Source organism: Streptococcus minor DSM 17118, assembly GCF_000377005.1.
In the GTDB taxonomy this organism is placed as follows: Bacteria; Bacillota; Bacilli; order Lactobacillales; family Streptococcaceae; genus Streptococcus; species Streptococcus minor.
Genome location: NZ_AQYB01000033.1, coordinates 173,015 through 288,357, shown reverse-complemented (window position 1 = coordinate 288,357; position 115,343 = coordinate 173,015). Strand labels below are relative to the sequence as shown.

Below are 115,343 nucleotides of genomic sequence, written 5' to 3'. Positions count from 1 at the left end.
TTGCTCGCAGACTCTTTTGGTACTATTTGGATAGCTGCAGAGTTGCTCTTATTTGTTCTGGTTGGCACAGCAGTTGATATACGTTACTTGGGCAATGCTGGCTTGCCAGCTGTTCTTATGATTTTTCTGGCTCTAGTGATTCGATCCCTAGGTGTCCTAATCAGTATTTCAGGAAGTCATTTGAACAAAAAGGAAAAGTTATTTGTAGTACTAGCTTATCTCCCCAAGGCAACTGTTCAGGCTGCTATTGGTACTATTCCTTTGGCAACAGGCTTAGAATCAGGAAAAATGATTCTCTCCGTAGCAGTTATTGGTATTGTCTTAACAGCGCCATTAGGGGCATTATTGATGGATACCAATTATGCAACGTTACTGACGAAAGATAACTAAAAATGGAATGATAGACCTGATAGTTGAGCGAAGCTGTCAGGTTTTTAATTTTTTATAAAAAACCAAGAAATAAAGCTGACAATTTCTAGCTAAAATAGTATAATGGTAGCAATATAAATTTTTAGAAAATTTTGAAAGTGATTTTTTGGATCATTTGAAATAAGGAGAAGTTATGGGATATACTGTTGCTGTTGTTGGAGCTACGGGAGCCGTAGGCACACAAATGATTAAGATGTTGGAGGAGTCAAGTCTTCCAATTGATAACATCCGATATTTGGCATCTGCTCGTTCTGCAGGTAAAACCTTGCAATTTAAGGGAAGAGATGTGGTTATCGAAGAAACGAAGGAGACTGCTTTTGCTGGTGTGGATATAGCCCTCTTTTCTGCTGGTGGTTCTACCTCAGCCAAATATGCACCATACGCTGTAAAGGCTGGAGCAGTAGTGGTTGACAATACTTCATATTTCCGTCAGCATCCAGATGTTCCACTTGCGGTTCCTGAGGTGAATCCTCATGCCTTGGATAAGCACAATGGTATTATTGCTTGTCCAAACTGTTCTACTATTCAGATGATGGTGGCTCTTGAGCCTGTTCGTCAGAAGTGGGGATTGGAGCGTATCATCGTATCAACTTATCAAGCGGTATCTGGTGCTGGTATGGGAGCAATTTTAGAAACTCAGGCTCAAATGCGGTCTGTATTGAATGATGGACTGGATCCAAAGGATGTGGAGGCTAATATCTTGCCATCCGGCGGTGATAAGAAGCACTATCCGATTGCCTTTAATGCTCTTGCGCAGATTGATGTTTTCACAGACAATGATTACACCTATGAAGAGATGAAAATGACAAAAGAAACTAAGAAAATCATGGAAGATGATTCTATTGCTGTTTCTGCAACTTGTGTTCGCATCCCTGTATTGTCTGCTCATTCTGAATCAGTCTATATTGAAACCAAAGAAATCGCTCCAATTGATGAAGTGAAGGCAGCTATTGCAGCCTTTCCAGGTGCAGTTTTAGAGGATGATGTCGCCCATCAAATTTACCCACAAGCCATTAATGCTGTTGGTAGCCGTGATACCTTTGTTGGTCGTATCCGCAAGGACTTGGACAAAGAAAACGGTATTCATATGTGGGTAGTGTCAGATAATCTCCTTAAAGGTGCTGCGTGGAACTCTGTTCAAATCGCAGAAACTCTCCATGAACGTGGTTTGGTTCGTCCCACTGCAGAATTAAAGTTTGAATTGAAATAACGATACACAGCTTTTGGCTAGAATCTCATTTTTAGCCAATCCTTCTATACAAAGATAGGAGATAAAGATGGCCATTCAAGATTTAAAAAATGTCAACATTATCACAGCCTTGGTCACTCCCTTTCATGAGGATGGCTCCATTCATTTTGAAGCCTTGCCAAAGCTGATTGAGGCTTTGTTAGAACAGCATACAGAAGGAATTCTTTTGGCTGGCACTACTGCAGAAAGTCCGACGTTAACCCATGAAGAAGAGCTTGAGCTCTTTGCAGCGGTACAAAAGATTGTCAATGGTCGTGTTCCGCTGATTGCTGGTATCGGAACCAATGACACGCGAGATTCGGTTGAGTTTGCCAAGGAAGTTGCTGCCTTTGGGGGCTTTGCTGCTGGTTTAGCCATTGTCCCTTATTACAATAAACCCAATCAGGAGGGGATTTATCAGCATTTCAAGGCTATTGCAGATGCCAGTGATTTGCCGATTATCATTTACAATATTCCAGGTCGTGTTGTGGTAGAAGTCGCTCCCGAAACTATGTTACGTCTGGCAGAACACCCAAATATTATTGGTGTAAAAGAATGTACAACGCTCGATAATATGGCCTATCTGATTGAGCATAAACCAGAAGATTTCCTTATTTTTACTGGTGAAGATGGGGAAGCTTTTCATGCTATGAACTTAGGAGCTGATGGAGTTATCAGTGTGGCTTCTCATGTCTGTGGCAATGAAATTTATGAGATGTTCCAAGCTATTAAAGCTAGTGATATTCAGACAGCGGCGAAAATTCAGCGTCAGTATCTAGCCAAGGTTCATGCACTCTTTTCTGTGGTTAGTCCAGCTCCTGTCAAGGCTGTGCTTAATCATCTCGGTTACGAAGTTGGGCCACTTCGCCTGCCCTTGGTTTCTTGTACTCCAGAAGAATCAAAGCGGATTATCAAGGTTGTTCTTGAGGAAGATATTGTTGCAACCCGTCAGTCAGTGACAGGGGTTATTCGACCAGATTATTAAGAGGAAATTTTACATTTTATGATAACTATTCGTATGGGTAAACCTGATGACTGGCAAGACATCGCTCGGATTTGTAGTGAGAATTATCGAACAGTCTATAAGGATATCAGTAACCCTGAATACATCGAAAGGGTCATTCAGGAATTTTATACAGAAAAGACACTGCGCAAGGAATTGACTTCAAATAGTAAAGCCTTTCATGGTTATTGGCTGGCAGAAGAAGAGGGGGAAATTTTAGGCTGTATTGGTGGCGGTGTAGACGAGGAGAATAAGGCTCAGGTATATGTGTTTTATGTTGCTTTGTCTGCCCAAAGGCGTGGGATTGGTCACTCCTTACTAGAAGCTATGACCTCTTATCAAAAAGAAACCTACGGTTCAACAGAGCAGTGGGTTGCAGTTACCAAGGGAAATCCTATCGGCATTCCTTTTTATGAAAAAGAAGGTTTTAGTTTCAGTCATGAAACACCTTCTTGGATTGATGCCAGTCAGGGAATATCTTGTCATTTTAAACGTGAGATTTAAAATAAACCAGTTCATATGAACTGGTTTATTCTTTTTAAATAAGTTTTTCTAACTGGTCGACTAGAGATCCTACATAAGAAATGGTATCTTTCAGCGGTTTATCAGTGGACACATCAACACCGGCATGTTGAGCTAAGTCTTGAGCAGATAAGCTAGCACCTAATGATAAGGTTTCAAGCCAAGTTGCAACAACCTCCTCAGGTTTTTCTTCTAGTTGTTTAGCCATAGCAGTACCGATGGTCAGACCTGCAGAGTAAGTATAAGGATAGAGTCCCATATAATAGTGGGGTTGACGCATCCAGATTAGACCAGCATCTTCACCGATTTCAAAATCATCCCCCCAGAAATCCTTGAGAAGTTGGAGCTTGATGTCACAGAGGATATCACCATTGAGGTATTCGTCCTTGTCCATTCGAGTATAGACTTCACGTTGGAAGGCTGCTTCGAGAAGATGAGTAACCATATTGTGGAAGTAGGTTCTGCTGATTAATTCACTAATGAGATAAGCCTTAAATTGAGGATCATCTGATTCTTTAAGTAAGGTATTACAAGTTAACACTTCATTGGCCGTGGATGGTGCTTCGATAAAGTAGAGTGAAGGCTCATAATTGAGGATGCTTTGTTTTTTAGCCAACTGGAAATGGCCAGCATGTCCCAGTTCGTGAGCCAATACGAGGACTTCATTCATGAGTCCAGTCCAAGAAAGCAAGATATAGGAAGGACCATCATAAAGAGTAGCACAGTATCCACCTGTTGCCTTGCCCTCATTTTGAGCAAAATCAATCCACCGTTCATCAAAGGCTTGTTGAATCATCTTCACATAGTCCTCACCCAAAACTCCCAAGCAATCCATTAAAAATTGCTTGGATTCCTCCGGTGTGATGCGTTTGTTGAAGTCAGAAGGGAGACTGATTTTTAAGTCCGCATGGGTAATCTTGTCCAATCCATGAGATTTAGCCATGAGTTTGACAAAGCGACGCATGTGGGGAGCCAGCTCCTTCATGATGACATCAATCTGGCGGTCAAAGAGTTCACGAGAGATATTTTGCTGGAAGAGAAGATAATCAATGGTAGAGTCAAATCCACGTAATTTGGCTTGAATTTGCTCATTTTTAACTTGGGCGAGATAAGTTGTAGCAGTGGTATTCTTATAAGCATGGAGTGTCTTGTAAAAACTATCTGCAGATGCTCGGCGAAGCTCTGTATCATGGCTAATCTCATAGTCATTTTCAAAGAGTACATAACTGTTTTGGTAAGTTTGACCATTAGCTTCAAAATTTGAAAAGGTCATGTCCTCAAACTTGGTTGTCTCATAATTATCATAAGCTTGACGGAAAGTTGGAGCAAAGTTTGCAAGTAGTTCTTCCTGATCAGCTGTTAATTGATGAGGTTTTTGACGGATGATATTTTCTAGATAAGAAGTCCACTGAGGCTGTTCAGAAATGACCTGTTTGAGAAGTTTTTCATCTTGCAAACCAAGCTCTGTTTCGAGGAAAGAAAGTCGGGGAGCAGTAGCAGCAAATATCAGTTGGTATTCATTGGCTAGCGCAGCCAGTTCCACATTCATTTTATCTACATCTAAGTTAAGGAATCCGTAGTGCATCAATCGGCTGTCGATTACCAGACATTCTTCATAGCGTTTGAGAGCTGCTGTAATTGTTGGACTGTCAATCAATTTCCCTTTAAAATCCTCTTCGAACTGGGCAACCATGTCCTTGTATTCTTGTAAGGTCTTGCGATATTCTGCAGGACTTTTGTAAAGCAAATTGGTATCCCATTTCAGTTGAGGGTTAATATCTTGCCGTTTTGGCATAGCAGTTGTCATGTCGTATCTCCTTTTATTGAAATATAAACTCTAAAAATTATTATACCATATTGGATTTAAAACTTGACAAATACCTCCTATACTTGGATAATAAAAGTAAGATAAAAAGGTTGAAGCCTGATACACTTTGAACAAGTCGAAGGAACTGATTGTACCATCTTTTGCTGATGATATCCTCTTGGCCATAATCATCAGTTTTCTCATTCTGGCCTATCCATCTTGATTTAAGGAGCGTCTTATGCAAGTTATTAAACGTAGTGGCGAAGTTGTAGACTTTGACCCAGATAAAATTTACCAAGCCATCATCAAGGCCGCACAAACAGTCTATGTTATTGATGACAACTGGAGACAAAATTTGGCTCAGGTTACAAAAAAAGTAGTTTTGGATTTGGAAGAAGCACATACAGAGCGTCCAACCATCAGTATGGTTCAATCTCAGGTAGAACATCGCTTGTTAGATGCAGGCTACATCACCATTGCTGAACATTATATTTCTTACCGTTTGCAGCGTGATCTAGAAAGAAATGGTTATGCTGACAAGATTGTTGTACACCTTCATTTTGAACAAGTAAGATAAGTTAAAAAGTACTCGCTGAGTGCTTTTTATATTTGTTTGGAAGTAGTTCTTGATAAAGATAAAGACCGTTTCTTGCTAGAGATAGGGAAATCGATTGTTTTATTTAGAAATTGGGTGGCTACAAAAGTAAGGAAATAGGAAGGATTGAGCTGTATCAGCTAAGTATTCAGTAGATCAATCTTTTAAACCTATTTTGGAAAAAATAGATGAGTGAAGTAGCTTTGAAATTGAAATCGATTTCTAAATGTTGTAAAATGGAAGAGTATTTTTAAGAATCTTTAGTTTGGAGGAAACTATGAAGAGAAAACATTGTCTAAAATTTAGTGCCCTCGGTCTTTTGGTATCAGGTAGTTTGCTAGCAAGCTCAGTATCAGCTGATCAGGCCCCTATTCAAATTCTGGGGATTAATGACTTTCACGGCGCTTTGAGTACGACAGGTTCGGCCTATATGCCAGAAGGTCGGATTTCAGGGACAGGTTCTGCAGCGGTTTTGTCAACCTATTTGAACAAGGCTGAAAACGACTTTTTGACAGCCAATCCGAATGGTCACAGCCTTCGTGTACAGGCTGGTGATATGGTTGGGGCTAGTCCAGCCAATTCTGGTTTGTTACAGGATGAGCCAACTATCCGTGTTCTAAACGCTATGGGATTTGATTATGGGACTCTTGGTAACCATGAATTCGACGAAGGTTTACCAGAGTTTTATAGGATTTTAAATGGCCTAGCACCATCACCAGGTCAATTTTATGATATTGTACATACTTATCCACGTGAGGCTTCTCAACAAAAGACAGTTATTGCCAATGTGATAGATAAAGCAACGGGATCCATTCCGTATGGTTGGAGTCCTTATGCAGTTGAAGATGTAGATGTCAACGGTCAAACAGTCAAGGTAGGTTTTATTGGAATTGTCACGACAGAAATTCCAAGCCTTGTTTTGAAGCAGCATCATGAGGGCTATCAATTCCTTGATGAAGCAGAGACTATTGCAACGTATGCTAAGCAACTTCGTGAGCAAGGTGTTCATGCTATTATTGTTCTTGCCCATGTTCCGTCTACAAGTGAGGGAGATGTTGCGAGTGGTCAGGCTGCTGATATGATGGCGCGTGTGGCAACGATTGATCCGAGTCACTCTGTGGATGTTGTTTTTGCAGGACATAATCATGTCTATACTAACGGACTAGCTGGTAATACTCGTATTGTACAGTCTATTTCTCAAGGTAAAGCTTATACCGATGTTCGGGGGATTCTTGATACGGAGACGAAGGACTTTGTGTCAACACCGACAGCAACAGTTACAGCAACAGCGCCTGGTGTTGAGAAAGATCCAGTCATTCAGGCGATTGTTAATGAAGCCGATAGCATTGTTGCAACGGTTACTCAAGCCAAAATCGGAACAGCTGCTTCCTCTGAAGATATTACACGTGATATCAATGAGTTTAAGGAAAGCCCGGTTGGTAACTTGATTACTACAGGTCAGCTAGAAATTGCCCGCAAAGAAGGCTATAATGTAGATTTCGCGCTTACCAATAATGGTGGTATTCGCTCCGACCTGATTGTAGGTGATGATAAGTCTATTACTTGGGGATCGGCACAGGCCGTACAGCCTTTTGGAAATATCTTACAGATCGTAGAATTGACTGGTCAACAGATTTATGATGCACTCAACCAGCAGTATGATGAGTCTGAGCGTTATTTCCTACAGATGTCTGGTCTCAAATATATTTATACAGATGCGGATAATCCAACGCCAGAAAATCCTTATAAGGTCTACAAAGCTTATAAGGCTGATGGAACAGAAGTAGATCCAAGTGCTACCTACACAGTTGTCATCAATGATTTCTTATACGGTGGTGGTGATAGCTTTTCTGCCTTGACAGGTGGCCGATTAGTGGGGGCGATTCAGCCTGATACAGAAGTATTTGTTTCTTATATCAAAGGATTAGAAGCAGCAGGTCAGCCAGTTACAGCAGGTATCACCGGTGTGAAAACATATAAATCAGCTGCACAAATTGCAGCCGAGCAAACAACTGAAGAAGAAGTAGAGATTCCATTTGAAAGCCAGCGTCTTGAAGATAGTACGTTACCAGAAGGTACTGAAAAAGTAGTAACAAAAGGTGTCAATGGTAAGGTAAAAGTGGTGAAAGATGCTACTGGTAAAGAAATTAGTCGAACTGTTTTAGTTGAGCCAGTGACTGAAGTGATTCATGTTGGTACTAAGAAGGCTACCAAACCGGAACAACAAACTACAGAAGACCAGCTTCCTCCAGCTAAGAAAGGCAAGAAGAAAGTTATTCTTCCAGCTACTGGTGAAAGTGCAAGTATTCTTCTGACGGTACTAGGTCTAGGAGGACTTGTGGCAGTCCTTGCTCTGGTTTTAAGAAGAAAGAAAAAATAGAACGAAAATCCCACATGATTGTATCATGTGGGATTTTACTTTGTATTTTATGAATTATTCGTTACTATTTACCAAAAAAAGCAGTATAATAGGGAAGTACATACATAAAGGAGAAAATGGATGATAAAATGGATTAAAAAACATGGTCTGGGAGTGATGGTTTGCACCCTTATTGCCTTTGTCAGTCAATGGTTGGGGACAGCATTCCCCCTGGTGGGTGGTGCAGTTTTTGCTCTACTTATCGGGATGGCTTTTGTACCTTTCACAAAAAATAGTGAGCATCTCAATGCTGGTTTAACTTTTACTTCTAAGAAGATTTTACAATCTGCAGTGGTTTTACTCGGTTTTGGTCTCAATCTGGGTGTCGTTTGGGAAACAGGAAAACAATCCTTGCCTATAGTCTTATCTACAATCACAGTAGCACTTGTAATTGCCTATATTGGTCATCGTTATGGTGGTATTGAAGCTGATATTGCCACTTTGGTTGGAGTGGGTTCTTCTATCTGCGGTGGTTCAGCTATCGCAGCCACAGCGCCAGTTATTGATGCAAAAGAGGAAGATGTTGCACAGGCGATTTCCGTCATCTTTTTCTTTAACTTGCTAGCTGCACTTCTTTTTCCAAATTTGGGTCAATTTTTAGGATTTTCTACGCAAACAGGGGAAAATTTTGGACTTTTTGCTGGTACAGCAATCAACGACACTTCTTCTGTAACAGCAGCAGCAGCCACTTGGGATAATCTGCATCACCTAGGAAGCCAAACTCTAGATACCGCAGTAACTGTAAAATTGACACGAACACTTGCTATTATGCCAATCACCGCAGCCCTGTCCTTTCTTCAAACAAGAAAAACAGCAGGCCAGGATACCAGTTTTGCAGTGAAAAATTTCTTTCCTACCTTTATTTTATTTTTTATTTTAGCGAGTCTTTTTACAACGACTTGGACTAGTTTAGGATTGTCCGGTCAATTCTTTCTTCCGATAAAAAATCTATCAAAATTTTTCATCACTATGGCTATGTCATCAATTGGTCTTAGAACTAATTTAATCCATCTAATACAAAGAGGGAAAAGAGCGCTTGTATTGGGTGCTATTTGTTGGGGAGGTATTACCATCGTTTCTTTGTTGTTACAGTATTTGATGGGATTGATTCATTGATGGTTATAGACGGAAAGTGACAGAAAAAATAGGTAAAAAACTGAATTATCTATGGACTTTATAAGAGGATTGTGATATAATGTACAAGGTTTATTATGTACATGAATAGTACCTAGACAAAATACTTGTTTAGACTACCTTCTTTTGCTATAATCACCATTAGTTTGGAACATAAATTGAGGTTATATAAGTAGTAATGAATGAAAAGGACTTTCGAAAACTCAAGCGTATTGAGTTGTACGAAATCATGTTGGCTCAAGCTGAAGAAATTGACGCCTTGAGAAGTGAGCTAGCAGCAACCAAAGAAGAATTAAACAATAAAAAACTGAAGATCGAGCATTCAGGTTCTCTTGCAGAGGCTTCTCTAAAATTGACAAATATTTTTGAAGAAGCTCAGAAGGCGGCCGACTTGTATCTTTTCAATCTAAAAAGAAAAGCAGGAGATGTGGATGAGTAGCCAAAACTACCCCAAAAAGCAGCTTCCTGAAACAGCCGATATAAAAGCAGCGTACCAAAAATCCAAATACAAAAAGACCTTTTGGGAAACCATTAGGAGTACCGTTTTCATGTTGGTTGTGGTAGCTGCTTTTGCTGTGCTAGTCGCTGTGTTATTTCTTCCCATTCTAAGAATCTATGGTAATTCTATGAAGGGGAATCTGGATAATGGTGATATTGTAGTTTCAGTGAAGAGCAATCATTTTGAGACCAGTGATGTAGTTGCTTTCTATTATAATAACAATATCCTCGTGAAGCGAGTCATTGCCGAGTCAGGAGACTGGGTTGATATGGACGAAAAAGGTAATGTCTATGTCAATAAGAAGAAGTTAGATGAACCTTATTTGACAACGAAAGACTATGGACATACAGATATAACCTTTCCCTATCAAGTGCCAGAAAATCGCATATTTGTGATGGGTGATAACCGTAAAGAATCGATCGATTCACGAAGTAATGCTATCGGTACAGTTGCAGATGAACAGATTGTTGGGAAGTTAATCTTTAAAATCTGGCCATTGTCAGAATTAGGATGGATTGACTAGTTACGAATCAGAAAAAATATAGTTAGAAAGGAGGAGAGCATGTGGAATTCTTTTAAGTTTGAGAAAATCTTGATGTGGAGACGTAAGTACGGAAAAATTGTTAACCTAATCGCTATTTTAGTTGTATTTGCAACTACCTATGCCTTGATTTTACCTGCTCTGACATTGGATCAAGATAAGGTCGAACAAACCCCTGGTATCCATACAGGTACTTCAAGCACGGATGAGCCGCCAACAGACCAAAGTCACTTGCCAGAAAGCACAATTGCAGTGCTACAGGAAAGTATGACACAAGATATGGTTGAAGCACCTCAGACAGAAGTCTCTGACGCTTCAGCACCAACTGAGTTGCAAGATCAAAGTCCACCACAGCTCAGTAATGAAACAGCTTCTGAACATGAACGAATTACTGAGCCAACTATGATGGTTCAAAAAGGTGATGGCTATGAATTAACAGCAGCATTTGATGCAAGCGCCCAGTTTCCTAGAGAAGTTGAACTAAAGGTTAGAGAGCTAGACAGTCAGTCTGAAGAGTATCGAGTCCATTTTGAAAAAGCAAAGGAAGCATTAGGAGCAAGTGAGCTTAGCTATGCACGCTTTTTTGATATTCAATTTCTTCATGATGGACAAGAAGTAGAGCCTGCATCCCCTGTCAGGATTCATATAAAGAATGACAGCGCTGTTCAGCTAGGTGAAGACAGCAAACTGAAGATTGTACATTTTGAAGAAAATAATCAGGTGGAAGTTGTTAAAGCAGAAACCAAGGAAGAAAATAAACAAGTATCAGAAGTTTCCTTCCAAGCTGACTCTTTCTCTATCTATGGTGATGTTGCTGCAGATTTTTACAATGTGAAGTTTATTGTGCTAGATTCAGACAATATTGAGCAAGAAATTGTAACTCTGATTGATATTGCTGATGGAGCCACTATTACCAACTTACCTGATGACCCTTTCAAAGAAGGTCATAAGTTTAAGCATTGGAGAGATAGAAAAACTGGAAATATCGTAACAGCAAACACGCCAGTTACAGAAAATATGGTGGTAGAAGCTGTATTTGAACCGATACCTCTTTACACCATCAAGGTTAACTATTTCTATCAAAATAAAAGTAACAATCAAAATGTAACCTTTGACTCGGAGACCTTCCAGTTAGCCGCAGAAGACATTCCTTATCGCATTACACCACCAGCTTCTACCAAGGTGTCTAAAAGAGAAGATCCTACACTTTCCGCCGACACCATCTATTATCCTCAAAAACCTCTTATTGAAATTACGAGTGAACAAGTAGAACCGTTAGCCAATCAAGAAGATAAGACGCTGACCATCGATTTGGAGTTTGTTCCATATACCGCCGAATATGACTTTGTTTACCTTCTGAAAGATTTGACAGGTAATGGCTATACTGAGATTGAACGAGTGCATGCTTACGGTTTATTGGGCTCTACTGTGACTGCTCAGGTATTGAATTATGACTATGCTCATTTCGAGAGAACGACACCAGAAAAAATCACTAGAAAGTCAGGTCAAGAACTTAGGGTTTATTATACTCGGAAAGCTTTTAGCCTCAATTACAACTCAAATGGAGGCGATTATATAGAGCCTCAGACTGGTCTATACAAACAAACAATTCCCATTACCACCGTGGTCCCTAAACGAGAAGGTTATGATTTTGTTGGCTGGTATAACAACAAGGAATTAAAAGGAAGGCCTGTAACTGGTAGTGTTACCTTAAACGGTGAACAGACTCTATATGCAAAATGGGAACCTAAAGTAGTATCTTATCGAGTGGTCTATTTTGAGGAAGTTTATGATAACAATACTCAGACTACAAGCTATGTGTATCGCACAACTGCAACCAAGTCGGCTAAGGTTGGTACGACTGTTCGAGCTGCTTCTGCAGATTCAATTGCTACCTCCTTGCCGTATCATGAGGTGGATGTCGCAGCCAATAACCAATCCTCTGTCGTCATTCAACCAGATGGTTCTTCGGTACTCAATGTTTATTATAAACTCAAACGCTATACCCTTCGTTTTGATTTAGGAACAACGAATGATTATGGGTCAGATGCTGGTCTTCGTTTGATGATTGGAGGACAAACCTATACAACAACAAGTGGTACTATCTATGAAATTAAGGATGTGGTATTAGGGCAGTATATTGCACATAAATGGCCCTCAGGTACCAATGAGATGTTTGATGCGAATGGCTACTATGGTTTTATGGGATGGTCTCATCCAAATAATCCGAGCAATTCCTTATATCTAACTGATCGTGATAAGGTTTCAGGGGATGTTCTTCGTGGATCTGATCGCAATAATATCAAAACCTATACTGCCAGATGGCAGGCGGGGTTAATCGAAAAAAGAGTAGAATACTATCTCCAATCGGCTAATGATCCTAAACAATATGATTTATCTGATATTAGCCAGTCTTTCAGACAGGTTTGGAATGGTTCACTTGGTCAAAAGTCAATTTCTGGTTTCACTCGCATAGCTGTACCGAAAGGTAAGCCTGGAAATGTCAATAGCTCTTACAATGGTCGGCGCTATGTGTCGGTTTTCCGATTTTATTATCAACGAGAAACCTATACCATTGATTATTTCTACAAAGATAGTCAGATTAGAAGTACAGGAAAAGTTGTGCGCTTTGACCAAAATATCAATCTTCCTGCCTATAATTACATTCCCCCAAGACCTGCAACAGTTGATGCGGATTATACATGGGGTGGTTGGTACTCTGATCCTGAGTTGAGAACCAAATACAATTTTGGTGTTATGCCAGCTGGTAACTTAGCCTTATATGCTAACTGGATTGCTCCATCTTATCAGGTTACTTTTGACCTAAATGGTGGAAATGGGGCACCACCAGCAAGCCAGACTATTGAAAAGTACAAGACTGCAACATTGCCAAATGAACCTAGTCGAGAGCATTATGACTTTGTTGGTTGGTATACTCAACCAACAGGAGGAACCTATTATAATTGGTCAAGGCCTATTACTGGTCCAGTAACCTTATATGCTCGTTGGCAATTGAAACCCTTGACCTATACAGTCAAGTATTTGGAAGTTGGGACCAACAATTCCTTAGCCAAGGAGAAGGTGGTTACTAGTCCAGCCTTTGCATTGAATCAAACGATTTCCGAGGATGCCCTTGCTATTACAGGTTATCGCCCAGATAGCAGAGTCAAGGATATTCAACTGAATCTTGTGAATAATGAGATAGTGTTCTATTATGCAAAAAAAGCAGCGGACATCAAGTACACTGTAAAATATGTTCTAGCAAACAATCCGAATATTGAAGTGGCACCACCAGTTACCAAAACTGTGCCAGGCAGTACCATTCGTGTGAAAGAGACTGCGGCGAAGATTGATAAACAATACTTTGCGACACAACCCAATGTAACAGCTGATATGTTGGCTAAGGATTACTATCCAGTAATCAATCTCAAAACCTTGACTTTATCATCAAACGATGCGAATAATGTCCTTGTCTTTGAGTATAAAGATTTTGAGACTGCTAAGATTAAAGTAAATTATTTGGATATGGATGGCAATCCACTTCAAGGGCAACAGCCAACCATTGCTTACCGCAAAAAGAAGAGTTCTTATGTGGTGAATCGACCAAATATTGCTGGTTATACTTACGAGAAATCTCTGGATAATAGTCGTGTAGCCAACAAGCAAGTCTATCGAATTGAAAATACGAATGATATTGTTATTGACCTTTACTATAAGAAAAATCTTGTCATTACCGCTCAAAACAAGACAAAGGTCTATGACGGTCAAGCACTGAAAAGTACAGGTCCTGCAGATATCACAAATGCTTATACTTCCTATTTGGAGCCAGGTGATACTCTTACAGGTTTAGCTTTTGATGGCAGTCAGACTGATGTTGGTACAGTTGCCACAAGTCCTAAAGAAGCGGTCTTCAGGTCAGGTAATAAAAATCGAAATTATTTCTACAAGATTACCTATATTCCAGCAACCTTAACAGTGACTCCTCGGCCTGTAGTAGTTTACATAGAGGGTGAGGTTAAGGACAAAGTGTATGATGGAAAAGCAGAGACAATCAGCTATTCTATCAAGAACATAGACGATAGTAGTGGACTTTTCAAGGAGTCTATGATTGAGTTCAATGGATCCCATGCTGACAAAACCCTTACTAAAAAGGATGTTGGTGACTACGTCCTGAATCTGCAAAATCGTTTCTCTACTTTAAATCCCAATTTTTCAGCTACTTTCCATGCTTCGAACGGTAAGCTTACGATTGGCAAACGTCACTTGATTCTTACCTCTGATTCAGCGGAAAAGAACTATGATGGTAGTGAACTTCGTTCTGACGAAATTGCTGTTTCAGTTCCAACAGGAGTTGATTACACAGGATTTGTCGAGGGAGAAGGAGTTGTTCCAACCTTCCTAGGTGGGCCAACTGAACCTGGGTTTGTAGCCAACTATTTCAACTATCGTCCAAAAGATGGAACCAATCTGGCTAACTATGAATTAGATATCCGATATGGGCAGTTGAAAGTCAAGGAAGTCATGAACATTCAAAAGACTGACTTGAGTTGGCAATCCCTAGCAGGTGGTAAGTTTGAGTTGACCAAGTGGGATGGCATCAACTGGGCGAAGATTAGTGTAGCAGAGGAATTTGCTATCACAAGCAAGGAGGGAAGCAACATCCCTATAGGCCTAGAACCTGGTCGCTATCGACTTCAAGAGTTGGCGGCGCCAGATGGCTTTATTGTCCTAGATAGTTATATCTACTTCACCATCAAGGATAACTTTAATGAGGACCAGACTGCGTCTTTCTATACAGTGTCCTTGTCTGATGAGACTGGTAATGATTTTATCCCAGAACGGGCTCAACTTGATGGACCAACTGGTCTTGCTAGTCATCGAATCAAGATTGCTAATGAGCAAGGACGGGCTCTTCCAAGTACTGGTGGAGTTGGTCAGAAGTGGTTCTTCATTTCTGGTTTCACCCTCGTACTCCTCGCTTCTTTGATGCATCTAGGTCTCAAACGTCGGATGGGAGGAGGAATGAAGCCTCTCTAAATGATCTTTTGTAAACAACTATTATCTGACAAGCAAATTCGTAATACGTAGATATTACATAAAAATAAAAAGAAGGAATATTATGAAAAAGTTACAACAATTTTTAACAGCCCTAGTGGCAGTTTTAACAGTTTTTGCTCTTGGTTCAAGTGCCCTAGCGCAAACCGTTGATAGCGGAAAAAATGGTGCTGGTACAATCACCATCTCTAATGCCTCACAAGGTGATACTTATACTATCTATAAACTTTTTGATGCTACTGTAACTGAAGACGGAACAGGTATCTCTTATAAACTCCCTAAGGGAAAAACTGCAGATAACTTTGGTGGTTCACAGTGGTTTGAAGTAGATACCAAAGGCAATATTACTGCAAAGTCAAATGCTGACTTAACTTCAGAAGAATTTAAGCAATGGGCTGTTCAACATGGAGAAGAAGTTGCAAGCGCTACTGCAGCAGATAACACTCTAGTGTTTAACAATGTTCCTTATGGTTACTACTATATTAAGTCTTCATTGGGAAGTATTATTTCCGTTGACAGTACACGACCGTCTGCAACTGTTATTGATAAAAATACCACAAATCCAACTATCCCAGATAAAAATACTGGTGGAGGAAAAACAATCCTCAATAATACTTCAACTACTAGTCAAACAACTGCAAAAATTGGAGATACAGTTAACTTCCAAATCAAGTTTAACGCAACCAACTACGTCACAAAGGATAGACAAACCAAACAAATCGTATCTTACACCATTGAAGATACACCAACTGCTCTAAAAATCAACCAAGATTCTGTACTGGTAAAAGTAGCTGGACAAGATATCACTGCAAAGGTTGCAAAGACTTTCGAGGGTGGTAAAATGAAACTGGTTCTTACTTGGGTTGCAGACAATAACAAAACCATCTACAACTCTCCATCAGAAGTGGTGATTACCTACTCAGCAGTGGTGACTAAAGATGCTAAAGAGGGTCAAGCAACTAACTCAGCAACCATTGGTTACAACACTTCAGATACTCCAGACGCAAATCCAACTCCAGTAAATCCAACACAACCAACTGAAACAACTACGATTACTACCCACCGTTTCACTTTGAAGAAGACAAATGATGTAAGTGACACCTTAACTGGTGCAGAATTCAAACTTTATGATGCAGAAAACAATGGTACTGAAATCAAGGTTGTTAAGGAAACTGAAGGGGTTTACCGTGTAGCTCAGGCTGATGAGCAAGGTGTGATTATTGAAGCTGGAGAAGTCGTTATCAAAGGTCTCAAGCATAGTACTACCTATTACCTCGAAGAAATCAAGGCACCAAATGGTTACAATGTCTTGACAGAACGTAAGGCTGTTACAGTATCAGAAGATAACAATGCACGTGCAGATGTTGTTAATAAAAAAGGTGCTGTCTTGCCAAATACAGGTGCGATTGGTACAACCTTGTTCTATTTGATTGGCTCAATCTTACTTTTAGTAGCCTTGGTTTACACTATTTCAAAACGTCGTATGAACAGTATCTAATGATCATATAGATGTAAAAATAAAGAAAATAATCTTCGGAAGTGCTGCAGTAGCTATTTGAAGTATTTCCGAAGATATTTCTTTGGTCTAAACGCTTGTGTTTAGACTTTTGGGATAGAAGTTTCTATCTTAAAAGTGTGATACACAAGAAGAAAGGAGGGAATTTCATGCTCAAGTGGCTGAAGCAAAAGGTATCTTCTTTTATCATGCCCGTCATTTTTTTAGTTGGCTTAGGTCTCCTAGCCTATCCATCCGTCAGTGATTATTGGAATTCCTTCCACCAATCCGAAGCGATTATGTCCTATTCTGAAACAGTTTCGGATATGACTGATGAAGAGTATCGGAAAATCATTGATAGTGCTCGTCGGTATAATGAAAGTCATCCGATCAACTGGAACGTTACAGCATCTGATTTAGAAGCCTACAATCAGGAATTGAACTTTAACAATGATGGGATTATGGGATATATCGAAATTCCCAAGATTGACGTGAAACTCTCACTCTTTCATGGCACAGATGAAAAAGTTCTCGAAACCTCCATTGGTCACTTGGAGGGGACATCCTTGCCTGTTGGTGGCTTGGGCACGCATAGCGTTTTATCTGGCCATCGTGGTCTTCCTTCAGCAAGGCTCTTTTCGGACTTGGATAAACTGCGAGAAGGGGATATTTTTACCATTCATGTCCTAAATGAAACATTGACCTATCAGGTGGATCAAATTCGAGTTGTAGAACCAACTGACTTATCCACAATCGTCACTGACCCGAATTTAGATTTGCTGACATTGGTCACTTGCACACCTTACGGTATCAATACACATCGTTTGCTCGTTCGTGGTCATCGCATCGAAAATGTAGACGGAAACGCTTCTGTTATTTCAGATGCAGTCCAAATCAAAGCTATTTTTATTGCACCATTTATTGCTATACCCATATTGCTAATCCTATTGCTTTATATCCTAGTTGTAACGAGTCCTTCCTATCAGAAACGACACAAACATCGAGTAGAAAAATATTTAGCAGAGCATTCCATCCAGGCAAGAAAGCCAGAAAATCAGTCTTTCCAAGAAGTCATCAGTCATGTCAAACGAATGATTAGGAAATAATGACAGACTTTGAAGAAGGGTCCGCTAATCGATAATACAAAGGAACACTCTTGAATTCTGTATAACAGTATTCAAAGTGTTCTTTTTTATGAATAGTATTAGATGATAGATCTGTAGTAACTAAGGTGATATTATTTTCTACTATGAAGTTAATTCGAAAGTTTTGTAAACCTTTTCAATTGTCTTGATGTTATTTGGTGGTATAATAAGGTGAGCAAGTAGTGCCGATTTTTAACGATATTCTACAGAAGAAAAAGACTTAGTGGATACGAATGGTACATGGATTGCTTAGAGATGAAAAGAGGATAGAGAGTAAAACATGAAGATTGTCATCATAGGTGCATCTTTTGCAGGTTTAAGTGCTGCATTGGAATGCCATATGCTATATCCTGAAGCAGAATTGATTGTAATTGATAAAGAGATGGAAGTTGGCTATTTCCCCAATGCTTTGAACTGGCGTCTGAGACAGGAGATTAGTGACTGGTCAGAAGCACGTTCTTCATTGTATCAAGAGGTGATGCGCACAGGGGCCAATTTGCTATTGGGCTGGGAGATGGAAAAGCTAGTACCTGATGAGAAGCAGGTCGAAATACGACAATCAGGGAAAAGAAAATCTGTAACCTATGACTATTTAATTTTAGCAATGGGTGCGAGACAGGTTTGGGATAAGCAATCAGATGATTTGACAGATAAGATTCTTGCTAGTAAATCCCTCAGACAAATGGCCGAAAGTTACGAAAAGCTAGATAAATCTGAAAAATCTGTTGCTGTTGTAGTAGTTGGAGCTGGTCAAATCGGCCTTGAGAGTCTAGAGGCCTTGAGTCAACATTTCTCAAGATTAACTTTGATAGAAGCCCAAAAATGGCCTCTCGCCAAGTACTTTGATAAAGAAATGACAGACTGGATTATAAAAGAGTTGGTGAGTCGTGGAATAGAATGTCATTTTTCAGAAACAGTAAACCGAATTCACACTGATCCATCTGGAAAACTGCTCCTTGATACCCTGCAGCAACGTTTTCAGTCTGACTATATGGTGATGGGGACTAACTTTTGTCCAAATACCGAAACTTTGGAATCGATATTAACCATTCAACCAGATGGCAGTTTGTTAGTAGATGAATATTTAGAAACTAGTCAAGAAGGTATTTTTGCTGTAGGAGATTTGATTCAGCTTCCTTTTGCCTTTTTCGGTCACTCTTATCTTCCGATGATTCATCATGCAATACTAACTGGCCGTTTAGTGGCGCATAATTTAGTGACTAAAGAGAGAAAATTAACAACCATAGAGCGTATTGTTTCGAATCATGTATTTGGAAAATACATGACCAGTGTCGGTCTGACAGAAAGAGAAGCGGGACTTTGGCTTGAGGCGGACTCTATTCGTGTACAGCAAGCTCATGGCTCACTTCAGGATGAGTTGCTTGACTTTAAGTTAGTTGTTGAAAAGCAGAGTGGACGCCTGATAGGTGGGCAGTTGCTTTCTACATCAAAATACACAGACCAGATGAATTTTTTAGCATTGGCTATCTCGCAACATTTAACCGTTCAAGATTTAGTACATCAATCATGGCTCTATTTGTCAGATAGTACAGGTACAGTTTCTTTTGTTTTGGAAGCTGCCCATCAGTATATTCTAAGCAAGAATAGGGAAGAGTAGGTGGTTTCGTGCATATTATTGACTTATTTGAGAAAAGAGAGCGTGCCATCTATCAACTATTTCTTCTCTTAAGATCAAAAGAAAAGGAAATCACTATCCGAGATGCCAGTCAGTGTTTAGAGTTATCGCGTTCGACATTACTGCGCTACATAGAAACTTTTACTGAGGAAGCAGTGGTTAATGGTCTGGGATTCACCTTTCAAATCAGCAATGAGGACATCCAAATGGAGAGAGAGGCAGGACTTTCTCTTCAAGATTTTATAGCCTACCTGTGTCGTTCAAGTATTAAGTATCAAATTTTACTATACTTGTTTGAAAAGAATGAGTTTTCGATACCCAAACTCTCACAAGAATTATTGATTAGTGAGGCGACGCTAAATAGGCAATTAGCTTCCCTAAACAAAATGCTTCAAAGTTTTGAAATCAGTATTCGGAGTGGTCGGTTAAAAGGAAGTGAATTACAGATTCGCTATTTCTATTATCAATTATTCTGGCAAACCTCTTCTAATGTACACTGGCAAGCCGACCGGATTTTTAGACAACAGAAAAAATATGTTCCGATTTTTGAACGTTTCTATCAATCCCCATTTAACCCAAGACAGTCCAATCAAATGGCGCTATGGTTAATGATTGTATATAAACGAATGCGACTAAAAGATTTGGATTTTCAAGATTGTTATCGGCTAATTGCTCCCTACAAACAACACAAATTTTATCTTCATTTAAGGAATCTTTTTCTAACCTTGAGTCAGCAATTCTCCGCTTCTTTTCAAGAGGGGGATACCATGTCTGTTTTTGCTTTTCTATTTAGTCAAGGTATTTTAGAAGCGCATCAATTGGAGCAACTACTAGGATTTGGTGGACCAATCATGGAAGCGACAACCTGGGGATTCAAGCAGATAAAAATTTTCCTGCAAACAGATTTACCGGTAGAAGAAGGGGCTTTGTATCATCTCAATCAAGTATTTAGTCATCTTTATTTCTTCACCTCCCATATAGAGAATGACTTGAAGACTTTAAATGAGTATGACCATCGCTTGCAAGAGGTGGCTCAGACAATATTAACAAGAGTAAATAAAGAAATCTATGGTAGAAACAAAGACACTTATTTGCTTCATCATACTGTTTCTTTGTTAGAGCTATTTACCTACGTGATGCAAGTTGAGCCGACGATTGTTCAGATTGGTTTTTCGTCAAGCTATCCATCCGTTATTAGCTATCCTATCTTGCAAACATTGCAAGAAGAATTAGAAGCGAATCGCTCAATTACTATTGAATACTTTGACGAAACAAAAACCTATGATCTGATTATTTCTTACGATTACCCTTTAGAATCAGAAAATATTTTCTACTTATATGGAATCCCAAGTCCTCAAGATTTGCAACAGCTCAAGAAGATGATTTCTGTTTTGCACAAAGAGAAATTAGAACAATCAACAAGACTTATTGAGAAGTCTTACTTTTTAATTGATCGCAGGTAACGATGGAAAGAGGTAGGTACTTATCATCTGAACATACCTCGACAGTCTTCAATAGTTGCATTGCATTGGAAAACATGAATCAAAGAAGCTAGGAATTGTGACCTAGCTTTTTGAAATTGTTCATAGCAATCATTTATAGAATGGCTGATTTGAAGCGGGTTTGAGCAAGTTTGTATCAAGTTTTTTATGATTTGATAAAAAAATGATAGGAAAGAAAAGAGAAAATAGATTACAATAAGGTCATAAACAAAACGGAAGCGTTTTCAAAAAAATAACATCATTAGGAGGACAGTATATGTCAACAGAAAAATTTATCATGGCAATTGACCAAGGAACAACTAGTTCACGGGCTATCATTTTCAACAAAAATGGTGAAAAAGTTGGCAGCTATCAAAAGGAATTTACACAAATTTTCCCAAAACCAGGTTGGGTAGAGCACAATGCAAATGAAATCTGGAACTCTGTCCAATCAGTAATTGCAGGTTCCTTCATTGAAAGCGGCATCCGTCCGGATCAAATTGAGGGAATCGGTATCACAAACCAACGCGAAACAACAGTAGTGTGGGATAAGGAGACAGGTCTTCCAATCTACAATGCGATTGTATGGCAATCACGTCAGACTGCACATATTGCCGATCAGTTAAAACAGGATGGTCATGCGGATATGTTCCACAAAAAGACTGGATTGGTGATTGATGCTTATTTCTCAGCTACAAAAGTTCGTTGGATTTTAGACCAGGTTCCTGGAGCTCAAGAACGTGCAGAAAAAGGTGAGATTTTATTTGGTACGATTGATACTTGGTTGGTTTGGAAGTTGACAAACGGAGCATGTCATGTAACAGATTACTCAAATGCTGCCCGTACTATGCTTTACAATATCAAGGAACTTAAATGGGATGAGGAAATTCTAGATTTACTCAACATTCCTAAAGCAATGTTGCCAGAGGTAAAATCTAACTCAGAAGTTTATGGTAAAACTGCACCCTTCCATTTTTACGGAGCTGAAGTACCAATTTCAGGTATGGCGGGTGACCAACAAGCCGCTCTCTTTGGTCAATTAGCATTTGAACCAGGCATGGTAAAAAATACTTATGGCACAGGTTCCTTTATCGTGATGAACACTGGTGAAGACATGCAATTATCAGAAAATAGTTTGTTGACAACTATTGGCTATGGTATCAATGGCAAAGTCTATTATGCTCTGGAAGGTTCAGTCTTTATTGCAGGTTCGGCAGTCCAATGGTTGCGCGACGGTATGAGAATGGTCAAAGAATCTCCTGAATCAGAAGAATTGGCACGCAAGTCAACCAGTAATGACGAAGTCTATGTGGTACCTGCCTTCACAGGTCTAGGAGCTCCTTATTGGAACTCAGACGCTCGTGGCTCAGTTTTTGGTTTGACCCGTGGTACAACCAAAGAAGATTTTGTTAAGGCCACCCTTCAATCTATCGCTTACCAAGTACGTGATGTAATTGATGCCATGCAAATGGATTCGGGAATTGATATCTCTTTGTTAAAAGTCGATGGTGGCGCTGCAATGAATAGCCTACTCATGCAGTTCCAAGCAGATATTCTTGGGATTGAAATTGCTCGCGCTAAAAATCTAGAAACAACTGCCTTAGGAGCTGCCTTCCTAGCTGGTCTTGCGGTAGGTTTCTGGAAAGACTTGGAAGAGTTGAAGGAATTAAATGCGGTGGGTCAATCCTTCCAACCATCTATGAATGAGGCTAGAAAAGAACAACTCTATAAAGGATGGAAGAAAGCTGTTGCGGCAACTCAACTATTTGCTCAATCAGATGATGAAGAATAAGAAACAGAAAGCGTGATAGTATGGAATTTTCAAAAGAAACCCGTCGCCTAGCGATTGAAAAAATGCAGGATAGACAATTAGACCTCCTTATCATTGGTGGAGGAATCACTGGTGCTGGTGTTGCATTACAAGCTGCTGCAAGTGGTATGGAAACAGGATTGATTGAGATGCAAGACTTTGCAGAAGGAACATCAAGCCGCTCTACCAAACTCGTTCATGGTGGTCTTCGCTACTTGAAACAGTTTGATGTCGAGGTAGTTTCAGACACTGTATCCGAACGGGCTGTGGTGCAAAATATCGCACCTCATATTCCTAAGCCAGATCCAATGTTATTGCCAGTTTATGATGAAGAAGGCTCCACTTTCAGTCTTTTCCGTCTAAAAGTTGCGATGGATTTATACGATTTGCTAGCTGGTGTCAATAATACAGACTTGGCAAATAAGGTATTGACTAAAGAAGAAGTGCTAGAGCGTGCTCCACACTTGAAAAAAGAAGGTTTGCTTGGAGGCGGTGTCTATCTCGATTTCCGAAATAATGATGCCCGCCTAGTGATTGAGAATATCAAGCGCGCTGCCAAAGATGGAGCCTTGATTGCAAGTCATGTGAAAGCAGAGCGCTTTATCAAAGATGAAAACGGTAAAGTAATCGGTATTCTAGCACGTGATTTGTTGACTGATAGCACATTTGAAATTCGAGCACGTTTGGTTATCAATACAACTGGACCATGGAGTGATGAGGTTCGTAACCTTGGTGGTGAAGGATCTGGAGTCCTACAAATGCGTCCGACAAAGGGTGTTCACCTTGTTGTAGATAGCTCACGTTTATCTGTTTCCCAACCAACTTATTTTGATACAGGACATGCAGATGGACGAATGGTCTTTGTCTTACCACGTGAGAACAAAACCTATTTTGGTACAACAGATACAGACTATACTGGTGATTTGGCCCATCCAACTGTTACACAAGAAGATGTAGACTATCTACTCTCTATTGTAAACAACCGTTTCCCCGACGCAAATTTGACCTTGGATGATATCGAAAGCGGTTGGGCAGGCCTTCGTCCTCTTCTATCAGGTAATGGAGCCTCAGATTATAACGGTGGAAACAACGGCAAATTGAGCGACGAAAGTTTTAATAGCCTGATTGATACTGTAAAAGCTTATCTAAACAATGAGAAGAGTCGTGATGATGTAGAACATGATATTACACATCTTGAAGGTAGTGTTTCAGAAAAAACCTTGGATCCATCTGCTGTTTCTCGTGGTTCAGCCCTAGATCGTGATGAAAATGGTCTATTAACTCTTGCAGGAGGTAAGATTACAGACTTCCGTAAAATGGCAGAAGGAGCATTGGAGAAAGTTGCAAGTATCCTTAAAGAAGAGCATGGACGAAGCTTCAAATTGGTAAACTCTAAAACTTATCCAGTTTCAGGTGGTGAATTGAATCCAGCAGATGTGACAGAAGAAATCGAACATCTCGCCCAGTTGGGTGTCAAGAAGGGCTTACAGTACGATGATGCACTGTATCTAGCTAACTTGTATGGTTCAAATGCACCAAAAGTATTTGCCTTGTATCATAAGGTAGAGCCTGTTTCAAATCTGAATGTGCGCGACCTCCTTTCTTTACATTATGCTATGAAGGAAGAGATGGCCTTGACAGTTGTGGATTACCTTCTCCGTCGTACCAATTATATGCTCTTTATGCGTGAGCAGTTGGATGCTGTCGCACCAGATATATTGAAAGAGATGGCAGCCTACTATGGTTGGTCAGAAGAAGAGCTTGCTAAACAGGAACAATTATTGGCAGAGACCCTTCATCAAAACGATTTGACTTATTTAAAACAATAAAGCTAGCTTCTCTTGTCTAAAAGGATAAATATTTAGACAAGAGAATAGCATCGTTATACATATTATTTATTAGTATTAAAGGAGAATTTAATGAAATTTGTACGTTCAACGCTAGGCTATATGATTGCTGGAATGATTGTCATGAGCGTTTGGGGAGCATTTGCAACCGCCTATGGCATTGCAGGAGGCTATTTTGCAGCTCTGATTATTATTGGACCTATGTGGTTTATGAACCACTATTTGGGCCTCATAAAACACGATTCAGATTCAGCTTTTGTTGATATGGGACTTGGAATTGCCCTATGTGGTATCTTTAGAGATGCTTTTATGAATGGTTTTTCAACAGTAATGGACTCTGTACCAACTATATTATTGGTTGTCCTAGGAGCAGTTCTCGGTGGTTTATTTGCCGCTAAAATTGAAGAAGATATGGAAAAAGATTAAGGAGAAAAATATGACAGTACAACAAGCAATAGCAACAGTAGTAGGAGCTTTTATCTTTCCATTTACGATTCGATTGATGTGGGGAAAAATGGTTGAGTATTGGGGACCAATCGGAGGCTGGGTAGCAGCAGCTATGATTGTCGGAACGATTTGGACTTTGAACCACGGAGTTGGACTGATGACGCAGTCAGGGGATGCCTGGGTAGATATGGGACTTGCAGCAGGTGTAGGGGTGTTTGTAGCATCTGTGGCACGCGGTGCTAAGGCCCATAAAGCTACAACCAATATCTTAGCTGCAATCGTAGGAGGTCTACTTGGGGGACTCATTCTATCCTTTATCTTATAGACAAAAAGCCCGAATATCGGGCTTTTCTCGTGTTTTACATTACAATAGCATGTATGATCCTAAGCAGTCAAATGGTGAACCAGAAAAAACCAGCGCTTAGAAAGGCTGGTTTTGAATGCAGATGATTGTATTTTATTGTTATTCGGTTGCAATGGTTTGAAGTAGGAGTTCGCCAGTCATTGATGGTAGGACACGAACACGATTGAGTGATAGGAGTCCATTAGCCGCAGAAGCAAGACCTTCGTTGGTTGTTAGAGCCATTTTGAAGTTATTTCTTTCTGCGATAGCGATAGTCTCTTCAGTAAAACTTCCTGATGGGTAAGCAAAGGAAATGGTATCTTGACCTAGATTGTTATCGAGGTAGCTCTTTGATTCTGCCAACTCAGTATTTTGCTGAATTGGATCTGTACTGCCCAAAGGTGGATGAGTGACCGTGTGGCCTTGTAGAGAGATACCGTTCAATTTCATTTCTTGCATCTCTTCTAAGCTCAGATTTGCTTCTTGTCCAACAGTACCTGTGATAACATTATTTGTCGCTTTCATTTGATATTGTTTGAGAAGAGGATAAGCAATATCATAGAAGTCCCACAGGCTATCATCAAATGTTAACCAAACAGCTTTCTTACCTTTTGGAAGGACATTTTCAGTCAGAATCTTGTATGCTTCTTCTGGAGACACAGCATAATAACCAGCTTGCTGAAGGGCTTGAAGATGACTTTCAAAAGTGGTCGGATCCACAATCAGATTGGCATTTGCTTCTTCCCCGGGTGCCATGACATGAATTGCGTGATACATAAGGATTGGAAGATGGACAGGCGCCTCTTGTTTTTCCCATACTATATTGGTTGAAGGAGCTGAGGAGTCTTCCTCTGTAGAAGATTTTAATTCTTCTGTAGTAGGAGGAGCCTCTTGACTATGGGTGACTTTTTGAGGCTGTTGGGTGTTTGAACTTGGTTTTCTATGGAAATTAAGATAGCTATCACTCCGAGAATAAACTAGCCCGCCCACGAGTGCCAAAAACATGACGATTGTCAGGATAATGGTACCTAGCTCTTTCTTGTCTATTCTTGATTTACGATGACTTGAGGTATGTTTTTTTACAGCCATCACTTCCTCCTTTAATACGGCAATTTCTATAATGTTTATACTTATTTTATTATATCAAAAAATCTTTGGAAAATTATCTGAAAATTTGGTATAATAGTAAAAAATTGTATTTCAAAAAGGAGTCATCATGACGGTAAAGATTGGATTATTGGGATTTGGTACAGTAGCCAGCGGTGTACCATTTTTATTGAGAGAAAACGCTGGAAAAATTAAACAGGCTGCCCAGGATGACATCGAAATAGCTAAGGTATTAGTCAGAGATGAGGCAGAAAAATCTCGCCTCTTAGCTGAGGGACATGTTTATAACTTTGTCACGGATATTGATGAGATTATTTTGGATGAAGAAATTGCTATTGTAGTAGAACTGATGGGGCGTATAGAGCCTGCAAAAACCTTTATCACTCGTGCGCTTCAGGCTAAAAAACATGTAGTAACAGCTAATAAGGATTTGCTGGCTGTACATGGTAGTGAGTTACGAACGATTGCTAAGGAAAATGGCGTTGCCCTCTATTATGAGGCAGCGGTAGCAGGCGGTATTCCTATCTTGCGGACTCTAGCAAACTCTTTTGCTTCCGATAAAATCACGCGTATCATGGGTGTCCTCAACGGTACTTCCAATTTCATGATGACAAAAATGGTAGACGAGGGTTGGACTTATGAAAAGGCGCTGAAGACAGCCCAAGAATTAGGTTATGCTGAAAGTGATCCAACCAATGATGTTGAAGGAATCGATGCGGCGTACAAGGCGGTGATTCTAAGTCAGTTTGCCTTTGGTATGACCATTGATTTTGAGCATGTTCGTCACAAAGGGATTTCAGGGATTACTCCTGAAGATGTAGCAGTCGCTCAAGAGTTAGGCTATGTCATTAAGTTGGTCGGTGATATTCAAGAAACACCATCAGGGATCTCTGCTGAAGTTTCACCAACCTTTTTACCAAAAGCTCACCCACTCGCAAGTGTTAATGGCGTTATGAATGCAGTTTTTGTCGAGTCGATTGGCATTGGTGAATCCATGTTTTATGGACCTGGTGCTGGTCAAAAACCAACTGCAGCCAGTGTAACTGCAGATATTATTCGTATAGTTCGTCGTCTGAAAGACAACACGATTGGCAAGGACTTCAATGAATTTTCACGTCCACTTCAGCTAGCAACTGCAGAAGATGTACGGAGTGATTATTACTTTTCTATTTTAACACCAGATGTTCAAGGGAAAATGCTTCGCTTGGCTGAAATTTTTAATGCTCAAGCCATTTCTTTCAAGCAAATTCTCCAACGACCAACAGATGAAAAGGAAGCTCGCCTAGTTATCGTCACTCATTCGATGAGCAAGACCCAGCTTGAACATGTCACCAAGCAATTGGAGGAATCACAAGAGTTCCAAGTTTCTAATATCTTCAAGGTTTTGGGGGACTAAGATGAAAATTACAGTACCTGCAACTAGTGCTAATATCGGACCAGGTTTTGATTCGGTTGGTGTAGCTCTATCCAAGTATTTAACCATCGAAATCCTAGAAAAAACGGATAGGTGGATTGTGGAGCACAATTTGGAATTTGTACCAAGTGATGAGCGTAATCTTCTCATCAAAACAGCTCTCAAGGTCAACAAAAATTTGCAACCCCACCGAATTAAGATGACTTCAGATATTCCTCTTGCACGTGGTCTAGGGTCATCTAGTTCGGTCATTGTAGCTGGGATTGAGTTGGCTAATCAACTAGGAGATCTCCAACTTTCCAATCAGGAAAAATTGCGGCTTGCAACAACATTTGAAGGGCATCCTGATAATGTAGCACCAGCTATTTTCGGTAATTTAGTCATTGCTAGCTATGTGAATAAGGACGTGTCTAGCATTGTGACAGACTTTCCTGATGTAGCCTTTCTTGCTTTCATACCAAATTATCCGCTGAGAACTAGCGAAAGCCGTGGGGTTCTTCCAAATCAACTATCCTACAAGAAGGCAGTTGCAGCCAGTTCCATTGCCAATGTCGCCATTGCAGCTTTGATGAAGGGAGATATGGTGACAGCAGGTAAAGCTATTGAATCAGATATGTTTCATGAGCAATTTAGACAGCGCCTGATTCCGGAGTTTTATCCAATTAAGCAATTAGCCAAGGAAGTAGGTGCCTACGCGACCTATCTCTCTGGTGCTGGACCAACAGTTATGACCTTGCTTCCAGAGGACAAATTGGATGAAATGGTAGCCAAGTTAGAAGCTAAAAAGTTTGATGGACAAATTTGCCCCCTAACAGTTGATACAAGAGGAATTTTTGTTGAAAAATAACATCAAGCATCTTCTGAACAATCAGGAGGTGTTTTGGTTTTCTACTCTATTCTTTTTATCCTTTATATCTAGCTATATTGATAGTTTTTTGATATAATAGACTGTATTTTATAAATTGAAATGAGATTAGAGATGAAAGAAAAAATTCGGCAAGAATTGGAAGGGATTGACATTCGTTTCGATGAGCCTTTGAAGGACTATACATATACCAAAGTGGGGGGGCCAGTTGACTACCTCGCTTTTCCTCGTAATCGTTATGAGTTAGTGCGTATAGTAGAGTTTGCTAATCGTGAAGCCATCGATTGGATGGTTCTTGGGAATTCCAGCAATATCATCGTGCGTGATGGTGGCATCCGAGGTTTTGTGATTCGAATGGATAAACTAAACTCCGTAACTGTTTCGGGTTATACCATTGAAGCAGAGGCAGGAGCTAATTTGATTGAGACGACAGGAATTGCTCTCTTTCATTCTTTGACAGGTTTTGAATTTGCTTCTGGGATTCCAGGAAGCATCGGCGGGGCAGTCTTTATGAATGCAGGTGCCTATGGGGGAGAAGTAGCCCATATTTTGGTTTCTGCCCAAATTTTGACGCCTGCTGGCTATGTAGTTACGCTAGACAATCGTGAGCTTCGCTTTGGCTATCGTTCGTCTATCTTACAGGAAAATGGCGCAATTGTACTTTCTGCCAAATTCGCTCTTAAACCGGGGAATCATCTGGCTATTAAACAAGAAATGGACCGTCTGACCCATTTACGCCAACTCAAACAGCCACTTGAATACCCATCCTGTGGTTCTGTCTTTAAGCGTCCCCTAGGCCATTTTGCAGGTCAGTTGATTATGGAAGCAGGGCTCAAAGGACATCGCATCGGTGGGGTGGAAGTTTCAGAAAAACATGCTGGATTTATGATCAATGTAGATAATGGGACAGCTACAGATTATGAGCAGTTGATTGGCCATGTTATCAAAGAGGTAAAAGAACATTCTGGAGTAACTCTGGAACGGGAAGTCCGTATCCTTGGAGATTATTGATAAGGTAAAAAGAATACAAGCCATCTCAGCTTGTATCTTATTTTAAGGGGGTGAAGCCTATCGTTTCGGGTAGCGAGGACATATTTTCTGTCCAAGAGGTGTAAAAGGCCTAACAGAGCCTCAATCTGTAATTTTACCTAAAGAAGGAATTTATGAGAATTGAAAAAACCAATTATTGAATTTAAGGATGTGACGAAAGTCTTCGAAGACAGTGGGACAACTGTATTGAAAAATATTAACTTTGAGTTGGAAGAAGGGAAATTTTATACCCTGCTAGGAGCATCAGGTTCTGGTAAGTCAACTATTTTAAATATTATTGCTGGATTGCTCGATGCAACCTCAGGTGATATTTACCTAGACGGTGAGCGTATCAATGATGTACCAACCAATAAACGTGATGTCCACACTGTTTTCCAGTCCTATGCTCTTTTTCCACATATGACTGTTTTTGAAAATGTAGCTTTCCCCCTAAAGTTGCGTAAACTAGAGAAGTCTGAAATCCATCAACGAGTCGCTGAAGCCCTGAAAATGGTGCGACTGGAAGGTTTCGAAAAACGTTCTATTCGGAAACTTTCTGGCGGGCAGCGCCAGCGTGTAGCCATCGCTCGTGCTATTATCAATCAGCCACGAGTTGTTTTACTGGATGAACCGCTTTCGGCTCTGGACTTGAAATTACGGACAGAAATGCAGTATGAATTACGTGAATTGCAACAACGTCTGGGCATTACCTTTGTCTTTGTCACTCACGATCAAGAAGAAGCCTTGGCTATGTCTGACTGGATTTTTGTCATGAATGATGGGGAAATTGTCCAGTCAGGTACACCAGTAGATATCTACGATGAGCCAATCAATCACTTCGTTGCGACCTTTATCGGAGAATCTAATATTCTGCCAGGAACCATGATTGAGGATTACTTGGTAGAATTCAACGGTAAACGTTTTGAAGCAGTCGATGGCGGTATGCGACCAAATGAACCCATCGAAGTAGTGATTCGTCCTGAAGATTTACGGATTACCCTTCCAGAAGAAGGAAAACTACAAGTGAAGGTAGATACTCAGCTTTTCCGGGGTGTGCATTATGAAATTATCGCTTACGATGAATTGGGGAATGAGTGGATGATTCACTCCACCCGTAAAGCGATTGAAGGAGAGGTGATTGGACTGGACTTTGAACCAGAAGATATCCATATCATGCGTCTCAATGAAACAGAAGAAGAATTTGACGCCCGTATCGAAGAATACGTAGAAGTCGAGGAAGTGGAAGATGGTCTGATCAATGCCATTGAGGAGGAACGCAATGAAGAAAACCTCTAAATTCTTTATGGCGCCCTACATGCTCTGGGTCTTTCTCTTTGTTCTAGCCCCAGTTGTGCTCATTGTGTATCAGTCTTTCTTTAATATTCATGACGAGATGACCTTGGCCAATTACCAGTCCTATTTTCATTCGCCAAATATGACCTATTTGAAAATGAGTTTTAACTCTATTTTCTATGCCGGTATTATTACCTTGGTCACTCTGCTTTTTTCCTATCCAACAGCCCTCTTTTTGACCCAGCTCAAACATAAGCAGCTCTGGCTGATGCTCATCATCTTGCCAACTTGGGTCAATTTGCTACTCAAAGCTTATGCCTTTATCGGAATTTTTGGCCAACATGGCTCCATCAACCAATTTCTTTCATTCTTTGGTATTGGAGCTCAGCAGATTCTTTTTACAGATTTTTCGTTTATTGCTGTAGCCAGTTATATTGAAATTCCTTTTATGATTTTGCCGATTTTCAATGTCTTAGATGACCTGGACCCGCATCTCATCCATGCTAGTCGTGATTTGGGAGCTAGCCCTTGGCAAACCTTTACTAAGGTCATCTTGCCACTATCTATGAATGGTGTCCGTAGTGGCGTTCAGGCGGTCTTCATCCCCAGCCTTAGCCTCTTTATGCTGACACGCTTAATTGGGGGTAACCGGGTCATCACATTGGGAACCGCCATCGAGCAACACTTCCTGACTACCCAAAACTGGGGAATGGGCTCTACCATTGGAGTGGTTCTGATAGTCGCTATGCTGGCTGTCATGTGGCTAACGAAAGAGAGGAAAAAGTCATGAAAAAATTTGCGAAAATATATCTGGCTATTGCCTTTCTGATTCTCTACTTGCCGATTTTCTACTTGATTTTCTACGCTTTCAACAAAGGCGGAGACATGAACAAGTTTACAGGTTTTACCTTGGAGTATTTTGGAACCATGCTGGGCGATAGTCGCCTCATGCTGATTTTAGCCCAAACCTTTCTCTTAGCCTTTTTGAGTTCTTTGATTGCGACCATTGTCGGAACCTTTGGTGCTATCTATATCTATCAGTCAAAGGATAAATACCAAAATGCCCTCCTATCCATCAACAATATCCTGATGGTGGCACCCGATGTTATGATTGGTGCAAGTTTCCTTATTTTGTTTACAAAAATTGGCTTTGAGCTGGGTTTTAGCTCTGTTCTACTTAGTCATGTGGCCTTCTCCATTCCTATTGTAGTACTAATGGTCCTGCCTCGTTTAAAAGAGATGAATGCGGATATGATTTCGGCTGCCTATGATTTGGGTGCCAGTCAGTTCCAAATGCTGAAATCCATTATGCTACCTTATCTGACACCAGCCATTATTGCAGGTTACTTTATGGCCTTTACCTACTCTTTGGATGACTTTGCTGTAACTTTCTTTGTGACAGGAAATGGTTATTCCAATCTTTCTGTTGAGATTTATTCACGGGCTCGTCAAGGGATTTCATTGGAAATCAATGCCTTGTCTGCTTTGGTTTTTCTCTTTAGTATCCTTCTGGTTGTTGGTTACTATTTCATTTCACGGGAGAAGGAGGAGATGGTATGAGAAGACTCTATTCATTTTTCTTAGGTATTATCCTCATTATCTTACTGTTATGGGGCATTACGAATCAACTAGAAGCCAAAAATACAAAAGGTACAACGGATAAGTTGGTCATTTATAACTGGGGAGATTATATTGATCCAGAATTATTGACAGATTTTACCAAGGAGACAGGTATCCAAGTGGATTATCAGACTTTTGACTCCAATGAGGCTATGTACACCAAAATCAAGCAAGGTGGAACAACCTATGATTTGGCAGTACCATCTGAGTACATGATTTCTAAAATGCGAGAGGAAGACATGCTACTCAAGTTAGATAAGTCTAAGATTCAAGGATTAGAAAACATTGATCCTCAGTTTATGGGATTGAGCTTCGATGAGAAAAATGACTATTCTATCCCATATTTTTGGGGTACCTTGGGGATTGTCTACAATACAACCATGGTGCAAACTCCTCCTAAAGAATGGGAAGACCTCTGGTCGGATGAATACCGCGATAATATTATGCTGATTGATGGGGTGCGAGAAGTCATGGGATTTGGACTACAGTCACTGGGCTATAGTTTAAACTCCAAGGAAACAAGCCAGATTGAAGAAACAGCAGAACACCTCTACAATTTGACTCCGAATGTCAAAGCTATTGTTGCAGATGAAATCAAAGGTTATATGATTCAGGATGCAGCTGCTATTGCAGTTAGTTTTTCGGGAGAAGCTAGTGAAATGCTAGATGGCAACGAAAATCTTCGCTATGTGGTACCATCCAAGGGTTCTAACCTCTGGTTTGATAATATGGTCATCCCTAGAACAGCCAAGAATATCGACGGAGCTCATGCCTTTATCAGCTTTATGCTTCGCCCAGAAAACGCTTTGCGCAATGCAGAGTATGTCGGTTACTCAACACCGATTCCCGAAGCCAAGGCTATGCTGGATCAAGAAACGCAGAATGATGAGGCTTTCTATCCATCGGCTAAAACCATGATGAACATGGAAGTGTATGATAACCTTGGCCCTGAAATGCTGGGACTCTATAACGACCTTTATCTACAGTTCAAGATGTATCGGAAATAATAGTTGACATAAAAAGTGGGCATCAGTTGAGCTGGCCCATTTTTTAAAGAATGTTAACAACTAACATGGAAGGAAAAGAAATCCAATGGAAAATCACCACAAGGAAGTAAAATTTATTTCCCAGTCTATCCTTTATTCTGTTATTCGAGGAATAGTCGTAGGAACAGGAGTAGGAGTGGTTGTTGTTGCGTTTCGCCTAGCTATCCAAAAACTATTTGAGATGGTCACCTATCTCTATCATCAAGCCCATCATCAGCCATTCTATCTCCTTGTTATTATTCTTTTTTATGCCTTTATCGTTGTCTTTGTTGGAAAAATGATTGCAGGCGCCCCAGATGCAAAAGGTTCTGGTATTCCTCAGGTGGAAGCCGAATTAAAAGGCATGATGCAGCTACAATGGTGGACTGTTTTATGGCGGAAATTTATAGGTGGGAGCTTGGCTATTGCTTCTGGTCTTATGTTGGGAAGAGAAGGTCCTAGTATTCAGCTGGGAGCTGTTACGGCAAAAGGAATTGCAGAAGGACTGAAAGCAAGCAAAATGGAGAAACGCAGCCTCATAGCGAGCGGTGCAGCAGCAGGTTTAGCTGCAGCTTTCAATGCTCCTATTGCTGGTCTGCTATTTGTTGTAGAGGAAGTTTATCATCAATTTTCAAGATTGGTCTGGGTATCGGCTCTAGCTGCCAGTATTACCGCTAATTTTATCTCTCTGCATGTTTTTGGTCTAACTCCTGTTTTGCAGATGCCTGAACATTTACCTGTTCTTGAATTGAAACAATATTGGATTTATATAGTACTAGGACTTTTTCTAGGTCTGGCAGGCTTTTTTTACGAAATAGTGATTCTTCATATTCAGTATTTTTATGACTTTTTATCCAAGATCATTCCTTTGCCCTCCCAATACCATAGTTTGTTTGCCTTTATCTTCATTCTTCCCATCGGCTACTTCTTCCCTGAGTTATTAGGAGGTGGGCATCATTTGATTTTAGAGTTACCACATTTTCAACCCAGTCTAGTGATTCTCATTGTCTACTTGGTTATTCGCTTTGTTTGGAGTATGATTGCTTATGGTTCGGGCTTACCAGGTGGTATTTTTCTACCTATTCTCACTCTAGGTAGTTTATTGGGCTTGGTATTTGGACGGCTCACATTTGATTTTGGTTGGATTGCCCAAGAACAGATGAGTCTATTTATCGTTCTAGGTATGGCAGGTTTCTTTGCTGCTATCTCCAAAGCTCCGCTTACCGCTATGATTTTGGTAACAGAGATGGTGGGAAATATGAGCCAGCTGATGGTGATTGGCTTGGTGGCGCTAAGTGCTTATATCATCATGGACTTACTTGGTGGAGCACCAATTTATGAAGCCATGCTGGAAAAATTACTACCAGAAAATCTGGAGCATAATGCAGATATGACTCTGATAGAAGTAGTGGTTTCGGAAAAATTAGGAGATACATTTGTCAGTGACTTGCCTCTTCCTCCATCCTGCCTGATTACCAGTCAGATTCATCATGGTAAGAGTAAGGTTGTCAAAGGAAATAGCCTCTTGCATACGGGAGACACCCTCTATGTGGCTCTTCCTGTTTCAGAAATACATACAGTACGTCATATCTTTGAAGGAAATAAGTAATCCACACATAGAAAAATCAGCCCTATCCAAAGAGCTGATTTTTGGTAAACAGGAATTACCCTTTGATTTATCAGTATTAGTGATGATTTTCATTTCGTTTTAACCAATTTATATAAAATCACTCTATGATTAGCCACTAGTTATAAAGCAGACTTGGCAAGTTTATTGGAATATCTATGGTATAATAGTTCTATGGTATTATCGAAAAAACGGGCCCGAAAGGTCTTAGAAGAAATTATTGCTCTCTATCCGGATGCCAAGCCTAGCTTGGATTTTCGAAATCATTTTGAACTGTTGGTAGCGGTTATGTTATCTGCTCAAACAACGGATGCAGCCGTCAACAAAGCTACTCCAGGACTGTTTGCTGCCTTTCCGACACCCGAGAACATGGCAAAAGCAGATGTTAATGAAATTTCTAAGTATATCTCACGCCTTGGCTTGTATCGCAACAAGGCCAAGTTTCTCAAAGAATGTGCCCAGCAGTTGCTAGAACGCCATGAAGGGCATGTGCCACAAACTCGAGAAGAACTGGAAGCCTTATCAGGAGTTGGTCGAAAAACAGCTAATGTGGTACTCAGCGTAGGTTTTGGTATTCCTGCTTTTGCGGTGGATACCCATGTCGGTCGCATCTGCAAACACCATGACATCGTAAAAAAATCAGCTACCCCTCTAGAAACAGAAAAACGAGTTATGGAGGTCCTACCACCTGAACTCTGGCTTAAGGCTCACCAGGCCATGATTTACTTCGGTCGAGAAGTCTGCCATCCCAAAAATCCAGCATGCGAAAAGTACCCGCAACTATATGAGTTTGACTAGCCAAAGCCCTTTTCTCCACATCGAGAAAGGGTTTTATTGTGGTATAATATACTTATGATGATTACACTATAAAAGCTCAACTGAGAAAAACTTGCGAAATACCCTTTCTTTTTTATATAATAGTAGGATAAGAAAACTGAGGGAGAGATATGAAAAAACTGGAAGAACGGATTGTACAAGATGGTCGGGTATTATGCGACACTGTTTTAAAAGTTGATTCGTTTTTGACGCATCAGGTGGATGTAGCCTTGATGAAGGAGATTGGGCATGTGTTTGCAGAGTACTTTAAACATTCTGGGATTACTAAAGTCGTAACGATTGAGGCATCAGGGATTGCTCCTGCGGTATATGTGGCTGAAGCTCTAGGTGTTCCTATGGTATTTGCCAAGAAATCAAAGAATATCACCATGACAGAAGGGATTCTGACAGCAGAAGTTTATTCCTTTACAAAACAGGTTACTAGTCAAATTTCAATCGTGGAGGCTTTTTTATCCAAAGATGATCGCTTGCTCATTGTCGATGATTTTTTGGCTAATGGTCAAGCTGCTAAGGGTTTGTTAGAAATTATTGGACAAGCTGGTGCTTCTGTTGAAGCCATTGCAATTGTGATTGAAAAATCGTTTCAAGGTGGAAGACAGCTACTAGAAGAGGCTGGACAGACGGTGGTATCGTTGGCACGGATTGCATCCTTAGAAAATGGAACAGTCGTATTCGCACCAGCAGATGTGTAAATGGGCTAGAAGCGCACAAAGTGTGCTTCTTTTATTGATAAAGTCATGCGAAGAAGGAGTGATGAGAAAATGTATCATGTAGAAACAACGCGAGAGAAAGTAGTCTTATTTTTAAAGATCTTCTTTCCAATTTTGATTTATCAGTTGGCGACGTATTCTGCATCTTTTATTGATACTATGATGACAGGGCAGTATAGTACTGAGCACTTGGCGGGAGTATCTATGGCAACTAGTATCTGGAATCCTTTCTTTTCTTTTGCAACAGCGATCGTATCCGCTCTAATCCCTATTATCGGTCATCATCTTGGGCAAGGAAAGCAGGAGCAAATCCGTAAGGAACTCCACCAGTTTATTTATTTGGCTTTAGTCCTCGTTTTGATTTTGTTTCTAATTGTTTTTATGGTTGGGATACCTATATTATCAAGACTAAAATTGGAATCAGAAGTTTTGTCAGTTAGTCAAGGCTATCTTACTTGTATCTTAGTAGGAATTTTACCGCTAGTCCTTTTTAGCGTTTTTCGCTCTTTCTTCGATGCCTTGGGATTAACTAATTTGTCCATGTACCTTATGTTACTTTTAGTTCCCTTTAATTCCTTTTTCAACTATGTTTTGATTTATGGGAAGTTTGGATTGCCAGAAATGGGAGGAGTTGGAGCGGGTCTTGGAACTTCCTTTGCTTACTGGGCTGTGTTACTTGTGGTTTTGATAGTGTCCATTTTTCATCCTGCTATTCGTCCTTATGGTATCTGGAAGTGGACTGATTTTGATAGAAGGAAATTTATAGAAGGTTTTCAATTAGGTTTACCAATTGGTCTACAAGTCTTTGCTGAGGTAGCTATCTTTGCTGTAGTAGGTTTGTTAATGGCCAAGTTTTCTGCACCAGTTATCGCTGCGCATCAGGCAGCGATGAATTTTGCAACCTTGATGTATGCTTTTCCAGTTAGTATTTCGATGGCTCTACCGATTGTGATTTCCTATGAGTTTGGGGCGAAAAATGTTACAGCTGTTAAAGAATATACAAAAATCGGTAGAAGCATTGCCTTTGCCTTTTCTGCCTTAACCGTAACCTTTATCTTTCTAACACGAGGGTGGGTAGCGACCCTCTATGGGAATGATGTCGCCTTTATCCAAATCACATCCGAATTTCTTGTTTATGCGCTCTTTTTCCAACTAGCGGATGCTTTTACGGCTCCCTTGCAAGGGATTCTACGAGGTTACAAAGACACAACTATGCCTTTTATCATTGGAGTGGGAAGTTATTGGAGTATAGCTATTCCTTTAGCTTTGATTTTGGAAAATGCCCTGGCTTTAGGACCAATCTCTTATTGGATAGGTTTGATTTTGGGGATTTTTGCCTGTGGAATTCTGCTTCAGTGGAGACTTCGTCAGCTGGAAAATCAAATACTAAATGCGACATGATGATATCATAAAAATAATGAAGGAGAACATATGAAACTAATTTGGTCTTATTTACAATCTAAGCACAAGTGGCTCTGGCTAGATTACTTTGGTGGCTTTTTATTCGTAGTTGTCAACTTGGGTATGCCAGCTATATTAGCGAGAATGATTGATGAAGGGATTATTAAAAACAATCCAGAACGTCTTACTTTTTGGGCCATTATGATGTTTGTGATTGTCGTCTTGGGAATCGCTGGACGGATCTCTCTGGTCTATGCCTCAAGTAAACTCACTACGACTATGATTAAAGAATTGCGGACAGATATCTATGCCAAACTACAGACTTATTCACATCATGAGTATGAGCAAATCGGTGTTTCCTCCCTTGTGACACGGATGACCAGCGATGCATTTGTTCTCATGCAGTTCGCAGAGATGAGTCTGCGAATCGGTGTTGTGACACCACTGATGATGATTTTCTCTGTCGTCATGATTCTCATTACTAGTCCGTCTCTCGCCTGGATTGTAGCAGTTTCCATGCCTTTTCTCGTCATTGTAGTGGTTTATGTGGCGATGAAAACTAGGCCCATTTCGACCAAGCAGCAGGAGACCCTAGATAAAATCAATCAATATGTCCGTGAAAACTTGATGGGACTACGTGTCATTCGAGCGTTTGCTCGTGAAGATTTTCAAGAGGAACGCTTCGCAGATAAAAACAAGGGATACGCCAGTATTTCCAGCCGCCTCTTTACCTTGACTGGATTGACGGAGCCATTGTTTGTTCAAATCATTATTGCCATGATTGTTGCAATTGTTTGGTTTGCCCTTGATCCTTTAGCAAAAGGCAATTTGCAGATTGGAGATTTGGTTGCCTTTATCGAGTATAGTTTCCATGCGCTCTTTTCTTTCCTTATCTTTGCCAATCTGTTTACCATGTATCCAAAAATGGCAGTATCAAGCAGTCGGATTCAGGAAGTTTTGGATATGCCTATCTCGATTTCTCCCAATGAAGACGGTATTACGCAAACTGAGACCAGAGGCTATTTAGAGTTTGACAATGTGACCTTTGCCTATCCGGGTGAGACAGAAAATCCAGTCCTTCATAATATTTCCTTTAAAACCAAGCCAGGTGAAACCATTGCTTTTATCGGCTCTACAGGGTCAGGGAAATCTTCTCTGGTCAATTTAATACCTCGGTTTTACGATGTGACATTGGGCAAAATCTTGGTGGATGGTGTCGATGTGAGAGATTATAATCTCAAAGCCCTTCGTCAAAAAGTTGGTTTTATCCCTCAAAAAGCTCTTCTTTTCACTGGAACTATCGAGGAAAATCTCAAGTACGGTAAGCAAGATGCGACTCTTCCCGAATTGGACCAAGCTTCCGATGTTGCGCAAGCTAAGGAATTTATCGAAAGCCGCGAAGAAGGTTATGAAACCCATCTGGCTGAAGGGGGAAGCAACCTTTCAGGTGGGCAAAAGCAGCGCCTATCTATTGCGCGGGCAATCATCAAGAAACCAGATATTTATATCTTCGATGATTCCTTTTCTGCTTTAGACTACAAGACAGATGCTATTTTACGCCGTCGTCTCAAGTCAGTTACCCAAAATGCAACAGTCTTAATCGTTGCCCAGCGTGTGGGAACCATCATGGATGCAGACCAAATTATCGTGCTGAATCAAGGAGAAGTAGTCGGCCGTGGGACACATGATGAGCTGATGTTATCCAATGAGATTTACCGCGAAATCGCAAACTCCCAGCTCAATAACCAATCATTAACGGAAGGAGAGTAATGAAGATGAGAGAAAAATCAGTATTTATTCGACTGTGGGATTATTTAAAACACTATCAATTTACTCTTTTTCTAGCTATCTTTTTAAAGATTTTAGCAGCAGTAGCCAATGTCTTAGAGCCTTTTGTTTTAGGACTAGTCATCACAGAACTGACACAAAATTTACTCGATATGGTTCGACAAGTTCCAGGTGCAGGTATCAACTATACATATGTATTCTGGGTGTTGGTGGCTTATGCCATTCGAGCACTCTTTTATGAAATTGGCTCTTATGGTTCTAACTTCTACATCACGCGAACAGTACAACATGTTATTCGGGATTTGCGGAATGACTTGAGTGAGAAAATTAATAAAATTCCCGTCTCTTATTTTGATCAGCACCAATTTGGTGATATGCTAGGACGGTTTACTAGCGATGTGGAGACAGTTTCAAATGCTCTTCAACAGTCATTTTTGCAAATTGTCAATGCTATTATCAGTCTTACCTTGGTCATCATCATGGTACTCTATCTCAATGTGCAATTGGCGATGGTCGTCATCATCAGTATTCCCATCACTTATGCTGCAGCTCAGGCTATTCTCAAAAAATCTCAGCCTTATTTCAAGCGCCAAGCCAAGGTTTTAGGTGATATGAATGGCTTCGTTCAGGAAAATCTGACCGGTTTCAACATCCTCAAGCTATACGGTCGTGAGGAAGCATCAGCTCACGAGTTTTCAAAAATTACGGATGAATTGCAGGATGTAGGTTTTAAGGCTAGCTTTATGTCTGGAATCATGATGCCTATCCTGCATGGAATTTCGGACATGACCTACTTGGTTGTAGCACTTTTGGGTGGTTTACAAGTTCTAGCTGGTAAGATGACTATCGGCAACATTCAGGCTTTTGTACAATATGTTTTTCAAATTGGTCAGCCTATTCAAGTGTTAAGTCAGCTAGCTGGAATTCTCCAAAGTGCGAAATCTTCTCTCGAGCGGATTTTTGAAGTTTTAGATGAAGACGATGAAATCGCAGAAGTGACAGAAAAACTCTCTGGAGATCTGACTGGTCAAGTCAGTTTCAACCACGTCCATTTTCAATATACTGAAAATAAACCTCTGATTCGCGATTTTAATTTGGAAGTACAACCTGGAGAAATGGTAGCTATTGTTGGACCGACAGGAGCAGGTAAGACTACTTTAATCAACCTTCTCATGCGTTTTTATGATGTGAACCAAGGCTCTATTACAGTGGATGGCCACGACATTCGCAACTTATCTCGTCAAGAATACCGCAGACAGTTTGGTATGGTTTTACAGGATGCATGGCTCTATGAGGGTACCATCAAGGAAAACTTACGTTTTGGCAATCTAGAAGCCACAGATGAAGACATCATTGAGGCAGCAAAGTCTGCCAATGTTGATCACTTTATCCGTACTTTGCCAGGAGGTTACAATATGGAGATGAATCAGGAATCTAGCAACATCTCCCTTGGTCAAAAACAACTCTTAACCATTGCTAGAGCACTTTTGGCAGATCCTAAAATATTGATTTTGGATGAAGCGACTTCCTCGGTTGATACTCGTCTGGAACTCTTGATTCAAAAGGCTATGAAACGTCTCATGCAAGGTAGAACAAGCTTTGTCATCGCCCATCGCTTGTCCACCATCCAAGAGGCCGATAAGATTTTGGTTCTAAAAGAAGGCCAGATTATCGAGCAGGGTAATCATACCAGTCTCTTAGCTGATAAAGGTTTTTATTACGATCTCTATATGAGCCAATTCAACCAAGAAGAAGCTGGATAGAAAAACAAGTTTTTAAAAAAAGAGGTAGGGACAAATTGTTTGTCCCTACCTCTTTTTGGTCTTAGTTTTTCTTCTTCTCTTCACCAGCAGGGAAGTAAGTTCCTTCTGGCAAATCATGGATAAAAACGTGAATAGCTTCTTTAGGCGCTTTGGCAACACGAGAAACTACCTCCGTTACTTCACGAGCTAACTCAGTTTTTTGATCATCAGTTCGTCCTTCAAACAACTCAATTGTTACAAATGGCATCAATTTTCTCCTTTTTATATTTTCTACAGTATAGCATAGATAAGAAAATTTTAATAGACTACATCTTTGTAATTCATAGAAAGGATACGATCATCACTTCTTGTCATTGGTGCCTACTCTACAGTATTGGTATTTATAGAAATAGTCTTCGGAGCCCCCTCTTTTCTGTAAAATAAACATCTCTTGAGATATCCTATCGTCACTTTTTATGGTAGAATAGAAGGAGTGAAAAAATTAGAATGGATAAAAGAAAGTGGCTCAATTATACTATAAATATGGCACTATGAATTCGGGCAAGACCATCGAAATTTTGAAAGTGGCTCACAACTACGAAGAGCAGGGCAAACCTGTTGTTATCATGACCAGTGCCCTTGATACTCGAGATGGTTTTGGAAAAGTATCCAGTCGAATCGGTATGAAGCGAGAAGCAGTCGCCATTGATGATGAGATGGATGTTTATGGCTTTATTAAAGACATGTCCCCAAAACCCTATTGTGTCCTGATTGATGAAGCTCAATTTCTGCGTCGCCACCATGTCTATGATTTGGCGCGAGTAGTGGATGAGTTAGGCGTACCTGTCATGGCTTTTGGACTCAAAAATGATTTCCGCAATGAGCTTTTTGAAGGCTCCAAACACCTGCTGCTTTTGGCAGATAAAATTGATGAAATCAAAACCATTTGCCAGTATTGCTCTAAAAAAGCTACCATGGTCTTGCGTACCCAAGATGGCAAACCTACCTATGAAGGTGAGCAAATTCAAATCGGTGGCAACGAAACCTATATTCCAGTTTGCCGAAAACATTATTTTAATCCTGAGATTTAAAACTCTAAAAAAGTCGAACTTTGTGACAGGTTCGATTTTAGTCGGTTGAAGGCATTGATATATTAGAAAGGAACTGAATATGCCTACGACTCCGTGGAAAAAGATAATTCTTTCTAGAAACGAACGTTTTTGCGTCAGAATTCCTATTTTCCTTTGAGTCCCTTAACGGCATTAATATCTTAATTATGAATATTTATGATCAATTACAGGCGGTAGAAGACCGCTATGAGGAGTTGGGAGAGCTCTTATCGGACCCAGCTGTCGTTTCAGACACCAAACGCTTTATGGAGCTGTCAAAAGAAGAGGCGGCTACCCGCGATACAGTGACAGCCTACCGCGAATACAAGCAAGTTATCCAAAACATTGCTGATGCTGAAGAGATGATTAAGGATGCGGCAGGTGATGCTGACTTAGAAGAAATGGCCAAGGAAGAGCTAAAAGAATCTAAGGCAGCCAAGGAGTCTTACGAAGAAAAACTCAAAATCTTGCTTCTACCAAAAGATCCCAACGATGACAAAAACATCATCTTAGAAATCCGTGGAGCAGCAGGCGGTGACGAGGCAGCCCTTTTTGCGGGCGACCTCTTGACTATGTACCAGAAGTTTGCTGAAGGCCAGGGTTGGCGTTTTGAAGTCATGGAAGCTTCTTACAACGGTGTTGGAGGAATCAAAGAAGTGGTTGCTATGGTTTCTGGACAATCAGTTTATTCCAAACTCAAATACGAGTCCGGTGCTCACCGCGTACAGCGTGTCCCTGTGACTGAGAGTCAGGGTCGTGTGCATACCTCAACTGCAACCGTTCTAGTTATGCCAGAAGTAGAAGAAGTCGAATATGATATTGATCCAAAAGACTTGCGTGTAGACATTTACCACGCATCCGGTGCTGGTGGTCAGAACGTCAATAAGGTGGCAACTGCTGTCCGTATTGTCCATCTCCCAACCAACATTAAAGTCGAAATGCAAGAAGAGCGGACACAACAGAAAAACCGTGAGAAGGCGATGAAAATCATTCGTGCTCGCGTAGCAGATCATTTTGCACAAATCGCTCAAGACGAGCAGGATGCTGAGCGGAAATCAACTGTGGGTACAGGAGACCGATCTGAGAGGATTCGTACCTATAACTTCCCTCAAAACCGTGTGACGGACCACCGTATCGGCTTAACCTTGCAAAAATTAGACACTATTTTATCTGGGAAGTTAGACGAAGTAGTGGATGCTCTGGTTCTTTATGACCAAACCCAAAAACTAGAAGATTTGAACAAATAATGAATTACGCACAAATCTTTTCTCATTACGAAGCACAGTTAGAAGCTATCGGAGAAGAAGCTGAGAGCCTAGCATTTACCTTTCGTTCTCTAAAAAATATGAGTTCGACAGACTTTTTTCTATCCTTGCGACAGGAGGTCTCAGAAGGGGACAAAATTTTACTAGCAGAAATTTTTAAACAGTTATCTCAGCATATTCCAGCACAATACATCATAGGAGAAGCTGATTTTCATGGTTTAACATTCAAGGTAGATGAGCGAGTATTGATACCAAGACCTGAAACAGAAGAACTAGTGGATCTAATACTAGAAGAAAACCTGCACACAAAGCTATCTGTACTAGATATTGGAACGGGTAGTGGGGCTATTGCCATTAGTCTCAAACATGCTCGGCCTGACTGGACAGTAGTAGCTAGTGATATCTCACCAGATTCTTTGACGGTAGCCTTTGAAAATGCCCATCGCCATAAAACGAACGTTCAGTTTGTTCAAGCAGATGTTTTTAGACAAGTTTCAGGGAAGTATGATATTATTGTTTCGAATCCGCCTTATATCTCGAAAGAAGATCGGAGTGAGGTTGGCATCAATGTCATCAATTCAGAACCGCATTTGGCTCTGTTTGCAGAAGAAGATGGCTTTGCCATTTATCGAAAAATTATTGAAGGCGCTAGTGAATACCTGACAGAACAAGGCAAACTTTACTTTGAGATTGGTTACAAGCAAGGTCCTATCATACAGCAAGTTCTTACAAAGTATTTCCCCAAAAAACGGATTCGTATCCTCAAGGACAACTTTGGAAAAGATCGAAAGGTGGTCGTTGACAATGGATAAGATCCTAGAAAATCTTCAAAATGGGGAAGCTGTTATCCTACCGACAGAAACAGTCTATGGTCTCTTTGCAAAAGCATTTGACGAGGCAGCGGTCAATCACGTCTATAGCTTGAAAAAGCGCCCGTGTGATAAGGCTATGAATCTCAATGTAGCAAATTTACAGACTATTTATGACTATTCAGAAGACCAGCCTATCTTTCTGAAAAAGTTATATGAAGCCTTTTTACCAGGTCCCTTAACTATCATTCTAAAGGCCAACGAAAAGGTGCCAGCATGGATCAATTCCGGCATGGGTACAGTTGGCTTTCGAGTACCAGCCTATCAGCCTACTCTTGAAGTGATTAGACGGTGTGGTGTTCTAATCGGACCTTCTGCCAATATTTCTGGGCAGGCTAGCGGTCAGTTTTTTGATGAAATTCGGACCCAATTCGACAAAGACCTTGTAGGAATCAAAGATGATGCTGCCCTAACTGGTCAGGATTCTACTATCTTAGATTTATCGGATTCAACAGCTCGTATCTTAAGGCAGGGTGCTATTACAAAAGAAGAACTTTTGCAGTCTATCCCTGAATTAAAGTTTTAACCCCTCACTTGGTCTTTTATGACCCGCTATTTATTGGAAACAGGAGAAAAAAATGATTTTCGATTTGGACAACTATCAAGCATATGATGTGGAACTTTGGGATGCTATCAAGGCAGAAGAGGAGCGCCAGCAACACAATATTGAATTAATAGCTTCTGAGAATGTTGTTTCAAAAGCTGTCATGGCTGCACAAGGTTCCATTTTAACCAATAAATATGCTGAAGGCTATCCAAGTAAACGCTATTACGGTGGGACAGAAGTGGTAGATATTATTGAAAATCTAGCCATCGAGCGTGCCAAGGAAATCTTCGGTGCTACTTTTGCCAATGTTCAACCCCATTCTGGAAGCCAAGCCAATGCTGCCGCCTATATGACTCTGATTCAGCCAGGAGATACTGTTCTTGGTATGGACTTATCAGCAGGTGGTCACTTGACACACGGAGCACCAGTCAACTTCTCTGGGAAATCTTATCATTTTGTAGCCTATGGTGTAGACAAAGAAACAGAACAACTGGATTATGACGCTATCTTAGCATTAGCTAAGGAAGTCTCTCCTAAATTGATTGTGGCCGGTGCTTCAGCATACTCACGTATCATTGATTTTGAAAAATTCCGTGCTATCGCAGATGAAGTGGGTGCTTATCTTATGGTAGATATGGCTCATATAGCTGGTCTAGTCGCCGCTGGCCTCCATCCAAGCCCAATACCATATGCCCACATTGTAACTACAACTACCCATAAGACCCTACGTGGTCCACGTGGTGGTTTGATTTTGACCAATGATGAAGATTTAGCTAAGAAAATCAACTCAGCAGTCTTCCCAGGTCTGCAGGGTGGCCCATTGGAACATGTTATTGCTGCCAAGGCTGTTGCTTTTAAAGAAAACTTAGACCCAGCATTCAAAGAGTACGCAACTCAAATCATCAAAAACTGTCAAGCCATGGCTTCTGTCTTCCAGAAAGATGACAATTTCCGTGTTATTTCAGGTGGAACAGACAATCACCTCTTCTTGGTTGATGTAACCAAGGTTGTCGAAAATGGAAAAGTTGCGCAAAATCTATTGGATGAAGTAAATATCACCCTCAACAAAAACTCGATTCCTTTTGAAACCTTATCACCTTTCAAGACATCAGGTATCCGCTTGGGTACAGCTGCTGTTACTGCACGTGGCTTCAAAGAAGAAGAATGTCGCCAAGTTGCTCACTTAATTATTAAAGCCCTTAGAAATGCTGAAAATGAAGCAGTCCTAGAAGAAGTGCGCAAAGAAGTGCGCGCTCTAACTGACCGCTTCCCACTTTACGAAAATTTATAATGGATATTTATATTAAACAAGCTGTTTTACATCAATTTACCCCAGATGATACTGAGCTGGTTCTTTCGAACCAGCTCTTGGCTATCACTCCAAAAATCGAAGAATACCTTCGTAAGAAAATTGAACGAGTCTATTCTGATGAAGCTAAGACTGGCTTTCTAGCCAATAATAGCCCCTTCTTTGAGCATGCCAAAGGTGATTTGCTAGAGGGTTCTGTCCAAATCGCCCAACTTTGGAAGGAGGAATTTGTCCTCTCTGAAAATCAGAAGACCAATGACCTACTATTCGTGTCCTATGAAAAGAATGGACTGGAGCATTTTGCTTTTTTACGTATTGCATTGCGTGAAAGTCTAGTTCACATAGCGGATAATAGCGAAAGCCCTCTTATGCTCACCCAAAACAATCTTCCTAGTGCTGGTTCAGCACCTGATGAAGCGATCATTATCAACTTACAGTCAGGTAAGTATCACCTAATTGAGAAGCGTATCAAGTATAACGGTGCCTTCCTCAACTATTTTTCAGAGCATTTGCTCCAAGAAAAACCGACTATTTCTGCTAAAAAATCTATCCAAGCAGTAGAAAAAACAGCCCAGAAGATTGCGGATAATTTCCAACAGGGAGATTTCCAATTTCAATCCAAGGTAAAATCTGCCATCTTCTATCATCTGGAAGAAGATGGAGAGTTATCTCCTGAGAAGCTGGCCAATGATCTTTTTGATCAAAACCTGACAGCCCGCCTCAGCTTTGTAGATGAGTTAAAACAGATTGTCCCAGAGAAGATTGCCTTTGATGAAATCGACACAAGCCGCCAGCTCAAGAAGTTTGAAAATCAGAAACTTTCCCTCTCTAATGGTATTGAACTTATCGTTCCAAATAATGTTTATCAGGATGCTGAGTCTGTTGAATTCATCCAAAACGACAATGGTACCTACTCCATTCTCATTAAAAATATCGAGGATATAAAAAATCAATAGTATGAAAAAATTAACAAGAACGATTCTTTTTCTCGTCCTTGTTTTCCTAGCCTATCAGACTTATCAAATTTGGAAAAATGTCAAGCAGGTCATGACCTATCAACCCATGGTACAAGAAGTTCTTGCTGAAAATGACACAGAAGCCAACGAGGAGCTTGTTCTGGCTATGATTTACACAGAGACGAAGGGAAAATCTACTGATGTTATGCAGTCCAGCGAGTCTGTTACAGGCTATGCAAATACTATCAATGATAGCAAGGAAAGCATTCGTCAGGGTGTGGAATACCTTAGCCAAAACATTGCAGCAGCAAAAGAAGCTAAGGTAGATGTGTGGACAGCCGTTCAGGCCTACAATTATGGTCCTGCTTATATTACCTACATTTCTGAAAACGGTGGGAAAAATACCATTGAGTTGTCCCAAAAATACTCAAGAGAAGTGGTAGCTCCAAGTCTAGGGAATACCACAGGTGAAACCTACAATTATTTTCATCCAATTTCGTTGATTCATGGTGGAAAACTCTACGTCAATGGTGGTAATATTTACTACTCACGTCAAGTGAGTTTCAATCTCTATCTGATGAAAATCATGAATTTACTCTAAAACGAATCTTCCATCACGATTCGTTTTTTCTATTCCTTGGAAACGTGGTATAATAAGAGTAAAGAAAGGCGGAATATGAAAATGGCTAGAAATGTTTTTATTACAGGAGCCACTAGTGGGATTGGAGAAGCCATCGCCCATGCTTTTGCCCAAAATGGAGATAACCTGATACTAATCGGTCGTAGAAAAGAACGTCTAGAAGCTGTTCAAGCAGAGTTAGAAACACTCTATCAAGCGACCGTTTGGACCTACCAATTGGATGTGACTAAGGTTGATATGGTTTCAGACATTTGTCAAAAAATCCTCGCAGAAGTGGAAGTAGTTGATATTCTAATTAATAATGCTGGTCTGGCTCTTGGTTTAGAAAAATTTCAAGATTATGCAGTGGAAGACATGTTAACGATGCTAGATACCAATGTCAAAGGCTTACTTCTAGTCACTCGCCAAATATTACCACAAATGGTAGAAAGAAATTCAGGTCACATCATCAATATTGGCTCCACTGCTGGAATCTATGCCTATGCTGGAGCAGCAGTTTATTCGGCTACCAAAGCAGCTGTCAAGGTTCTCAGTGATGGTATGCGGATTGATACTGTTGATAAAAACATCAAGGTAACGACTGTTCAACCAGGCCTGGTTGAGACAAATTTCAGCGAAGTACGCTTCAAAGGCGATAAACAACGTGCCTCAGAGGTTTACCAAGGGATTCAAGCACTTCAAGCTACTGATATTGCAGATATCACGCTTTATATCGCGAACCAACCCCAGCATGTCCAAGTTTCAGACATCACCATTATGGCTACCAAACAGGCTACAGGATTTACTATCCACAGAGAAAGTTAGGAGGAAATGAATTATGAATAAGATAAGAGCGATAGCAGTTACAGTGATTTTAACAACAGCTCTAGGCGCATGTGGTCAAAAATCAGCAACACCCCCAAGTAGCAGCAGAACAAACGATACAACCCAAGCTGTCACAACAGATAGTTCCTCTCTAGCGACAACAGAAATTCCTTCGACCAGTGAAAATCCATTCTCATTTCGCTATCTTTCAATGGATATCCAAGCTATCTCACAAGGGGATTATTCCAGTGTGATTGGCAAGTGGGTTAGAGAGGATGGAGAAGGAACTTTTGTCTTCAACTCCGTTGGCCTAGTTGGAGATAGCACCATTTCACAAAGTTCTAAAATTGTGGATGGAATATTAGAAACTGGAATTAAAAATAGTGGGGGTTATGGTGTAGGTTTGTTAATGATTCCAGCTGGAGTTCCAATTCCAAGAAGCTATTATGAGGAAAAAGATGAGTCGGATATCAACCGCGATCGTATGTATGGTGCTCATACTTCCTTTAAAAACATAAACAATTCAGACGTTTTTTACCGCGTTCCACCACAAACAAACATCGAAAGCAACCCTCTAACCACTAATGATACAGGGGTCCGCTTAGAAAGTGGTCCAGATACAATCAATTATGCCAATACTATCTTAGGTCCACTTAACTGGACCATTATCGAAAGCAACTACAATAGAACAGAAAGCATCCCATTTGAACTCCTTCAAGGAGAGAATGGTTTCCTTTTCCGTGTCTATCGTAATGGAGTAATCATTTCTCACACAAAGGATGCTATTGTGTATATTCCTTAAATAAACAGAACAAAAACCCCTTTGAAAATTTTATTTCAAAGGGGTTCGTCTTGTTTTACTTGATATTTATTCCCACTCCACGGTTGCTGGTGGTTTGCTGGTGATGTCATAGACGATACGGTTGACGTGGTCCACTTCATTGACGATGCGAACCGAGATTTTTTGGAGAACCTCCCATGGAAGCTTAGCAAAGTCAGCAGTCATACCATCAATAGAGGTAATAGCACGAATAGCGATAGTATAGTCATAAGTACGACCATCTCCCATGACACCAACAGACCGAACTCCTGTATTGACAGTGAAATACTGCCAGACATCACGATCGAGACCAGCCTTAGCAATTTCCTCGCGGAGGATGGCATCTGATTCACGGACAGTTTTGAGTTTTTCTTCAGTAATCTCACCCATCACACGGATAGCAAGTCCTGGTCCTGGGAATGGCTGGCGCCAAACAATTTCATCTGGCATACCAAGAGCTGTCCCAAGAGCACGGACTTCATCTTTAAAGAGAGTATTGAGTGGCTCAATCAACTTGAACTGCATGTCTTCAGGCAATCCACCAACATTGTGGTGAGATTTGATCGTTTCTGCTGTCTCTGTACCAGACTCAATAATATCAGTATAAAGAGTGCCTTGAGCCAAGAAGTCAACATCCTTCAGTTTGCTAGCTTCATCGTCAAAGACATAAACAAATTCGTTACCGATAATCTTGCGTTTTTTCTCAGGGTCAGAAACACCTGCCAACAAGTCCAAGAAGCGTTTAGAGGCATCTACACGGATGATGTTGAGCCCAAACTTGCCTCCGAGCATTTCCATAACTTGATCTCCCTCATTCTTACGAAGAAGACCATGATCCACAAAAATACAGGTCAGTTGATCACCAATGGCGCGCTGGAGAAGAACACCCACTACAGATGAATCTACTCCACCTGACAGGCCAAGTAGGACCTTTTTATCGCCAACTGTTTGACGGATTTTTTCAATTTCAACATCAATAAAGTTTTCCATGGTCCAATCACCCTTTGCCCCACAGATGTTAATGGCAAAGTTTCTCAGAATGTCATTTCCGTATTCGGAATGACGAACCTCTGGGTGGAATTGGATTCCATAGATATGCTTGTCCGTATTTTCAATGGCCGCAAATGGGCAATCTGATGATAGCCCCACAAGATGGAAATCACTTGGAATTTCAGTCACCGCATCGCCGTGACTCATGAGAACCACTTGCTCATCAGGTGTTCCAGTAAAGAGGTTAGAACTAGCTTGGAGGCGAAGAGTAGATTGACCATATTCACGGTTACCAGCTTCTCCAGCAGGAACCACCTTACCACCTAGTTTGTGGGTAATCAGTTGCATCCCGTAGCAAATCCCCAAGATAGGAATTCCTAATTCGAAAATTTCGGCATCGATATCAAAAGCATTTTCAGCATATACCGAATTTGGTCCTCCCGAAAGAACGATACCAATAGGGTCGATCTTTCTAACCTCTTCCGCAGAAATTTTGTGGCTTTTCAGCTCTGAAAATACACCAAATTCACGGATACGGCGGGAAATGAGTTGGTTGTATTGACTACCGTAATCCAGAACGATAATCTTTTGCACATCTTGCATTGTCATCCTTTTTCCTTTCAAATCAAAAAAGTTTCCTTTTCTGTTATTTATTTTACCACAAAAACGAACTATTTGCAGTAGGAATGGAGAAAAATACTAATTTTTGGTAAAATAAAAAGAGTAGAAGTGAGGAGAAATGATGGAAGCAGCCTACATAACAATTCATAATAAAATTAAGGATGATATTGATTTAGGAATTTGGAAAATCGGACAGCGTTTACCAAGTGAGCGAGATTTAGCAGATGATTTTGGTGTATCACGGATGACCCTCCGCCAAGCTATTACCCTTCTTGTAGAAGAAGGGGTTCTGACCAGAAAAGTTGGTTCCGGAACCTATGTGGCTAGTACACGGGTACAGGAAAAAATGCGGGGAACTACCTCCTTTACTGAGATTATCCAACTTCAAGGAAAAATACCATCCAGCAAATTACTTTCTTATACAAAAACTTTTCCAAACGAAAAGGAACGCCAAATGCTACAGCTGGATGCAAAAGAGAGTATCATCCGTATGGAGCGCGTTCGCTATGCAGATGACCTACCTGTCGTCTATGAAGTGGCTAGTATACCAGAACGGCTTATTAAAACATTTAAAAAAGAAGATGTTACCAATCACTTCTTTAAAACCATGACAGATAACGGTTACCGTATCGGAAAGAGTCACCAGACCATCTTTGCTCGGCTGGCCAATGACAAGGTCTCAAAGCTCCTGCAAATTGGAAAGAAGCAGGCTATTTTAGCCCTCCGACAAGTATCCTACCTAGAAGATGGACAAGCCTTTGAGTATGTCAATAGCCAGTATGTCGGAGACAGATTTGAATTTTATTTAGAGAATAACTAGATTTACCCAAAAGTCCGTTTTACCTCTATTAAAATACGGGCTTTTTTGGTATAATAAAAGCTATGGAAATTGAAAAAACCAACCGAATGAATGCCCTCTTCGAGTTTTATGCGGCTCTACTGACCGATAAGCAGATGAACTATATTGAACTCTACTATGCAGATGACTATAGCTTAGCTGAAATTGCTGAAGAATTTGGCGTTAGTCGTCAAGCTGTCTATGACAATATCAAGCGCACAGAGAAAATTTTAGAAGATTACGAGATGAAACTGCATATGTACTCGGATTACATTGTTCGCAGTGAAATTTTAGAGTCAATTATGCAGAAATATCCTGAAGATCACTTTCTCCAAGAGAAAATTGCCATTCTTTCAAGCATTGACAATCGAGATTAACTTTAACATAAAACATATTACTATAGGAGTGTGAACCATGGCTTTTGAAAGCTTAACAGAGCGCTTACAGAGCGTTTTTAAAAACTTACGTGGAAAGAAAAAATTATCTGAAAAAGATGTCCAAGAAGTCACCAAGGAGATCCGTCTAGCCCTTCTTGAAGCTGACGTTGCCTTGCCAGTCGTAAAAACCTTTATCAAGCGGGTCCGAGAGCGTGCTATTGGGCATGAAATCATTGATACACTAGATCCGACTCAGCAAATCGTCAAAATCGTCAATGAAGAATTGACAGAAATTTTGGGTTCAGAAACAGCTGAAATCGAGAAAGCTCCTAAGATTCCGACTATTATCATGATGGTTGGTTTACAGGGTGCTGGTAAAACAACCTTTGCAGGCAAATTAGCCAACAAACTGATTAAAGAAGAAAATGCTCGGCCTTTGATGATTGCAGCGGATATTTACCGTCCAGCAGCTATCGACCAGCTCAAAACTCTTGGTCAGCAAATCAATGTCCCTGTCTTTGATATGGGCACTGACCATTCAGCTGTAGAAATCGTGTCACAAGGACTGGCATTGGCACGTGAAAACCGCCACGATTATGTTCTCATTGATACAGCTGGTCGTCTACAAATTGATGAGAAGCTGATGGAAGAGCTCCGCGATGTTAAATCTTTAGCCAATCCAAACGAAATCTTGCTCGTCATCGATAGCATGATTGGTCAGGAAGCAGCTAATGTTGCAGCCGAGTTTCACAAACAACTTGAAATCACTGGGGTTGTACTGACTAAAATCGATGGGGATACTCGTGGTGGTGCTGCCCTTTCTGTCCGTGAAATCACTGGTAAGCCCATCAAATTTACTGGTACTGGTGAAAAAATTACTGATATTGAAACCTTCCACCCAGACCGAATGGCAAGCCGTATCTTGGGCATGGGTGACCTACTAACCTTGATTGAGAAGGCTTCTCAGGAATACGATGAAAAGAAATCATTGGAACTGGCTGAAAAAATGCGGGAGAACACCTTTGATTTCAACGATTTCATCGAACAACTGGACCAAGTACAAAACATGGGACCCATGGAAGATCTACTCAAGATGATTCCTGGTATGGCGGGTAATCCTGCTTTAGCCAATATCAAGGTAGACGAACGTGAAATCGCTCGTAAACGAGCAATCGTGTCCTCTATGACCCCAGCAGAACGTGAGAATCCTGATTTGTTATCTCCGAGCCGTCGACGTCGGATTGCAGCTGGTTCAGGTAATAGTTTTGTTGACGTCAATAAGTTTATCAAGGACTTTAATCAGGCCAAAACTATGATGCAAGGCATCATGTCAGGTGATATGGACAAGATGATGCGCCAAATGGGACTCAATCCTAACAATATGCCGAAAAATATGCCAAATATGGGTGGTATGGGGATGCCTGACATGTCTGCTCTTAATGGCATGATGGGTAGTGGGAGTGGAATGCCTGATATGAGTCAGATGATGGGCGGTGGTATCAAAGGTAAAATTGGTGAATTTGCCATGAAGCAAGCCATGAAACGCCAGGCTAATAAAATCAAAAAAGCGAAGAAAAAACGTAAATAAATTATATAAAGAGGTGAAGAAATGATTGAAAATGTAATTGCCTATTATCTTTTTGAGCATTTTCCTCTCACCATTGGTCTAATCTGCCACTTTTTTAGTGATTTCCATCTACAAAGTCCACAACTCGCTGCCCAAAAAAACAAACATTTTAAGGCCCTTTGTCTGCATATGTTTTGGGTTGCCCTTCCAATGATCTTTGTTGGATTCCTCTACAATCAAGATTTTGTAGGCTTCTTCTTTAAAATTTGGTTGGTACATTTTGCCATTGATTTTACCAAGTATTTCTTGATTAAAAATGGTTACATCAAGCCATCTTGGGAAAACATTGTATTTCTCATCGACCAAATAGTCCATGTAGGAGCTATTTTCCTCCTATATACTCATTATTCCCATCTAGCATCTACATTAGATGTGACCAAAACAGATCATCCTCCCTTTCCAATCTTGAATATTATCCTTCTTTTAGTGCTTATCACCAAGCCTGTCAACATCGTCTTCAAGCTCTTCTTCAGTAAGTATCAACCTGATGAGGAAGAAGTAGAAGGGCAGAACACAAAAGCAGGGGCAGGAGCTCTAATTGGACAACTTGAACGCTTAATCATGGTTATTTTTCTGCTGATGGGCCAATATGCAGCTATCGGTCTTGTCTTTACTGCCAAATCCATCGCACGCTATGATCGTATCTCAAAAGACCAAGGATTTGCAGAATATTACTTGATAGGCTCACTATTTAGTATGATTAGTGTTTTAGTCCTATATGCTTTTATCGTCTTATACTAAAGAAACCGAGTTTAGACTCGGTTTTTTTACATAACTTATATTATGTAAAAAGTAGAGGAAATGATTATTTGGCTCGATTATTTGGCTCAATGGAGCTTTTCGGATTGGAAAAACTGTCTCGTAAGTTTTCTTCATCAAGAAATTTATGTTCCAAAGTGCCTAGGGAATTTTTTTACAGAAAAATTTCCAACGTCAGCCTATCCAGAGGATTTTCAGGTTTATCCAATTTGGCGTAGGGCAACCATCCAGATTATACGTGATTTAGCTAGTAAAACAGATAAAATCATCATTGTGCCTATGACGATATTTAAAAAAGAATATTACCAGGAAATCATCGAACAAGGACTGAGCGAGGATATCTATGTACAGCATTATATTCTGGTTGCTGACAAAAATACTATCTTGAGCCGTTTAAACAATCGAACTCAAGAAAATAATAACTGGGCTTTAAAACATTTAGATCATTGTTTGCGGGTATTTGGAGACCAGATTTCTGGACAAAAGATCAATACTGATAGCTGAACAGTCAATGAGATTACTGATCTAATCTTAAAAGACCTTATAAGGAAGGGTAATTCTGGTTAAAGAATGATGACATCATTTTCTATACCATCTTTCCGAAAAACTATAATTTTCTTGAAACATATGCGGGGTTATGATATACTACTATTATCAATATGTTGCCCAAAAATGTAGGAGAAACGTATGCGACGCGAATTACTTTTAGAAAAAATTGAAGAACTTAAAGATGTCATGCCCTGGTTTGTACTGGATTATTATCAGTCTAAATTGGCAGTGCCTTATAGTTTTACGACTTTGTACGAATACCTCAAAGAATATCGGCGTTTCTTTGAATGGCTTATAGATGCTGATTTGGTATCGGTTAGACAGTTATCAGATATACCACTTGAAAGATTAGAAACGTTGACAAAGAAAGATATGGAATCGTTTATTCTATATTTAAGAGAACGTCCTTTGCTGAATGCCAATACGACACAAAATGGGGTTTCACAGACTACCATTAACCGTACCTTATCTGCCTTATCTAGTCTATACAAGTATCTGACTGAGGAGGTTGAAAATGACCAAGGTGAACCATATTTTTATAGAAATGTCATGAAGAAAGTTTCTACTAAGAAAAAACGAGAGACCTTGGCCTCTCGTGCAGAAAATATCAAGCAAAAACTTTTTTTAGGCGATGAAACCATGGACTTTTTGGAATATGTAGATTGTGAATATGAGAACAAACTTTCCAATCGTGCTAAATCATCTTTCCGAAAAAATAAGGAACGTGATTTGGCGATTTTAGCCTTACTACTAGCCTCTGGTGTTCGATTATCTGAAGCTGTTAATCTTGATTTGAAGGATGTCAATCTCAAAATGATGATGATAGAGGTCACTCGTAAGGGTGGGAAACGAGATTCTGTCAATGTTGCATCCTTTGCTAAACCCTATCTTGAAGCCTACGCTGCTATTCGTCAAACTCGCTATCAGGCTGAAAAAACAGATCTCGCTTTCTTTTTGACAGAATATCGAGGCGTACCAAACCGCATCGATGCTTCTTCCATTGAAAAAATAGTGGCAAAATATTCATCGGACTTCAAGGTTCGTGTGACCCCTCATAAATTACGCCATACACTTGCAACTCGTCTCTATGATGCGACGAAGTCACAAGTTTTGGTTAGCCATCAGCTAGGCCACGCCAATACGCAGGTTACAGACCTCTATACTCACATCGTCAACGATGAACAAAAAAATGCCTTAGATAATTTATAGACTTTATTTACATAATATTTATTACGTAAATAAAGTTAAGAAAAATAAAATACGAGAAGCTCCTTTTCTAGTAAAACTAGTTGAAGAGAACTTCTCGTATTTTTTGTACTATGTTAAAGACGACTTTCCTCAGATATTTGTAGTCGTTTGTCTTGCTTAGCCGTCCAATCTACTCGGGGAGGACGATTGCGTTCTAGACAAGCAACGACCTGTTGACCTGTCTTATCAAATTCAAGAACAGCGTAAAATTGATCATGGTAGAAAAAGAATTGATAGCTGTTCTCGTAGGCTTCTTTTATCCATTTTTCCTTAGCTGCGATAGCATCCATCGGATAATCATCTACTGCTGCTACCCAAAGTGGATTACGATGGGCATGACTAATCAGCAAATCAGACAGGTGGATCATCGTTTTATCGCCTTGTTTCAATAAGATGATGCTATGACCATTACTGTGGCCACCTGTATGGTGCATTTCAATCCCTGGAACAACCTCTAAAAATTCACCAAAAGTGATAACTTGGTCTTGAACAGCCTCCCAATTTTCCCTTAAATAAGTTCCACGTGTACGTTTATTAGGATAACGGACTTCGTCCCATTCAATTTCTTGGATGTAAATCTTTGCATTTGGGAAGGTTGAAACAATTTGACCATCTCTTAGAGAAGTCAAGCCTCCAGCATGGTCATTATGCATATGTGTCATCAGGATAGTGTCAATATCATCAACTGTCAATCCCAAACTTTGCAGGCTTTCTACCACACGATTTTCAGATAGGATACCGAGATTTCGGCGCTGCTTCTCGTCCAACTTTTCAGTTCCTAAGCTGGTGTCAATGAGGTAATGTTTCCCTTGATAAGAAATCAAAATTGGATCTGTTAGGTCCGCTAATAATCCGTCTTCCGTTGCAGGGAAAAAACGTGACCAAACTGCTTTGGGGACTGGACCAAATAATGTACCTGCGTCGGTATATTTGTCAGCCCCTCTTAACCAAGTGAGAGTCATTTCTCCAAATTGATAGGTTTGTAGATTCATATTTCCCATCCCTTTCTAGTCTTCTAACCAGATTTGTGCAATATTCCGTTTTAAACTATCCATCGAGCCACCATAAAGTCCAGTGACCTTAGCATCATTCACGTAGCGTTCAATGTCATTATCAGCAATGAAACTATATGCTCCTGTAATACGGACGACCTCTTCAGCAACCTCTTGAGCTGTTGATGTTGTCAATAATTTCAACATAGAAGCACACCGATCATCTACCATGCTACCACGAATATACTCATGGTAATATGCCTTACAGGCCGCTAATTTCATCTCAATTTCAGAGAATTTAAATTGATTAACGCTAACATCTATCGGTCGTTTGCCAAAACCGCGTTTGAGTTTGCTGTAATCAAGTCCTTTTTTAAAGACCCCTTCTGCAATTCCCAAAGCCTGAGCACTGATGACTAGACGCATTTTGACAAGGACTTGAGCCAAAATGTCAACAGCATCAAAATGATTTCCCAGCAAAGAATCAGCTTCTAATTGCACATTGTTAAAGGAAATAGGTGCAATTGGCATAGCTTTGACTCCATGTTTTTCAATTGCTTGGCCAACAGTCACTCCTTCCTGATGAGGATTGACAATAAATATTCCTGTTCCCTCTTGACCATCTAAATGCTTCGTCAGGGCAAAAACGAGGAGAAAATCAGCTAAATTAGCATTAGACACCATATGCTTTTTCCCTGTTAGAATCCAGCCTGCTTCTGTTTGAAGAGCTAGGGTATGAGGGAGTTCTTTTTTTAGGCGAATATCTTCTTCTGAAAAGGCGAATCCTCCTAGTTTATCTCCTGATAGAAGACTATCTAGATACTTCTCCTTTTGGCTATTTGTTCCAAATTGATCTAGGGTCCAAATAGCATAAATCCCTTGGGTCAGCAGGATACTTCCTAAAGATGCAAATTCTTTGGAGATAATCCGAATAGACTCTAAAAAAGTTCGGAAGGAACATGGCTGTGGGTCTTTTGTGATAAGGTAATCAAAGAGGCGTAATTCTTTACTGAGATATTGCCAAAATTCCTCTGGGAAGGTTTGGCTATTGTCATATTCTCTAGCCTTTCCTGCCAGATGATTTCTAGTATAGTGATAAACGTCCTCAGTTAGTTGTTCATGAAACAATGGTACACACTTTCTAGTCTGATACAGGCATATAAAAGAGTTTTAAAAATTCTTCGTAAACAAAATTTTCAACGTCATTTGTCCTAGCTTTATAGGGACGACAGAACCAAATGTTAAAAGGAATAAAGTCTCTAAATCTGACAACTTTAAAGCGTTCATGATCCAGCAAATTCTCAATGGGGGCTGGCAAAATACTGATAATGTCTGTTCCGTAGGTCGATTCTACTAGATAATCCCAACTAGAAGATAGGTGAACGAGTTTTGCAGTTATTTTTTCTTTTTTCAACTTTTCCTCTATCAAACCATAGGTCGTAAAAGATTTGATGAAGGTACCTAATTGGTAGGCTTCTAAGTCCTTCCATTCCATTAACTCTTTATTGGCCAAAGGATGATTTTTATCCATAAAAGCAACGTATTCGTCCATCTGAATAATATGCTGTTCGTACTTCTTCGTATCTAGGCTAGTCGGCTCAATCAACAAGGCATAATTTAATTCTTCTGCCAATAATTTTTGACGAAGATCTACCCCACCGCTTTCAATAATTTGAATATCAATATGAGGATGTTTCAACAGGAAGTTGGGCAGGATGTTAGAAAAATAAAAGCGAAGAATCAGTGAGGGCAGTCCCAAGCGAATCGTCCCTTTTTGTTTAGCAGATTCACTTTGGATAGCATTTTGCATTTCCTCGTATTTACTAACAATCTCTGTCGAGTATCGATAAATACGCTCTCCTGCTTCTGTTAATCCATCCAATCGTCCATTCTTGCGATGGAAGAGTTGGATACTTTCATTTTCTTCAAAATTTTTAACAAATTGACTGAGTGCAGATTGGCTAATATGAATTTTTTTAGCTGCCAAGGAAAGATTACAGCTACACTCGACAATATTGATAAAGTAATACATTTGAATAATATCCATACTTGCTGCTTCTCTTCTCCTTTCCTTACTTTCTCCACCCCATCTAGTATAGCATAGCTTCTTTTTATTATAACTAGTTAGAGATTGTAAGTTTTTATTGACAAGTATAGGGAACCTAAGATTCAGCTCCCTACACTTATTTAAATCGGCATTGTTTTCACATCGTCTGCTACTATGACATCACCTTCGGTTTTTTCAAGAACTTCTTCAACGGTTACACCTGGAGCTACTTCACGCAAAAGATATTTACCATCTTGGAAATCAAATACTGCCAATTCAGTAATGACACGAGAAACTACACCCTTAGCAGATAATGGAAGTGAACATTCTTTCAATACTTTAGAATTTCCATTTTTATCAACATGTTGAATCGCAGCAATGACACGTTTAGCACCAACAAGGAGGTCCATTGCTCCACCCATACCAGGAGCGAATTTCCCTGGAATCAACCAGTTTGCAATACTGGCATCTTGGCTAACTTCAAGTGCACCTAAAACTGTCGCATCAACATGACCACCACGAATAATCGCGAAGGATGTTTGGATATCAAAGGTTGCTGCACCAGGAAGCAACGTAATCGGTGCTCCACCAGAGTTTGCTAAGTTTGGATCGTAGTTTTCTTCAGTTGGTGTTTCACCAAAACGAAGTGCTCCATTTTCTGCCTGTAGAATGACATTCACACCCTCAGGAATAAAATCTGCTGAGTAGTTTGGGATGCCAAATCCAAGGTTTACCACATCTCCATCACGGAATTCAAGCGCTACACGGCGTGCAATAACTTCTTTTGCATTCATCTTCTTACCTCACTGCTAATTTCTTTGTTTCAGTCCATAGGCTCCCCATCATTTTATGATGTTCTTCTCTAGAAATACCTTGAACAACATAGTCAACTAAGATACCAGGAATGTAGATATCATCCGGTGCGATATCACCTACTTCTACAATTTCATTGGTTTCTACAATGACGATATCTGCAGCAAGTGCCAATTGGCGTGAGATATTGCGCGTTGTACCATCGATATAAAGGTTTCCGTATTTGTCAGCCTTGGTTGCCTTGATCAATGCTACATTCAATTTGAGTGGGTCGTAGATGAGGTATTCACGACCATTGCGAGTGATTTTTTCTTGTGTTTCTTCAAGAATTGTCCCAACTCCCGTTGGTGTCAATACAGCTCCAAGACCAGCACCTGCGGCATGCAGACGCTCTACAACAGTTCCCATTGGAGTAAATTCAACTTCCATAAATTCTTCAAAGTAAGCACGTTGCGCTGCTGCAGAAGTCCCTACGTGAGCTGCAATATATTTCTTAACTTGGTAGTTTTCACAAAGGCGACCAACACCAATTTCTTTACCAGGGTGAGCCGTTACCACTGATACAAGTGTTAAATCTTTCGTATCTTGCTTCACTAACTCATCGATAAGACCAAAGGGCTCTCCTACTCCTAAGAAACCAGAAATACCAACGACGTCTCCTTGTTTTACCAAACCAATGGCTTCTTGAACATCAACAATTTTCACCATATCACTTCTCTCCTATTTCCGTTTAAATACTGCTTTACGTTTTTCTACAAAAGCACCCATACCTTCTACCTTATCTTCTGTTGAGAAGAGGAGCGATTCTGCTTCTGTTTCCAAACGGATAGCATTTTGAAGAGGAAGATCAATGCCTACATTGATAACATGTTTGGCTTTTTCCACTGCCAATGGAGCATTTTTCATGATGCTACGTGCCAAGTTTTCAGCTTCTTCAAGAAGATTTTCAGCTGGAACCAAACGATTGAGAATGCCCAATGCAACTGCTTCTTCTGCTTTGACATGGCGGGCGGTGAAAATCAATTCTTTTGCTTTGCTGGTTCCAATAAGGCGTGGCATGCGTTGTGTACCTGCAAAACCAGGAATGATACCCAAGCCTACTTCAGGGAAACCAAGCAATGTTTTTTCATGACCAAGACGGATATCTGTCGATAGCGCTAATTCCATGCCCCCACCAAGTGCATAGCCATTTACCGCTGCAATAGTTGGTTGACGAAGTTGCTCTAACTTAGAAAAAACGTCGTTTGCATAGGTCATGTACTCAAAAGCTTCTGTTGGAGTCATCTTATCCATCTCTTTGATGTCAGCACCTGCAACAAATGCTTTTTCTCCAGATCCAGTAACGATGACAACACGAATATCATCGTTTCCTTTAATGTCATCCAGAACCTTATCCAAGTCTGATAGTACTTGTGAACTAAGTGCGTTTAACGCTTCTGGACGATTAATTGTGATGTAACCAATTTGCTCCTTTACTTCTAGCAAGACAGTGTTACTCATAGTGTGTTCTCCTATTTTGAATTTCTAGTTAAGGTGTTTAGCGTCAACAAATACACCTTACTTCTTCAAAATGTAAAACGCTTACAATGTTATTGTAACAGCTACACAACCTTTCGTCTACTTAAGATAAATTAATATAGCTATAAGCTCAGATTATAGGTTTTGTTTAATCAATAAAAAACGCTGCAAGAAAGCTTAAACTTGCAACGTTTGGTGAATTAAAATGAAGGAAAATGGGAAATCTATTAGGATTTCTTAAGCTTTTTTATAAAGTAAAGTTGGAGAACCATACCAACTACTGCCATTGCAATGACAATAAAGAATGCAAAAGTATAGTCCCCGTTGTTTGCTGCTTTGATGTTGGTACCTAATTGTGGTCCAAATAGAGCTGCAACACCATAAGCAGTAAACATCCAACCATAGTTAGAACCTGCATTCTGAACACCCCAGTTCTCTGCTGTAATTCCTGGGAAGGCACCTAGGAAGCCACCAAAGGAGAGGGCAACCATCATCACACCGATAACCCCAAAAATGGAGCCCAGTGTCTGGTTAGAAGCTAATAAGAATAATCCTCCTGCCACTACGATAAACATGGCAACAACGGTGTAATACCGTCCAATCTTATCTGAGACAGCTCCCCAGAAAATACGTCCAAAGGTATTGGCAAGACCCACTAACATGACAACGACTACTGGATCTGCAAGTGAATAAGTTTTGGCAATATCACTTGCTGTACCGATAATCATCATTCCACCAGTAGCACCAAGAGTATAGATGAGCCATAGCAACCAGAAGTTTCCTTCCCTTAGCATCTCTTTATAAGTTTTACCAGTTGGAACTACTTGATCAGCCGCTACCTTAGGAGCTGGTGCTTTTTTCATCACAAGTGAAGCACCGCAGATAACAATGAGTAAAATAGCGCCTAAGATGTTAAAGGTGCGATAAACTCCAACTGAAGCAATCAAACTCTTAATAATGGGTGATAAGATAATAGGACCAGAACCAAAGCCAGCTGCTGTCAGACCACCAGCCAAGCCTTTCTTATCCGGGAACCATTTGACCGCTACCGAAGTTGCAGCACCGTAAGCTGAACCAATTCCCAAACCAAGAAGGACCCCGTAAGTGAGATAAAGCATTGGAATACTGCTGGCAAAACCAGTTAAGAACAGTCCAAGACCAAAGAGGATGCCACCTAAAAATACAAACTTCTTAGGTCCTTGAGCATCAACTTTTGGACCAAAGATAATCATCCCAATAGGAACCATCGCAAAGGAAATACTAAAGGCTAAGGATGTTTGAGATAATTCCCAGCCTCTACTGGCATTGGTTTCAAGCAAGGCTGCTTGGAACACTGACCATGCATAACCTGTTCCTAAGGAGAGGTTTGTTAAGATAGCAGCTGCTAAAATCAGCCAACGATTTGGTTGTTTCGTCATCGCCACTTCCTCCTTTTACCGTTCAACGATTACAGCAGTCCCCATACCACCACCAATACAGAGAGTTGCCAAACCACGTTTTGCATCACGTTTTTGCATTTCATGAAGCAAAGTTACAAAGATACGAGCACCAGATGCACCGATTGGGTGTCCAAGGGCAATCGCACCACCGTTTACGTTTACAATGTCTGTGTTCAAACCAAGTTCTTGGTTGACTGCACAAGCTTGAGCTGCGAAAGCTTCGTTAGACTCTATCAAATCAAGGTCACTAACTTTCAAATCTGCTTTTTCCAATGCTTTACGAGTAGCATAGATTGGGCCACATCCCATGTATTCTGGTTCCAAACCTGCACTTGCATATGATGTGATAGTAGCAAGAATTTCAAGGCCTAGTTCTTCTGCTTTTTCACGAGAAGTCACGACAACTGCTGCTGCCCCATCATTGATACCTGAAGCGTTACCAGCTGTTACAGTACCGTCTTTCTTGAAGGCAGTACGCAACTTAGCCATTCCTTCTAATGATGCATTTTCGCGTGGGTATTCATCCGTATCAAATACCAATGGGTCTCCCTTGCGTTGTGGTACAAGAACAGGAACAATTTCCTCTTTAAATCGACCAGCTTTGATTGCTGCAACAGCCTTACGTTGTGAATGTACAGCAAAAGTATCTTGTTGCTCACGAGTGATATTATATTTCTCGGCAACATTTTCTGCAGTGATTCCCATGTGATAGTTATCAAATGCATCGACCAAACCATCACGTAGCAATGTATCAACGACCTTGCTGTCACCCATACGAGAGCCCCAACGTTGTTGTTGCAATACATATGGCGCTTGACTCATATTTTCTGTACCACCTGCTACGATGATGTCGGCATCACCAAGCAAGATAGCTTGTGTAGCCAATTGGATAGTTTTCAAACCTGAACCGCATACTTTATTGATGGTAAACGCTGGACTAGAAATCGGGATTCCAGCCTTTACGCTGACTTGACGTGCTATATTTTGTCCAAGACCACCGCTCAAGACATTTCCTAAAATAACTTCATCTACTTGTTCTGGTTTTAAGCCAGCACGCTCAATGGCACCTTTTACAACTGTTACACCTAAATCTACAGCTGATACATCTTTCAATGAACCACCAAATGTTCCAATCGGCGTACGAACTGCCGAAACAATAACTGCTTCTCTCATTCTTTTCCTCTTTCTGTCTATTTTATATTTTAGTATTTAAAGAAACCTTCGCCTGTCTTACGGCCAAGTTTACCAGCCTCAACCATTTTCTTAAGGAGTGGCGCTGGACGATATTTTGGATCGTTGAAACCATTGTTTAGTACATTCATAATAGCTAAGACAACATCAAGACCAATTAAATCGCCAAGTGCCAATGGGCCAATTGGGTGGTTAGCACCTAATTTCATTGCTTCATCAATTTCTTCAGCCTCTGCAACTCCATCACCCAATACAAAGATTGCTTCATTAATCATTGGAACCAAGATACGGTTTACGACAAAACCGTAAGAATCCGCTACGCGAACTGCAGTTTTATTGATTTGACCAGCCAATTCTTCCATCAATCTAACTGTTTCATCTGATGTTTGAATGGCTTTGATAATTTCAACCAGCTGCATCACTGGTGCAGGGTTGAAGAAATGCAGTCCCACCACCTTATCAGGACGATCTGTTGCGGCTGCGATGTCTGTGATAGAAAGTGATGAAGTATTGGAAGCAAGAATTGTTTTTTCGCCTGTGATTTCATCCAATTGCTTGAAGATGCTGAGTTTGATGTCGCGATTTTCAGTCGCTGCTTCAACAACCAACTCAACTTCTTTTGCATCTGTATAATCTACTGAAGGGATAATGCGTTCAAAAATTTCTTCTGCTTGTTCTTGTGTTAAACGTTCACGAGCTACTGAACGAGCCAATTGTTTTTGAATGCCTTTTAGGCCACGTTTCACGAACTCTTCGTTAATATCATTGAGATATACTGTGAAGCCTGATTGTGCAAATACTTGAGCAATTCCGCTTCCCATTTGACCTGAACCGATAATCATTACTTTTGAAATTGTCATTTTTCTTTCCTCGTCTATTTCTTTTCAAGAAGAAAGGAACAGTCGAATGGCACCGGCCTTTCAACCATTCCTCTAAGTCCCTTTTTATACAAATGCACCGATACCAGTTAATTCGCGCGCAACAAGCATGGCATTGATTTCGTGAGTGCCTTCGTAAGTGTAGATTGCTTCAGCATCTGTGAAGAAGCGTGCCACCTCTGTTTCAAGGGTAATACCATTACCGCCACATACTTCACGAGCAAGGGCAACTGTTTCTCTCATACGAAGTGAGTTGTGCAATTTCGCAAGAGATGAGTTAAGCATTACTTCATGACCTTCTTCTTGCAATTCACCGATACGAACGCTGTAAGCAATCGCTGCTACTACATTGGCTTGCATGCGAGCTAATTTTTCTTGTACCAATTGGAAACCTGCCAACTTGCGACCAAATTGCTCACGAGTTGTTGTCAAACGAAGTGCTGCATTATAAGCACCTGCTGCTGTTCCCATAGCGATATAGGCAACATCTGCACGAGTACGAACGAAGATTTTCGCAACATCACCGTAGCCATTGATGTGTTCGAGTCGGTCAGTTTCTGCTACCTCAACATCTTTCAATGTAATGTGTCCGTTGTTAACAAGGCGAAGCGCGATTTTATGTGGTACATTTTCAACTGAAAGACCTTCGCTACCTTTTTTAACCATGAAACATTTAATTTTCTTAGTTTCTACATCACGAGCAAAGACTGGAATGAAATCAGCAGTTTTAGCGCCACCAATCCAACGTTTTTCACCGTTCAAGATCCATTTATCACCACGACGTTCAGCAGTTGTTGCCAATCCACCAGCGATATCTGAACCATGGTCAGGTTCTGTCAATGCAAAACATGTTTGTGCTTGGAAAGTACGAACAGGAACACCGAAACGTTCTCTTTGTTCGTCATTGCCACCGATAAGGATAGTATTGTAGCCCAAACCACCATGTACTGTGTAGAAAGTTGCTACTGATGGATCAAAACGTGCTAATTCAAGGTAAAGAAAAGTGTTGTAAATTTCACGTGGCTTCCATTGTCCTTCGCGACCAACGAATAAATCTGGATGATCCATGATACGAGCTGCTGCAAAGGCACCAAGGATTTCTTCACGAGGTAGAAGCGCTTTTTCATAACTTTCAATGAGAACTGGACGAATACATTTTTCCATTTCCTCACGAAGGTGTTTCAAAACTTTCAACTCCCCTTCAGTTAGCTTTTCAGCATAACCAAACAAATCCTCTGGGAACAATTCACGGGCTAATTCTTTAACTGACATAGTTAAAACTCCTTTTTGTATTATGTATTTTTCCGTGTAAAGCGTTTACATTTTGTTGACATATTCATCTTAATATGAAACGCTTACAAAGTCTACTTAAGAAAAATTAATAAAGCTATAAGATGAAATTATACATAATCAAAAAGCCTAGTTTAACAGTTTTTTGAACAACATTCTCCTTAAAAAACAGTTTATTTTTGCTTATAGGATATGCTATATTTTCTAATAGTATACAAAAAAGATTGAAGTACTTGCTCCAATCTTTTGTTTTTTTACAGGATATTTACATCTTACCTTTATCTTGTTTTTCCAATATAGTCAATCATTTCCTGAATGACTTCCAGATGATCAGCAGTTAGGATATAAGCTGAATTCCCTTGTAGTTCAGCAAAGGCATCCGGCATACGCTTAATGGTTTTGATATTATCAGCATAACGTTGTTTTATTTCATCTTCTGAATGAACATAGTTTGTCTTATCTCTGCGAGTGGCAACCAAGCAGTATTGTGGAGCAAAAGGTCGATCTGCTACTTCTTGTCCAGTAACAATATTAGCATAGTCACGGAAAAGGTCAATCGAATGAGCATAGTTATAAGCTTCAACAGTAAAACCACCTGCTATACGATTATTGTATTCAATAGCGATATAGTCACTACCGTCCTTGAAAAACTCAATATGGAAGAATCGCTCCTTCATACCAAAGGCCTTAATGATAGCTCGACCATATTCAGCTAATTTAGGATCTAGTTCCTTTTCGATATAGTAAGCATTGTCCTTATTAGATAATAATAATTCTAAAGGAGCATGAGCATAGACCAAACTAGTTTCAAATACTACTTCTCCTTTGCTGTCAATCAGACCATCGTAGGTTACAATCTCCTGTAAATCAATGAATTTTTCAAAGAAATAAGTTGTTTGCCCATCCCAAGCTTCTTTGAAAGCATCGACATCAGCTTTTTTAGTCAGCTTGAAGGTACCAGCAGCACCAACCCCATTATCAGGCTTAGCGATAATAGGAAATCCAATCTTTTTAAGAGCTTTTTCAATGTCTTTATCTTTCTTCACTAGCATGCCCGGTGCAACTGGGACACCTACTTTCGTAAAGAATTTCTTCATCTCAGACTTGTGCTTAGTTCTTTTAAGTTGTTTTGGTTTAACACCAAAGATATTAAATTGCTCACGGAGTGCGGCATCTGACTCCAGCCAATGTTCATTATGGGATTCCACACGATCTATCGGACCGTGTTTATAGATGAGAAAGGCAGCTGCTCGCTTAACTTCATCGAGATTTTCTAGATTTTCCACACGAAAATACTCGGTCAAGGCACTGCGTAACTCTTCTGGTAGCTGATCATAAGGTTCTTGTCCAATGCCTAGAACTGTCACATCTTCTTTTTTAGACAATTCAACAGTAAAAGGTTGGAAATTTTCAGGATAAAAAGGTGAAATAACGAGATAATTCATAGCTTATTCCTTTCTTATAGATTCATTTGGGCTAGGAAATAAGGCATTTGCTGGCGCCACCAAACCCAGTCATGGGCCACATCACCACCCCACTCATCAAACCAAGCAGGGATTTGTTTGTCTTCACAAGCATGTTTGAGATTGTAGAAGCTTGGTAGACCATCTTGCTCCCAGTCGCCTAGACCAGTACACACAATGATTTCTGCCTGACGATAGCGATCAATAAACCAACCATCATTCTGATTCCAGATATAATCTGCTGGAGAATTTTGATAGACAACATCATCTTGACCGTAGTCCTGGTTGTTGTTGAAAAAACGAGCATCGTAAATACCAGAGAGAGCAACCACTTTAGTAAAAACATCTGGATGTTGAAGGAAAAAATTAACCGCATGATAGGCTCCCATAGAACAACCTGTCGTCATCATACCATCAAACCAATTCGTCTTATGCTTGATAAAGGGAATCGCTTCTTCAATCACATAGCGTTCATACGCACGGTGAGCTTCTGCCTTATCATGGATCGATTTCCATTCGGCCAGCCAGCTTTCCTGATCGTAGCTGGTTAAAGTGAAAAACTGAACTCTCCCGGTGTCAATAAATTCTCTACAAGCCTCAATCATACCAAAATCAGCGTATTCACTGTAAGATCCTCCTGATGAGGCAAAGACAACTACAGGAATCCCTGCATGTCCGTAACGATTGAGCTGCATTTCACGGCCAAGATTTCCTGACCAATGGCTTAAAAATTCTACGTGCATCTTTCTCTTCTCCTTACCATTTTTCACTTAAAAATCTTAGACAATCTGGTAAATGGCTTGCCCAAGCTTCTTCATTGTGCTGGGCGCCCGATGTAATCTCTAGTAGCAAATTATCCAGGGAAACTCCTGCCACTATCAACTGGCGATAATAGGATAGGGAGGAGTCAATATAGGCCTGCTTGATATTTCCTGCCATTAGCGTTTTATCTGTATCATCCGCTTCTTCTGTACCAACATAGATATAGACTCTTTGTTCCGGATTTATATCTTGACGAGCGATATAGCGATTGAAGGCTTCTTGATGTAACCAGTTAGCCGATGAAAACACACCTAGACAACCAATTTTATCCTGATAAGTCAAGCCCATGAACTGAGTAATATTACCGCCCAAGGAAGAACCAATCATGCCTGTATGAGCTTTATCGGACTTGGTACGGTATTCCTTATCAATGAAAGGCTTAACGACTTCCATAACAAACTCCGCATATAAGGTCCCCTTACCACCAAATTGGATGCCTGGAATGCCCATTTCATTGTATTTCCAAGCAGCATACTCATGCATGCGCTCCAAGCCATCATTATCAATAGCTACAATAATCATTTTGGGAATATCTGGATTGCGCTTAATAGCTGGAATGATTTTCCAAGAATGTCCTGAAAAAGACTCCTTGCTGTATAGAACATTTTGTCCATCATGAAAATAGACAACAGGATAACTACTATCTTCGTCCTCCTCATAGCCTTTAGGCAAGAGGACACGGACACGACGCATCTGATTAGTATAAGGAACGAGGAGTTCATGGGTTCGCATTTCTAGATAAAAATATGATTTATTCATAATTACTTCCTATTATTTTTCTACTGGCTATTATACCTTATTTTTCAGAAAATTTCTACAATAATATTTTTAAAAAAAGAAAAGCCGAACAAAACGGCTTTCTATACTGTTAGGTAAGCTTCTAAATCCGCTAAAGCACGCTGAGCAATCGCTTCATAACGTGCCTTCTTATCACGGATACGTGGGCCTTCTAGTTCCTGAATAATCCCAAAATTGACATTCATCGGTTGGAAATGTTTACTTTCCGTATGCGTGATATAATACGGTAAGCTTCCTATAGCTGTAGTACGCGGAAAGACAACTGCTTCTTCTCCTTTAAAGAGACGAGCGGCATTGATCCCTGCTACTAAGCCAGCTGCCGCTGATTCGACATACCCTTCCACACCAGTCATTTGACCAGCAAAGAAGAGCTGTGGATTGCTGCGAGATTGGAATGTCTGCGTTAAAAGATTTGGCGAATCCATGTAGGAGTTGCGGTGCATCACACCATAGCGGACAAACTCAGCATTTTCAAGTCCTGGAATCATCTGGAAAACACGCTTTTGCTCACCCCATTTCAGGTGAGTTTGGAAACCAACTATGTTGTAGAGACTGCCAGCAGCATTATCTTGACGGAGCTGTACAACAGCATAAGGTGTTTTAAAATCGCCATCACGAGGACCGATATAGTCTTCTGGATATTCTAAACCAACTGGCTTCATGGGACCGTAGAGCATGGTTTTTATACCACGTTTAGCCATCACTTCGATAGGCATACAACCTTCAAAATATTTTTCTTTCTCAAATGAATTAAGAGGTGCTTCTTCTGCTGTTGTCAAAGCTTCATGGAAGTTCATGAATTCTTCTTTAGTCATGGGACAGTTGAGGTAGGCTGCTTCACCTTTGTCATAACGAGATTTGAGATAAACCTTATCCATGTTGATAGTTGATTTATCGATGATAGGTGCTGCTGCATCATAAAAATAAAAGCCTTCGCCACCATTGAGTGCATGAATCTTTTCAGCTAAAGTATCCGATGTCAAAGGACCAGTTGCAATAACAGTGATGGCATCGTCAGGAATATCTGTTATCTCCCCACGAATTATCTCAATAAGGGGATGATTGTGAAGCTCAGCAGTTACAGCTTCTGAGTAACCTTCACGATCTACTGCCATGGCACCACCCGCAGGAACGCGGTGAGCTTCTCCATTTCGCAAAATAATAGAGTCTAAACGACGCATTTCTTCCTTGAGAAGACCAACCGCATTGGTCAAGCTATCGCCACGGAAAGAATTGGAACATACCAACTCTGCAAAGTTGTCTGTTTTGTGCTGAGGGGTCGACTTGACTCCTCGCATCTCGTACAGTTTTACTGGAATACCACGCTTGGCTATTTGGTAAGCAGCTTCAGAACCAGCCAAACCAGCACCAATAACATTGATATAGTTTGCTTTAGATTGAGACAATACACGAATACCTCTTTGTTGATAAAATACCAACACAAATCTTTCTTCTATATTTACTGACCTATTATATCAAAAAAAGCCCCGACTGTGATACGTGAGGCCTTGTTTATTTTATTATTTTTTCATAGCTACTTGCAACAATTTAAGTGCCTCTTTTCTTGCCCGTAAATAAACTTTGATACTGGAACTTTTTAAGCGCTTGGAAAGAGCACTGGGAGTAAGGTTCAGATACTGGGATAAAGTCTGTTGCTCAAATTGTTCCTCATAGATACCTAGTTGTAATAGGGCATTGAGAAGGGTTAATTGACTCTCTCGCCAGCTAGCCTTTATGGCCTCACTCGCTGCCAATAAGCTATTAACTACTACTTCTATTGCCTTATCCTCCATACGGACCGCTAGCTGAGTGTTGCCATAATCGTTTTTCTGATGGATATAATTGATGGCTTCTCTAGCATACCAGTAGCTAGAACCATCTGCTCCCAGACTGATTTCCGGATCAATATCCGTCACAATCTCTCCCAAGCCAATTCCAAAGCGCAGAGAAACACCTTCCATGGATCGATTGATATCATCAATAATATGAAAAACAGGTGCATCAGGCAACAGTAATCCCTGAAATTCATCTCCTAGTGTAATAGAAAATTTAGAAGCTAGATTCATTTGATAGGTTATATTGACTTGGGTTAGGCAGTTCTTGAGTTGTTGCTGAAATTCAGAACGATTTGGGAGATCCTTGGAATCAATCATATCGCCGATAAGAGCTATGTAGAGCATAACATCACCTCTTTTCTAAGTCCATTATAACAGACATTTTCATAAAAGTCTATTATAATGGAAATAATCAGTTTTTCCCTTTATAATAGAAAAAATAAGTTTACATAAAATAAACTATGTAAACTTATCTGTATTATTTTACTTTTTCTTCTTCATAGTCGCCATTTGGACAGATAACTTGCTTCCCACCACCACGGACCTTCTTCTCAACTAGATAATGGCCACATTTAGGGCAAGAACGACCAACTGGCTTATCCCAAGAAGTAAATTCGCAAGCTGGATAACGATCACAGCCAAAGAAGATGCGATTACGTTTGCTCTTACGCTCAATGACTTGACCTTCGTTACAAAGCGGACAAGTTACACCGATAGATTTGACGATTTGCTTTGTATTCCGACAATCAGGGAAGTTAGAACAGGCGTAAAATTTACCATATTTGCCGAGTTTTATCACCATTGGGCTACCACAAACATCACAGTCAAATCCTGCTGGCTCATCCTTGATTTGAATCTTTTCCATTTCTGTCTCAGCTTTAGCCAATTCGACCTTAAAAGGTTGGTAGAAACTATCAATAACTTTCTGCCACTGCTCCTTACCGATTTCGACATCATCCAGCTTTTGTTCCATTTCAGCAGTGAATGTAACATTGACAATATCTGGGAAAAACTCTGAAATAAGTTTATTGACAATCTCACCCAGCTCAGTTGGCTCAAAGCGTTTAGATGACAATTTCACGTAATATCGTTTCTGGATTGTTTCGATCGTTGGTGCATAAGTGGATGGGCGACCGACACCGTTTTCTTCTAATGTTTTGATTAGAGTTGCCTCAGAGTATCGAGCTGGAGGCTGAGTAAAATGCTGTTCTGGGTTAGATATGGCGCGTGTAACGATATCTCCCTCTTCCATATCTGGTAGCATTTTATTTTTATCAGAATCATTGTAAACAGCCATATAGCCGTCAAATTTGACCTGACTACCGTTAGCTGTAAAGATGACTCCATTTTGTCCCAAACGAACGTTCATAGTGTCAAAAATAGCAGCTGTCATCTGGCTGGCCACAAAGCGATTCCAGATGAGGGTGTAGAGCTTCATCTGATCCTTGTCTAAGTATTTTGCGATAGACTCAGGTGTATGATGAACATTAGATGGTCGGATAGCCTCGTGCGCATCTTGGGCACCTGAAGTATTTTTTATACGGCTACCATGTTTGGAATATTTTTCACCAAATCGATTAGTGATAAATTCTGCAGCCTGAGCTTGAGCTACTGGGCTAATACGAGTAGAATCGGTACGCATATAAGTAATCAAACCCTGCGTACCACCAGTTCCCAAATTCACACCTTCATAGAGTTGCTGGGCTACCATCATGGTCTTGCGTGTGCGGAAATTAAGCTTATTGGCTGCATCCATCTGCATAGTAGAGGTCGTATAAGGCATTGGTGCATTGCGCTTACGCTCCTTGCGCTCTACTTGATTCACATTAAAGTCATCACTCTTAATACGGGCCAGAACTTCCTTAACCTGGTCATTATTTTCCAATTTGACCTTTTTGTCATCTAGACCATAAAAGCTAGCTTGAAATTTCTTGTTACCTTTTTTAAATGTGGAATCAATAGTCCAATATTCTTCTGGTTTAAAGTGATTGATTTCATTTTCACGGTCAATAATGAGTTTGAGAGCGACGGATTGTACACGACCTGCTGACAAACCTTTTTTGACTTTTTTCCAGAGAATTGGTGAAATAGAATAGCCTACAATCCTATCTAGGACACGCCTAGCTTGCTGAGCATTGACTAGGTCTTGGTTAATGGTCCGCGGCTCTTTAAAAGCATTTTTTACTGCTTCTTTAGTGATTTCGTTAAAGACAACACGATTGGTATCTGCTTCATCCAGGTTGAGAATATGAGCCAAATGCCAGGAAATAGCTTCTCCCTCTCGGTCAGGGTCACTAGCAAGATAGACTTTTTTCGCGTTTTTCGCTTCTTTTTTCAAAGAATTGATTAAATCACCCTTACCACGAATATTGATATACTGTGGTTCATAATCATTTTCAAAGTCAATGGACATGGTGGATTTTTTCAAATCACGAATGTGCCCGACAGAGGCTACTACCTTGTAGTTTCGACCAAGATACTTTTCAATAGTCTTGGCTTTTGCTGGAGACTCCACGATGACTAGATTCTTCTGACTAGCTGATTTTTTTGTAGCTGTTTTCTTTTTGCTTGTTTTTGTAGCCATTTATATCCCTTTTCATAGATTAACTTCACAAAGGATATACTATTTTCAAGGTTGTGTCAAGGATTTTCTTTTTCCTATAGGAAAACCCGTTTTATTTTTGATACTCTGAAAGGATGTCAAAGCCTGATATAACACACTTTGCACCTTCTTGAATTAAATGATGACAACCATCTGATTTTCCATCAATAATGGAACCTGGTACAGCGAAAATGTCTCGTCCTTCTTCCAAAGCTCGTTCACAGGTAATCAGACTACCCGAACGCATTTTTGCTTCTGCTACTAACACACCCCTAGATAAACCAGCAATAATTCGATTTCGTTCTGGGAAATGGTATTTTAAAGGAGGTTCATCAGGACCATATTCAGATAAGAGCAGGTGATTTTTAGCAATGTAGGATTGGAGTTTTCGATTTTCTTTTGGATAGAAATGATTCAGTCCTGTACCAATAACAGCAATCGTTTTGCCACCATTTTTGAGACTTGCAATATGAGCGGATGTATCAATACCTCGTGCGAGACCACTGACAATGACAAAGCGATTGTCTAACTCATTTATCAACTTTTGAATAGAATGGGTACCCGTTTTGCTAGCATTACGTGTGCCAACTACTGCTAACTTTGGAAACTTTAGCAGTTCTAGATTGCCTTGGTAAAATAAGAGTGTCGGTGGATTGTATATTTCTTTGAGATCCAAGGGATAAATCTTATCAAGAATAGAAAAGGATGGAAAACGATTAAACTCTTCACGACACGCCTTGACATCTAGTGATTTATACTGTTCCATAAAAAAAGTAGGGTTGCTTGTTTCGGATGCAACTGCGATATTTCGCAAGCTGAGTGACTTTCCTGTTTGTTTACGATAAGCTAGAACCTTATTCACTTGTAGATTGGTCAGACCAGCTTTTTTTAGTTTAAAAATTTCAAAATTATTCATTTTTCTCACCTCATCTCTTTAATACGAAAAAAGAAACACTCCAAAGACTGTTTCTGCTGGTATTTTGTATAATTTATCTAAGACATATTGTTTTTTATAGCCTGATTGACTCTTTGCATCAACAATTGAAAAAAGTGACATAGGTTTATATCACCAATCTGAGCATAGCTATTCCCCTGCTGATGACTTTTTACTTATAAATGAAGCTGATAGCTAAAAGAATGAAATAAACTACAGATATGAGACCTAGACTCCAAAAGTGTTGGGTTCGGCTCATCACCAAGTAACCTACAAATTCTCTAATAAAAGCATTCAAACTAAAATAAAACTTAGTTTTAGCGCCATATCCTATGCATTTGATACCGGACTTTCTGGCCAATAACAAGGCTCTAAACACATGATAATAATTAGTAACAAGTGCAAAACGACTATCTGGTTTCATCAAGGCATAAGAATACTTCAAATTTTCTTCAGTATTCGTAGCCTTGTTTTCCATGATGATATCATTTTCTTCCACACCTTGGTCAATGGCATAACGACGCATGGCCTCGGCTTCAGAGATGATTTCATCGGCGCCCTGTCCGCCAGACATAATCAACTTACTGCCAGGATGCTTTTTATAAATCGAGATTCCTTTATCAATACGAGAAGCCAAGAGGGGAGTTACTTTTTCTCCATTGAGGCCTGCTCCTAACACAACAATATAATCTAGTTTCCCTGGAAAGAGATTGACTAAATTGATAAAGCTAGAAGTGGTATATAGCATACTAACCAATATAGCATAGGAAATGAGCAAACCTATGTAAAGAAATAAATCGTTCCAAAATGAATCTTCTGGTATATACTGAGTAACAGATGGTGCAATGAAGAGATAGATTGTCAGAGCAAGGGCTAAGCCAAGCGATAGAAAATTATGGAATCGAACTCCTTCTCTTCGTAAAACACGAAAACCATTGACATAAAGCATCACGATAAAGATGAGTGGACCAAACATAAAACCTAAAATGATACTGACCCCTAGCATGATGAGGAGGAAGCTCAAGATATCATTTCTGTACAATATTCCAGTCGATAAGATGAATGCTCCTGACCAGATAAAAAGATTTAATAAAAAAAGGGATAAAAAGATGCTTCTGCGCTCCAAGAAGTAGAATAAAAGGAAGATTACCAAAGAAATCAAAAAAGCGTAAATAAAAGCAGGCACTATTTCAAACTCCTTTCAAACATTGATTTTATTGGTTCAAAAGATTTTCTATGAATGGGACTGATACCTATTTTTTCAATACCTAACAAGTGTTGCTTAGTCCCGTAACCTGCATTTGCTGAAAATCCATAACCCGGGAAAAGCTGGTCATAATCTGTCATCATCTTATCTCGAGTCACCTTGGCCACGATGGAGGCTGCTGCAATAGAGAGAGAGTTAGCATCCCCCTTAATGATAGACTGTTGAGGGATAGCAATATCCAGTTTCATGGCATCAATGAGTAGATAATCAGGCTGACTGATTTGTCCCTTTAGGTTCTCAATAGCCTGTAGCATACCAATTTTAGTAGCCTCATAGATATTGACCTGATCAATAAGTTCATTGTCTACAATGCCGATACCAACTGCCAACGATTGTTCGAGGACTTCCTGATAGATAGCCTTGTGTTTAGATTTTGGAATCTTTTTAGAGTCGTTGAGGTGCTTGATTTTACAGTTTTGGGGTAAAATGACACAAGCTGCCACAACAGGACCTGCTAAAGGACCTCTTCCTACCTCATCGATTCCCGCAACAGCTTGAAAGCCTTGTGCGTATACTTCTTTCTCATATCGGAGCATGGTTTCAAGACGTTTATTTTCGGCTTCTTCTGCCTGAATAGCTTTTTTACGCTGTATAATAGCTCTTTGGACACCACTTCTACTGTCAGTCTCAAAATCAGTCCAACGTGGATCGGTCAAAGTGACTAATTCAGACAATTGCTCCTTTATTTCCTTAACTGTCACCATCGATTTCCACCCTATCTAGTGTATACAAGCCTAATTTACCATCACGAACATCCTTGACAAAGAGATTGTAAAAACGATCATAATCATCACGAAATCCCAATTGTTGCGTCAAGGACATAATGATTTCAGGAGCTTCTTGAGTCAAGTCAATACCCTTGTAGCGCTTCTCCAATCGTTCAGGATAGTATTGTTTAAAATAATTAATTCCAAAAATAGTCACTTCATCCATCGGTAAAAGTTGATCCTTGATAGCACCTGTCAAAGCTAACTTGAGACCGACCTCCTGATCTTCAAATTTTGGCCACAAGATTCCTGGAGTATCTAATATTTCCAAATCCTTATTCGTTTTTAGCCACTGCTGCCCCTTTGTGACACCAGGCTTATTGCCAACGACAGCAATTTTTTTCCCAGCTAGACGGTTCATGAGAGTAGATTTTCCAGCATTCGGAATGCCAATAATCATGGTGCGCAATGTTTCTTTTTGGATACCACGTTCACGAAGGTGCTTTAGCTTATCTCTCATTAGACTTTTAGCCGCCTCGGTCACCTTTTTTACTGTTGAGGGTTCCTTGGAGTTGATAGAGAGAGTTTTAATACCCTGATCTTCAAAATAGGTACGCCACTGCTTGAGAAGTACAGGATCAGCCAAATCTGCCTTGTTTAGAACCAATAATTTAGGTTTTTCACCAACAATCTTTGTCAGCATAGGATTTTGACTAGATAGTGGCAGACGAGCATCAACCAAAATGGTCACAAAATCAACAAACCTCAGATTTTCTTGCACTTGACGGCGTGCTTTAGACATATGACCTGGAAACCATTGAATAGTAGCCATATCTATCTCCTTTCTTTTTTCATTGAAAAAAGCCGTTAGAACGGCTTAAACCTCTTTTCATTATAGCAAAATTACTCATTTTTGTCATTTTTCATTCAGGAAAGACTAATCAAAAATCTCTTTTAAAATACTGACAGCTAGATGGATTTCTTCTTTTGTTAGGGTTATTGGTGGCAACAGTCTAATGACATTCATACCAGCCGTGAGTACAATCAGACCTTTCTCACGCGCTTTCTCAACTAGTTTTATCAAATCTCCAGTCGTTTCAATGCCGAGCATATAGCCCAGTCCACGAATCTCGACAACAGAATTCTTGTTAGCAAGGGCTTTTTTCAGTTCTTCAAGTAAGATACGACTATGTTTTTGCACGATGTCCAAAAAACCATTTTTCTTCATGATAGCAATACTGACAGATGCTGCTGCCATAGCTAATTTATTTCCGCCAAAGGTAGAGCCGTGACTTCCATAGTTAAAAGCTATTCCTAAGTGAGATTTTCCCAGCATAGCACCAGCAGGCACACCATTGGCCAAACCTTTTGCCAATGTCACGATATCGGGGACAATTCCATAATGCTCAAAAGCATAGAATTGACCAGTTCTCCCCATTCCTGTCTGTACTTCATCCACAATCAACAAGATGCCACGTTCTCGACAATAAGTCGCCAGTTTCCTTACAAACGATGGCTCTGCAGGAAGTACGCCTGATTCTCCCTGCACTAACTCTAGCATGACCGCAGCTGTTTCTTGCGTCACCAGTTCTTTTACACTATTGAAATTATTGTAGATAGCATAGTTGAAATGAGGGAGTAAGTCACCAAAACCTTCCTTAATTTTATCCTGACCCGTTGCCGACATCGAACCAAAAGTTCGACCATGGAAAGAATTGACAAAAGCAATGATTTCCTGCTTACCTGTCGCCTTACGAGCCAATTTGATAGCTGCCTCGTTTGCTTCTGTTCCACTGTTACAGAAAAAAGCCAAGTAATCGTAGTCACCAATCAACTTATCCGCTACTTCTTCCTGTAAACTATTTTGATAAAGATTAGGCGTATGCCAGATTTCCCCTACCTGTCGCTCTAAAGCGTTCTTGACCTCGGCATGGAAACCAAGATTGGTCACACCGATTCCTGAAGAAAAGTCTAAATACTTCTTCCCTTGACTATCTATCAAATAGGAACCCTTAGCTTTGACAAACTCGATGTCCGAGCGCTTGTAGTTTTGAAATAACTTACTCATCCTTACTCCTCAATAATGGTACCACTGTTCAAATTGTTCCCAATCACAACCTGACCTACTCCCGCTAAAACAGTCTGAGCTGCAGCTTCTATCTTGGGAATCATACCACTAGAAATGACTCCAAGATCAATTTTTTCCTGTACGTCTCCCACTTTTAACCGAGGTAGAACTTGCTGGTTTTCCAGAACACCTGGCACATCTGTCAGCAAAATCAGTCTATCTACCCTAAGGGCAATGGCCACAGCTGTGGCTAGGTAATCGGCATTAATATTTAATTCCTCATATGATTTGCTGTACCCCAAAGAAGCTAGGATAGGAATAAAATCATCGTCTAAGATTGAAGCTAGTATGTCTGTATTTATCTGACTGACTTGTCCTACATAGCCATAAATTTCCTTATCTAAATATTCAGCTTCAATGACTTTTGGAAGGTTAGCCTTAAGCTGGATGCAGTCCAAACCTACCTGCAAACATTTTCGACTGATCTCCAAACCTACCTGCTCTAGTAGAGCATGGTGAACCAAGGGCATGTCGGACTGACTAGTCACACGGAGCCCATTGATTTTCTTTACAGGAACTTCTTTATCCTTCATCAGTTTAGTGATAGCAAAACCACCACCATGAACAATGATAAGACGATGTCCATCCTCCTTCCAAAATTTCAGTTGATTTAAAAATTCCGGACTTAATTGCTGACTAGCAACACCACCAATTTTAATCACAATCGTTTGAGACATAAGTAATCCTCTCTTTTTACATCATCATGAATAGATATCAGGTTCGATACAGTGCATTGATTTTGACATAGTCATAAGACAAATCACAGCCCCAAGCCTGACCAGATGCATTTCCGCTATGCAAATCTACCGTGATAACTATCTGCTTTTTCTGCATTATATCTACCATTTCTCCCTCATCAAAGGAAACGGGCTTAGAAGCCAACATGACAGGGAGTTTCCCTAGTTTAATATCAATATTCTCCACTGGTACTTCAACTCCTGCATAGCCAACTGCAGCCAAAATCCGTCCCCAATTAGGATCTTCGCCAAAAATAGCTGTTTTGACGAGACTGGAGCCAACCACTGACTTGGCCATCATGCGGGCAGCTTCTGTATTTGGTGCATTGACCACATTGACTTCTATCAACTTTGTCGCACCTTCGCCATCACTGGCAATTTTTTTGGCTAAGTCCTGCATCACAAAATGGAGCATAGTAGAGAATTTTTCAAAATCAGGCGTATCTGGTAAAATTTCTTGATTAAGTGCATAGCCATTTGACAAGACTAGTACCATATCATTGGTAGATGTATCCCCATCTACAGTAATTTGGTTAAACGTCTTCTCCACATTTTGAGACAAGGCTAACTGTAGCGTTTCACTTGAAATGGTAGCATCACATGTGATAAAGGCCAACATCGTCGCCATATTAGGATGAATCATGCCTGAACCCTTAGCTACTCCAGCCATGGTCACTGTCGCATGCCCAAACATTTCAGTTACAGCTACAGTTTTAATACCTGTATCTGTCGTCAATATAGCCTGAGAAAAAGAATCTGCATTACCATTTACAACTAGCTTGGAGAGACCGTTTTTGAGAACTTTCATAGACAAAAATTCACCAATGACACCTGTAGAAGCAACACCAACCATCTCCTGTTTAATACCCAACTTCTCTGCTGTCCATTTTTGCATGGTAGAGGCATCGTCTAAACCTTGCTGACCTGTACAAGAATTTGCACACCCTGAATTGGCTACAATAGCCTGCATCTTACCTGCTTTAGCGACAGCATCTTTAGTAACAACAAGAGGAGCTGCAATAATTTTATTAGTTGTGTAAACTCCAGCTACACTTGCAGGTACTTCGGACACTACCCAACCAAGGTCAACTTTTTTCTTTTTAAAACCTGCATGTAGGCCATCAGCTGAAAAGCCAAGTGGACTGGCGATATTTCCATAGATTACTTTCATCTGCTACATCTCCATTCTATAAATAATGAGGAGTCATACAAAAACCCTCTGTTTCTTTCAAGCCCATCATGAGATTGAGGTTTTGGACTGCCTGACCTGCAGCACCCTTGATCAAATTATCAATAACAGCAATCACTGTCACTATTTTAGTCACTGAATTATAGGCAAAACCAATATCTGTGTAGTTAGAGCCAATCACATTGTGTAACTCTGGTAACTCTTGGTGTATGCGAACAAAAGCTTTCTTGGCATAGGTTTGAGCAAAGGCTATTTCCAACTCACTAGTCTCTACCCCCTCCTTAACCTTAGCATAACAAGTCGCCATAATGCCGCGATTAACAGGTAAAAGTGAGGTAGAAAATTGGATATAATCGAGACTGCTATCAAATAACTTCAACTGCTGAACAATTTCTGGGATATGCTGGTGACGATTGAGTTTGTATGTTACATAGTTATCATGAATATTGACAAAATGGCTTGACTCGCACAGAGCCTTACCAGCACCAGTCAGCCCAGATTTAGCATCTACGATAATAGAATTAGGCTCAATAAAATGATTCTGCAAAAGCGGCGCCAAGGCTAGACAGGTCGCAGTAGCATAGCAACCTGGATTTGCAATAAACTTTTTACCTTTGACACTTGTAAATTCTGCTAAACTATAAATAAATTGATCAAGGATTTCTGGTCTTGCCGCGGATTGCCCATACCATTTTTCGTAGCTAGTGGCTGGTAGACGATGGTCTCCAGATAAGTCAATAATCGGGAAGTTAGCTTCTACAAAGATATGGCTAGTATTCTTAGCAATACCACTCGGTGTCGCAAAGAAAACTAAATCAGATTTCTTCATGATGGCTAATGGATCAAATGCTTCAATTTCTAAATCACAAATACCGAGTAAATAAGGATAAAGGTCCGATAATTTTTCACCAATATTCTTGGTTGCATGAATAGAAATCAAGTCAATAGATGCATGATGATGCAAAATACGAACCAATTCTAAGCCGCTATAGCCCGTAACTCCTACAATTGAAACCTTCATTTTATCCACCTCTTTGTATAAATATACAGAACATTCTATAAAGTTCTGGATGAAATGTCAAGAAAAAACCAAAAAAAATAAAAAAATATACGTTTTCATACATATATTTCGAATATAAATACAAGAGAACCTTTACTCATAGACTCAAGAAAGAAGGCAAAAGCTAGCAGGGTAAATCTGCTAGCTTGTTTGTTTTAAAACAACTCCTTATAAAAACTAATCGTTTCTTCAAGTGTTGGCATGAATGGGTTACCTGGTGCGCAGGCGTCAATCAGGGCATTCTTAGACAGGTATTCAAAGTCGAAGTCTTCTTCCTTAATGTCCAGCTCTGTCAGTTTCTTAGGAATACCGACTTTAGCTGATAATTCTTCGATTTGGGCGATGGCGTAGTCTGCACATTCTTCATCTGATTTACCTGCCACATCCATACCTAGAGCCTTAGCGACATCGCGGAAGGCAGCTGGTACACGTTTGGCATTTTCCCGCTCGATGATTGGTAAAATCATAGCACAGCAGACACCATGCGGAAGATCATAAACAGCACCCAGCTGGTGAGCCATGGAATGGACATATCCCAAACCAGCATTATTGAAGCTCATACCACCAAGGAAGATAGCATGCACCATGGCTTCACGAGCTTCGATGTCCTGTCCATTCTCAACTGCACGTGGTAGGTATTCTTTGATAAGCTCGATTGCCCCCATAGATAATTTTTTAGTAACTCCATAGGCACCAGGAGTTACCAAGGCTTCAATAGCATGTGTCAAAGCATCCATGCCTGTTGCAGCAGTAAGAGCTGCTGGCTTAGAAAGCATAAGCTCAGGGTCATTGACAGACATGACAGCCAAGCTATTCTTATCTACCATAACCATTTTTACCTTGCGATCTTCGTCTGTAATCACATAGTTGATGGTAATTTCAGCTGAAGTTCCAGCTGTTGTATTGATAGCTACAACTGGCAGACCTTTTTTCTCAGACTTGTGCAGTCCTTCATAGTCCTGTGGCTTGCCACCGTTTGTCGCCATAATGGAAATACAGCTAGCCGCATCCTGAGGTGAGCCCCCACCAACTGAGATGATGAAATCACAGTCATTTTCCTGTAGGACAGCAAGCCCATCATAGACATTTTTGCAGGTTGGGTTTGGATCGACATGACTAAAGACCACGTAATCAATACCTGCCTCATCGAGTGGCTTTGTGACTTTAGATAGAATATCGCTATTACGGATAAAATCATCCGTCACAAGTAAGGCCTTCTTGTAATTCAAGTCCTTGACATAACCACCGATTTCATTGACACAGCCGCGACCAATCAAGTTGACGGCTGGAACGTAAAATGTTGCCATAGACAACCTCCTTTATAATTTTTTTATATTATTATATTGTTTCTTCATCTTATTTTACCATGATTTAAGAGTAGAAACAATAGAAAAATAGATTTTTTTGTGTATTTCTTAACAAAGTATAGCCTTTTTTCTGATTGACAAGAAAGTGATGATTACATGATTTGCTCAAAGGTAAAGAAACCTAAAAATACGAAATCAGTAATTCTAGACTCTAGGTTTATACTATTTTTTAGTTGCTCTAAAATGTTACATTATAACGGAAAGTTATAGTTCCATAGTTTTTCTTAATATAATGATAGACCGATTTCTCTAACACATCTGCATCGCCACCTCTAAAAGACATAAAAAACACCCACACAGTAATTTGTGAGGGTGTCCGTTAGGAGATTTCAACTGAAATACTTCCTTTTTTATCACCTTAACATTGACGAAAAGGCTTTAATAATCGGCTTTCAGCCTAAAATAATTAATAACTGATTATTTAAGAGTTACGCTAGCGCCAGCTTCTTCAAGTTTAGCTTTGATTTCTTCAGCTTCTGCTGCTGCAACACCTTCTTTAAGGATAGATGGTGCACCGTCAACAAGAGCTTTAGCTTCTTTAAGGCCTTCGCCTGTGATTTCACGTACCACTTTGATAACGCCAACTTTTTTGTCGCCAGCAGCAGTCAATTCGATATCGAATGAATCTTTAGCAGCACCTGCATCTGCAGCACCTGCAGCAGCTACAGCTACAGGAGCTGCCGCAGTTACACCAAATTCTTCTTCGATAGCTTTTACAAGATCGTTAAGCTCAAGGATTGTAGCTTCTTTAATTTCAGCAATAATGTTTTCAATGTTCAATGCCATTGTTATTTTCCTCCAATTTAAGTTTAAAATATGATTTGTAGCACTAAGCAGCTACCTTCTGACACATTAAGCTGCGTCTTCTTCTTTTTCTGCAACTGCTTTGACAGCGTATGCAACATTGCGAACTGGCGCTTGAAGTACAGAAAGCAACATAGAAAGCATGCCTTCGCGGTTTGGCAGGGTTGCAAGGGCTTCAATTTCTGCTTTTGTAGAAACTTTGCCTTCGATAGCTCCGCCTTTGATTTCAAGAGCATCAGCAGTTTTGGCGAAATCGTAGATGATTTTTGCTGGTGCAACTGCATCTTCTGAAAATGCAACTGCAGATGGACCTACAAATAATTCTGCAAGACCTTCAAGACCAGCTTGTTCAGCAGCACGACGTAAGATTGAGTTTTTGATAACTTTATACTCAACTTCTTCGCCACGTAGGTTACGACGAAGAACAGTATCTTGTTCAACTGTCAGACCACGAGCGTCAACAACAACGATAGAAGTTGCTGCTTTCATTTTCTCAGCGACTGCGTCTACTAATTCCGCTTTTTTTGCGATAATAGCTTCACTCATTTAGTTTACCTCCGTTTTTATTTTGGGATAGGCACAAAAAAAATCGCACCTACACCTAGACACGAAAGTACAAATACGTTTATATTCAATAATCGTTTTGTGCCTCGGTAGGATCTTTATGAGTCTGGCTCCCCTACTGTCTTAGGTCAGTTTTTTCAAACCTTAATCATATTACCACGTCCTGATGGCTTTGTCAAGCAGAAACTATGCTTTTTATGATAAAAAGGAGGAATATGTCCTCCTATATGATTAATCTCTAAATATTTGAGAGATAATTGACATCTCTTCCAATGATTTGATAATAGTTACCTAAATCTGACGTAGGCATTCTTTAAACATTACTTGGCTTGACCCTAAATTCTATTATTCTATTTATATTGCTGTTAGAATCGCATCCCAAGCCAGGTCAAAACCTTGTCTGGTTTCGGATGAAAAGATGACAAAAGCATCACTGGCCTCAAAATTAAGTTTTTTCTTGATAGCCGCTTCGTGCTTGTTCCACTTTCCTCTAGGAATCTTGTCAGCCTTAGTGGCAACTATGATTACTGGAATCTCATAATATTTGAGAAACTCATACATCTGCACATCATCTGTAGTTGGATCATGGCGCAAGTCAACCAGACTGACAACTGCCCGAAGGTTATCTCGACTGGTCAGATATTCTTCAATCATCTTACCCCATTTGGCACGTTCAGACTTGGAAACTTTAGCGTATCCGTAGCCAGGTACATCGACAAAACGAAGCTTATCATCAATATTATAAAAATTAAGTTGTTGGGTCTTACCAGGCTTACTTGAGGTTCGAGCTAAGTTCTTTCGACCTAGCAGGGTATTGATAAAACTAGATTTTCCGACATTGGAGCGCCCTGCTAAGGCAATCTCAGGCATATCGTCTTGGGGATATTGAGCTTTAGAAACAGCACTGAGGACAATCTCAGCATTATTTGTATTGATTTCCATCTGGATCCTTTCTCTTATAAGAGTCTAAGCAGTCTCCAATAGCGGTTTTTCCTTACCATCTACAGCATCTTTAGTGATGCGAACTTTCGTAATATTGTCCTGACTTGGCACTTCAAACATAACATCCATCATAGTTTCCTCTATAATGGAGCGAAGTCCTCGAGCTCCGGTCTTTCGTTCGATTGCCTTTTTTGCAATTTCCGTTAAAGCATCTTGGTCAAATTCCAACTCTACATCATCATAAGAGAGGAGAGTTTGATACTGTTTAACCAAGGCGTTTTTAGGCTCTGTCAAAATACGGACTAAATCTTCTTCTGTCAATTGATTAAGTGCTGCAAAAACAGGCAAACGGCCAATCAATTCGGGAATAATTCCAAATTTTTGGATATCATCCGCAATGATGTGCTGCATATAGGAATCTTCTTCTGCAATAGCTGTGTTATTGTGTCCAAAACCAATGATTTTTTCTCCAAGACGTTGCTTGACAATCTCTTCAATACCATCAAAAGCTCCACCTACAATAAAGAGAATATTCTTAGTGTCTACATGAATCATCTCTTGTTGGGGGTGCTTACGTCCACCTTGTGGTGGCACACTGGCAACTGTTCCTTCAATGATTTTCAGGAGGGCTTGTTGCACTCCTTCACCTGAAACATCACGTGTGATAGAGACATTTTCAGCTTTTTTAGCAATTTTATCAATCTCATCTACATAGATGATACCACGCTCAGCTCGATCAATGTTAAAATCTGCTGCCTGAAGGAGCTTCAGAAGGATATTTTCAACATCTTCACCTACATATCCCGCCTCAGTCAAAGCTGTTGCATCTGCAATTGCAAACGGCACATTGAGACTTTTAGCCAGTGTTTGAGCCAAAAATGTTTTACCTGAACCAGTTGGGCCAATCATGAGGATGTTGGATTTCTGCAAATCGACATCATCATCACCACGAGTATCCTGAAAATTAATCCGTTTGTAATGGTTGTATACCGCGACAGCTAAAGCACGCTTAGCCCGGTCTTGTCCGATAACATAGTGATTGAGAATATGGAGTAATTCTTGTGGTTTTGGCGTGTCAGCCAAATCTGTCAAAACTTCTTCGGCTAATTCTTCTCGAATAATTTCTTGTGCTAATTCGACACATTCATCACAGATAAAAACATTGTTTCCAGCGATGATTTTCTTTACTTCTTCTTGATTTTTACCACAAAATGAGCAATAAATCATTTCCTTGTTCTTATGAACTACCATTTCTTACCTCTTATATTTCTTTATTGCTAAAACAAAAAGCCATAAAATGCATGAATACTATTAACCAGATTGGTGAAGGCATTCAGTAGAAATAGGGCTGCAAGGCCATATCGTCTCTTTTGCATAGCTTGGCCCGCACAGATAATACAAATTCCACACAAAAAGGCTGTAAATAAGCCGAATAAACTTTTCTGCATTCCTAAATCACTTTCTTTTTAAACTTCCGGATGGTGAAATCTGCTTCATTTTCCGTATCTTTCGGACAAAATTCAGATGCTACTTCTGTCCAAACAGACCAGTCAAAACTCTCTGGAAAATAGGTGTCACCTTCATAACTGGCATGGATATCTGTCTTGATAATTTCATCCAAATAAGGCTCAAATATAGAAAAAATTTGTTTTCCACCAATGATATAAAGGTTTTTATCCTGCTTCACATACCAGTCTAAAATTTCCTGGACGCAATGAAAAACCAATACGCGCTCATTGTCCACTTGATAGTTTTCATCACGGGTCAAAATCAGAGACAAACGCTTGGGCAATGCTCGTTGTCCCATACCATCAAAAGTCACGCGCCCCATGAGGAGATTATGACCAATCGTTGTTTTCTTGAAATGCTGCAATTCTGCTGGTAAAAACCAAGGCAACACTTGATTCTTCCCAATAATGCCTTTTTCATCTTGAGCCCAAATGCCTACAATTTTCTTTGTCATGGTCACTCAACCTTCTCCTGTTTGTCCTTCTATTCTATCAGATATTCAACAAAAATGCACTTGCTAGACATGTAGCAAGCACAGTTTTTAAATAGCTAGGTCAAATTTCAACTGGGGCTTAACGGGTTCATAATCCAACAGCTCAAAATCTTCTGGTTTAATGTCAAAGAAATTGGTGCCATCAGGTACATTGAGAACCAATCTTGGCTGACAGTTTGTTGGTTCCCGACGAAGCAATTCTTCTGCATTATCAAATTGATTATCATAGATATGAAGGTTGTTGACAAAGTAGAAAAACTTACCGACCTTCCAGCTAAAATGCTTGGCAATCATCATTTGTAATGCAACATACTGCATGGCATTAATATGGTGAGCGACCAGCATGTCATTTGAACGTTGGGTTAGGGTTGCATCCAAGTAAATCTCGCCATCCACACGACGAACATCAAACATGGTCTGGAAGGCACAGGGTAAAAGCCCCTCCGAAGCTTCAAAAGCATCGTAATCCCAGAGGGAAATGACATTGCGGCGATTCCAAGGATTCTCCTCTAGTTGCTTGATAATCTTATTGATCATATCATGCTTTTTGACAACAGCGCCATAGCGTTGACCGATATTTCCTGAGTTTCCTACTTCCCAGTCATTCCAATAAGTAACCTTATATTTTTCATTGAGGACGGACAAATCATTTGTCTGATCCTGATAAATCCAGAAAATCTCCTTAATGGCAGACTTGATAGGAATAGGACGTAGGGTCGTAATGGGAAACTCTCCCTTGCTCAAATCATACTCTGCAAAGGAGCCAGTGATGTACTTGGAATTGGCCGTCTGCCCATCCTTGTATTTAGGTCGTGCCTGCTCAGACCAAACACCCTCGTTTAAAATCTTTGAAATATTTTCTTTAAAAATTACATCTGCTTTTGTCATAAAGACATTATAACATGAAGAAACGAAATTTTCTCCTCTGAAACTATCAAAAAAGCCAACCGAGGTTAGCTTTTATTATCATCCTATTGTAAAACGAGGGAGGCTGCACCGATGACACCTGCATCATTGCCAAGGGTAGCAAGGGAAAGTTTTGTTGTTTGTCGGATTTGTGGGAAAGAATTCTCCTCAAAAACTTTTTGTACCCCTGATAAAAGGAAATCCCCAGCTGCTGACACGCCACCACCAATGACAATATAGGCTGGATTAAGGATGCTGGCAATATTGGCACAAGCAATCCCTAGATAGCGTGAAAAGTTTTTATAAACAATCAGGGCCAGTTCGTCTCCTTCTTTAGCTAAGTCAAAGACATCCTTGGCAGTCACATCTTGTCCATCATCGACCATCTTCTTAAGGGATGCATCTCCTGCATATTGATCCGCATAACGACGAGCCAGATTAACAATACCTGTCGCAGAAGCTACGGTTTCCAAACATCCTTTTTTACCACAGGTACAGGCAAAAGCATCCTCAAAATCAACTGGCATGTGGCCCAATTCACCACCAGCTCCGCCAAAGCCGTGAATCAGATTGCCAGCCGCAACCACACCACCACCAACTCCTGTTCCTAGTGTCATAAAGACAACATCAGGATTATTTTGACCAGCACCAACCCATTGCTCACCAAGTGCTGCTACATTCGCATCATTATCAATAAAGAAAGGCAGTCCGATTGCTGTTTCAAACTGTTTCTTAACCTCTTGCAATGTTTTCCAGTTAAGATTGTAAGCGCCGATAACTGTCCCAGCCTCTGTGTCAATGACACCGGGTGAGCCCATACCGATGCCCAGAAAATCTTCCTTGGTTAAATTATGGCTTTCAAAACGTTGTTGAATGGAAGCGATAATATCCGGAACGATATGACTTCCTTCGTCTAAAATATTGGTTTTGATAGACCATTTTTCCAAAATTTCACCTGTTTGGGCTAAAATAGCCAATTTAACAGATGTGCCACCGAGGTCAATACCGATAATTTTTTTTGACATAAGTATCTCCAATGCAAAGTGTTTTCTCTATTATACCATATTGAAAATGTTTTCAAACATATTTTTTGATATTCTATTAAAAATTTACCTAAAAAGATACAGAAAGAAAAGCAACTGTAGATGAATCACCAACCGAATCATGCTAAATGTAAAAACTATCGTAAACTTGCTTGAACTATCTCGAACACCATTGTAGAAAAAAATACTCGAAATAATCGTGAAGGATAACGCAAAGCCGACCATCTGCAGAGGATGATAGGACTGAGCATAAAACACTAAACTAACTAGTACTACAACCAAACAGGCTACGCTCAGAAGAAAGCCGGCCAATGGCATCCGCCTAGTCTTAAAATAGCTATAGAAAGCTGCAGATAAAACCGTCAGGATATAGATAGCCATATAGACAATCAGTAGATTTCGAAACATGTTTCTCCTTTACTAAACTAAGGCTCCAGTTCACTCAAATATTCATAGCGTTCATACTTTTTAAGAAGCAACTCATTTTGCCGGTCCAACTCTTCTTGTAAGCTAGATAGACGATCAAAATCAGCCCCACATCCCTGCATAGCAGCTTCAATTTCCTCAATCTTTTCCTCTACGACAACAATATCTTCTTCAATTTTAGCCCACTCTTGTTTTTCAAGATAACTCATGCGCTGTTTATCTTTGTTGATAGCTGGAGTATTTTCTGTATATTTTTTATCTTTACCATGAGTCTGGGCATCTACCAAGAATTGTTTCTCGTCTAGGTAGTCTGTATAATTACCAAAGAATATCTGAACTCCCTTGTCCTCAAAAGCGATCATTTTTGTCGCGACCTTATCTAGGAAATAGCGGTCATGGCTCACCGTAATAACAGGTCCCGCAAAATGGTTCAGGAAATGCTCCAGCACCGTCAGAGTCGCAATGTCTAAGTCGTTAGTCGGCTCATCTAGCAAAAGAACATTGGGGCGTTCTAGAAGGATTTTCAGCAGATAAAGTCGTTTCTTCTCTCCACCAGATAACTTCTCAATCAGTGTACCGTGGGTATTGCGCGGAAAAAGGAATTGTTCTAGAAGCTCTGCGATGGACATCATACCTGAAGTAGTGTGAGCCTCTTCCGCTACTTCCTGAAGAAAATTAATGACTCGCTTGCTCTCATCTAAACCCTTGATTTGCTGAGAAAAATAGCCGATACGAACTGTCTCTCCGATAGAGAGTTTCCCAGTGTCAGGGTGTAAATCACCTGCAATCAGATTGAGTAAAGTGGACTTCCCTTTGCCGTTATCACCGACAATACCAATGCGGTCAGTATTCTGAATCAAGAGATTGAAATCTTTCAAAATTGGTTTTCCAGGATAGGAAAAACAAACATCTTCAAAAGCAATAATCTTCTTTCCGATGCGACTAGTCTCAAAATTGATTTCCAGTTTGTTGTCTTCAATTTTATTAGATAAATCTTTTTTTAGGTTGTGGAAACGATTGATTCTTGCTTCCTGTTTAGTCGCTCTTGCTTGAGGTTGCCTACGCATCCAGCTCAATTCCTGTTTATAAAGCTGTTCTTTTTTATGGCGAAGCGCGGCATCGCGCTCATCTTGTTCTGCCTTGAGGCGGACATAATCTTGGTAATTTCCCTGATACTCAGTCAAGCTAGCTCGGTCCAATTCAAAAATACGTGTCGCCAAGTTGTCCAAAAAATAGCGGTCATGAGTGATAAAGAGAACTGTTTTTTTGGAATTTTTAAGAAAGACTTGTAGCCACTCAATGGTATCAATATCTAAATGGTTAGTTGGCTCATCTAGCAAGAGCAAGTCTGCCTTTCCAAGAAGAGTTTGGGCCAACTGAACACGGCGACGAAGACCACCTGACAGTTCACCAACCTGTTGATGAAGATCTGTCAATCCTAGCTTGGTTAGGACTGTTTTGACCTGACTTTCCACTTCCCAAGCATGAAGGGCATCCATTTCCGCCATAACTTTCTCGAGTTTAGTCTGACTTGCCTCATCATAGTTGCCCACTAACTTTTCGTAATCACGGATTAGCTGCATTTCTCGCAAATCATCTGATAGAACAGTATCCAAAATAGTCTTTGTCTCATCAAAAGTCGGATTCTGTGTTAAATAAGCAATCTGATAGTCATTTTTCACCGAAAATGGTGAGCGGTCACCATCAAAGCCCTGCTTGCCAGAAATAACATCCAAAAGGGTAGTTTTACCAGTTCCATTCACGCCGACAATGCCAATCCGATCTTGCTCATGAATGATAAAAGAGATATCTTGAAAAACAGTCTTATCACCAACCGTTTTGCTCAATTTTTCTACAATAAAATCGCTCATATCATCCCTTTCTCTTTTAGGAATTTAAGAATAGCTTCTTTTTCATTCATTAACTCCCCTAAAACGATAGCTTTTTCAATTTCACTGAGAATACGTCCCAAATTTGGACCAGCTTTTAGGTTCAATTCTTTCATAAGAGTTCGACCGTTAACGACTATCTCATGCTTACTATGAATCAAGAGAGCGGCATCCAGAGCCTTAATTTGTTCAATCTCAATAGGTAAATCTTGAGCTTGTCGAATCTGTTCGACCAAGAGTAAGTTCTCCAAACCATACTGATAAACTAAGAATTTATCAACTGATGTTTTCTCTCTTGTTCGGTAAGCTGAGACTAAATCCAACACTGCTTTTTGAAAATCATTAGAAGTCTTCCACTTTTTTAGGAAGTTCTTTGGTTCGTTGATATCTAAAGCAATTAGGAGCATAGCCCAAGCCTGCTCAGAAGTAGCAAAGAGAAAATCTGGTCTCAACCGATCAAGCATAGCTTTCAGGCATGTTCCCTTTCCTTTCATCTCAGGCAAGAAATCATAGGCAACAGCAGCAATCATTTTTTCCAGTCCTTTACGCCAAAATGCAGCTGTTAAAAGCTTATCAAACTCGATAAAAATACGCTCTACAGAAATTTTTTCCAGAAGTGGTGCAGTCTCTTGCATAGCCTGAAAGGTTTGTTCCTCAATATCAAAATCCAATGTTGCAGCAAATCGAAAACCACGCATAATCCGCAAAGCATCTTCATTGAAGCGTTCTTGGGGTACACCAACTGCTCTCAATATCTTAAACTCCAAGTCCTTGAGACCATGAAACTTATCAATGATATCTGCTTCCTCATTGAGAGCAAAGGCATTTACTGTGAAATCACGACGCTTTAAATCCTCTTCTAGAGAGCGTACAAAAGAAACCTGACTAGGACGACGGTAATCAACATAGACATCTTCTGTCCGAAAGGTTGTAATCTCATATTCTTGACCGCCATGTAACACCAGAACTGTACCATGTTCGATTCCCACATCAATGGTCCGAGTAAAGACCTTTTTGGTCTCCTCAGGATAGGCACTAGTTGCAATGTCCACATCGTGAATAGTTCGTCCAAGAATAGCATCTCGAACAGAACCACCAACAAAATAGGCCTCATAGCCAGAAGCTTTCAATTTTTCTAAAATCGGTAAAGCCTCCTGAAATTCAGAAGGCAACTGTTGTAATTTCATAACAAATGTTCCAAACCGTATACTAGTTTTTCGCGTTTGACCACTTCCTTGATGCCTAGATTGACACCAGCCATAAAGGAAACTCGATCATAAGAATCATGGCGAATGGTTAATCCTTCACCTTGAGCACCAAAAATAACTTCTTGATGGGCCACTAAACCAGGCAAACGAACACTGTGAATGCGGAAACCATCAAATTCTGCTCCTCGCGCTCCAGCCATCAATTCTTCCTCGTCCATCGCTCCCTGTTGGCAGTTTTCTCGAACTTGGGAAATCAATTCAGCGGTCTTAACAGCTGTACCACTCGGTGCATCTTTCTTTTTATCATGATGCAATTCGATAATTTCAAGATTTGGGAAATACTTGGCAGCTTGAGCTGCAAATTGCATGAGTAAAATAGCTCCAATAGCAAAGTTTGGTGCAATCAATCCACCCAATTTTTTCTCCATTGAAAGAGCTGTCAAATCCTCAATTTGATCAGGTGTAAATCCAGTAGTCCCTACTACAGGAGCAAAGCCATTTTCCAGAGCAAAGAAGGTATTTTCATAAGCAAATTTTGGTGCCGTAAAGTCTACCCAAACATCTGCTTCAAAGCCAATCAGTTCCTCCTTTTTCGTAAAAACAGGAGCCCCATCCACACTCTCTTCTGTCGCAAAAGGATCTAGAACTGCAGCCAAAATCAAATCTTTATCCTCTTTGACCATCTGAACAGCAGTTGATCCCATCTTACCTTTAAAACCGGCAATAATGACCTTGATTGGCATGATTGTTCCTCCTCATAAGTATCTAGACAAGTGGTATAAATCCAAATGCTACTGCACCTTTACCTAAATGCGTTGCAATAACACCATCGAAATCAACAATTTCTAAGTGCTTAGTATGACCTCTCTCAAGCAAAAGTGAGTAAAACTCTTGAGCCTTTTCTTCCGCTCGTGAGTGAATAATGTAAAGACCATATTCACCATTAGCAGTCTTTTCTTCTAACACCTCTACTAAGCGTCGGATAGCTTTTTTCTCTGTCCGAACTTTTTCATAAACAACAATCTTTCCATCTTGATCAAAATACAAAATAGGCTTGATACTCAATAGATTCCCTAAAATAGCAGAACCATTGGATAGACGCCCCCCCTTGACCAAGTGATTCAAATCATCAACCATGATAAAAGCACTTGTCCCATCAATTTGGATAGACAATTTCTCCAGAATGCACTCAAAGTCATCACCTTGTTTCTCCCATTCAAAGATACTTTCAACCATTTTGCCTAATGGCGCAGAGGTAATTTTACTATCTGGAAAAACGACTTCCATCTGAGAAAATTCATCCTTTAGGAACTGAATATTTTGCCAAAAACCTGAAATACCAGATGACAAGAAAAGACCAATCACATGAGTATAACTGTCCTTAGCCAACCCCTCTAAAATTTCCGTTAATTCTGCTAAACTTGGCTGGCTAGTTTTAGGCAATTCGTCAGAAGTAGCCATTTTCTCATAAAATTCATCCAAAGAAAGATTTTTTCCTTCGATATAAGACTTTTCGTCGATGCTAATTGGAATGTCTAGGACAAATAAGTGATCAATGTTTTTCAGACTGTCAGGTAAAACCGCTGTTGAATCTGTAATAACTGCTAGTTTCATCTTACCTCTCCAAGATCAATACCAGGGGCATCAAATGCCACTTCTGTTACTTCGTAAGTCAGACGATTAACCATATCAAACAATGGGAGAGCTAACATGCGCTTATCTTCATCAGAAAGTTCAGATGGCTCATTGACCACTCCATCTGTCAGTTTGATCTGCTGAGAAACAGCTCCAGATACTACAAATTTCTCTTGTACATTCATAAAGTGCAGAACCAATATGATGGTTGTAGACTGTTCTTCCATATTTTGTTCCACTAAATGAAATTCAACGTTGTATTGCGTCTTGGGCGTGCCATGCTCTTCTTCCATTTTGAAATTGCGCATATCAAAATGGTAGCGATTGACGTATTCTTTATCACGAATGACCTTCATGTTTCTCTCCTAAGTACAGTAATAATCTTTATTATACCATATTTTCAGATAAAAGCGTGATTTCCATTTTTAGCGATAGGATTTTTTCAAAAAAAAGAACTCCCGAAGGAGTTCATATGCTATCTATTTAGCCTTACGCAAGTAGCCGAAGAGAACACCTGAAACCACAGCACCAACCAATACATAAGCCAGATAGAGGAACGGGTTGCTAGTGAGGGCAATTACAAAGACACCACCATGAGGAGCTATCAGTTTAATACCTGATAGACCAACCAAGGCACCTGTCAAGGCAGAACCAGCTATGAAGCTTGGGATAGCACGTGCGGGGTCAGCTGCTGCAAATGGAATCGCTCCTTCTGTAATGAAAGATAGACCCATGATGATATTTGTCAAACCAGCATCGCGTTCTTCTTGGTTAAACTTGTTTTTGTAAAGTAGGGTTGCGATAAAGACCGCTAACGGTGGCACCATACCACCAGCCATAACTGCCGCCATGACAATTGACCCGCCACTATTGACAGACGCTGCTAGAGTACCTGTACCAAATACATAGGCTGCCTTATTGATTGGACCACCCATATCTACTGCCATCATTCCACCAACCAAAAGGCCAAGGAGGACTGCTGAACTACCGGATAGGCTGTTCAAGAAATCATTAAGTGCTGTATTGATAGCTGACATTGGAATATTGACAGCTAACATCAGAAGTCCAGTGATGATAACGCCGAAGAGCGGCAAGATTAGGATAGATTTAGCCCCTTCTAGAGAACGTGGTACCTTAACATATTTTTTCAGACCCAAGACAACAAAACCTGCAAGGAAACCACCAACTAGGGCCCCAAGGAAGCCTGACGGAACACCTGCTAGAGATGCAGTTGCTTCACCACCAGCTGCGTATGGGATTTTACCATAAGCCAAACCACTTGATGCAATAGCACCAGCTACGAAACCTGAAACCAAACCTGGTTTTTCAGCAATTGAATAAGCTACATAACCAGCAAAGACTGGAACCATGAAACCAAAAGCCGCTTGACCAATCTTCATAAAGATAGCTGAAATTTCATGGTAGGATCCAAGATTCCCTAGGTTTTCTGCAGGGATCCCCATAATATTATCAAACAGAAAGGCTAAGGCAATCATGATACCACCACCGATAACAAATGGCAACATTTGAGATACACCGCTCATCAGGTGCTTATAGAAAGCTTGACCTACTGATAAGTTTTCTTCCGATTGCACGCTCGCTGCTCCTTCTTTTGCAACATAGGTATCAGCCTGCCCAGATACAATAAGGTTAATCAACTCTTCGGATTTCTTGATACCATCTGCCACTGGACGATTGACAAGAGGTTTACCGTTGAATCGAGCCATGTCAACTGCTTTATCTGCTGCAATGATAACACCTTTAGCATTGGCAATATCTGCTGCTGTCAGTTTATTTCCAACACCTGAAGCTCCATTGGTTTCAACCTTGATGGCTACACCTAGTTCAGCTGCAGTTTTCTTGAGGGCCTCTTCTGCCATATAAGTATGAGCAATCCCTGTTGTACAAGCTGTAACTGCTACGATAAAGTCTTGATTATCTTCCTTACCTTGTGGTTGATCAGCAACTTGATCAGCTGCTTCTGCTGCATCAAAGGTAGCGATGAGTTCATCAGCTGATGTAACCTTGCGCAATTTGTCTGCAAAGCCATCTTTCAATAGGTATTTAGACAATTCAGCCAAAGCAGCCAAGTGAGTGTCATTGGCTCCTTCTGGAGCTGCAATCATAAAGAATAGGTCCGTTGGTGCCCCATCCAGAGACTCGTAGTCCACACCAGTAGCTGACTTAGCAAAGAGCACAGTTGCTTCTTTGACTGCTGCATTTTTACTATGAGGCATGGCAATCCCATCACCTAAGCCAGTGGAAGTCTGAGCTTCACGATTCATGATACCTGTTTTAAAAATATCGAAATCAGTCACCACCCCTTTATTGACAAGGTTGGTAATCATTTCATCAATTGCTGCTTCTTTTGAAGTCGCTTTCAAGTCTAAAATCATAACTTCTTTATTCAGAAGGTCTTGGATTTTCATAATGTTTCTACCTCTACTTTTTCATAAATTTCTTTTATAAATGTTGCGGTTGCTAGATCATCTGAGAAAGTGGTTGCTGTCCCGCAGGCTACACCCCATTTAAGGGCTTGAACTGGATCACCTGATGTGACAAATTCGCCTGTGAAACCAGCGACCATGGAATCTCCAGCTCCAACAGAATTCTTTACAATTCCCTTGATAGGTTTTGCAAAGTATGCTGCTTCTGCTGTGACGAGGAGGGCCCCATCACCAGCCATAGAAATAATGACATTTTTTGCACCCCGGTCTAAAAGTAAGCGGGCATATTTTTCAATATCAGCTAAACCTCGAAGCTCGACACCAAAGATATCAGCTAACTCATGATTATTGGGTTTGACCAAGAGAGGTTGATACTCTAAGGAATCCAAAAGGGTTTGTCCTTCAAAATCGCAGACCACTTGAGCTCCACTTTTACGTGCTAGTGGAATCAAAGTCTTGTAAATTTTATTTCCCAAACTACTTGGAGCTGAACCGGCAAAGACCACGGTATCCTCTGGAGTTAAATCAGATAAAATATTTTTCAATTCATCCAACTTTTCTTGAGAAATTGTTGGACCAACTCCATTGATTTCTGTCTCGACACCAGCCTTAACTTTCACATTGATACGGGTATCTTCTTCCACTTCTACAAAATTTGTGGTGATTCCCTCAGCCATCAAACTTTCTTCAAGGAAATGCCCTGTGAATCCACCGATAAAGCCAGTCGCGGTATTGTCAATGTTCAGGCGTTGCAAGATACGGGAAACGTTGATCCCTTTTCCTCCAGCATATTTATCATCGCTCTCCATCCGGTTAACAGAACCAATATCCAGCTTATCCAGACGTACGATATAGTCAATGGAAGGATTGAGGGTAACGGTGTATATCATACTTCAATTACCTCCGTTTTTTCCTTTATTTTTTTCACAAGGGCTCCATCAGACTGATTAGTAAGCAAACTTACTTTTTCAATCCGCTCTACCTTGGCAAAAGATACCTGTCCAATCTTAGAACTATCCAAGAGAACATAGGTTTTTTGCGCATTTTCAATAATGGTCTTCTTGATGATGGCTTCTTCGATGTCAGGTGTCGTGAGGTAGTGCTCGTCCACACCATTCATACCGATAAAAGCCTTATCAAAATTTAGTTGAGCAATTTGCTCTACAGCCACTCTGCCAATGCTGGCATCTGTCGACTGTTTGACAAAACCACCGATGATGATTGTTTTAAATTGTTTGTCAACCAGTTTGGTAGCATGGTGAATCGAATCAGTAACCACTTTTAAATTGTCTTGATAGAGCATGTCTACTAGTAAGGCTGTTGTCGTACCCGCATCAATAAAAACCACATCACCATCTTCAATCAAAGAAAGAGCCTTTTGAGCAATTTCTGACTTTTCTTGAACGTTTTTGATAGATTTTTCCTGAATGGATTCTTCCGTCTGTAATTTGGAAACAACCTCTGCACCACCATGAACGCGCCGCAGGTGTCCTTCCGATTCCAGCTCATCCAAATCCCTTCTGACAGTAGATTCTGAGCTATCTAGTAGTCGGACCATTTCTTCCAACTGAAGAAACTGTTTTTCCTTGATTTCGTCTAAAATCAATTGTTTCCGTTCAGATTTTAAAATAGAACTCACCTCCCTGAAACCGATTACAGTTTCTATTATACATTATTTTCTTTCTTTGTCAACCATTTTCTACCAAAATCTATCAAATTGTTTCGTTTTTTATCTTTTTATTTGTTTTTTAGTGAAAAACTATCCTAGTCTTTCAAAAAAATAAGAGAGCTCTTGCTCTCTACTACTTCTTTGAAATCACATGAGAAATGATAGTCTTCATTAACTCCATTTCATCCGCTTTACCGATACCCATACGAATATAACCTTTCATAGCCCCCTTGACATAATATTTAAAATTAAAATCCTCAGCTAGAGCAGCATCGTAGATGGACTTGGCATACGGTGCTGTAAAGGCTACAAAATTTGCCTGACTAGGTAGAAGATGGAGATCTGGCTGTGTCCTTAGAAAATCCATAAAATCTTGACGAATTTCCTTAATAGCTGCTACTGATTCTTCAACCTTATCACCATGCTTTAAAGCTTTAGCTCCAATTTTAGCAGTCATATTGGGCATGCTATAGGGTGCCAAGACCTTGTCTAATTCATAAGCTAAACGCTGATCACAAAGAGCAAATCCCATACGCAGACCTGCGAGACCAAAGGCTTTTGATAAAGTTCGTAGTACAATCAAGTTATCATAAATATTGATTTTATCTACCAAGGAATCTATATCTGCAAAGTCAATATAGGCCTCATCGACTACCACTAGACCATTGAAGCCAGCTATAATTTTTTCCAATTCTGTTACTTCAAAAGCCATTGATAGGGGATTGTTAGGATTGGACAACATAATGAGCTTAGCGTCGACTTCTGTTGCATAAGCCAAGATTTTATCTGCAGACAAACTCGGGAGTCCATTCTGCCAATCGAGCGGATAGGATGAGATATTCACGCCATGAATTTGAGAAAAAACAGAATACATGAAGAAATCAGGTTCCACCGTTAAAATAACATCACCAGCTTTCAAAAATGTAGTGATAATCGTATGAATCATCTGGTCAGATCCAACTCCTTGCACTACCTGCCTTGGTTTTACTCCAATATAGGCTGCATAGGCGTTGATGAGGTCGCTATACTGATTGTCTCCATAGTAGAGCAAGTCAGAAAGGGAAATATCTGTCATAGCCTCTTCCAGTAGACCAGACCAGTCAATCAGCCGGTTTTCATTGTCACCTAGATTGTGTTTGGCTATCTTTTCAATCTTATAACTCTCAAAGTCTTCCAAATCTTTTCTAAATTGAACCATTTTTCTTCCTTTCTACCAGAAGAAGCACCTCGTGACAGTGCTTCTGAACTTTTCTATTTGCTACTTAACTTGTGCTAAAAATCCTCGCACCAAATCAGCCAAGGCCTCAGGTGCATCATCCGTCAGGAGATGGCCAGCAGCTGGAATCATCTGAAATTGAGCCTTTGGCATGAGGCTTGCTACCGCTTTTGAAGACTTGACATTAAAGAAATCCTTCTGACCGCAAACCACCAAGGCAGGCAACTGGCTCTTGCTGAGTGCCTCTGTCAAATCCAAGCCCATCATGGACTCATAAAAGCCAATCAAGTTGGCCTTATCAAAGCCTTTTTTGGCAAAGGCAGATCCTGGCATGACTTTGAAAATGAAGCCTTGCAGCTGGTAAGGAAGATTTCCCTTTAGCTTATACTGCCCTGCACAGGCTACAATCCCTTTAAGACGAGCCAGAGGCTGATCCAAAAGGCTATAAATCAAACTGGCCCCTAAAGACAGACCCAGCAGGATAAAGTCGTCTTGTTCAGCCTCCAGAAGGCCGCGCACTTTGGCCACCAGATGCTGGTAATCTTCTGGCAGACGGCCATTTTCAAATAATTCAAGTGCCACAAGATCATGTTCTGGCAAGAAGTCCATCACTTGCTTCCAGGCCTGGCCTGTTTGTCCGATGCCATGCAGACAGAGAATTTTCATTGCAATTCTTCCTTAATCTGGTCCAAAATGGCCCTTTCTTCATCAGAAAAAGTATAGTTTTCCAACAAGTCAGGCCTGCGTTGGTAGGTTTTTTTAAAACTTTCATAGAGACGCCACTTGCGGATATTCTCATGGTGGCCACTCATCAAGACATCTGGCACGGTCATCCCCCGAAAATCGTAAGGGCGTGTATACTGAGGATATTCCAAGAGCCCAGAAGAAAAGCTGTCATCCTGGTGGCTGGCCTCCTTGCCAATCACCTCTGGAATCAGGCGGACTGTGGCATCCACCATGGTCATGGCAGCTAGCTCACCACCTGTAAGAACAAAATCTCCTAGTGAAATCTCGTCTGTCACTAGAGTCTTGATGCGCTCATCATACCCTTCATAGTGGCCACAAATGAAAATCAACTGCTCTTCCCGGGCCAATTCTTCCGCAAAGGCCTGATCAAAGCGGCGGCCAGCTGGATCTAGCAAGATAATCCGAGGCTGCTTGGCATCAATCTTCTCAATGGTATCAAAAATCGGCTGCGCTCGGAGCAACATGCCTTGTCCACCACCGTAGGGCTCATCATCTACGTGACGCGCTTTCTCAGCATAGTCACGAAAATTGTGATAGGTAATCTCTAGCAAGCCCTTTTCCTTGGCTTTTCCGACGATAGAGTGCTCTAGTGGGGCAAACATTTCTGGAAAGAGCGTTAAAATATCAATCTTCATCATCCAATCCTTCCATGATATCCACTTCTACACGGCCATTTGGAATATCAACCTTGAGGACGACAGGCGGAATATAGGGTAAAAGAAGATCGCGCTTCCCTTTTCGCTGAACCACCCAGACATCATTTGCACCTGGTTGCAAAATCTCCTTAATTTGACCGATAAGAATATCCTTTTCATAGACATCCAGACCGATAATCTCATGATAGTAAAACTCATCCTCACCCAAATTAGCCAGGTCTTCCTCAGCCACCTTGAGGGAGTGGCCCTTGTATTTTTCCACATCATTGATATGATATAGTCCTTTGAATTTGACGATGTCAAAATTCTTCTGCTTACGATGACTAGCAACTTCCACTTCCATCACAAAGTGGTCTTTTTCATTAAAAAGAGACAGCTTGCTTCCCTTCTTAAAGCGTTCTTCTGCAAAATCTGTCACACTCATCACTCGTAGCTCACCTTGCAAACCTTGGGTATTGACGATTTTGCCAACATTAAAATAATTCATAGACTCTCCAAAACAAATATTTTCTCTATTCTAACATGAACAGGGTATTTTCTCAACAGGATTAGAAGTGAATAAACTGTCTTAGATAGGCTGGTAACTTCCGGTGATTCGTTTGAGAACAATAAAAAATGATCCAAAAAGGACCATTATGTTTATTTCTCATCAATAACAAGACGAACTTTTTTATCACTTGTTGGAACAGAGTAGACAATCGTTCTAATCGCAGAAATTGTGCGACCTTTTCTACCAATAACACGACCGATATCAGACTGATCCAGATCCAAATGGTATTCTAAAAATTCAGGTGTATCAACGATTTTAATCGTTAAGCTATCCGGTTGTGAAATCAAGGGTTTCACAATTGCAATAATAAGATTTTCAATCATGTCCATAAGTGTTCTCGCTTACTTCTTATTCTGAGATTATTTTGAGAATTTTTGGTTGTGGAATTTCTTCATCACACCAGCATTTGAAAGGATGCTACGAACAGTATCTGAAGGTTGCGCACCTTTTGCCAACCAGTCAAGAATACGATCTTCTTTAAGAGTTACTTGGTTTTCTGCAACCAATGGGTTGTAAGTACCAACAGTTTCGATAAAGCGACCATCACGTGGAGAACGTGAATCAGCCACATTGATACGGTAGAAAGGTTTCTTTTTAGAACCCATGCGAGTCAAACGGATTTTTACTGCCATTTTAGGTATGTCTCTTTTCTAATATTTAATATTTTTGTTTGAGTCTTTCAACTCACTTTAACCATTATAGCATAATAAATCAGAGTGTCAAGAAAAAAACTTGACAGTCTAAAATTATTTTTAAAGTTCTAGTTCATTGGCCACTTTATAGAGTTTCTCAGATAATTCTCTCCTATCAAAGAGTAAATTGTAGATGCCATCCTCACTCAAAATTCCACGAGGTAAATCGTTAAAATGACCTTTTTCTTCCAAGGATAAGTCTTCCATATAAGTCTGGCTCTGATAATAGGCCAAGAGTGCATTAAAATCATCCTGAGAATCCTCTACTTCTGTTAAAAGAGTCGTCAACTGATCTGTCAAATACAACTGACGATTGAGGATTTTTTCCATCTTTTTCACGCGATTCCTAGCTTGCATCTTCTTCTCCTAACATAATTTCGCCATAATGAAACTTCTGATACGGTCTAACATAGCGTACAAAACCAAAGTCTTCGAAGACTGTGTCTCTAAAGTGAGCCTTGAGAATAATTTTTTTCCTGGCCACTCGCTTGCATTCTGTCAGAAATTCTATCGATAGTTTTTTATAATTAGCCAAAGGCTTTAATCCAGAGAGATTTTCTGATTCGGTGATGTTTTCAGAAAACATGGGATCGCAATAAATAATGTCAACAGAATGATCGGACTGGTTTTTCAAGAAAGATAGGGAATCAATGCAGTGGGTGCGAATTCTTCTCATGGCTTGATTGATGGCTGGATGACCCGTCTCAAAGGTTTGCAGACCACGCGCAACAATGGTATGGATGAGAGGTTGACTTTCTAGGGCTGTCACCTCATGCCCTGCATAGGACAAAACAATCGCATCACTGGCCAATCCCATAGTGGTGTCTAAAACAGACATTTTTTCTGAACCAACTATCTCTATCAAGGGATCACGTGGCGCTTTCATCCGCAACATGGCTGTATCCGGATGAAAAGCAAAGGAATGGCCATTTCGATACTCTAAGCTCAGTCTTTCCTGTGTCACCAAAAGTACAGAACCGTGAATTTCCTGTAACTGGGCTAAAGAGCGTTTCTTGCGCGGTATGTATTCAAGGTTTAATGTTGCGGCCAGTTCAAGGGCCTGTTTTTCCAGAGCTATTGTCAGTCTAGAGCTTGTTGAAATAATCATGGTATGATTATACCACATGAAGTCAAAACTAAAAATCCCTCACCATTTGATGAGGGATTAAGACATTATGGTCGATAAGTGATGCGTACATCTGAGTCAAAAACATCTTGCATGATTGGATCTGCTTGATGTTGTAAGTGAGATGGGAGCTCAACTGATTCCAATCTATTTTCTACAAATGCACCTAGTGCCATCTTGGTAACTGAATTTGGAATCGTAACAGACACAAGATGGTTATTTGCAAATGCTAGCTGTCCGACGCTTGTGACTGAATTTGGAAGAGTTAGACTAGCTAATTGATTGTTAAAGAATGCATTGTACTCGATCTCGGTGACCGTTAGAGGGATGGTGATACTGCTTATCTGATTATCTGAGAATACACCACCTTCAATTTTTGTGAGACCAGGTTGTATAGCAACTTGTGTTAACAAATTATTGCTAAATGCTTCTACGCCAATGGTCGTAACATTCGATGGAATAATCAATGCCACGAGTTGATTATAAGAAAAGGCATTTTGACCAATAGATTTCACAGTATTAGGGATGTCTAAACCAGCTAGGCGGTTTCCACTAAATGCACCATCTCCAATGGTGGTTAGATTTTGCGGAAGAGTAATGCTGTTTAGCTGATTTCGATAAAAAGCATGTGAGCCAATGGCTGTCACACTTGCAGGAATACTTGCGTTCGTCAATTGGTTATTCTGAAATACTTCATCATCTATTTCTGTGACACTAGGTGGCAAACTGATATTTGTCAGTTGATTTTCCCTAAATGCTCCTTTTCCAATCTTTTTCAAGGTTGCAGGTAAATGGATTTCAGTTATTTGATTATAGGCAAACGTATTTTGACCAATCCTTTGAATATTTTTGGATAATTGAACTGAGGTTAATTCATTATTCATAAATGCTCCGTCAGCATCTTCTCCATCCATAGTACCAATCGTAACAACTGTGTCTGGTATTACCACACTTTCAAGGGCATTTTGATAAAAAGCACCTGCACCAATATAAGTTAGACCGTGTTGTAGGTTTACTTGCTTGATATGATTTTCTGCGAATGCGCTATCTAAAATCCGACTCAAATTTCCTTGTGTCCGGAGAGAAGTAATATTATTTCGATAGAATGCATTTTCTGCTACCAAGATGAGATTCAAAGGAAGATTAACGTTAGTCAGTTGATTGCCCTCAAAACTGCTTTTTCCGATAAATATTAGTGAGTCTGGTAATTGAACTTGTGCAATGTCTTTTTCCTCAAAAACACCCGTTACATTGACAGTCTTGTTGTCTGTACTAAGGGTTCCAATTCCGACAACGTCTTTACCATTGATAGACGCAGGGATATGAACATTTTTTCTCGTACCCTTGTACTTTGTAATCACAATACCTTTTTTATCCCTCAACCAATTGATTTTATTAGAAGAATCAATGTAGGTCTCATAAGATTTAAAGTACGGTGTATCATCAATATCTATCCATTCAAAATCAGAAACTGTATTTGGAACTGTGATGTCATCTACATTGGTATTTGGGCTTGTCGTTGTTGTTTCGGTTGTCGTTGTTGTGGTCGTTGTTGTAGTTGTTGTTGACTGGGAATCGTTTGATGATGGTTTCGTACTCGACGATGGTTTCGTACTCGATGATGGTTTCGTACTCGATGATGGCTTCGTACTCGACGATGGCTTCGTACTCGACGATGGCTTCGTGTTTGATGATGAGCTAGTTGTAGTTCCTGATAGGCTATATCTCATCAATTCTTTATCCTTGAAACGACCATCTAGCTTGATAGATTTCCCTCTACTACTTCCAATTTCAGCATGATAACCAGATTTGACATTAGCAAAGAAGGTTGCCTTCCCCTTAGCTTTTTCTACCGTAGGTTTTGCCAAATCCTTGCTGACAACTTTTGCTTCAAATTGGCCATCAACAGCTGAGCCGACTGCTATATCAAACGTAGCTAAGTCAATTTGAGCAATACCTGGTTTAAACGCAACCTTTGGTCCCACACGAACTTTACCATTCATTTTCAAGTCCAGTGTAGACGAAAGATTGGTTGATGGGTTCATATAGGCTTGTTTATTTTTAATTCCAACTTCGCTATTAATTGTAGCATCATTGACAAAAACTACTTTCACTTGTCCTTCTGCTTCCATAAAAGCATAAACATCAATATTTACCCGCAGGTTTTCATATAAGTTAACTGGAATTGTACCTAATTTAACTGTCTGATTGTAGCTAGCTTTCTTATCATAAGTAGCTGTTACCTTCGCAGATACTTGGGGAACTACATAAATATTAGTAGCGTCAATATTTTGAGAATCGTAGTTTATCCCTGCTACAATATCACCCAAAACAGTGACAGAAATATCCACATTATCAATCTTTTTAGTGATACTTAGTCCTGCTTCTTGAATACCTGATTCCGCTATTACTCCACTTTCAGAGACGACAGAACCTTTAGTAGCTATAAATTGACTTGTATTTAGACGCTGCTTCTTCTCTATAGAAACTTGTTTGACCAACTGTTCAAAACTGGTTTCTTTAGTCTGAATGACCGTACGTCCATTGCTACTAGTAGCTGATACAACCTCAAACACATAACCATTTGGGTATGTAGCAGAAGGAGGTAAAAGGATATCATCACCAGTTTGAATTTCTAGATTCACTGGTATGACAACCTGCTTAGCTGATTCATTCACTTGATAACTCGTAACTTCTTTTAAATCAGCTGTTGATGGCTGAAGCAAAACTTTGCCAGCTGATGAACTGGACTGACGACCTAAATCGAGATGACCAGTCACCTTTTTCAACTGAATGTCATTCTCTGTTTTAGCAAGGATATCAACTTTGAAATTTTTCCCGCTTAGTGTATAGTTCTTATTTTTCTCAACATGAAAATAGAAATAACCATCTGCAGGTACAGAAATGGTCTCAACTGTCTTTCCAGAAATCTCCAAGGTTAGTGTCGTATTTTTAATCAGCTGATTTCCAGAATCTTTTGCTGTACCAGAAATTAAAACTTCTTTATTTTCTGGATCATGATGGGAAATATTATCATTGGTTTTTAGACCATAAAAAGCAATACCTTCCTGAATCCAGCCTCTTGAACCCAGTACCTTATTTTCATTTGCATCTTTTGTGTAAAGGTGTTTTTTTATGCCTGGATGGTACAGTCGGTAGATAGGCAGGCTACCATAAGAGCGGTAACTTGCTCCTTCCTGTTTCCAGCCTCTTGTTGCAAGTACCTTATACTCATTTGTGTCCTTTGTATAAAGGTGTACTCTTAAAACTGGATGATATAGACGGTAAACAGTCTCTCCTTTTTTATCGGAAGTAGTCCAAGCTAATCCCTCCTGACTCCACCCTCTTGTTCCAAGAACCTTGTACTCATTACTATCTGTCGTATACAAGTGAACTTGTAACCCTGGATGATACAGACGGTACAGACCTGTATCAGCAGCCACTCGCTGCCCGAAAAATACCGTCAAAAAAAATAATACCCCTAAAAAATTTAGTAGTATAACCTTCTTCTTCATAATAAACCTCCTGATTTTACTAGTCATATTCTAGCATGATTGACTCACTTTAACAACCCTTTTCATGATGATTTGACTCTGATTGATAAAAAATGATGAGGGCACCTCACCATTATCAGACTTATGTAAATTATCTCCCAGACTACTTCCCATATCGCCCCTCGTAGGCTTTTTTTGCCAGTTGAGTATATTTTTTTATGAAGGTCGTTTTAGCGTTTGTATAGCCATTTCTGTCATGCTCAAATGTTTTCCAGAGACTTAGCTTCATCTCTTCGTAGTCCTTTGCAATATCTGGATGATCCAACAGATAATCTCGAAAATAAAGTTCGTCATGGTCTCCGACAAGGCGTAGATGGAGATGAAAAACTCGGTCTGCAAAACCATCTTCGGTGTAGCCCTTATTGAGGCTGCTTTGGTTAGACTCTTGATACATGACTCGCCAGCCTTTTTCTTTCAATATGTCCACAACGATAGGCAAGTCTTCCTTGCTGGCTACTTCCAGCAGAATATCCACGATATTTTTTGCCCAAATGCTGGGAATAGCTGTGCTCCCTACATGTGAAATTCGTTTCACCAGCCCTTCTGGCAGCTGACTATATAAAGAATGACTCTCTTCTTGGTACCAATCTGCCCATTCCGAACGATGTTCAACCAAAAAAATAGGAAAAAGTTGCCACAGTTCCTCTAATGTCATTTCTTCTAGTTGTTTATTCATGAAACACTCGCTTTCTCACTTTTTCTTTTTCTAGTATAGCATTTTCTTCATCAAAAAAGCCCGAGAAATCTCGGACTAATATTCGTTTTATATTGCTTGCGTCATGAAACTTCGACTTTCCAGAACACGGACCATGGCATCAGCTGTATCAAGTGCTGTAAAAAGTGGAACACCTTGTTCTATTGCTGAACTACGGATAGCTGTTCCGACTGCATCATCAGTCCGCTTGGTCCCCACCGTATTCACAATAGCTTGAACCTTCTTGGCACGAACCAAAGCAGGAATGTCATTGTCTATATCTTCACCAACCTTAGCAACATGGATACTGTCCAATCCATGTTCTGCAAAGTATCTGGCTGTTCCCTCGGTAGCAAGGATGCCATAGCCAATGTTGGCAAAGCGTTTAGCCAACTTAAGAGCTTCTTTTTTAGTATCATCTGCGATGGTGAATACCACATTACCAAACTCTGGCAAGTGAAAATATGAGGCTTCAAAGGCCTTGTAGAGAGCTTTTTCAAGGGTAATATCCGAACCCATGACCTCACCGGTAGATTTCATTTCTGGTCCGAGTAAGCTATCGACCTTAGCTAATTTTGTGAAAGAGAAGACCGGAGCTTTAACATGAACCTGTGGACTCTCAGGATAAAGTCCATCTTCATATCCCAGTTCTTCCAAAGTCTGACCCAGCATCAGCTTCGTTGCAACTTGAGCCATCGGAATATCTGTCACCTTGGATAGAAATGGTACAGTCCGACTAGCACGTGGATTAACCTCAATAACGTAAACAGTCTCATCCTTAATGACAAATTGGATATTCATCATACCGATACAGTTGAGGCCTATCGCTAAACGTTTCGTATAGTCTGCAATAGTAGCTTGAATTTCTTTGGAGAGGGTTTGTGGTGGATAAACTGCCATGGAGTCACCTGAATGGACACCAGCTCGCTCGATGTGTTCCATAATACCAGGAATCAAAACAAAACGGCCGTCCGAAATGGCATCCACTTCGCATTCCCGACCCACAATATAAGAGTCAACTAAGACTGGGTGTTCTGGACTGGCTTTAACCGCTGTTCGCATATAGGAACGAAGGTCTTCTTCGTTTTCCACGATTTCCATCGCACGACCACCAAGGACATAGGAAGGTCGCACTAAGACTGGAAAACCAATCTTACGAGCAGCTAGCACCGCTTCTTCTTCATTGCTAGCTGTTTGTCCTGGCGGTTGAGGAATACCTAATTCCGTAAGCGCTTTTTCAAAGAGGTCTCTGTCTTCAGCCCGATCCAAATCAGCAACTTGTGTCCCCAGGATGGGCACTCCTACTTCAGAAAGACTTTCTGCTAGGTTAATAGCTGTTTGTCCACCAAACTGAACAACAACACCTTTTGGTTGTTCTAAGTCAATGACATTCATGACATCTTCGAAAGTTAGGGGCTCAAAATAAAGTTTATCTGAAACAGAGAAATCTGTTGAGACGGTCTCAGGATTCGAGTTCATGATAATCGCTTCATATCCTGCAGCCTGGATGGCTTTGACACAATGTACGGTCGCATAGTCAAACTCAACACCTTGTCCAATACGGATAGGACCTGAACCTAAAACGATAACGGATTCCTTGTCTGACGTGATAGACTCGTTTTCCCACTCGTAGGTGGAGTAGAAATAAGGGGTTGTGGATTCAAACTCAGCCGCACAGGTATCGACCATCTTGTAAACAGGGATTATTTTATTCTCTGTACGTAGTTTACGAACATCCGCTGTGTCTGTATTCCACAGTTCTGCAATCTTGCGGTCTGAAAAACCATTTCGCTTGGCTTCCTTTAAGAGCTCTATATCTTTGTTGTTGCTTTTCAATGCTTCTTCTATTTCATAGATATGAAGCAATTTATCAAGGAAAAAGACATCAATCTTCGTTAGCTCTGCAATCTCTTCGATGGAGAACCCTCGGCGAATAGCCTCCGAAACGTAAAAGAGCCTATCATCTTGCGCTTTGACAATTTTTTCGATGAGTTGGTCATCTGATTTTTCTACCAGTTCTGGCATTTCATTATGGAAAACACCGATTTCTAAAGAGCGACAAGCCTTGAGCAAACTTTCTTCAATATTGCGACCGATAGCCATCACTTCACCGGTTGCCTTCATCTGGGTACCAAGACTGCGCTCTCCGTGCTCAAACTTATCAAATGGAAAACGTGGAATCTTGGAAACTACGTAGTCTAGAGCTGGTTCAAACATAGCATAAGTAGTTCCAGTGACAGGATTGATCATCTCATCCAAGGTTAGACCAACGGCGATTTTTGCAGCTAGTTTAGCAATGGGGTAACCGGTTGCCTTGGAAGCAAGAGCCGAGGAACGAGATACCCTCGGATTGACTTCAATGACATAATATTTGAAGCTATGTGGATCTAGGGCTAGCTGCACATTACAGCCTCCTTCGATTTTGAGGGCACGAATGATACTTAGACTAGCGTCCCGTAGCAGTTGATTTTCAATGTCTGAGAGCGTCTGGGTTGGCGCAAAAACGATAGAATCTCCTGTATGAATCCCCACAGGGTCAAAGTTTTCCATATTACAGACAACTAGGGCATTATCTGCCGCATCTCGCATCACTTCGTACTCAATTTCCTTGAAACCAGCAATAGAACGTTCAATCAAGCACTGAGTCACAGGGGATAATTTCAGACCATTCTTAGCGATTTCCCTCAACTCATCCTCATTGGCACACATACCACCACCAGTACCGCCCAAGGTAAAAGCTGGGCGAACGATAACTGGATAGCCAATGGTCTTAGCAAAAGTCACTGCTTCCTCAACTGTAGTAACAATTTCAGATTCTGGAATCGGCTGTTTTAAATCCTCCATCAGTTTCTTGAAGAGATCCCGATCCTCCGCTTGGTCAATTGCCGATAACTTAGTTCCCAAGAGTTCTACCCCAAGTTCCTCCAGAATACCAGCTTTAGACAGTTCCATGGCCATGTTGAGACCAGTTTGCCCACCAAGTGTTGGTAAAAGAGCATCTGGACGCTCTTTACGCAAAATCCGACTCACAAATTCGATGGTAATTGGTTCGATATAAACCTTATCCGCAATCTCCTTATCAGTCATGATGGTAGCAGGATTGGAATTAACTAAAACTACGCTATATCCCTCCTCCTTCAAAGCCAGACAAGCTTGGGTTCCAGCATAGTCAAATTCAGCAGCTTGACCAATGATAATCGGACCAGAACCAATGACCATAATTTTTTTTATATCAGTACGTTTCGGCATAATTTATGATACAAAGCCCGTTAAGAGGACACAGAGAAAATAGAAAACTAGACGCCAACGCTACAAGCGTCAAGGCGAAGTTTATCTTTTTCGCACAGTCCTTAGGGCGTGTTCGAATAGGAAAACCAACGTTTTCTCGAACCGTATCCTCTCCTTTCTATTCTCTATCTCGCAGGATAGAATTAAATACTTCTTACCAAGAGGTGACCCTCTATCGGGCCTTTCACTGTCATCTTCTCATCAGAATGTCCTCTAGATTAACGACTGCTTCTCTCCAACCTGAAGGCATCAATCATCTCAAGAAATTCATCAAAGAGATAGGCAGCATCATGCGGACCTGGAGCAGCATCTGGGTGAAATTGAACAGAGAATGCAGGGAAATGACGATGACGCACTCCCTCAATAGATTGGTCATTGATTTCTTCGTGGGTAATCATCAGTTCTTCTGGGAAATTCTCTCTAGAAACTGCAAAACCATGGTTCTGACTGGTAAAGTCAACTCGTCCTGTCGCAATTTCACGCACCGCATGGTTAAAACCTCGATGACCAAATTTCATTTTATAGGTTTCAGCCCCGTTCGCTTTGGCAAAAAGCTGGTGTCCCATACAGATACCAAAAATTGGAATTTTCCCCAAAATACCTCGAATCATATCCAATGCTTCTGGCACATCGTCTGGATTCCCTGGACCATTGGATAGCATAACTCCATCTGGATCAAGATTTAAAATCTCCTCAGCTTTTGTATCGAAAGGCACAACAGTAATGTTACAGTTACGTTTGGATAATTCGCGCAAGATAGAATGTTTGAGGCCAAAGTCTACTAGAACGATATTTTTACCAATTCCTGGGGCAGGATAGGCTGTTTTAGTAGACACTTGTTCCACATTGTTGGTTGGTAATACAGTTGCACGAAGCTGATCAAGTAAATGTTCAATGGAATCTCCGGCATTGGCCAAAGTGGCACGCATCGTACCATGCTGACGAATAATCTTGGTCAAAGCTCGAGTGTCAACACCAGAAATGCCTGGGATTTTCTTAGCCTTTAAAAATTCATCCAGAGTCATCTGATTGCGCCAGTTGCTAGCTCTACGAGCTGCTTCTGCCACAACCACACCCTTACAAGTTGGATTAATCGATTCGTAATCATCTCGATTAATCCCATAATTCCCAACCAGTGGATAGGTGAAGGTCAAGATCTGACCATTATAAGACTGATCAGTGATAGATTCTTGATAGCCTGTCATACCAGTATTAAAGACAATTTCACCAGTTACATCTATGTCAGCACCAAAGGCTTGACCTTCAAAAATCGTACCGTCTTCCAATATTAATAATCTTTTTGACATATTTTCACTTTCTAGTCTAGGGCTCACTGGATTAAGCCTTACCATTGAGCACAGCTTCCAAGATAGCCATACGGACAAACACACCATTGGTCATCTGGCGGACAATACGGGCCTTAGGTGCCTCAACCAAGCTATCATCAATCTCTACATCCCGGTTAACTGGAGCTGGATGCATCACAATCGCTGACTCTTTCAATCGTTTGTAGCGAGCCTCTGTCAAACCAAACTGGCGATTGTAGTCTTCTTTTGAAAAACTATCTTGTCCATCATGGCGTTCATGCTGTACGCGTAACAACATGAGGACATCAATTTCTTCAATCACATCATCTATTTCTACATGTTGCCCATAGACATCAAAGTCTTCAGAATACCATTGACTTGGACCTGTAAAGTAGATTTGAGCTCCCAATCTCTTAAGGACCTGCATATTGGACTTCGCCACTCGGGAATGGGTAATATCACCTGCGATGACAATCTTTAGACCTTCAAAACCACCAAATTCCTCATAGATAGTCATTAAATCAAGGAGAGACTGACTCGGATGTTGACCAGAGCCATCACCACCATTGACGATAGAAGTCTGAATGGTCGGGCTATCGATTAACTGCTTGTAGTAATCCACTTCTGAATGGCGAATCACACAGATGTCCACCCCTAGGGCACTCATGGTCAAAATCGTATCATAGAGCGTTTCACCTTTGTTCACAGAACTAGTCCTAGCATCAAAGTCAATCATCCCCATGCCTAGCCGTAACTCTGCCATTTCAAAAGACTTATGCGTCCGTGTCGAATCTTCAAAGAAAAGATTGGAGGCATAGTAAGTTCGATCGTGATTGATATCGACCTCACCATTTTTGAATTGGATGCCTCGTTTTATGAGTCCTAGCACTTCTTCATTAGAGAGTGTTTCCATTGTTACTAAGTGCTTGAGTGAAACTTTTCCATTTGTAATTGTCATGATGATATCCTTTTACCCTTTTTAATAAAAATGATGCATGTATGAACTATTCAGCGTCTACTAAAAGAACTGTATCTTGTCCATCAACCTCGGTCATATGAACAATGATTTCCTCTGAGCGACTAGTTGGGATATTTTTTCCAACATAATCTGCCCGAATCGGTAATTCTCTGTGGCCTCTGTCTATCAAAACTGCCAAACTGACGCGAGATGGTCGCCCCAGACTGACCAGATTATCAATAGCAGCACGGATAGTCCGACCTGTGTATAGTACATCATCTACTAAAATAATATCGCGATTATTGATATCAGCTACCATGACTGTAGTATCTTCATCTACTTTCATATCATCACGGAAATGTTTTGTATCGAGTTCTCCCAGAGGGACATCGATACCTTCTAACTGTTTTAATCTCTCCTGAATTCGCTTTGCAATAAAGACACCTCTTGTCTTAATTCCGGCCAAAACGACATTCTCAAGATTCTTATTGCGCTCAATAATCTCATATGTTATTCGAGTAATGGCGCGTTTCATCGTCATATCATCAACGATTTCTTTTGTTTTCATCAAAAGACCTCCAACAATCATAATACATTGTTTCTAGTTCGTGCTTAAGTACGAACAACTACCCTGTCTCTAATCTTAGATTGACTAAAAGACATAGAAAAAATCTCCTTAACAAGGAGACTTCAGAAAATTTAGGTACAACAAAGCACAGTT

General features: G+C 40.3%; 105 protein-coding genes and 1 other annotated feature (1 of these 106 cut by a window edge). Of the genes, 46 read left to right on the top strand and 59 right to left on the bottom strand.

Translation table 11 applies throughout. The features are described from left to right. The 4 genes from F602_RS0107715 to F602_RS0107700 all read left to right on the top strand — a co-directional run. Nucleotides 1-390: the 3' portion of a cation:proton antiporter gene (locus F602_RS0107715; RefSeq protein ID WP_018167396.1), read on the top strand. 798 nt of this gene lie to the left of the window's left edge; 390 of the gene's 1,188 nt are visible here — the last part of the coding sequence; its start codon lies off the left edge, out of view; it ends in the stop codon at nucleotides 388-390. 172 nt (nucleotides 391-562) lie between these two features. Continuing rightward, the gene (locus F602_RS0107710) at nucleotides 563-1,639 is read left to right on the top strand and encodes an aspartate-semialdehyde dehydrogenase (RefSeq protein ID WP_018167395.1); all 1,077 of its coding nucleotides are present in this window, start codon (nucleotides 563-565) and stop codon (nucleotides 1,637-1,639) included. 67 nt (nucleotides 1,640-1,706) lie between these two features. Then, on the top strand, nucleotides 1,707-2,642 hold the full coding sequence (gene dapA, locus F602_RS0107705) for a 4-hydroxy-tetrahydrodipicolinate synthase (protein WP_018167394.1): 936 nt from the start codon (nucleotides 1,707-1,709) through the stop codon (nucleotides 2,640-2,642). A gap of 18 nt (nucleotides 2,643-2,660) precedes the next feature. Then, nucleotides 2,661-3,164, top strand: a complete 504-nt coding sequence (locus F602_RS0107700) for a GNAT family N-acetyltransferase (RefSeq protein WP_026183367.1) — start codon at nucleotides 2,661-2,663, stop codon at nucleotides 3,162-3,164. A gap of 34 nt (nucleotides 3,165-3,198) precedes the next feature. On the opposite strand, the gene pepF is transcribed toward F602_RS0107700, so the two are convergent. Beyond that, nucleotides 3,199-4,989 (bottom strand): oligoendopeptidase F, encoded by a 1,791-nt coding sequence (pepF, locus tag F602_RS0107695; protein WP_018167392.1) that lies wholly within the window; start codon nucleotides 4,987-4,989, stop codon nucleotides 3,199-3,201. A 238-nt stretch (nucleotides 4,990-5,227) separates the two neighbouring features. Between pepF and F602_RS0107690 the strand changes: the two genes are divergently transcribed. The 14 genes from F602_RS0107690 (at nucleotide 5,228) to F602_RS0107625 (ending at nucleotide 25,418) form a co-directional block, all read left to right on the top strand. Then, a complete protein-coding gene (locus tag F602_RS0107690) occupies nucleotides 5,228-5,566 on the top strand; it encodes an ATP cone domain-containing protein (RefSeq protein WP_018167391.1) in 339 nt (112 codons plus the stop codon). A gap of 295 nt (nucleotides 5,567-5,861) precedes the next feature. Continuing rightward, nucleotides 5,862-7,964 carry a surface-anchored 5'-nucleotidase gene (locus F602_RS0107685; RefSeq protein ID WP_018167390.1) on the top strand — a complete coding sequence of 701 codons (2,103 nt, stop codon included), beginning with the start codon at nucleotides 5,862-5,864 and terminating at the stop codon, nucleotides 7,962-7,964. 123 nt (nucleotides 7,965-8,087) lie between these two features. Then, nucleotides 8,088-9,119, top strand: a complete 1,032-nt coding sequence (locus F602_RS0107680) for a YeiH family protein (protein WP_026183366.1) — start codon at nucleotides 8,088-8,090, stop codon at nucleotides 9,117-9,119. Between the two features lie 196 nt (nucleotides 9,120-9,315). After that, nucleotides 9,316-9,576 (top strand): hypothetical protein, encoded by a 261-nt coding sequence (locus tag F602_RS0107675; RefSeq protein ID WP_018167388.1) that lies wholly within the window; start codon nucleotides 9,316-9,318, stop codon nucleotides 9,574-9,576. Next, nucleotides 9,569-10,159 carry a signal peptidase I gene (gene lepB, locus F602_RS0107670; RefSeq protein ID WP_018167387.1) on the top strand — a complete coding sequence of 197 codons (591 nt, stop codon included), beginning with the start codon at nucleotides 9,569-9,571 and terminating at the stop codon, nucleotides 10,157-10,159. The genes F602_RS0107675 and lepB overlap by 8 nt, the downstream gene beginning before the upstream one ends. A gap of 39 nt (nucleotides 10,160-10,198) precedes the next feature. Continuing rightward, nucleotides 10,199-15,214 carry an InlB B-repeat-containing protein gene (locus F602_RS0107665; RefSeq protein ID WP_018167386.1) on the top strand — a complete coding sequence of 1,672 codons (5,016 nt, stop codon included), beginning with the start codon at nucleotides 10,199-10,201 and terminating at the stop codon, nucleotides 15,212-15,214. An 82-nt stretch (nucleotides 15,215-15,296) separates the two neighbouring features. Then, nucleotides 15,297-16,730, top strand: a complete 1,434-nt coding sequence (locus F602_RS0107660) for a SpaH/EbpB family LPXTG-anchored major pilin (protein WP_018167385.1) — start codon at nucleotides 15,297-15,299, stop codon at nucleotides 16,728-16,730. 167 nt (nucleotides 16,731-16,897) lie between these two features. Beyond that, entirely contained in the window at nucleotides 16,898-17,833 is a 936-nt protein-coding gene (locus F602_RS0107655; protein WP_018167384.1) for a class C sortase, read from the top strand. A 319-nt stretch (nucleotides 17,834-18,152) separates the two neighbouring features. Then, nucleotides 18,153-19,490 carry an FAD-dependent oxidoreductase gene (locus F602_RS0107650; protein ID WP_018167383.1) on the top strand — a complete coding sequence of 446 codons (1,338 nt, stop codon included), beginning with the start codon at nucleotides 18,153-18,155 and terminating at the stop codon, nucleotides 19,488-19,490. A gap of 8 nt (nucleotides 19,491-19,498) precedes the next feature. Next, nucleotides 19,499-20,971: an AcpB/EbpR/MafR family transcriptional regulator gene (locus F602_RS0107645; RefSeq protein WP_018167382.1), complete on the top strand. Its 1,473-nt coding sequence runs from the start codon at nucleotides 19,499-19,501 to the stop codon at nucleotides 20,969-20,971. Nucleotides 20,972-21,266: 295 nt separating this feature from the next. Beyond that, entirely contained in the window at nucleotides 21,267-22,781 is a 1,515-nt protein-coding gene (glpK, locus tag F602_RS0107640; protein WP_018167381.1) for a glycerol kinase GlpK, read from the top strand. Nucleotides 22,782-22,801: 20 nt separating this feature from the next. Then, nucleotides 22,802-24,628 carry a type 1 glycerol-3-phosphate oxidase gene (glpO, locus tag F602_RS0107635; protein ID WP_018167380.1) on the top strand — a complete coding sequence of 609 codons (1,827 nt, stop codon included), beginning with the start codon at nucleotides 22,802-22,804 and terminating at the stop codon, nucleotides 24,626-24,628. A 90-nt stretch (nucleotides 24,629-24,718) separates the two neighbouring features. After that, entirely contained in the window at nucleotides 24,719-25,072 is a 354-nt protein-coding gene (locus F602_RS0107630; protein WP_018167379.1) for a Lin0368 family putative glycerol transporter subunit, read from the top strand. A gap of 10 nt (nucleotides 25,073-25,082) precedes the next feature. Beyond that, nucleotides 25,083-25,418, top strand: a complete 336-nt coding sequence (locus F602_RS0107625) for a Lin0368 family putative glycerol transporter subunit (RefSeq protein ID WP_018167378.1) — start codon at nucleotides 25,083-25,085, stop codon at nucleotides 25,416-25,418. Between the two features lie 138 nt (nucleotides 25,419-25,556). Here F602_RS0107625 and F602_RS0107620 read toward each other — a convergent pair whose 3' ends face one another. Beyond that, entirely contained in the window at nucleotides 25,557-26,525 is a 969-nt protein-coding gene (locus F602_RS0107620) for a polysaccharide deacetylase family protein (RefSeq protein ID WP_018167377.1), read from the bottom strand. 127 nt (nucleotides 26,526-26,652) lie between these two features. Between F602_RS0107620 and F602_RS0107615 the strand changes: the two genes are divergently transcribed. The 13 genes from F602_RS0107615 (at nucleotide 26,653) to F602_RS0107555 (ending at nucleotide 41,915) form a co-directional block, all read left to right on the top strand. Next, entirely contained in the window at nucleotides 26,653-27,939 is a 1,287-nt protein-coding gene (locus F602_RS0107615; protein ID WP_018167376.1) for a homoserine dehydrogenase, read from the top strand. Between the two features lies 1 nt (nucleotide 27,940). After that, nucleotides 27,941-28,804 carry a homoserine kinase gene (thrB, locus tag F602_RS0107610; RefSeq protein ID WP_018167375.1) on the top strand — a complete coding sequence of 288 codons (864 nt, stop codon included), beginning with the start codon at nucleotides 27,941-27,943 and terminating at the stop codon, nucleotides 28,802-28,804. A 132-nt stretch (nucleotides 28,805-28,936) separates the two neighbouring features. Further along, a complete protein-coding gene (gene murB / locus F602_RS0107605) occupies nucleotides 28,937-29,833 on the top strand; it encodes a UDP-N-acetylmuramate dehydrogenase (protein WP_018167374.1) in 897 nt (298 codons plus the stop codon). A gap of 159 nt (nucleotides 29,834-29,992) precedes the next feature. Further along, entirely contained in the window at nucleotides 29,993-31,147 is a 1,155-nt protein-coding gene (locus F602_RS0107600; protein WP_018167373.1) for an ABC transporter ATP-binding protein, read from the top strand. After that, nucleotides 31,131-31,934: an ABC transporter permease gene (locus F602_RS0107595; RefSeq protein WP_018167372.1), complete on the top strand. Its 804-nt coding sequence runs from the start codon at nucleotides 31,131-31,133 to the stop codon at nucleotides 31,932-31,934. Before F602_RS0107600 ends, F602_RS0107595 begins: the two co-directional genes overlap by 17 nt. Further along, nucleotides 31,931-32,704 (top strand): ABC transporter permease, encoded by a 774-nt coding sequence (locus F602_RS0107590; protein ID WP_018167371.1) that lies wholly within the window; start codon nucleotides 31,931-31,933, stop codon nucleotides 32,702-32,704. Before F602_RS0107595 ends, F602_RS0107590 begins: the two co-directional genes overlap by 4 nt. Further along, on the top strand, nucleotides 32,701-33,771 hold the full coding sequence (locus tag F602_RS0107585; RefSeq protein ID WP_018167370.1) for an ABC transporter substrate-binding protein: 1,071 nt from the start codon (nucleotides 32,701-32,703) through the stop codon (nucleotides 33,769-33,771). The genes F602_RS0107590 and F602_RS0107585 overlap by 4 nt, the downstream gene beginning before the upstream one ends. Before the next feature lie 85 nt (nucleotides 33,772-33,856). After that, a complete protein-coding gene (locus tag F602_RS0107580) occupies nucleotides 33,857-35,398 on the top strand; it encodes a ClC family H(+)/Cl(-) exchange transporter (RefSeq protein ID WP_018167369.1) in 1,542 nt (513 codons plus the stop codon). Nucleotides 35,399-35,590: 192 nt separating this feature from the next. Then, nucleotides 35,591-36,214: an endonuclease III gene (gene nth, locus F602_RS0107575; RefSeq protein WP_018167368.1), complete on the top strand. Its 624-nt coding sequence runs from the start codon at nucleotides 35,591-35,593 to the stop codon at nucleotides 36,212-36,214. 149 nt (nucleotides 36,215-36,363) lie between these two features. Beyond that, the gene (locus F602_RS0107570) at nucleotides 36,364-36,945 is read left to right on the top strand and encodes a xanthine phosphoribosyltransferase (protein ID WP_018167367.1); all 582 of its coding nucleotides are present in this window, start codon (nucleotides 36,364-36,366) and stop codon (nucleotides 36,943-36,945) included. A gap of 69 nt (nucleotides 36,946-37,014) precedes the next feature. Next, on the top strand, nucleotides 37,015-38,364 hold the full coding sequence (locus tag F602_RS0107565) for an MATE family efflux transporter (RefSeq protein WP_018167366.1): 1,350 nt from the start codon (nucleotides 37,015-37,017) through the stop codon (nucleotides 38,362-38,364). A gap of 30 nt (nucleotides 38,365-38,394) precedes the next feature. After that, on the top strand, nucleotides 38,395-40,134 hold the full coding sequence (locus F602_RS0107560) for an ABC transporter ATP-binding protein (protein WP_018167365.1): 1,740 nt from the start codon (nucleotides 38,395-38,397) through the stop codon (nucleotides 40,132-40,134). Between the two features lie 5 nt (nucleotides 40,135-40,139). Next, nucleotides 40,140-41,915, top strand: a complete 1,776-nt coding sequence (locus F602_RS0107555) for an ABC transporter ATP-binding protein (RefSeq protein WP_026183365.1) — start codon at nucleotides 40,140-40,142, stop codon at nucleotides 41,913-41,915. Between the two features lie 61 nt (nucleotides 41,916-41,976). Here F602_RS0107555 and F602_RS0107550 read toward each other — a convergent pair whose 3' ends face one another. Beyond that, nucleotides 41,977-42,162 (bottom strand): 4-oxalocrotonate tautomerase, encoded by a 186-nt coding sequence (locus tag F602_RS0107550; RefSeq protein WP_018167363.1) that lies wholly within the window; start codon nucleotides 42,160-42,162, stop codon nucleotides 41,977-41,979. 253 nt (nucleotides 42,163-42,415) lie between these two features. On the opposite strand from F602_RS0107550, the gene F602_RS0107545 reads away from it, so the two are divergent. From F602_RS0107545 to F602_RS0107505, 9 genes are all read left to right on the top strand, one after another. Then, nucleotides 42,416-42,985, top strand: coding sequence for a thymidine kinase (locus F602_RS0107545; RefSeq protein ID WP_018167362.1), 570 nt, complete (start codon nucleotides 42,416-42,418; stop codon nucleotides 42,983-42,985). Between the two features lie 185 nt (nucleotides 42,986-43,170). Beyond that, complete coding sequence (gene prfA, locus F602_RS0107540; RefSeq protein WP_018167361.1) at nucleotides 43,171-44,250, top strand: peptide chain release factor 1; 1,080 nt, start codon at nucleotides 43,171-43,173, stop codon at nucleotides 44,248-44,250. Then, entirely contained in the window at nucleotides 44,250-45,080 is an 831-nt protein-coding gene (prmC, locus tag F602_RS0107535) for a peptide chain release factor N(5)-glutamine methyltransferase (RefSeq protein ID WP_018167360.1), read from the top strand. The genes prfA and prmC overlap by 1 nt, the downstream gene beginning before the upstream one ends. After that, nucleotides 45,073-45,663 (top strand): L-threonylcarbamoyladenylate synthase, encoded by a 591-nt coding sequence (locus tag F602_RS0107530; protein ID WP_018167359.1) that lies wholly within the window; start codon nucleotides 45,073-45,075, stop codon nucleotides 45,661-45,663. The genes prmC and F602_RS0107530 overlap by 8 nt, the downstream gene beginning before the upstream one ends. Nucleotides 45,664-45,715: 52 nt before the next feature. After that, complete coding sequence (gene glyA / locus F602_RS0107525; RefSeq protein ID WP_018167358.1) at nucleotides 45,716-46,975, top strand: serine hydroxymethyltransferase; 1,260 nt, start codon at nucleotides 45,716-45,718, stop codon at nucleotides 46,973-46,975. Continuing rightward, nucleotides 46,975-47,949 carry a nucleoid-associated protein gene (locus F602_RS0107520; protein ID WP_018167357.1) on the top strand — a complete coding sequence of 325 codons (975 nt, stop codon included), beginning with the start codon at nucleotides 46,975-46,977 and terminating at the stop codon, nucleotides 47,947-47,949. The genes glyA and F602_RS0107520 overlap by 1 nt, the downstream gene beginning before the upstream one ends. Nucleotide 47,950: 1 nt before the next feature. Continuing rightward, nucleotides 47,951-48,550, top strand: coding sequence for a lysozyme family protein (locus F602_RS0107515; RefSeq protein ID WP_018167356.1), 600 nt, complete (start codon nucleotides 47,951-47,953; stop codon nucleotides 48,548-48,550). Nucleotides 48,551-48,631: 81 nt separating this feature from the next. Then, a complete protein-coding gene (locus tag F602_RS0107510) occupies nucleotides 48,632-49,393 on the top strand; it encodes an SDR family NAD(P)-dependent oxidoreductase (RefSeq protein ID WP_026183364.1) in 762 nt (253 codons plus the stop codon). Between the two features lie 13 nt (nucleotides 49,394-49,406). After that, nucleotides 49,407-50,195 carry a DUF6287 domain-containing protein gene (locus F602_RS0107505; RefSeq protein WP_018167354.1) on the top strand — a complete coding sequence of 263 codons (789 nt, stop codon included), beginning with the start codon at nucleotides 49,407-49,409 and terminating at the stop codon, nucleotides 50,193-50,195. Between the two features lie 66 nt (nucleotides 50,196-50,261). Here F602_RS0107505 and guaA read toward each other — a convergent pair whose 3' ends face one another. Next, on the bottom strand, nucleotides 50,262-51,812 hold the full coding sequence (guaA, locus tag F602_RS0107500) for a glutamine-hydrolyzing GMP synthase (protein ID WP_018167353.1): 1,551 nt from the start codon (nucleotides 51,810-51,812) through the stop codon (nucleotides 50,262-50,264). Between the two features lie 133 nt (nucleotides 51,813-51,945). Between guaA and F602_RS0107495 the strand changes: the two genes are divergently transcribed. From F602_RS0107495 to xerS, 6 genes are all read left to right on the top strand, one after another. Next, nucleotides 51,946-52,644 (top strand): GntR family transcriptional regulator, encoded by a 699-nt coding sequence (locus tag F602_RS0107495; protein ID WP_018167352.1) that lies wholly within the window; start codon nucleotides 51,946-51,948, stop codon nucleotides 52,642-52,644. Nucleotides 52,645-52,706: 62 nt separating this feature from the next. Then, nucleotides 52,707-53,039 (top strand): putative DNA-binding protein, encoded by a 333-nt coding sequence (locus F602_RS0107490; protein ID WP_018167351.1) that lies wholly within the window; start codon nucleotides 52,707-52,709, stop codon nucleotides 53,037-53,039. Nucleotides 53,040-53,076: 37 nt separating this feature from the next. Continuing rightward, on the top strand, nucleotides 53,077-54,627 hold the full coding sequence (gene ffh, locus F602_RS0107485) for a signal recognition particle protein (protein WP_018167350.1): 1,551 nt from the start codon (nucleotides 53,077-53,079) through the stop codon (nucleotides 54,625-54,627). Between the two features lie 21 nt (nucleotides 54,628-54,648). Next, the gene (locus tag F602_RS0107480) at nucleotides 54,649-55,407 is read left to right on the top strand and encodes a DUF3307 domain-containing protein (protein ID WP_018167349.1); all 759 of its coding nucleotides are present in this window, start codon (nucleotides 54,649-54,651) and stop codon (nucleotides 55,405-55,407) included. 60 nt (nucleotides 55,408-55,467) lie between these two features. Beyond that, a complete protein-coding gene (locus tag F602_RS10460) occupies nucleotides 55,468-55,929 on the top strand; it encodes an adenylyl-sulfate kinase (protein WP_245537567.1) in 462 nt (153 codons plus the stop codon). A gap of 183 nt (nucleotides 55,930-56,112) precedes the next feature. Next, on the top strand, nucleotides 56,113-57,183 hold the full coding sequence (gene xerS / locus F602_RS0107470) for a tyrosine recombinase XerS (protein WP_018167348.1): 1,071 nt from the start codon (nucleotides 56,113-56,115) through the stop codon (nucleotides 57,181-57,183). Nucleotides 57,184-57,296: 113 nt separating this feature from the next. Here xerS and F602_RS0107465 read toward each other — a convergent pair whose 3' ends face one another. The 55 genes from F602_RS0107465 to pyrR all read right to left on the bottom strand — a co-directional run bounded on the left by F602_RS0107465 (nucleotide 57,297) and on the right by pyrR (nucleotide 115,190). Then, complete coding sequence (locus tag F602_RS0107465; protein ID WP_018167347.1) at nucleotides 57,297-58,223, bottom strand: MBL fold metallo-hydrolase; 927 nt, start codon at nucleotides 58,221-58,223, stop codon at nucleotides 57,297-57,299. A gap of 6 nt (nucleotides 58,224-58,229) precedes the next feature. Then, the gene (locus F602_RS0107460) at nucleotides 58,230-59,342 is read right to left on the bottom strand and encodes an acyl-CoA dehydrogenase family protein (protein ID WP_018167346.1); all 1,113 of its coding nucleotides are present in this window, start codon (nucleotides 59,340-59,342) and stop codon (nucleotides 58,230-58,232) included. Nucleotides 59,343-59,355: 13 nt separating this feature from the next. Next, nucleotides 59,356-60,261 carry a LysR family transcriptional regulator gene (locus F602_RS0107455; protein WP_018167345.1) on the bottom strand — a complete coding sequence of 302 codons (906 nt, stop codon included), beginning with the start codon at nucleotides 60,259-60,261 and terminating at the stop codon, nucleotides 59,356-59,358. 140 nt (nucleotides 60,262-60,401) lie between these two features. Then, a complete protein-coding gene (locus tag F602_RS0107450) occupies nucleotides 60,402-61,055 on the bottom strand; it encodes a 3-oxoacid CoA-transferase subunit B (protein WP_018167344.1) in 654 nt (217 codons plus the stop codon). Between the two features lie 4 nt (nucleotides 61,056-61,059). Then, a complete protein-coding gene (locus tag F602_RS0107445; RefSeq protein WP_018167343.1) occupies nucleotides 61,060-61,782 on the bottom strand; it encodes a CoA transferase subunit A in 723 nt (240 codons plus the stop codon). 12 nt (nucleotides 61,783-61,794) lie between these two features. Further along, on the bottom strand, nucleotides 61,795-62,574 hold the full coding sequence (locus F602_RS0107440) for an enoyl-CoA hydratase-related protein (protein WP_018167342.1): 780 nt from the start codon (nucleotides 62,572-62,574) through the stop codon (nucleotides 61,795-61,797). A 245-nt stretch (nucleotides 62,575-62,819) separates the two neighbouring features. Next, the gene (locus tag F602_RS0107435; RefSeq protein WP_018167341.1) at nucleotides 62,820-64,010 is read right to left on the bottom strand and encodes an L-lactate MFS transporter; all 1,191 of its coding nucleotides are present in this window, start codon (nucleotides 64,008-64,010) and stop codon (nucleotides 62,820-62,822) included. A gap of 15 nt (nucleotides 64,011-64,025) precedes the next feature. Beyond that, nucleotides 64,026-65,204: an acetyl-CoA C-acetyltransferase gene (locus F602_RS0107430; RefSeq protein WP_018167340.1), complete on the bottom strand. Its 1,179-nt coding sequence runs from the start codon at nucleotides 65,202-65,204 to the stop codon at nucleotides 64,026-64,028. A gap of 29 nt (nucleotides 65,205-65,233) precedes the next feature. Further along, nucleotides 65,234-66,082, bottom strand: a complete 849-nt coding sequence (locus F602_RS0107425; protein WP_018167339.1) for a 3-hydroxybutyryl-CoA dehydrogenase — start codon at nucleotides 66,080-66,082, stop codon at nucleotides 65,234-65,236. Between the two features lie 84 nt (nucleotides 66,083-66,166). Then, nucleotides 66,167-67,372, bottom strand: coding sequence for an acyl-CoA dehydrogenase FadE (gene fadE / locus F602_RS0107420; RefSeq protein WP_018167338.1), 1,206 nt, complete (start codon nucleotides 67,370-67,372; stop codon nucleotides 66,167-66,169). 296 nt (nucleotides 67,373-67,668) lie between these two features. Beyond that, nucleotides 67,669-68,835 (bottom strand): ATP-grasp domain-containing protein, encoded by a 1,167-nt coding sequence (locus F602_RS0107415; protein ID WP_018167337.1) that lies wholly within the window; start codon nucleotides 68,833-68,835, stop codon nucleotides 67,669-67,671. A gap of 14 nt (nucleotides 68,836-68,849) precedes the next feature. Beyond that, the gene (locus tag F602_RS0107410) at nucleotides 68,850-69,596 is read right to left on the bottom strand and encodes an esterase family protein (protein WP_018167336.1); all 747 of its coding nucleotides are present in this window, start codon (nucleotides 69,594-69,596) and stop codon (nucleotides 68,850-68,852) included. A gap of 13 nt (nucleotides 69,597-69,609) precedes the next feature. Continuing rightward, nucleotides 69,610-70,434 carry an alpha/beta hydrolase gene (locus tag F602_RS0107405; RefSeq protein WP_018167335.1) on the bottom strand — a complete coding sequence of 275 codons (825 nt, stop codon included), beginning with the start codon at nucleotides 70,432-70,434 and terminating at the stop codon, nucleotides 69,610-69,612. Between the two features lie 101 nt (nucleotides 70,435-70,535). Continuing rightward, entirely contained in the window at nucleotides 70,536-71,879 is a 1,344-nt protein-coding gene (gene trmFO, locus F602_RS0107400; protein ID WP_026183362.1) for a methylenetetrahydrofolate--tRNA-(uracil(54)-C(5))-methyltransferase (FADH(2)-oxidizing) TrmFO, read from the bottom strand. Between the two features lie 114 nt (nucleotides 71,880-71,993). Next, nucleotides 71,994-72,653 carry a SatD family protein gene (locus F602_RS0107395; RefSeq protein WP_018167333.1) on the bottom strand — a complete coding sequence of 220 codons (660 nt, stop codon included), beginning with the start codon at nucleotides 72,651-72,653 and terminating at the stop codon, nucleotides 71,994-71,996. Between the two features lie 133 nt (nucleotides 72,654-72,786). After that, the gene (gene topA, locus F602_RS0107390; protein WP_018167332.1) at nucleotides 72,787-74,892 is read right to left on the bottom strand and encodes a type I DNA topoisomerase; all 2,106 of its coding nucleotides are present in this window, start codon (nucleotides 74,890-74,892) and stop codon (nucleotides 72,787-72,789) included. Between the two features lie 91 nt (nucleotides 74,893-74,983). After that, on the bottom strand, nucleotides 74,984-75,826 hold the full coding sequence (gene dprA / locus F602_RS0107385; protein ID WP_018167331.1) for a DNA-processing protein DprA: 843 nt from the start codon (nucleotides 75,824-75,826) through the stop codon (nucleotides 74,984-74,986). A gap of 190 nt (nucleotides 75,827-76,016) precedes the next feature. Continuing rightward, nucleotides 76,017-77,030 (bottom strand): YdcF family protein, encoded by a 1,014-nt coding sequence (locus F602_RS0107380; protein ID WP_018167330.1) that lies wholly within the window; start codon nucleotides 77,028-77,030, stop codon nucleotides 76,017-76,019. After that, the gene (locus F602_RS0107375; RefSeq protein WP_018167329.1) at nucleotides 77,030-77,815 is read right to left on the bottom strand and encodes a ribonuclease HII; all 786 of its coding nucleotides are present in this window, start codon (nucleotides 77,813-77,815) and stop codon (nucleotides 77,030-77,032) included. Before F602_RS0107375 ends, F602_RS0107380 begins: the two co-directional genes overlap by 1 nt. Continuing rightward, nucleotides 77,802-78,650, bottom strand: coding sequence for a ribosome biogenesis GTPase YlqF (gene ylqF, locus F602_RS0107370; protein ID WP_018167328.1), 849 nt, complete (start codon nucleotides 78,648-78,650; stop codon nucleotides 77,802-77,804). The genes F602_RS0107375 and ylqF overlap by 14 nt, the downstream gene beginning before the upstream one ends. A 105-nt stretch (nucleotides 78,651-78,755) precedes the next feature. Continuing rightward, nucleotides 78,756-79,886 (bottom strand): acetylornithine transaminase, encoded by a 1,131-nt coding sequence (locus tag F602_RS0107365; RefSeq protein WP_018167327.1) that lies wholly within the window; start codon nucleotides 79,884-79,886, stop codon nucleotides 78,756-78,758. Between the two features lie 2 nt (nucleotides 79,887-79,888). Then, on the bottom strand, nucleotides 79,889-80,623 hold the full coding sequence (gene argB / locus F602_RS0107360) for an acetylglutamate kinase (RefSeq protein ID WP_018167326.1): 735 nt from the start codon (nucleotides 80,621-80,623) through the stop codon (nucleotides 79,889-79,891). Between the two features lie 37 nt (nucleotides 80,624-80,660). Continuing rightward, nucleotides 80,661-81,854 (bottom strand): bifunctional glutamate N-acetyltransferase/amino-acid acetyltransferase ArgJ, encoded by a 1,194-nt coding sequence (argJ, locus tag F602_RS0107355; RefSeq protein ID WP_018167325.1) that lies wholly within the window; start codon nucleotides 81,852-81,854, stop codon nucleotides 80,661-80,663. A gap of 16 nt (nucleotides 81,855-81,870) precedes the next feature. After that, complete coding sequence (gene argC, locus F602_RS0107350) at nucleotides 81,871-82,893, bottom strand: N-acetyl-gamma-glutamyl-phosphate reductase (RefSeq protein ID WP_018167324.1); 1,023 nt, start codon at nucleotides 82,891-82,893, stop codon at nucleotides 81,871-81,873. A gap of 194 nt (nucleotides 82,894-83,087) precedes the next feature. Next, nucleotides 83,088-84,239: an iron-containing alcohol dehydrogenase gene (locus tag F602_RS0107345; RefSeq protein ID WP_018167323.1), complete on the bottom strand. Its 1,152-nt coding sequence runs from the start codon at nucleotides 84,237-84,239 to the stop codon at nucleotides 83,088-83,090. 477 nt (nucleotides 84,240-84,716) lie between these two features. Beyond that, nucleotides 84,717-85,085, bottom strand: coding sequence for a 50S ribosomal protein L7/L12 (rplL, locus tag F602_RS0107340; RefSeq protein ID WP_018167322.1), 369 nt, complete (start codon nucleotides 85,083-85,085; stop codon nucleotides 84,717-84,719). A gap of 66 nt (nucleotides 85,086-85,151) precedes the next feature. Next, the gene (gene rplJ, locus F602_RS0107335) at nucleotides 85,152-85,649 is read right to left on the bottom strand and encodes a 50S ribosomal protein L10 (protein WP_018167321.1); all 498 of its coding nucleotides are present in this window, start codon (nucleotides 85,647-85,649) and stop codon (nucleotides 85,152-85,154) included. 27 nt (nucleotides 85,650-85,676) lie between these two features. Further along, nucleotides 85,677-85,813: a sequence feature (ribosomal protein L10 leader region), on the bottom strand. Between the two features lie 208 nt (nucleotides 85,814-86,021). Continuing rightward, entirely contained in the window at nucleotides 86,022-86,609 is a 588-nt protein-coding gene (gene yihA / locus F602_RS0107330; protein WP_018167320.1) for a ribosome biogenesis GTP-binding protein YihA/YsxC, read from the bottom strand. A 24-nt stretch (nucleotides 86,610-86,633) separates the two neighbouring features. Continuing rightward, on the bottom strand, nucleotides 86,634-87,860 hold the full coding sequence (clpX, locus tag F602_RS0107325; RefSeq protein WP_018167319.1) for an ATP-dependent Clp protease ATP-binding subunit ClpX: 1,227 nt from the start codon (nucleotides 87,858-87,860) through the stop codon (nucleotides 86,634-86,636). 199 nt (nucleotides 87,861-88,059) lie between these two features. Beyond that, nucleotides 88,060-88,572, bottom strand: a complete 513-nt coding sequence (locus F602_RS0107320) for a dihydrofolate reductase (RefSeq protein WP_026183361.1) — start codon at nucleotides 88,570-88,572, stop codon at nucleotides 88,060-88,062. Nucleotides 88,573-88,659: 87 nt separating this feature from the next. After that, a complete protein-coding gene (locus tag F602_RS0107315) occupies nucleotides 88,660-89,499 on the bottom strand; it encodes a thymidylate synthase (protein ID WP_018167317.1) in 840 nt (279 codons plus the stop codon). 83 nt (nucleotides 89,500-89,582) lie between these two features. Then, on the bottom strand, nucleotides 89,583-90,542 hold the full coding sequence (locus tag F602_RS0107310) for an ROK family glucokinase (RefSeq protein WP_018167316.1): 960 nt from the start codon (nucleotides 90,540-90,542) through the stop codon (nucleotides 89,583-89,585). An 84-nt stretch (nucleotides 90,543-90,626) separates the two neighbouring features. Further along, a complete protein-coding gene (locus tag F602_RS0107305; protein ID WP_018167315.1) occupies nucleotides 90,627-90,968 on the bottom strand; it encodes a hypothetical protein in 342 nt (113 codons plus the stop codon). A 17-nt stretch (nucleotides 90,969-90,985) separates the two neighbouring features. Continuing rightward, complete coding sequence (locus F602_RS0107300) at nucleotides 90,986-92,857, bottom strand: ABC-F family ATP-binding cassette domain-containing protein (RefSeq protein ID WP_018167314.1); 1,872 nt, start codon at nucleotides 92,855-92,857, stop codon at nucleotides 90,986-90,988. Then, complete coding sequence (locus tag F602_RS0107295) at nucleotides 92,854-94,062, bottom strand: CCA tRNA nucleotidyltransferase (RefSeq protein ID WP_018167313.1); 1,209 nt, start codon at nucleotides 94,060-94,062, stop codon at nucleotides 92,854-92,856. Before F602_RS0107295 ends, F602_RS0107300 begins: the two co-directional genes overlap by 4 nt. Further along, nucleotides 94,059-94,826, bottom strand: coding sequence for a 4-hydroxy-tetrahydrodipicolinate reductase (gene dapB / locus F602_RS0107290; protein WP_018167312.1), 768 nt, complete (start codon nucleotides 94,824-94,826; stop codon nucleotides 94,059-94,061). The genes F602_RS0107295 and dapB overlap by 4 nt, the downstream gene beginning before the upstream one ends. A 22-nt stretch (nucleotides 94,827-94,848) precedes the next feature. Beyond that, the gene (locus tag F602_RS0107285; RefSeq protein ID WP_018167311.1) at nucleotides 94,849-95,697 is read right to left on the bottom strand and encodes a DegV family protein; all 849 of its coding nucleotides are present in this window, start codon (nucleotides 95,695-95,697) and stop codon (nucleotides 94,849-94,851) included. Further along, nucleotides 95,694-96,074: a DUF1149 family protein gene (locus F602_RS0107280; RefSeq protein WP_018167310.1), complete on the bottom strand. Its 381-nt coding sequence runs from the start codon at nucleotides 96,072-96,074 to the stop codon at nucleotides 95,694-95,696. Before F602_RS0107280 ends, F602_RS0107285 begins: the two co-directional genes overlap by 4 nt. A gap of 123 nt (nucleotides 96,075-96,197) precedes the next feature. Continuing rightward, nucleotides 96,198-98,147, bottom strand: a complete 1,950-nt coding sequence (locus tag F602_RS0107275) for a PTS fructose transporter subunit IIABC (RefSeq protein ID WP_018167309.1) — start codon at nucleotides 98,145-98,147, stop codon at nucleotides 96,198-96,200. After that, the gene (gene pfkB / locus F602_RS0107270) at nucleotides 98,144-99,055 is read right to left on the bottom strand and encodes a 1-phosphofructokinase (RefSeq protein ID WP_018167308.1); all 912 of its coding nucleotides are present in this window, start codon (nucleotides 99,053-99,055) and stop codon (nucleotides 98,144-98,146) included. The genes F602_RS0107275 and pfkB overlap by 4 nt, the downstream gene beginning before the upstream one ends. After that, complete coding sequence (locus F602_RS0107265) at nucleotides 99,052-99,804, bottom strand: DeoR/GlpR family DNA-binding transcription regulator (RefSeq protein WP_018167307.1); 753 nt, start codon at nucleotides 99,802-99,804, stop codon at nucleotides 99,052-99,054. The genes pfkB and F602_RS0107265 overlap by 4 nt, the downstream gene beginning before the upstream one ends. Before the next feature lie 163 nt (nucleotides 99,805-99,967). Continuing rightward, entirely contained in the window at nucleotides 99,968-101,032 is a 1,065-nt protein-coding gene (locus F602_RS0107260; RefSeq protein ID WP_018167306.1) for a pyridoxal phosphate-dependent aminotransferase, read from the bottom strand. 60 nt (nucleotides 101,033-101,092) lie between these two features. Further along, nucleotides 101,093-101,716, bottom strand: coding sequence for an alpha/beta fold hydrolase (locus tag F602_RS0107255; RefSeq protein ID WP_018167305.1), 624 nt, complete (start codon nucleotides 101,714-101,716; stop codon nucleotides 101,093-101,095). Continuing rightward, nucleotides 101,713-102,432, bottom strand: a complete 720-nt coding sequence (trmD, locus tag F602_RS0107250) for a tRNA (guanosine(37)-N1)-methyltransferase TrmD (protein WP_026183359.1) — start codon at nucleotides 102,430-102,432, stop codon at nucleotides 101,713-101,715. Before trmD ends, F602_RS0107255 begins: the two co-directional genes overlap by 4 nt. Then, entirely contained in the window at nucleotides 102,422-102,940 is a 519-nt protein-coding gene (gene rimM / locus F602_RS0107245; protein WP_018167303.1) for a ribosome maturation factor RimM, read from the bottom strand. Before rimM ends, trmD begins: the two co-directional genes overlap by 11 nt. Nucleotides 102,941-103,092: 152 nt before the next feature. Further along, entirely contained in the window at nucleotides 103,093-103,332 is a 240-nt protein-coding gene (locus F602_RS0107240; RefSeq protein WP_018167302.1) for a KH domain-containing protein, read from the bottom strand. Nucleotides 103,333-103,362: 30 nt separating this feature from the next. Then, nucleotides 103,363-103,635: a 30S ribosomal protein S16 gene (gene rpsP, locus F602_RS0107235; protein WP_018167301.1), complete on the bottom strand. Its 273-nt coding sequence runs from the start codon at nucleotides 103,633-103,635 to the stop codon at nucleotides 103,363-103,365. A 120-nt stretch (nucleotides 103,636-103,755) separates the two neighbouring features. Then, on the bottom strand, nucleotides 103,756-104,052 hold the full coding sequence (locus F602_RS0107230; protein ID WP_018167300.1) for a DUF4298 domain-containing protein: 297 nt from the start codon (nucleotides 104,050-104,052) through the stop codon (nucleotides 103,756-103,758). Beyond that, complete coding sequence (locus F602_RS0107225; protein WP_018167299.1) at nucleotides 104,042-104,803, bottom strand: class I SAM-dependent methyltransferase; 762 nt, start codon at nucleotides 104,801-104,803, stop codon at nucleotides 104,042-104,044. The genes F602_RS0107230 and F602_RS0107225 overlap by 11 nt, the downstream gene beginning before the upstream one ends. A 65-nt stretch (nucleotides 104,804-104,868) precedes the next feature. Beyond that, a complete protein-coding gene (locus F602_RS10635) occupies nucleotides 104,869-108,336 on the bottom strand; it encodes a leucine-rich repeat protein (RefSeq protein ID WP_018167298.1) in 3,468 nt (1,155 codons plus the stop codon). 142 nt (nucleotides 108,337-108,478) lie between these two features. Continuing rightward, complete coding sequence (locus F602_RS0107215; protein ID WP_018167297.1) at nucleotides 108,479-109,051, bottom strand: GrpB family protein; 573 nt, start codon at nucleotides 109,049-109,051, stop codon at nucleotides 108,479-108,481. Between the two features lie 87 nt (nucleotides 109,052-109,138). Beyond that, nucleotides 109,139-112,318, bottom strand: a complete 3,180-nt coding sequence (carB, locus tag F602_RS0107210; protein ID WP_026183358.1) for a carbamoyl-phosphate synthase large subunit — start codon at nucleotides 112,316-112,318, stop codon at nucleotides 109,139-109,141. 257 nt (nucleotides 112,319-112,575) lie between these two features. Continuing rightward, nucleotides 112,576-113,664 carry a carbamoyl phosphate synthase small subunit gene (locus tag F602_RS0107205; RefSeq protein WP_018167295.1) on the bottom strand — a complete coding sequence of 363 codons (1,089 nt, stop codon included), beginning with the start codon at nucleotides 113,662-113,664 and terminating at the stop codon, nucleotides 112,576-112,578. A 31-nt stretch (nucleotides 113,665-113,695) separates the two neighbouring features. Continuing rightward, nucleotides 113,696-114,622: an aspartate carbamoyltransferase catalytic subunit gene (locus F602_RS0107200; protein ID WP_018167294.1), complete on the bottom strand. Its 927-nt coding sequence runs from the start codon at nucleotides 114,620-114,622 to the stop codon at nucleotides 113,696-113,698. A 46-nt stretch (nucleotides 114,623-114,668) separates the two neighbouring features. Then, nucleotides 114,669-115,190, bottom strand: a complete 522-nt coding sequence (gene pyrR / locus F602_RS0107195; protein WP_018167293.1) for a bifunctional pyr operon transcriptional regulator/uracil phosphoribosyltransferase PyrR — start codon at nucleotides 115,188-115,190, stop codon at nucleotides 114,669-114,671. Nucleotides 115,191-115,343: the final 153 nt, after the last annotated feature.

Coding starts and splice junctions, on each gene's coding strand:
- F602_RS0107710 (WP_018167395.1), top strand. CDS start 563: ATGGGATATACTGTTGCTGTTGTTGGAGCTACGGGAGCCGTAGGCACA.
- dapA (WP_018167394.1), top strand. CDS start 1,707: ATGGCCATTCAAGATTTAAAAAATGTCAACATTATCACAGCCTTGGTC.
- F602_RS0107700 (WP_026183367.1), top strand. CDS start 2,661: ATGATAACTATTCGTATGGGTAAACCTGATGACTGGCAAGACATCGCT.
- pepF (WP_018167392.1), bottom strand. CDS start 4,989: ATGACAACTGCTATGCCAAAACGGCAAGATATTAACCCTCAACTGAAA.
- F602_RS0107690 (WP_018167391.1), top strand. CDS start 5,228: ATGCAAGTTATTAAACGTAGTGGCGAAGTTGTAGACTTTGACCCAGAT.
- F602_RS0107685 (WP_018167390.1), top strand. CDS start 5,862: ATGAAGAGAAAACATTGTCTAAAATTTAGTGCCCTCGGTCTTTTGGTA.
- F602_RS0107675 (WP_018167388.1), top strand. CDS start 9,316: ATGAATGAAAAGGACTTTCGAAAACTCAAGCGTATTGAGTTGTACGAA.
- lepB (WP_018167387.1), top strand. CDS start 9,569: ATGAGTAGCCAAAACTACCCCAAAAAGCAGCTTCCTGAAACAGCCGAT.
- F602_RS0107665 (WP_018167386.1), top strand. CDS start 10,199: ATGTGGAATTCTTTTAAGTTTGAGAAAATCTTGATGTGGAGACGTAAG.
- F602_RS0107660 (WP_018167385.1), top strand. CDS start 15,297: ATGAAAAAGTTACAACAATTTTTAACAGCCCTAGTGGCAGTTTTAACA.
- F602_RS0107655 (WP_018167384.1), top strand. CDS start 16,898: ATGCTCAAGTGGCTGAAGCAAAAGGTATCTTCTTTTATCATGCCCGTC.
- F602_RS0107650 (WP_018167383.1), top strand. CDS start 18,153: ATGAAGATTGTCATCATAGGTGCATCTTTTGCAGGTTTAAGTGCTGCA.
- glpK (WP_018167381.1), top strand. CDS start 21,267: ATGTCAACAGAAAAATTTATCATGGCAATTGACCAAGGAACAACTAGT.
- glpO (WP_018167380.1), top strand. CDS start 22,802: ATGGAATTTTCAAAAGAAACCCGTCGCCTAGCGATTGAAAAAATGCAG.
- F602_RS0107630 (WP_018167379.1), top strand. CDS start 24,719: ATGAAATTTGTACGTTCAACGCTAGGCTATATGATTGCTGGAATGATT.
- F602_RS0107625 (WP_018167378.1), top strand. CDS start 25,083: ATGACAGTACAACAAGCAATAGCAACAGTAGTAGGAGCTTTTATCTTT.
- F602_RS0107620 (WP_018167377.1), bottom strand. CDS start 26,525: ATGGCTGTAAAAAAACATACCTCAAGTCATCGTAAATCAAGAATAGAC.
- F602_RS0107615 (WP_018167376.1), top strand. CDS start 26,653: ATGACGGTAAAGATTGGATTATTGGGATTTGGTACAGTAGCCAGCGGT.
- thrB (WP_018167375.1), top strand. CDS start 27,941: ATGAAAATTACAGTACCTGCAACTAGTGCTAATATCGGACCAGGTTTT.
- murB (WP_018167374.1), top strand. CDS start 28,937: ATGAAAGAAAAAATTCGGCAAGAATTGGAAGGGATTGACATTCGTTTC.
- F602_RS0107595 (WP_018167372.1), top strand. CDS start 31,131: ATGAAGAAAACCTCTAAATTCTTTATGGCGCCCTACATGCTCTGGGTC.
- F602_RS0107590 (WP_018167371.1), top strand. CDS start 31,931: ATGAAAAAATTTGCGAAAATATATCTGGCTATTGCCTTTCTGATTCTC.
- F602_RS0107585 (WP_018167370.1), top strand. CDS start 32,701: ATGAGAAGACTCTATTCATTTTTCTTAGGTATTATCCTCATTATCTTA.
- F602_RS0107580 (WP_018167369.1), top strand. CDS start 33,857: ATGGAAAATCACCACAAGGAAGTAAAATTTATTTCCCAGTCTATCCTT.
- nth (WP_018167368.1), top strand. CDS start 35,591: ATGGTATTATCGAAAAAACGGGCCCGAAAGGTCTTAGAAGAAATTATT.
- F602_RS0107570 (WP_018167367.1), top strand. CDS start 36,364: ATGAAAAAACTGGAAGAACGGATTGTACAAGATGGTCGGGTATTATGC.
- F602_RS0107565 (WP_018167366.1), top strand. CDS start 37,015: ATGTATCATGTAGAAACAACGCGAGAGAAAGTAGTCTTATTTTTAAAG.
- F602_RS0107560 (WP_018167365.1), top strand. CDS start 38,395: ATGAAACTAATTTGGTCTTATTTACAATCTAAGCACAAGTGGCTCTGG.
- F602_RS0107555 (WP_026183365.1), top strand. CDS start 40,140: ATGAGAGAAAAATCAGTATTTATTCGACTGTGGGATTATTTAAAACAC.
- F602_RS0107550 (WP_018167363.1), bottom strand. CDS start 42,162: ATGCCATTTGTAACAATTGAGTTGTTTGAAGGACGAACTGATGATCAA.
- prfA (WP_018167361.1), top strand. CDS start 43,171: ATGAATATTTATGATCAATTACAGGCGGTAGAAGACCGCTATGAGGAG.
- prmC (WP_018167360.1), top strand. CDS start 44,250: ATGAATTACGCACAAATCTTTTCTCATTACGAAGCACAGTTAGAAGCT.
- F602_RS0107530 (WP_018167359.1), top strand. CDS start 45,073: ATGGATAAGATCCTAGAAAATCTTCAAAATGGGGAAGCTGTTATCCTA.
- glyA (WP_018167358.1), top strand. CDS start 45,716: ATGATTTTCGATTTGGACAACTATCAAGCATATGATGTGGAACTTTGG.
- F602_RS0107520 (WP_018167357.1), top strand. CDS start 46,975: ATGGATATTTATATTAAACAAGCTGTTTTACATCAATTTACCCCAGAT.
- F602_RS0107515 (WP_018167356.1), top strand. CDS start 47,951: ATGAAAAAATTAACAAGAACGATTCTTTTTCTCGTCCTTGTTTTCCTA.
- F602_RS0107510 (WP_026183364.1), top strand. CDS start 48,632: ATGGCTAGAAATGTTTTTATTACAGGAGCCACTAGTGGGATTGGAGAA.
- F602_RS0107505 (WP_018167354.1), top strand. CDS start 49,407: ATGAATAAGATAAGAGCGATAGCAGTTACAGTGATTTTAACAACAGCT.
- guaA (WP_018167353.1), bottom strand. CDS start 51,812: ATGACAATGCAAGATGTGCAAAAGATTATCGTTCTGGATTACGGTAGT.
- F602_RS0107495 (WP_018167352.1), top strand. CDS start 51,946: ATGGAAGCAGCCTACATAACAATTCATAATAAAATTAAGGATGATATT.
- F602_RS0107490 (WP_018167351.1), top strand. CDS start 52,707: ATGGAAATTGAAAAAACCAACCGAATGAATGCCCTCTTCGAGTTTTAT.
- ffh (WP_018167350.1), top strand. CDS start 53,077: ATGGCTTTTGAAAGCTTAACAGAGCGCTTACAGAGCGTTTTTAAAAAC.
- F602_RS0107480 (WP_018167349.1), top strand. CDS start 54,649: ATGATTGAAAATGTAATTGCCTATTATCTTTTTGAGCATTTTCCTCTC.
- F602_RS10460 (WP_245537567.1), top strand. CDS start 55,468: ATGATTATTTGGCTCGATTATTTGGCTCAATGGAGCTTTTCGGATTGG.
- xerS (WP_018167348.1), top strand. CDS start 56,113: ATGCGACGCGAATTACTTTTAGAAAAAATTGAAGAACTTAAAGATGTC.
- F602_RS0107465 (WP_018167347.1), bottom strand. CDS start 58,223: ATGGGAAATATGAATCTACAAACCTATCAATTTGGAGAAATGACTCTC.
- F602_RS0107455 (WP_018167345.1), bottom strand. CDS start 60,261: ATGGATATTATTCAAATGTATTACTTTATCAATATTGTCGAGTGTAGC.
- F602_RS0107450 (WP_018167344.1), bottom strand. CDS start 61,055: ATGAATGCAAAAGAAGTTATTGCACGCCGTGTAGCGCTTGAATTCCGT.
- F602_RS0107445 (WP_018167343.1), bottom strand. CDS start 61,782: ATGGTGAAAATTGTTGATGTTCAAGAAGCCATTGGTTTGGTAAAACAA.
- F602_RS0107440 (WP_018167342.1), bottom strand. CDS start 62,574: ATGAGTAACACTGTCTTGCTAGAAGTAAAGGAGCAAATTGGTTACATC.
- F602_RS0107435 (WP_018167341.1), bottom strand. CDS start 64,010: ATGACGAAACAACCAAATCGTTGGCTGATTTTAGCAGCTGCTATCTTA.
- F602_RS0107430 (WP_018167340.1), bottom strand. CDS start 65,204: ATGAGAGAAGCAGTTATTGTTTCGGCAGTTCGTACGCCGATTGGAACA.
- F602_RS0107425 (WP_018167339.1), bottom strand. CDS start 66,082: ATGACAATTTCAAAAGTAATGATTATCGGTTCAGGTCAAATGGGAAGC.
- fadE (WP_018167338.1), bottom strand. CDS start 67,372: ATGTCAGTTAAAGAATTAGCCCGTGAATTGTTCCCAGAGGATTTGTTT.
- F602_RS0107415 (WP_018167337.1), bottom strand. CDS start 68,835: ATGAATTATCTCGTTATTTCACCTTTTTATCCTGAAAATTTCCAACCT.
- F602_RS0107410 (WP_018167336.1), bottom strand. CDS start 69,596: ATGCACGTAGAATTTTTAAGCCATTGGTCAGGAAATCTTGGCCGTGAA.
- F602_RS0107405 (WP_018167335.1), bottom strand. CDS start 70,434: ATGAATAAATCATATTTTTATCTAGAAATGCGAACCCATGAACTCCTC.
- F602_RS0107395 (WP_018167333.1), bottom strand. CDS start 72,653: ATGCTCTACATAGCTCTTATCGGCGATATGATTGATTCCAAGGATCTC.
- topA (WP_018167332.1), bottom strand. CDS start 74,892: ATGGCTACAAAAACAAGCAAAAAGAAAACAGCTACAAAAAAATCAGCT.
- dprA (WP_018167331.1), bottom strand. CDS start 75,826: ATGAATAATTTTGAAATTTTTAAACTAAAAAAAGCTGGTCTGACCAAT.
- F602_RS0107375 (WP_018167329.1), bottom strand. CDS start 77,815: ATGGTGACAGTTAAGGAAATAAAGGAGCAATTGTCTGAATTAGTCACT.
- ylqF (WP_018167328.1), bottom strand. CDS start 78,650: ATGGCTACTATTCAATGGTTTCCAGGTCATATGTCTAAAGCACGCCGT.
- F602_RS0107365 (WP_018167327.1), bottom strand. CDS start 79,886: ATGAGTAAGTTATTTCAAAACTACAAGCGCTCGGACATCGAGTTTGTC.
- argB (WP_018167326.1), bottom strand. CDS start 80,623: ATGTCTCAAACGATTGTGATTAAAATTGGTGGTGTTGCTAGTCAGCAA.
- argJ (WP_018167325.1), bottom strand. CDS start 81,854: ATGAAAGTAATCTATGGAAATATCGCCAGTCCACTTGGCTTTTCAGCT.
- argC (WP_018167324.1), bottom strand. CDS start 82,893: ATGAAGGTTTCAATTGTAGGAGTTACGGGCTATAGCGGCTTAGAATTG.
- F602_RS0107345 (WP_018167323.1), bottom strand. CDS start 84,239: ATGGCAACATTTTACGTTCCAGCCGTCAACTTGATTGGTCGCGGCTGT.
- rplL (WP_018167322.1), bottom strand. CDS start 85,085: ATGGCATTGAACATTGAAAACATTATTGCTGAAATTAAAGAAGCTACA.
- rplJ (WP_018167321.1), bottom strand. CDS start 85,649: ATGAGTGAAGCTATTATCGCAAAAAAAGCGGAATTAGTAGACGCAGTC.
- yihA (WP_018167320.1), bottom strand. CDS start 86,609: ATGGAAATCAATACAAATAATGCTGAGATTGTCCTCAGTGCTGTTTCT.
- clpX (WP_018167319.1), bottom strand. CDS start 87,860: ATGGTAGTTCATAAGAACAAGGAAATGATTTATTGCTCATTTTGTGGT.
- F602_RS0107320 (WP_026183361.1), bottom strand. CDS start 88,572: ATGACAAAGAAAATTGTAGGCATTTGGGCTCAAGATGAAAAAGGCATT.
- F602_RS0107315 (WP_018167317.1), bottom strand. CDS start 89,499: ATGACAAAAGCAGATGTAATTTTTAAAGAAAATATTTCAAAGATTTTA.
- F602_RS0107310 (WP_018167316.1), bottom strand. CDS start 90,542: ATGTCAAAAAAAATTATCGGTATTGACCTCGGTGGCACATCTGTTAAA.
- F602_RS0107305 (WP_018167315.1), bottom strand. CDS start 90,968: ATGTTTCGAAATCTACTGATTGTCTATATGGCTATCTATATCCTGACG.
- F602_RS0107300 (WP_018167314.1), bottom strand. CDS start 92,857: ATGAGCGATTTTATTGTAGAAAAATTGAGCAAAACGGTTGGTGATAAG.
- F602_RS0107295 (WP_018167313.1), bottom strand. CDS start 94,062: ATGAAATTACAACAGTTGCCTTCTGAATTTCAGGAGGCTTTACCGATT.
- dapB (WP_018167312.1), bottom strand. CDS start 94,826: ATGCCAATCAAGGTCATTATTGCCGGTTTTAAAGGTAAGATGGGATCA.
- F602_RS0107285 (WP_018167311.1), bottom strand. CDS start 95,697: ATGAAACTAGCAGTTATTACAGATTCAACAGCGGTTTTACCTGACAGT.
- F602_RS0107280 (WP_018167310.1), bottom strand. CDS start 96,074: ATGAAGGTCATTCGTGATAAAGAATACGTCAATCGCTACCATTTTGAT.
- F602_RS0107275 (WP_018167309.1), bottom strand. CDS start 98,147: ATGAAAATCCAAGACCTTCTGAATAAAGAAGTTATGATTTTAGACTTG.
- pfkB (WP_018167308.1), bottom strand. CDS start 99,055: ATGATATACACCGTTACCCTCAATCCTTCCATTGACTATATCGTACGT.
- F602_RS0107260 (WP_018167306.1), bottom strand. CDS start 101,032: ATGGTTCAATTTAGAAAAGATTTGGAAGACTTTGAGAGTTATAAGATT.
- F602_RS0107255 (WP_018167305.1), bottom strand. CDS start 101,716: ATGAAAATTCTCTGTCTGCATGGCATCGGACAAACAGGCCAGGCCTGG.
- trmD (WP_026183359.1), bottom strand. CDS start 102,432: ATGAAGATTGATATTTTAACGCTCTTTCCAGAAATGTTTGCCCCACTA.
- rimM (WP_018167303.1), bottom strand. CDS start 102,940: ATGAATTATTTTAATGTTGGCAAAATCGTCAATACCCAAGGTTTGCAA.
- F602_RS0107240 (WP_018167302.1), bottom strand. CDS start 103,332: ATGGACATGATTGAAAATCTTATTATTGCAATTGTGAAACCCTTGATT.
- rpsP (WP_018167301.1), bottom strand. CDS start 103,635: ATGGCAGTAAAAATCCGTTTGACTCGCATGGGTTCTAAAAAGAAACCT.
- F602_RS0107230 (WP_018167300.1), bottom strand. CDS start 104,052: ATGCAAGCTAGGAATCGCGTGAAAAAGATGGAAAAAATCCTCAATCGT.
- F602_RS0107225 (WP_018167299.1), bottom strand. CDS start 104,803: ATGATTATTTCAACAAGCTCTAGACTGACAATAGCTCTGGAAAAACAG.
- F602_RS10635 (WP_018167298.1), bottom strand. CDS start 108,336: ATGAAGAAGAAGGTTATACTACTAAATTTTTTAGGGGTATTATTTTTT.
- F602_RS0107215 (WP_018167297.1), bottom strand. CDS start 109,051: ATGAATAAACAACTAGAAGAAATGACATTAGAGGAACTGTGGCAACTT.
- carB (WP_026183358.1), bottom strand. CDS start 112,318: ATGCCGAAACGTACTGATATAAAAAAAATTATGGTCATTGGTTCTGGT.
- F602_RS0107205 (WP_018167295.1), bottom strand. CDS start 113,664: ATGTCAAAAAGATTATTAATATTGGAAGACGGTACGATTTTTGAAGGT.
- F602_RS0107200 (WP_018167294.1), bottom strand. CDS start 114,622: ATGACAATTACAAATGGAAAAGTTTCACTCAAGCACTTAGTAACAATG.
- pyrR (WP_018167293.1), bottom strand. CDS start 115,190: ATGAAAACAAAAGAAATCGTTGATGATATGACGATGAAACGCGCCATT.